Raw genomic sequence first — 115,343 nt, forward strand, 5'->3', positions numbered from 1 at the left:
TGTGCTTCAAGCGCTTGCATGGAGTCAGGATGAGCCTGCATTCGTTGCTCAAATTGCCATTCTACCTGTTGGTTGTGCTCGGTAGACACTTGGTTTTCCAGCGTACCTAGAGCCGTCAGATGCCCAGCATTACTCATCGTGCCGGCAACCGTGATGGTGCCTGGCTCATACCAGATTGTGGAGAAGCGTTGAGGGATAAGTTGGAGGTTGATAATGCCGTCATCACTAGGTTTAGCTAGGTAACTAAAATGGTCGTTGACGGCACGAACGGTATCACGGCGCTGGATGCCCTGCTGCTCATAGAAAAAAGTCACCGTTTGGTTACCTAGCCCCTTGATGTTCCCTATTATATGGCAGGCTTTGACAGTTTGCCCAATGACCTTTTCGGACATGATCAAACAGAACAGGGCACACAGTGTAACAAGTTTAGACATAGAGTAATCGGCTTGAGTGAAAGCAGCAGTAAATCAAGGAAATATAGGAATTTCTTATTGCGATTACCTAGGTACTAACTCGAACTCTTATCCTTGCCACCCCGCCTTCCCCAGCAGCGGCACGAAGCGGAACTCCTCAAACACTTCCCGCGAAAACTCTGATTCGCTCTCGCGCACCACGCGCATCATGCGCTGCACTTGCGCGTCACCAACCGGAATAACCAGCGCTCCACCAACCCGCAACTGGTGCAGGAGCGTGCGCGGAATGTTGGGTGAGCCGGCCGTGACTAAGATCTTATCAAAAGGTGCGTGGTCGGGCAGGCCCAGGGAGCCGTCGCCGCAGAACAGGTGCGCCGCCTGGTGTAAGCTCGCCAGGCGGCGGTGCGCACGTTCAAACAGCACCGGCTGGTACTCAATGCTGTATACCTGGGGCGTGAGCTGGAGCAGCACGCAGCACTGATAGCCCGAGCCCGTTCCGACTTCCAGCACCCGTTCCTGCCGACCTAGGTCGAGCAGCTGCGTCTGGTAGGCCACAGTATAGGGCTGCGAAATCGTTTGGCCCTCCCCAATGGGGAAAGCTTTGTCTTGGTAGGCGTGCTCCTGAAAAGCGGATTCAAAAAACAGGTGGCGGGGTACGGTAGCCAAGGCTGCCAGCACCCGCTCGTCGTGGATGCCTTTGCGGCGAAGCTCGGCCACCAGCGTGCGCCGCAACCCGCGGTGGCGATAACTATCAGCGTGCATGAGGGAAGAGTGGAAAGGGCATTGTCGGGTTCCGGTTTATTGCCCTACCTTTGCGACGGTGCAAAGCAGGCGAAAAGGCCCGCAGCGCAGCACCAGCCGCGAAAATACGGCTTCCATCTCACAAATCAACTTGCCTACCGGGAGTGCCCGGATGGGCTGCTACCACCCTTGATCCGTACCTTCCAAAAACTGAAGCTGATAGGCGCCGATTTCGGAGCGGCGTTGTTGGCTTGGATTTGTTTCTTTTTGCTGCGCAAGTACTTGCTCAGCGAATTTATCGAAGGGTATCATTTCACAGAAAGCGCATTCTTTTTCCTGGCGGGCTCGTCGGTAATGATTGCCGTGTTCTGGACGGTGCTGTACGTGCTGATTGGAGAGTACCAGAACATTTTTCGGAAGTCGCGCTTGGCAGAGATTATCCGCCTAGCCCGGGTTTCGGTCATCGGGGCCGTCATCATTTTCTTTGTGCTGCTGCTGGATGATGAAGGAGTAAAGAATTATCAGCTTTATTATAAGACGATTACAGCTTATTTTCTGCTGCACTTCTCCATCACGGCCATCTTGCGTACCTGGGCTGTGTCGAGCGTACAAAAGCTGGTGTACAGCGGTGCTATTTCCTTTAATACACTGCTGGTTGGTTCCAACGCCCTAGCCCGTGACACTTACCACGAACTGCAGCGCACGGGTCGGCACCTCGGGTTGAAGCTCGTGGGTTTCGCGCCTGTGGGCGACACTGTTGATCCGGAGCTGGCGGCGGAGCTGCCGGCGCGGGGTTCTTACCTGCGCCTGCCGGCCCTGATTCGGGTGTTGAAAATTGAGCAGGTGGTGATTAGCATTGAGCCTAGTGAGCACCGGATGATTCAGCAGATTCTAACCCTGCTTGAAGGTACGCCTGTGCGCGTGAGCATTCTGCCCGACCTGTATCAGATGCTGCTAGGGTCGGTGAAAGTGAACCACTTATTCGGCACACCGCTCATCGAAATCAAGCACGACTTGTTGCCCTTGTGGCAGGAGGTAACCAAACGATTATTCGACGTGGTGCTGTCGGTGCTGTTTCTGCTTTTTGCCTGGCCGGTGTATGCCTTCACAGCCTTCATGGTGAAGCTTTCCTCGTCGGGGCCGGTGTTCTACTCGCAGGAACGCATTGGTCGGCACGGCGTGCCTTTTCGCATCTATAAGTTTCGCTCCATGTACGTGGATGCCGAGAAGATGGGCCCTGCCCTGAGTTCCGACCATGACCCGCGCATCACGCCCTGGGGCCGATTTATGCGCAAAGTCCGGCTCGATGAGTTACCGCAATTCTGGAACGTGCTCAAGGGGGATATGAGTTTGGTGGGGCCGCGCCCCGAGCGGCAGTTCTTCATCGACCAGATTGTGAAAGTAGCGCCTCACTACCGCCACTTACACCGCGTACGGCCCGGCCTCACGAGTCTAGGTCAGGTAAAATACGGCTACGCCGAAACCGTCCCGCAGATGGTGGAACGCCTCAAGTTCGACATCCTCTACATCGAAAACATGAGTCTAGCTATGGACTTCCGCGTCTTTCTCTACACGCTGAAGATTATCCTGGAAGGCCGAGGTAAGTGATTGTCAGTGAACAGTTACTAGTGAGCAATTGTAAATTTCTCAACGGGAAGAAATAAGATAGCTCCAATAATTGTTCATTGCTCATTGCTCATTGATAACTGTTCATTGATTTATGTTCACCGGAATTATAGAAGCCCTAGGCACCGTAACGGATGTTCGCGCTGAAGGCACCAATCAGCACTTTACCATTGCCTCGCCTTTCGCGGCGGAGCTACAGATCGACCAAAGCGTGGCCCATAACGGCGTATGTCTGACGGTCGTAGGCGTGGATGTAGCGGCCGGTACGCACGTGGTGACGGCTATCGACGAGACGTTGCAGAAGACAAACCTAGGTCACTGGGGGCCTGGCAAGCGCGTGAATCTGGAGCGCTGCCTCTCGGCTAATGGCCGTTTCGACGGCCACATCGTGCAGGGACACGTTGACCTGACTGCCGTGTGCGAAAGCGTGGAAGATCAGAACGGTAGCTGGCTCTACCGCTTCCGCCACGAGCCGGGGCCCGGCCGCGTGACGGTGGAGAAAGGCTCGATCTGCATCAATGGTACCAGTCTCACCTGTTTTGATAGCACCGACGACAGCTTCTCGGTGGCCATCATTCCCTACACGTATGAGCATACCACCTTTCAAGATCTGCGCCCCGGCGACACGGTCAACTTGGAGTTTGATATCGTGGGGAAGTACGTGGCGAAACTGCTAGGAAAATAGCTAACCTCCTTGGCAGCAGCTGCGTAGTGATAAGAACATCAACTTGTTCCTGTCATGTCGAAATCCAAACGCGAGCTGATAGAGCCCACCCCCGGCGATAAGCGCTACGTGCGCCGCAACGCGAAAGGCCAGTTCACCAGTGAAGTAGATCTGCACCGTTCCTTGTCGGATGACGACCGCAAAAACTCACGCGTCACCAGCAAGCCGGGGCAGGGTGACCGAGGCGACGGCCATACCGGAAATCGTAAGCCGGCGAAGTAGTCCTAAACACAAAACAGCCGTTGCTAGATGATTTAGCAACGGCTGTTTCTTTATGTGCGTCAGAGGAGAACCTACGGCGACGATGTTGCCAGTGCTTCTACGCGCTAGCGCAACTGAATTTTCTTGCCTATTGAAGCGGAAAAGCCTGGCCACCATCTAGCTTCGCCGCGGCGGTAGAGCTCGGCTGTCAGCCAAGCTAGCAAGCTACCCAGCGTGGCACCGGCTAGCACGTCGGAAGGGTAGTGGGCACCTAGGTACATGCGACTGTACGAGACCAACATGGCCCAGATCAGCAGCAATACCTTAGCCACTCGGTAGCGACGCGGCAATATCAGCCCCAGGAACACAACCAACGCAAACGAGTTGGCCGCGTGAGAGGACAAAAAACCGAACTGTCCGCCGCAGCCATTGGCCAGATTAAGCGAGGCCGATAGCATAGGATCGTGGCAGGGGCGCAACCGAGCGAAGTACGGTTTGAAAAAGCGGCTCGAAATGAAATCGGCGAGGCCAACGCTCGCGCCAAGTAGGGGCAACAGGAGCAGAGCGCGCTGCTGGTAGAGGTAAGCCAGCACGATCAGGATGACGAGGTAAGCAGGAAACCAAACGAAGCGCTCCGAAAAAAAGACCATCCACTTATCCAGCAGCGGTGAGTGATGGTTGTTGGCGGCCACTAAGAGCCAACGGTCTACGTTTTTTATCGATTCAATCAAGGGGAGCAGAATTCGGGGCGGGTGATGCAACCCAGTTGACGCCTTTGCGCAGCCAAGCTTGGGTAGTAGCTTCGGGCGAACCAGGCGTGGGCTGAAGGTTGTAGTGCCATTCACAACGCGGTGGCAGGCTCATCAGGATACTCTCGGTGCGTCCGCCCGTCTCTAAGCCAAAGCGCGTGCCACGGTCGAAAGCTAGGTTGAACTCGGCATAACGGGCGCGGCGCACCATTTGCCATTTCTCCTCCGCCTCCCCGAAAGGCAGATCCTGGTTCTGGCGCATCAGCTCCGTATAAATCGGCCCGAATGCGTCGCCGACGCTCCGCACGAAGGCAAAAAGCTGCTCGGCTCCACCCTCTTTGCCAACGGTCAGGCGGTCGAAGAAGATGCCGCCCACGCCGCGGGTTTCCTGGCGGTGTGGCAGGTAAAAGTAGTCATCGGCCCAGGGCTTGAAGCGGGCGTAATAGCTAGGGTCGTGCTGGTCGCACACCGCTTGTAGCTGCTCGTGAAACCAACGGGCTTGCAACTCATCCACGTAAATAGGCGTCAGGTCGATGCCGCCGCCGAACCACGCTTCCCCATTGCCCGCTTCGAAGTAGCGCACGTTCATGTGCACAATCGGCACGCGGGGGCTGCGCGGGTGCATCACCACCGACACACCCGTGGCGAAGAACTCCGGATTGGGCATCAGCAGCGCCTTGGCGGCTTGGGCGCTCATCTCACCGTGCACGGCCGAAAAGCCCACGCCGCCTTTCTCGAGCACGGCGCCACCTTCGAGCACGCGGGAGGTGCCGCCGCCGCCGCCATGCCGCTCCCACACATCCGTCTGAAAGCTAGCTTGGCCGTCGGCTGCCTCCAACTGGGCACACAAGCGGCGCTGAAAGTTGCGCATCCAGTCTTCGACGGCAGTACGTTGCCCCGCGTTGGAGGCGAGGAGAGAAGGTGAGGGAGAGTATTCCACGGGAAAGAAATTCGATTGCTAAGAGGCCGTACGGAAAGGAGCAGCTGTAGCGTTGGGGTGAGGCGAGAAGCGTACTGCTCACCCGCCGTAAACCTGCTCAAAAAGTCCGGTTAGCCGTTCGAAGGCACGTAAGCACGCGTAAGTACCAGCAAAATTACGCAGAAAACGCCGCCAGCGGTCAACTGTAGCCGCGAAGCTGTAAATTCGTTCGTTCTAATTCTGCCGATGTCCACCCCATCTAACGCACCTTTCGAGTCTAGTTTTACGGCGCAGCCTGCCACTCGGCTCGCCGAGGCACCCGACCGCAGCACGCTCCTGCACGCGTATCGTCTGATGCGCACCGCCGCCGAGCTAGCCCATCTGTACGAAGAAAATAAAGCCGTAACGGGCCGCTACGTCCATGCTACGGCCCGTGGCCACGAAGCTATTCAGCTCGCTGCCGCCTTCCACTTGCGCCCCACCGACTATGCCGCGCCCTACTATCGCGACGATGCGCTGCTGCTCGGCCTCGGCCTAACACCCTACGAGTTGATGTTGCAGCTCATGGCTAAGCGCGACGATCCATTTTCCGGTGGCCGCACTTACTACGGGCATCCTGCTCTGCGGCGTCCGGGCTTCCCCACGATTCCGCATCAAAGCTCGGCTACGGGCATGCAAGCTATTCCGGCTACGGGCATGGCTCATGGAATCAAGTACTTGGAGAGCCAAGGTTTGTCTGGGAGCGAGCAAGTGGAGCAGGCCAAACGGGGTGATGCCACTAGCGGTATTGCTCAATTGCCGAAGCCTGTCGTGCTGTGCTCGATTGGCGATGGCGCCATGACGGAGGGAGAAGTATCGGAGGCGTTGCAGATGGCGGTGCTGCACCAACTGCCCATTATCTATCTGGTGCAGGACAACGACTGGGGCATCTCGGCAACGGGCCGCGAAATGCGCGCCATGGATGCGTATGAGTTTGCGGCCGGCTTTAAAGGATTGCACCGCTTACGTGTCGACGGGGCAGATTTCAGTAGCAGCTACGTGGTGCTAGCCAAAGCCTTCGACTACGTACGGCGCACCCGGGGGCCAGTGCTTGTGCACGCCAAGTGCCCATTATTGGGCCACCACACCAGCGGCGTACGCCGCGAGTGGTACCGCGGCGACAACCTAGCCACTCACGCCTTGCTCGATCCATTGCCCCGCTTGCACCAACAGTTGCTGCACCTAGGTATCAGTGAGGCTGAGCTACAGCAACTGACCGAAGAAGCACGGGCGCTGGTAGCCACCGATTTTGAACGAGCCCAAGCTGCACCTAGCCCTGACCCAGCCACGTTTGCCGACCACGAGTTTGCCCCACCTGCCGTAACTAAGGAAGCTGGGGAGCGTGCGCCGGAAGGTGCTGCGAAGGTGCTCATGGTAGATGCTGCCTTGCACGCCGTCGATGAGATTTTGGGGGAGTTTCCCGAGGCGTTGCTCTACGGCCAGGATGTGGGCGGCGAGCTAGGGGGGGTGTTCCGCGAAGCTGCCCTGCTGGCGAAAAAATACGGCGACACCCGCGTTTTTAATACGCCCATTCAAGAAGCCTACATCGTCGGTTCGACGGCGGGCATGTCAGCGGTAGGCGCGAAGGCCATTGTGGAAATTCAGTTTGCTGACTACATCTGGCCCGGTCTGAATCAGCTGGTGGAGGAACTGAGCAAATCGTGTTACCTGACCAACGGCCAATTCCCGGTACAATCCCTGATCCGGGTGCCCGTTGGCGCTTACGGCGGCGGTGGGCCTTACCATTCGGGGTCCGTTGAAAGCACTTTGCTCACCATTCGGGGCATCAAAGTAGTATATCCGAGCAACGCCGCCGATATGAAAGGCTTGTTGCGAGCAGCGTTTCTCGACCCGAACCCTGTGGTGCTGCTGGAGCATAAGGGCTTGTATTGGAGCAAAGTACCGGGTACGGAAGAAGCTAAAACCATCGAGCCCGCGGCTGGCTACGTTATTCCACTGGGCAAGGCGGCCATTGCGCAAGCCGCCGACCCGGAGCAGCTCCGGCGCGGCGCTACCTGCGTGGTCATTACCTACGGTATGGGTGTGCACTGGGCCAAAACAGCTAGCCGTGCTTTCCCCGGCCAGGTCGAAATTCTGGACCTGCGTACCTTGAGCCCGCTCGATTTTGACGCGGTAGAAATGGCCGTGCGCATTCACAGCAAAGTGCTGGTGCTCACCGAAGAACCGCTGTTGAACTCCTTTGCTGAGTCCTTGGCCGGCCGCATTCAGCGCACGTGCTTCTGGGACCTTGACGCGCCTGTATTTATGCTTGGCGCAGCTAATCTGCCCGCTATAGCTCTCAACGTCGACCTGGAGCGCCAAATGTTGCCCACGGCCGAAAAAGTAGCTGCCGCGCTGGAAGAGTTGTTGAAGTATTAGGGATTGGATGGTTGAGTTGCTAAATGGGTGATTAACACGTTAACCATTTAGCAACTCAACTACTTAACCTAGAAGGGGTACCCGATACCTAGGTTGAAGGCGGTGGGGGCGTCTTGGTTGATGTTGTTGGGGTTGCCAGTGCGCAAGCTGAACTTGCGCAACACCCAGTTGCTGCCTTCAGCGGTAGGATCGTATACCTTGGTGGCAATGTCTAGGCGCAAAATCAGGAAGGTGAAATCCAGGCGGATACCGATACCAGAGCCTACGGCGAACTGCTTGTAAAACTGATTGATCTGGAATTCAGCGCCTTTTCGAAATTCATTTTTCTGCAAGCTCCACACGTTGCCGAAGTCTGTGAAAACGGCGCCTTTAATGAAACTATACACCGGAAACCGGTACTCAAGATTACCTTCCAGCAAGACCTCACCAGGCTGCTCCACATTGTAGTTGCGAACTAGCACCGACTGCCCGTCTTGTTCGACATTGTACTTGGTAGCATATCCACCTGGACCTAGCCGCCGCGGCCGCCAGGCACGCACGCTAGAGGCGCCTCCAGCGAAAAAGTATTTGTCGTAAGGAATAATGTACTGCTGAAGTTTTACAGTCTCTTGCTTCTCGGGGTCGTAACGGTCGACGGTGGTAGTACTCAGCGCATGGGCAACGCCGCCGTTGAAGCGGTACACAAAGAAGGACTGCGGAGCTAGCTTTATATAGCGTCGGTAGTCAATGGCCAGCCGCGCAAAGTTGTAGACCTGAATGTTGCGGTCGTTGAGCAACCCCTGATACAAAGACCGAGTCAGACCGCCTATTTCCACAAACAGGCGGTAGTAGCGCGCATCCCGCGTTTGGTTGAAGTCGTTGGAGTTATAGAGCGAAGTAGCGTTCATACTCGGTACGAACTGCTGCGTGAAGCTGCGAATAAGCGGGCTGCCAGTCAGGGCCAACGAATCAAGCTGCCGTTGGAAATAACGAGCAATATTTCTGGCATTAACTAAGCTAAGGTCTACTGGCGTTAGCACATATTGGTGATATGCCGAGCGCTGCCAGATATAATCATAGGTGCCTTCTAGGTTAGTCCGCGTGTACTCGGGGCGCTTCACGTAAGTGTACGTTCCGTTCAAGCGCGTCTTCGGGTTGTAGCGCGTCAGATAGCGGTTGGCCCGCCAAGGAACCAGGAACTGAGGAAGAATCAGGCTCGCGTTAGCGCCGAGTTGAGTGGTAAGCACGCTCTGGCCATTCAGGCGGTTATACTGACCTTCGAAACCGGCGCGCAGCCCTAGCTCCAGGCTTTCGGCGCCCCCAAATACGTTCCTGATTTTTAGGCGGACGTTCGCAAACGGGCCTGGTTTGCCCGACACGTAGGTGCCCCCTAGCTCGGTGGTTTCCTGGTATTTCTTCGTGGGAGAAGCATTAATGAAGGCATCGAGCTGGCGACTAGTTGTGTCGCCTTCTCCCGTCCGCACCCGGCGGTAGCTTACCGTATTGAAGCGAAAAATGTCGAGGTCGGCGAGCTGACGCTGGGTTAGGATGGTGTTCTGAATGTTGTACAACTGGCCGGGGCGGACTGCTAGCTTACGGTCCAGTACTTTGGTGCTAAAGCGATGCTTATAAGCTAGGTAGCGGACTGAATCCCGCACAATCGTGTCGCGCGTGACGCCGAAGCGCGTAACGCCGGCATCCGTCAGGAAGTTAACGTTGCGAATCGTGTAAATCTGGTGGGGCTCATTCGGTCCAGGATTAGCGATGAACGTGCGCAGGCGCACGGTACCGGGCGTGTAGCTGGTATCAGCTTCTAGCGTAATGTACTGGGAGCGAAAATCGTAGTAGCCCGAGTTTTTAAGCAGCGTTTCGATGCGGGAGCGTTCCTGCCCAATAACTTCTTCGTTGTAGCGGTCGTGCAAGTGCAGCAGCGAGGTCGCCTGATTTGTCAGTACAAGATGGGCCACCGCCGAGTCGGCAATGTCGTAGTCGAGGCGCTCGTAGGTAAAGGGCTTGCCTTCCGTTACGTGCAGGGTAACGGTTACCTGCCGATCTTCCACCGTATCGGTAGCTAATACGTGGCTGCGGAAAAAGCCTTGTGACTTTAGAAACACACCGATCTGCTGGACGGTGGCGCGGGTGCGGGCGGTGTCGTAGACTACCGGCGCTTCCCCGATGCGCATGATAGCGTTGCCTTTATCAAGAGCCAACTGGTGACGCTGTACGTGCTGCTCCCGCTTGGTTAGCAGCTTGCCTACCTTCACCGAGTCGGGGCGGGCAGCCTGAATTTTAGCGTCGAATTTGCGTTGGTCTTTGTTGATTTCCCGACGAATACGGACGGAGTCGTAGAACAGCGTGCCGAACTGGTAGATACCTAGCTTCGGCAGCGGAAACTTAGAGTTAGGCTTTTGCTGATACAAGGCTTCTAGGCGCTCCTCGTTGGCCTGCTTCACACCCTCTAGCTTGATTTTACTCAGCAAATTCTGACCCGGTTGGAGCAGCTTAGTAGGCGAACAGCCAATGAGCAACCCTAACGCTAAGCTGGTGAGCAGCCCGCGCCAGTTTGCCAGGGAAGAAATAACCCGCGCCCAACGGATCGTAAAAGGCAAGTTTGGTTTCAAAAGAAGTAGCGAAATACGTACGCGTGCTGCACCGGCAATGGAGCAAGCTCCGACTCGGCATTTTCCTGATGAACGAAGAAAAAGCGCTGAGCAGGTGCTAAGTTCCGAGATTTTGTTGAACCCCGCCGCAATACTCTTGCCAGTTGAGCTATGAATTTTCTGGGAGCAAAATACCTAGGGTCGTGCCTAGCCACCACGATATGGGCTAGGCCAAGCGCTTGGTTACACAATCGTCAGCGCAATGCCTTGTTCTTCCAGCCGCTTCGCGTCCGGCTCCGCAATGCCAGTATCGGTGATGATACGGTGAATCTGGTCGAGTCCGCAGATACGACCAAAGCCCCGTTTGCCGAATTTAGAGGAGTCGGCCAGCACGATGATTTCCTGAGCCGCTCGCATCATGGCTTGGTTGAGGCGGGCCTCGTTGATGTTGGTAGTGGTCAGCCCAAAGTCGAGGTCGATACCATCAACGCCCAGGAACAGCTTGCTGCACGAAACATCGGCCAGCACCTGCTCGGCGTGCGGGCCCGTGACAGAAGAGGAACTATGGCGCAGATAGCCACCAAGTTGCATCACCTCAATTTCGGGGCGCTGCACGAGCTCCAGCCCCACGTTGAGCGCCGAGGTGATGACCGTCAAGGCTAGGTTCGGCGGGATGGCGCGGGCCAATGCCACCAGCGTAGTGCCGGAGGCAATGATAATAGCCTCCTGCGCGCTGATAAGTCGCGCCGCCGCGTTAGCAATGCCTAGCTTTTCGTCAACGTTAAGCAACTCCTTCTCATTGACCGGCCGATCCTTGATATACGGATTTTCGAGGGCCGCCCCCCCGTGGGTGCGGAACAGCAAGCCTTTCTCTTCCAGTAATCTTAGGTCCTTACGAATCGTAACGGCAGAGACATTCAGCGCCTCGCACAGGTCAGGAACTTCCACGTGCTTCTGCGCCTGCAAGCGTTGCAGTATAAGTTGGTGCCGTTTCATGCTAGGAGGATTCATCGAGGTAAAAGTATCCATTTCGCCCTTCGGAATAACACAACCAGCAACCTAGCTTCCTTGCTCGGCGAACATAAAGTAGAAGCTAGGTTTCCTAATAAAATTGTAATCGAAAGGAAACGAAAGATATTTTGTTAGCAGCCTAGGTGCCAAAAGGGCTTCCTTAGTCTGTTTTATGCTTTGTTAAGAATGAGGTTGGCGTATTGATTGAAAGAAAGCGTATGTGAAACTTGTTTCATTTAGTTTCGTTTTACATATTTATAGAATAGAACGAAATTTGACAATACAAGACAAAGCTATGCGTAACGATAAGCCAACCGTTTCCTTTCGCCGCGAAGCCCTTTTGCAGCAGTTGGAAAGCCAGCCCGTGTGGGACCTGATTGTGATAGGAGGGGGCGCCACGGGTCTAGGAGTAGCGCTGGACGCCATTAGCCGGGGCTTCAAAACGCTGCTGCTAGAGCAAGTCGATTACGCTAAAGGCACCTCCAGCCGCAGCACCAAGCTGGTACACGGTGGAGTGCGATACCTAGCGCAGGGTGACATAGCACTGGTGCGCGAGGCCTTATACGAGCGGGGCTTGCTGCTAAAGAATGCCCCGCATTTAGTTAAGAACCAGGATTTTATTATTCCAAATTATGAGTGGTGGGGTGGGCCTTTCTACACCATCGGCCTGACGATGTACGATCTGCTGGCTGGCAAACTCAGCCTAGGTTCGTCGGTGCATTTAAGCAAAAAAGAAACCCTGAAGCGCCTCAGCAATATCAAAGCGGAGGGCTTGAAAGGAGGCGTACTCTACCACGACGGGCAGTTTGACGACGCGCGTTTAGCCGTCAACCTAGCCCAAACGGCTATTGAAGAGGGCGGTACCTTGCTTAACCACTTCGACGTGCGTGGCTTGTTAAAAGATGCGCAGGGCAAGATTTCGGGCGTTATAGCCGCTGATCAGGAAACTGGGAGCACCTACGAGCTGCCCGCCAAAGCCGTCGTAAATGCCACCGGTATTTTCGTTGATGAGATTCTGCAAATGGACAAGCCCGGCGCCAAGAAGCTGGTGCGGCCAAGCCAGGGCGTGCACATCGTGCTCGACAAATCGTTCCTGCCTGGCGACGACGCCATCATGATTCCGAAGACCGACGATGGACGCGTGCTCTTTGCTGTGCCGTGGCACAACCGCGTCGTGCTCGGCACCACCGACACGCCCTTGAACGAGCACAGCCAAGAGCCGAAAGCTCTGGAAGAAGAAATCGACTTCATTCTGCGCACGGCAGCCCGCTACCTTACCCGCGCCCCCAAGCGCAGCGATGCTCTGAGCATTTTCGCGGGGCTGCGCCCGTTGGCGGCCCCGCAAGGCGACTCGGCTAAAACCAAAGAGATTTCGCGCAGCCACAAGATTCTGGTGTCCGAAGCGGGCCTGATTACCATCACGGGTGGCAAATGGACCACTTACCGTCGCATGGGGCAAGATACTGTCGATAAGGCCATTGCCTTAGGCAAGCTGCCCGCAGCTGAAAGCCAAACGGCCCACATGCCTATTCACGGTGCCCAGGAAACCACAGACCGCAGCAACCACCTCTACGTGTACGGCACCGACCAACCTGCTTTGCAGCAGCTTATGGCCGCCCAGCCCGAGCTAGCGGAGAAGCTAGATACGAGCCTGGAGTTTCTGAAGGCGGAGGTGGTATGGGCGGCTCGTTATGAAATGGCCCGCACGGTAGAAGACGTGTTGGCCCGTCGGGTGCGGGTGCTGTTCCTAGATGCCCAAGCGGCTATTCGGATGGCGCCGGAGGTCGCCTCTTTGCTAGCCCAGGAGCTAGGTTACGATGCTCAGTGGCAAGAGGAACAAGTGGCGGCCTTCCACGCCGTAGCGCAAAATTATCTGCTCCAGGCGCAACCTCAGCCTGTTCGCATTAAAGAAGAAGCGTAACTGCTTCTTCTTCCGTGTTTATTACCGCAAACGTTTTAGTTTTAGGCTCCACGGAGTAGCTGAGCAACGGAGTACTACCGTTCAACCGCTCCTCAGTCACTACGTGCGAAGCCACCTAGCCACTCAGTTACTCTCTATGCAGCAGTTCATCCTTGCCCTCGACCAGGGCACGACCAGCTCCCGCGCCATTCTGTTCGATCAGAAAGGACACATCGTTTCGCAGGCGCAGAAGGAATTCACGCAGATCTTCCCTAAGCCAGGCTGGGTGGAGCATGACCCACTGGAAATTTGGTCGACGCAGGCGGGCGTGGCTGCGGAGGCAACGGTGAAGACGGGCCACAACGGCAGCAACATTGCTGCTATCGGCATTACCAACCAGCGCGAGACGGTGGTGGTGTGGAACCGTAAGACGGGTAAGCCGGTGTACAATGCTATTGTGTGGCAAGATCGGCGCACGGCCGAATACTGCGACCAACTGCGCACGGAAGGCCACGAGGAGATGATTCGGGGCAAAACGGGGCTGCTGCTCGACGCCTATTTCTCGGCCAGCAAAGTGCGCTGGATCTTGGATAACGTAAAGGGCGCCCGCAAGAAGGCCGCCGCTGGCAAGCTAGCTTTTGGCACCGTGGACAGCTGGCTCATCTGGAACTTCACCCAGGGTGAGCTGCATGTGACCGACGTGACGAACGCTTCGCGCACCATGCTCTTCAACATTCACTCCTTGGAATGGGATGACGAACTGCTGGCCCTGTTTGATATTCCGCGCAGCATGTTGCCGCAGGTGTGCCAGTCGAGCGAGGTGTACGGAGAAACCAAAACCACGGTATTTGCCTCCAAAATTCCCATTGCAGGTATCGCTGGCGACCAACAAGCGGCGCTGTTTGGGCAGCAATGCGTGAGCCCCGGTATGGTAAAAAGCACCTACGGCACCGGCTGCTTTATGCTAATGAATATTGGCTCGGAGCCTAGAGTGTCGCGGCATAACTTGCTTACCACTCTTGCTTGGAAGGTAGATGGGCAGGTTCAATACGCGCTGGAAGGCAGCATTTTTATTGCCGGCGCCGTGGTACAATGGCTACGCGACAACCTAGGTATTATCAAGAACTCGGCGCAGGTGGAGCAACTGGCTAAGCAAGTCAGCAGCTCGGAAGGCGTGTACTTCGTACCGGCGTTTGCTGGGCTCGGAGCACCCCACTGGGACCCTTATGCGCGGGGCGTTATCTTCGGTATGTCGCGGGCTACGAAGGCGGCGCACATTGCCCGGGCCGCTCTGGAAGCCATTGCCTACCAAACCCGTGATGTGCTTAAAGCCATGGAAGCCGACTCCGGCCTGCCCATCGCCGAGCTGCGTGTTGATGGTGGCGCCACCATCAACGAAATGCTGATGCAGTTTCAGGCTGACGTGTTGAACACCAAAGTAGTACGACCCCGCATGGCCGAAACAACAGCCCTAGGTGCTGCCTACCTAGCGGGCCTAGCCGTTGGTTACTGGAAGAGCCTGGAGGAAATCCAAGCCCTAAGTCACGCCGAAACGGTGTACAATCCTAAAGCTAACCGCACTGGCATCGAGGAAGGTGTCGAAAACTGGGACCGGGCCGTGCGGGCTTTGCGGGTGTGGTCGAAGGTACCCGAGCCAGCTCCTAAGGCAGCCTCCGCTGCCACCGAACCTGTGGTAAAATCTGAAACGGCCGACGTGCAATGATGAGTCCCGCTGTCGCAGAATTCGTCGGCACGGCAGTGCTGATCTTGCTGGGGGATGGGGTAGTGGCGAACGTAGTACTAACCGACACCAAAGGCCACAACAGTGGCTGGATGGTGATTACCACGGCCTGGGCGCTGGCGGTTTTTGTGGGGGTAGTCATTGCCGGGCCAGCTAGCGGCGCCCACCTTAGTCCGGCCGTAACGGTGGGGCTAGCCGTCGCGGGCAAATTTGCCTGGGCGCTGGTGCCTAAATACATAGCCGCGCAATTTGCCGGGGGCTTCGTGGGTGCCGTGCTCGTGTGGGTGCTTTACAAAGACCACTTCGACCGTACTTCGGAAGCCGGATTGAAGCTAGCGGTGTTCTGCACGGGCCCAGCCATCCGCAATCATCCGCTTAATCTACTGAATGAAATCATTGGAACCGCGGTGCTGGTACTCACGGTGTTCTATATCGCGGGGGCAGAAATCACCTCGACGCACACGCCCGTAGGGCTCGGCTCGGTAGGCGCGTTGCCGGTGGCCCTGGTCGTATGGGTAATCGGGCTAGGGTTGGGGGGCACCACAGGCTACGCGCTCAATCCCGCCCGCGACTTAGCCCCGCGTCTAGCGCACGCGGTGTTGCCTATTCGTGGCAAAGGCACCAGCGAATGGGGCTACGCTTGGATTCCGGTGGTGGGGCCGTTGCTCGGGGCTATACTGGCCGCGGTGTTGTACGGGCAGCTAGGCTAGGGTACCTAGTTGTTGTTGTAAGAGCTCGTGACTATCAACACAAACGCCCCACCGTGGTAGACACAGCGGGGCGTTTGTATTAGCGTTAAAGCAACGGTTAGCCTTATTCTGGTAGTTCGTTCTGGAATGCAAACTCAGCCAGGGGCTTGCGCTTACGTGCTGCCGTTTCGCGGGCGCGGAAAGGCTCGTCAAGCTGATCGGGCGTGCCTACGTACCCAAGGGAAATAAACGCCACTGGCTCCAGGCTCTCGGGCAGGTTGAGTACTTCGCGGGTACGAGCCATATCGAAGCCGCCAAGCACGTGGCCGTGCAAACCTAGGGCCGTAGCTTCCAGGAACAGCGTCGCATTCGCCGCGCCCACGTCGTGCATGGCGGTGCGGTTCAGGTTGCCATTATCGTAGTGCGTTTTCACGAGTGAAAGCATCAACACGGGTGCGTGCTTAGCCCAGGCTTGGTTTGCCGGTAGCAAGCAGCTCAGTAGCCGGTCAAACGCTTCAGTGTCCGACTTATGCGCGTAGATGTAGCGCCAAGGCTGCTCATTCATCGCGCTGAAGGCCCAGGAGGCAGCTTCCAGCACTTGTTCCAACGTTTCGGGAGCAACTGGCTGCGCCGAGAAAGCGCGCGGGCTCCACCGTTGGCGAATCAGTTCGTGCACGGGATAAGTGGTGGTCGTTTCCATGATAAAAGTGCCGTAGAGGCGGTTAGCCTGCCAAGAGGCAGATAAAATGCTAGATAAAACTCAGTTCATTTGAACCGATGTGCAATAATACTGTATATACATTAAATGTACATACATAGTTTCATTTTTAAGTTTATCTTATTCATTGTACGTTGCGGCAGCAAATAGAAAATTTAGCCTTGCGTCGCGCGTTTCGCGTAGAAAGTGCGTTCAAGCGTTCTGCTTGCCTTGTTCCCTGTTCCTCTTACGTCCATGCTGAAACGAGATTTCCTGAAGAACGGTCTACTGACCGTAGCTGGGGCTTTATTGAGCCCCGCGGTGCTAGCCCGTGTTCACGACGAGCAACTCTTGCGCGAAGCCCGCGCCACACCTATGGCTGATGGTCCTTTTACGTTGCCTCCGTTGCCGTACGCTTTTGGTGCGCTAGAGCCGCACATTGATGCGCGCACGATGGAGATTCACCACGATGCTCACCACAAAACCTACGTTTCCAAGTTGAACGAGGCAGTGGCTGGCAAACCCGAAGAAAAGCTGACCCTAGCGCAGCTATTGGCCTCCGCTAGCAAGCAGCCCGACGTCATTCGTAATAATGCCGGTGGCCATTGGAATCACTCCTTTTTCTGGCAGCTGCTAGCCCCGAAAGCTGGTGGTAAACCATCTGGCGAACTAGCTACGGCCATCACGAAAGATTTTGGGTCTTTTGAGAAGTTCAGCGAGGAGTTCACGAAAGCGGCCACCGGTCGCTTTGGCTCCGGCTGGGCTTGGCTGATCTACGACCCAAAAGCCAGCAAGCTAGCGATTACTAGCACGCCCAACCAGGATAATCCGCTAATGGATTTGCCTGGTATACAGCGTGGCACCCCGGTGCTAGGCCTCGACGTGTGGGAGCACGCCTACTACCTGAAGTATCAGAACAAGCGCCCCGACTACGTGAAAGCCTACTGGAACGTGGTGAACTGGTCGGAAGCGGGTAAGCGCTACGAAGCAGCTCGCAAAGCGTAATCATTTTTTAGACGAAAAGCCGCTCTGATAACCACCCCTGGGAGGTCGTCGGAGCGGCTTTTTGCGTAGCGCAGGAGTTAGCCAAGGCATTTTATAAGCACAACAGTCAGCCGCGGCCGTGCGAACTTCACGGTCGAGGTATGCAGAAGAACTATTACCTTTAGGCTTACGTCTTGTGTTTTACTGTCCTGATAGGACAAGGTAAAACGGGAATCTGCGTTTGTCAGGTTGTGCCGCGTATTCACCTTATCCAGCCTGGTTTGATCGAGGCTAGTTGTTTATTTGTCCATGATCCGATCTGTGCTAGTAGCTAGTGGTAGCTGCATTCCCGACTTAGTTGTTTCCAACCAGGATTTTAGCACCACCCGCTTTTTCACTCCCGACGGCACCTTGATTGAACAGGCGGGTGCCGTAACCCTCGACCGTTTTCAAGCTATTACGGGTATCCGCGAGCGGCGCTACGCCCGTCCTGAGCAAACTGCCTCTGACCTAGGTTGGCTAGCCGCCGATGAAGCCCTGACTAGCTCCGGCATCGACCGCGAAAGCCTCGACTATGTCATTGTGGCTCACAACTTTGGTGATGTAGTAGATGGTAGCAACCGGGTTGATCTGGTTCCTTCGCTAGCCTCCCGCATCAAAGCGCAGCTCGGCATTCGGAATCCCGATTGCGTAGCATACGACCTCGCTTTTGGTTGCCCAGGCTGGCTCGAAGCCGTCATTCAGGCGAACTATTACATTCGCTCGGGCGATGCGCGTCGCTGCCTGGTAATTGGTACCGAAACCCTGTCGCGCGTAGTGGACCCACACGACCGCGACACCATGTTGTTTAGCGATGGGAGCGGGGCCGTGATTCTGGAAGCTAGCTCATCGGCAAACGCCGGCATCCTGGCACATCACACCCAGACCTACGCTCACGAATACGCTGGACTGCTGAGCATGGGCAAATCGTACGCGCCCGCGCAAAGCGAAAGCCCCGATCGGTTTATGAAAATGCAAGGCCGCAAGCTCTATGAGTTCGCGCTGCAACATGTGCCGCAAGTGGTAAAAACCGCCCTCGACAAAGCCCAGGTGCCGCTCACGCAAGTGAAGAAAGTGCTTCTGCATCAGGCCAATGAGAAGATGGACGTGGCCATTTTACAGCGCTTGTTCCAGCTCTACGGCGAAGCAAGCCCTAATCTGAACCTGATGCCCATGACGATTGGGTGGCTGGGCAACAGCTCCGTGGCCACGCTGCCCACCCTGCTCGACCTGCTGCAAAAAGGCCAGCTCGCAGACCATCGCCTGGAAACCGGTGACTTGGTGGTGCTAGCTTCGGTAGGCGCAGGCATGAACATCAATGCGGTGGTGTACCAGTGCTAAGCCGCATGGCGGTTTGCTTGTAAATTTGCCGAGCGTAGCGGTAGTCGTACTTTTCTTCGCTCCTTTATTTATGCTCTCCAAAGCACAGAAAACCCGCGTAGAACAACTAAAACAGAAAAAGTATCGGCTTCGGCACGAGGCCTTTCTGGTAGAAGGGGGCAAGAGTGTGCGTGAGTTGCTAGGCTCTGCTCTCACCACTGAGCACCTGTTTCTAACCCCGGAGTTTGCCGAAAAAATACGGAACGAAGTACCCCGCGGCGTGCCCGTCGAGCTGGTGTCGGAAGATGACTTAACGCGCCTCGGCACGCTGACTACCAACACCACGGCCTTAGCCATTGCGCAGCTGCCCCAGGAAACACCTCTGCATCTGGCCCCTAGCAAGCTCCTGCTCGCTCTCGACCAAGTGCGTGACCCTGGCAACCTAGGTACGCTCATCCGTCTGGCCGACTGGTATGGTCTGGCGGGCGTGGTCTGCTCCGATACTTGCGCTGATCCTTGGTCGCCAAAGACTGTGGCGGCAACCATGGGCTCTTTCACCCGCGTGCCCGTGTGGCAGCGCGACCTGCCCGCCTGGCTTGATTCCTTGCCAGCTGAATTACCGCGCTACGGAGCCCATCTCGAAGGCGACAATGTGCACCGCTTGCAGCTGCGCCCCAACGGCGTGCTCATCATGGGCAGCGAGTCGCACGGACCTAGACCGGAAGTGCTGGACCGCCTGACGCAGCGCCTCTTCATTCCCGGCGCTGGTGGGGCGGAAAGCCTGAACGTGGCCGTTTCAGCGGCCATTCTGCTTGATAACTTCCACCGGGAGTTATAGGCTACTTCATGACCTGATAGTTGATAGGTAGCTGATAATGAGTTATTAACGGGGCTTGCAAGCAGCTTTCGGAGCCTCGGTCCGGTCGCGATACTAGCGCAGACTCTAGAGTCTGCGCTGCACAGATACCGGCTTCGAAACCGCTCTAATGACAGGTTTATAACGCGTATACCGTAGCCTCTTAGAGCTATCTTGCGTAGATTGTAGGAGCGCCTATAGCAAGCTTAACCGTAGAAATGGCTTCGCCTACGGGCTGTATATCGATCAGAGGGGGGATGAATAATTTGTGCTGATGGTTTTGCTCGTGAATTCCTCTGCGGAACAATTCTCCTTGATCTAGTTTTAGTTACCTTTTACCTCAATTCTGAGGACGATACGTCCTTGTCTTTGTTTGGCGATTTATAAGTCCCACAATACCCTGCCACCGCTATGAACCCTGAACCTGAACAACCAAACCACGACGAGGCACGGCGAACGTTCCTCAAACAGTCGTCGCTGCTCACGGCCCTAGCTTTCACGCCGGGCTCGGTGTTAAAAGCAGCCGCCGCTGATTTAGATGAATCCATAGCGGCCGCATTCGAAAAGGTGCCCGTGCGCCTCGATATTAACGGCCATAAACACAAGTTATCCATCGAGCCGCGTACCACGCTGCTCGACCTGTTGCGCGAACAGCTTGGCCTAACCGGCACTAAAAAAGGCTGCGACTACGGCCAATGCGGAGCCTGCACCGTGCACATCGATGGCAAGCGTGTGAACTCCTGCCTGACTTTCGCGGTGATGCAGGAAGGCAAAGAAATAACTACAATCGAAGGCCTAGCCGACGGTGACAAACTGCACCCGATGCAGGAAGCCTTCATTAAGCACGACGGCTTTCAGTGCGGCTACTGCACACCCGGCCAAATCATGTCGGCTGTGGCCTGCGTGCGCGAAGGCCACGCCGATTCGGAAGATGAAATTCGAGAGTTTATGAGCGGCAACATTTGCCGGTGCGGCGCCTACTCCAACATTGTGGCGGCTATTCAAGAGGTAAAAGGAGGGGGGCAAAAGGTATGAACCAGTTTCAATACGTACGACCTACCAAGCAGAAGGCGGCTATCGATGCGCTAGCCAAAGACCCTAACGCTAAGATTATTGCGGGCGGCACCAACCTTATCGACCTGATGAAGCGCGGCGTCATGACACCGCTTAAGCTGGTTGATATTAATAAGCTGCCAATCAGCAAAATAGAGCACGAAGGCAATAACCTCCGCATCGGAGCCCTGGCGCTGAACGGCGCGGTGGCTGAAGACAAGCTGGTGCTAGAACGACAGCCGCTGCTCGCCCAGGCGCTCAACGCGGGTGCTTCGGCGCAGCTGCGTAACATGGCCACAGTAGGCGGCAATATGCTGCAACGCACCCGCTGCCATTACTTCTACGACACGGCTTTGCCTTGTAACAAGCGGGAGCCAGGCTCTGGCTGCGGTGCTCTGGAAGGCTTCAACCGCATGCATGCCATCTTTGGCTTCAGCGATAAGTGCATCGCCGTGCACCCCTCTGATATGAGCGTGGCCCTCGTCGCGTTGGATGCGACGGTGCTGGTAAGTGGCCCCAAAGGCGACCGGCGCATTCCTTTTGCCGAGTTTCACCGCCTGCCCGGCGATACGCCCCAGCAAGACACTAACCTAGGTCAGGGCGAGCTGGTGACGGCCGTGGAGATACCGGATGCGCCATTCACCAAGCACGTGCACTACCTTAAAGTGCGGGAGCGGGCTAGCTATGCCTTTGCCTTGGTGTCGGTAGCAGCGGCGCTCAGCATTGAAAATAACACCATCAAAGATGCCCGCCTGGCCATGGGCGGCGTGGCTCACAAGCCGTGGCGCCTGACGGAAGCCGAAAAAACGCTAATCGGCAAGCCTGCCACGGAAGAGTCGTTCCGGCAAGCGGCGGAAGTGGCGATGCGTGGTGCTAAAGCCTTCAAGTACAATGCGTACAAGCTAAAGCTAGCTCCCAACTCCATTGTGCAAGCGCTTAAGACGGCCGCTGCTGTTGCCTAACACCCACGTTCCAAGACCTCAAGATGAAAGAACAACTTCAGAAAAGTCAGAGCGGCGCCATTGGCGAACCGATGGACCGGGTAGATGGTCGGCTGAAAGTAACGGGTGCCGCCAAGTACTCGGCTGAGTACCAATTGCCTAACATGGCGCATGCCGTGTTGGTGGGCAGTACTATTACCAAGGGCAGCATCAAGAGCATCGACACGCGTCAGGCGGAGCGGGCGCCAGGGGTGCTAGCCGTTATTACCCACCTGAACTCACCCAAGGTACCGGGCTTCGCCGAGCGCGACCACCCCGCCGAGCCTGCTACGGCCGGGCAGCCGTTGCGCGTTTTCCACGACAACAAGGTGCTGTTCAACGACCAGCCCATTGCCGCCGTCGTGGCCGATACATTGGAGCGGGCCCGCTACGCTGCGTCGCTGGTGAAAGCGCAATACGACCAGGATAAGCACCAGACCAATCTGGAGGCCAACCTAGGTCAAGGGTATTTGCCCGTTCAAGCCAAAAAGAACCCTAAGTCGCCGCTAGCCGACTACCAGCGCGGCGAGGTAGATGCCTACAAAAATGGCGCTGCCAAACTGGAAGCCGAGTACGTCATTCCATCCGAGATGCACAATCCGATGGAGCTGCAATCGATTATTGCCCATTGGGAGGCGCCCGACAAGCTGACGGTGTACGATAAGACGCAGGCGGTGATTGGAACTCAGAAGGCGTTTGCCAAAGACTGGGGCATTCCGGAAGCCAATGTGAAGGTGATTGCCACGTTCGTGGGTGGTGCTTTCGGCAACGGGTTGCACACTTGGCCTCACGAAACTGCGGCCATTATTGCGGCCAAGAAAGTAGGTCGCCCGGTGAAGCTGGTGCTAACCCGCGAGCAGATGTTCACGATGGTTGGCTACCGGCCCTACACCTGGCAGAAGATTGGGATGAGCGCTACGCCCGACGGCAAGCTGACGGCTATTACCCACGAGTCAGTGGGGCAAACATCAAGCTACGAGCAATTTACCGAATCGACGTTGCAGCAGACGCGGATGATGTACACGTCGCCCAACGTGACGACCCGCTACCGCATCGCCTCGCTCGACGTGAGCACGCCGATCTGGATGCGCGGTCCGGGGGAAGCGACTGGCGCCTTCGCCCTCGAATCGGCCATTGATGAAATGGCGCACGCCGTAAACCTAGATCCACTAGAATTTCGCCTGCGCAACCACACCGATACGGACCCTGACAACGGCAAGCCCTGGTCGACGAAGTACTTAAAAGAGTGCTTCCAAATGGGGGCGGAACGCATTGGGTGGAGCAACCGGAAGCAGCAGCCTGGCTCAGTGAAAAACGGTGACTGGCTCGTGGGCTACGGTATGGGTGTGGGCACGTTTGGCGCGCACCGCGGCTCGGCGAAGATGAAGGCCATCCTGACGAAAAAAGGCACAGTCGTACTCCAAAGTGCCACCACCGACATCGGGCCAGGTACCGGTACCGCTATGGTGCAGATTGCCGCTACTACCCTGGGCCTGTCACCAGACAAAATCACGTTTCAGCTAGGTAATTCCACGTTTCCGACGGCGCCCTCGCAGGGAGGCTCCTCCACGGTGAATACGGTGGGGGCGGCCGTGCAAGACGCCTGTATCGCGCTGCAAAACAAACTGCACCAGCTAGCTTCGGCCACGCCCAATGGTGGGGTTTTTAGCGCTGCCAAACCCAGCGATATTGTTATCCAGGAAGGGCACCTGAGCCTAGCCAATGACAAGCTGGCGAAGGCGGCTTACTCGGATCTGCTCAGGCAAAACAACGAGGCCGAAGTGGAAGTGACCATCGAATCGAAGCCAGGCGGCGACCGGGATAAGTACTCGATGTACTCGTACTCGGTGCATTTCGTGCAAGTGCACGTGCATTCGCTCACGGGCGAAGTGCGGGTGAAGAAAGTCATTTCCTGCGCCGATGCGGGCACCATCGTCAACCAGAAAACGGCCGGTAACCAGATGATGGGCGGCGCTGTGGGCGGTATCGGTATGGCTTTAACCGAAGGCGCCGTAATGGACGACCGATTCGGCCGCTACGTCACGAAGGACCTAGCCGACTACCACGTACCCGTGCACGCCGACGCGCCAAACATGGAGTTTGCTTTCGTGAATAAGCCCGACCCGCACGTGAATGCCCTAGGTACCAAAGGCATCGGTGAAATTGCCATCATTGGTATGGCGCCAGCCATTGCTAATGCCGTGTTCAACGCCACAGGTAAGCGCATTCGCGAGTTGCCCATCACCCCAGATAAGCTGATCTAGTTTTAAAGCGAAGCTCCCCTCCTTTTTTAAGGAGGGGTTGGGGGTGGTTGCTAGGACTAGAGCTAAAAGCTAGGTTCTACTTAGTTTATCGTTCTAACGACATTAACCACCCCCAACCCCTCCTTAAAAAAGGAGGGGAGCTTCGTTCTAGTTTTAGCTTTCGGCTTACAAAAAGCCTTCCCTCGCTATTGAGGAAAGGCTTTTTTGTTTTCTTCAAAACCTAGCTATTTGCTACCAGATCTTCACGCGGGCGCTATCTGGGCGGTAGAGCTTCTGGCCTGGCTGCACGCCGAAGGCTTGGTAGAACGCTGGTACGTCGGCGAAGGGGCCGTTCACGCGCAGGTTGGCGGGCGAGTGCACGTCGGTGAGTACGCGCTGGGCCAGCACTTCGTCGCGTTGGTGGCTCTGCCAGCCCAGGGCATAGCCGAGGAAGTATCGCTGCTCGGGCGTTAGGCCACCGATCTTTGCCCCCTTCTTGTACTCGTCGGTTTTCTTGTAGGCATCCAACGCAATGACGATACCACCTAGGTCGGCAATGTTCTCGCCGGCGGTGGCTTTGCCATTGATATGCAGGGAGTCGAGTACTTGGTAGCCATTGAACTGGCGTACAATGCCGTTCACGCGCTGCTGGAATAGCTTACGGTCGTTCTTCGTCCACCAGTTGCGCAGGTTGCCCTTCTCGTCAAACTGGCTGCCCTCGTCGTCGAAGCCATGGGTGAGCTCGTGGCCGATGGTAGAAGCGCCCGCGTACCCGTAGATGATGGCGTCGTCGGCATCTTCATCCTTCAGGCCCGGCACGGCAAAAATGGCGGCTGGCAACACGATTTCGTTGTTGCTGGGGTTGTAGTAAGCATTGTAGGTCTGCGGCGTCATGTCCCACTCGGTGCGGTCGACGGGCTTGCCTAGCTTATTAATGTTGTATTGGTAAGCCCACTGCCGCGCCCGCATCACATTTTGCACGTAAGAGCTGCGGTCAATTTTGAGGGTAGAGTAATCTTTCCACTTATCGGGGTAGCCCACTTTTGGTGTGATCTTACCTAGCTTCACCAAAGCCTTTTGTTTGGTGGAATCGCTCATCCAGTCGAGCTTCTGGATATGGTCGTGGAAAGAAGCTACGATGTTGGTTACCAGCTTTTCGTGACGCTCCTTGGTGGCCGGCTTGAAGTATTCCTTCACGAATAGCTGCCCGAGTGCCTCGCCCATGGCGTCCTCTTCCTCATCCAGCACGCGCTTCCAGCGGGCGCGCTGCTCTTTTTGGCCGCGCAAAATGGTGCCGTAGAAGTGGAAATGCTCGTTATCCAGCGGGCGGCTTAGGTTGTCGGCAAAAGCATTAACCAGGTGCCATTGCAAATATGCTTGCCAAACAGACACCGGCGTGGTCTTCAGCAGTTGACCGGCTGTTTTGTAGAACTCCGGCTGGCCCACAATCACCGTATCGGCTTTGGCGAGGTCTACCTTCGCAAGCCACGCTTGCCAGTCGAGACCGGTGCGCTTACCTAGGTCGGCCACGGTCATCTTATTGTAGTTGGCGTACGGGTCGCGCAGGGCTTCGAGCTTGCGCGAAGAGCCAGCCAGCGTTGTTTCGAGCTTCAGCACTTGGGCACTGTTGGCCTTAGCCGTCACTGAATCCTGGCCGAGCAGCCGGAACATTTTGGTGATGTGCTTGGCGTACTCATTACGGATGTTAGCCGTGCGGGTATCTTTATTGAAATAGTAGTCGCGGTTGGGCAGACCTAGGCCAGCCTGCCAAAACTGCAACGCCATTTTCTCGCTATTCTTGGCGTCTTGCCCCACATACAGCCCAAATAGGGCATTCACCCCAAGTGGCTTCAAACGGGCAATTTCATCCTGCACATCCTGGGAAGTGCGCAGGGCGGCAATGCGGTTTAGCTCAGGTTGCAGGGGCTGAATACCTAGCTTGTCGGCCTTCAACGAGTCTATGCCGGTAGCCCAGAAGTCTCCGATTTTCTGTTGTACGCTGCCGGCAGTGGCATTGGCTTGGGCAGCCTCCTGGTTGATGGCCTTCAAGCGGGCGTACACTTCCTCCTGCACTTCGGAGCCAATACCCCACGAACTTTCGGAGGCCGGAATAGGGTGCTTCTTGAGCCAAGCCCCATTGGCGTAGGTGAAAAAGTCGTCGCCGGGGCGAACGGTGGTGTCGAGGTTCGCCTTCAGCAGATCGGGTTGTGAAGCGGTCGACTTGTTGTTGGACTGGCAACCTGCCAGGAGCGGGCCCGTCAAGGCGCTCAGCAGCAGCCAGCGGCCGACGGAGGCGACTTTATTCATGCAGAAAAAGGTGGAAAAGTGAAGTGTTATGGTAAATCGAAAGTAGCACCGCAGGCTGTACTTTCGATGAGCTTGCTGTCATGTTGTTGGACACAAAAAAAGCCTGACAGATGCATCTGCCAAGCTTTTAAAATGTAGCGCGAAGCGGGAGCTTGGCGCATCGGTGAACGATTGTTCTTGTAATGACCTAAGCCGAGTCATTTTGCGGTGCGCGAAGCGAGAGCTTCGCGCTACACGCCTACAAGAAGGTGATACCGAAGCTGAGCGTTTGGGCTTGTGGACCGCGGTTTTCCTTGAATAAGTCGTTGAGGTTGTACTTCACGAACAGGTCCAATCCGCGCACCCCGATGATGCCTTGCAAGCCGTACTGGAAATCTTCCAGGTTATAGCTGCCCCGGTCTTTGTCCTTTTTGGTGCTGCCGTCGCGGTCATATTTGAGTTTGGTGTGGCTGCTGAGGCGGTAGCCAGCGAACCCGCCGGCGCTGAGGCGGAACGACTCGTGGCCTTTCTGGTCGCGGAAGTACAGTTGTGCCATCAGAGGCAAGTTGAGCGTGGTGGTAGCTAGCTTGCTCTTTTGCAGGTTCAGCGTCGATTCGCGGTCGATATACGACTGGGTGTCGGTTGTAAACAGGCGGGCGTTGTTGTCGAACATGTAGTTGTTGAAGGCAACTTCAGGGCCTGACACCAGGTACAAGGGGCTGCCTACGGCGCCTAAGCGCCATGAGTGCCGCCATTGAAAGCTGATGTAGCGGGAGCCAAGAGGCCGCAGGGCGTAATCATAACCACCAAGAGCGGGCTTGCCACGGTTCACCAACGTGTTCAGACCTAGGTCCATGGTGAAGTTGCTGTGGTGAGGGCGGTTGAACCGAGCTTCTGATTTGGCTTTACGTACCGAGTCGCGGTTGCTGGTGTCCATGTGGCCCACGTGCACTTTCACGTTGTCGCCGTTGTCGTCATCGTCTACCACCACTCCGAAGGAAGGGCCGAGGCGTACTTCCACGTGGTCGTTGCTGGACCCAGCGCTCCGGGAGTTGCGCACCGTCACCCGGATTTGCTCCGGCATCGATTTGCCAGGCTGGTCTTTGTCGGGGTAAAACTCCATCGTGACCTGACCGTTTTTGGAATTCTTACCGGCGGTTTCGGCCTGAGTGATGTAGGTGTCAAGCAGGATCATCAGCGAATCGAGCTTGTAGTTTCGCATCTGGCGGAGTTGCGCTTTGTTCTTGACGAACAGCGTCATGATAGCCTGATTAGGCAGCTTCACCACAATGGTGTCGGTGAAGGCGGGTGGGGTCGTGCGGGCAAAAGCGGGCGCGGCTAGCGAGGTCAAGAGCAGAAAAGCTAGCAGCGAAAAGAAGCGTTTCATGACGAAGGAAAAGAAGAAGTGAAGACTAAGGATGGGGAGCAGTAGTGTAGGATTCCACTTGCGCCGTGATGATTTCAGGAATAGCCACTCTGGGCAGGTTAACTTGACGCCCGTCGAGAACCACATTACCTACTTTTTTGCCGGCTTTCAAGAGCAAGTTGCCTAGCCCTCGGCGACGGCCAGTTTCGGCATCGGCAGCGTACGCTGTGGCGCCCGGCATGGCGTTGTCGTGGCGTACTTCCACGATAATGGGACCCGATGGCGCGGCCGCGGCCACCAGGGTAGCGGTACTAGTCGGCTCGGAGCTAGGCAGGGCAGCGTGGACGACCACTGGGCGTTCCGGATGCGCAACAGCGGGCTTCGTAACGGCCACTGCCTGAATCGGAGCGGAGCTAGTAAGAACAGATTTAGGTGTTGTCGAGCGGGCGGGCGAAGTGGAACGAGCCACCGCGCGGCGGGCGCTAGAAGTTGAAGAGGCCGACCGATTGGTGTGCACTGCCAAAGTCGGTTCCTGCGTAGAAGAAGCAGCGGCGGCTAGCCTTTCCGAACTTGCTTCTGACTCCTTAGATGCAGTTTCGGAAGGAGCAGTTGCCTGGGTGGTTGGCTGATTGAAAGATTTTTTTTCGGTTTGTTGCTGGCTCCTTGTTGTGGCTAGCTCCTGGGTTTCGGTACCTAGGCCAGGGCCGCGGAGCAGCCAGCCAGCTCCTACTACGAGTAGCAGTGCCACCACGGCAGCTGCGGCGTAGAGCCACATGACCGGCCGCTTCTTGGCGGGTTGCAGCTCCTCTTCGAGTTGGGCCCAAAGGTAATCGGGCGGGGCGGGGGCGTGGTGCTGTAGCTTCTCGCGAAACAGCTTATCAATATCTTCCGGTTGCATAATATTCTTTGGGTGAGGAGGTGGAGCCCGACGCCTGGGCATTGGCGACGGCGAGGCGGCGCTGGAGCATTGCCCGCGCCTTGCTCAGCTGCGATTTAGAAGTGCCCTCCGAAATGCCCAGCAGCTCAGCAATTTCGGGGTGAGAATAGCCCTCTAGCGCGTAGAGGTTAAACACCGTGCGGTAGCCCGCAGGTAGTTCGGCCAATACGGCCATCATGTCGGCGGCGTTGAGCTGGCTCTCCGCGTCGGCAGGGGTGATGGCTAGGTCGGTGGGGTAATCGTCGATAGCTAGGTGCAGAGGCTCTTTGCGGCGAAGTTGCCCCAAGGCCTCGTTGACCATAATACGGCGAATCCACCCTTCGAAGCTGCCCTCGTGCCGGTATTGATCTAAGGCCCGAAACACTTTCACAAACCCACCGAGCATAGCCGACTCGGCGTCTTCCCGGTGCCGCAAATAGCGCATGCACACACCCAGCATCAAGCCCGCAAACTGCTCGTAGAGCAGCTTTTGAGCCCGGCCACTGCCTTGGCGGCAGGCGGCGATGAGGTCAGCTTCATTCACGGGTGTAAAGGTTTTGGCGATAAATGGGCGTTTGGTAGGGTAGATGGAGGGAAGCTAGCAACAGTTGCCTGGGTGAATAAAATAAATTTCCCGCCCAGGGCGCGGAAGAGACGCCGAGGGCGCAGAGTTCTAACGGTGCGAATCGTCAGCGCTCTGCGCCCTCGGCGTCTCTTCCGCGCCCTGGGCGGGAACTTGACGTAAGAAGCAATTAGTAGTTACCGACGGAAAGCATCACCAGCGTGCATGCTTCTTCGGTCCGAATACCTTTGGCTTGCGCCATTTGCTCCAACTCCTCGTTCTCGGTACCGGGATTGAAGATGATGCGCTTCGGCTTGAGGTCCAGGATATAATCGTACCAGGCGGGCTGGTTCTGCGGCCCTACGTAGAGGGTCACGGTATCCACGCTTTCTTCGGTGGGCCGATCGGTGTGAATGTCTAGGCCGGCTACCTGACCCTTGCGGATGCCCACGGGCACCACCTCGTGGCCATGGCTTTTGAGCATATTAACGGCGCGGTACGAATAGCGGGCAGGATTGTCGCTGGCGCCAATGACAACGGTCTTTTTCATAAGAATGGTGATTCAACTGTTCAAAAACGTCTGTCATCCCAAGCTAGCTCAGGGCGACAGACGAGCAAAAGCTGCCAAATAATAGTACGCAGTTTAAACCAACGTGGCCATAGCCTCGGCGCACCGCTCGCCATCCATGGCCGCCGACACGATGCCGCCTGCGTAGCCTGCGCCCTCACCGCACGGAAATAGACCTTTGATTTCGGGGTGCTGGAGCGTGTCACGGTCGCGGGGAATGCGCACGGGGGAAGAGGTGCGACTTTCCACGCCTACGATCTGGGCAGCGTTAGTCGCATACCCCGGAATCTTCTTACCAAAGTCGCGGAAGCCTTGGCGCAGGCGCTCGGCCAGGCCAGCACCGAGCACATCGTCCATGCGCACCGGCACGAGGCCCGGTTGGTATGATGTTTCCAGCAGTTCGGGCGAGACTTTGTTCTTCAAGAAGTCACCTAGCCGCTGGGCCGGCGCTAGCTGCGTGTTGCCCGCCAATGTGCATGCCCGCTGCTCAATTTCCTGTTGCAAGCGCAAGCCAGCCAACGGACCGTGCTGGGCTAGGTCCATGTCTTCCAGCTCAATAGCAGCCACAATACCGGAGTTAGCAAAGCGTGAGTCGCGGCGCGAGGGCGACATGCCGTTCACTACCACTTCGCCCGGCGACGTGGCCGCCGGCACAATAAAGCCGCCCGGACACATGCAAAACGAAAAGACGCCCCGCTGCTTGCCTTTCCATTGCGTTTGGTGCACCAGCGAATACGAAGCCGCGGGCAGCTGCCCTCGATCAGTGCGGCGGTACTGGGCTTGGTCGATGAGGGCTTGTGGGTGTTCCACGCGCACGCCAAGGGCAAAGGGCTTGGCCTCAATGAGCACCCCACGGCGGTGCAGCAGCTCGTAAATATCGCGGGCCGAGTGCCCGGTCGCGAGGACGACGCCATCGGCCTCGATGGTCTCGCCGGCGGCCGTAACGATGCCGCGCAGGTGCTGTTGCTCCAAAATCAAGTCCGTCACGCGGGTGTCGAAGCGCACTTCACCCCCAGCTTGGCGTACTGAGTCGCGTAAGGCAGCCACTACCAGCGGCAGCTTATTCGTGCCGATGTGGGGGTGGGCATCGACCAAAATTTCGGGCGTAGCGCCGTGCTGCACCAGAATCCGCAGGATCCGTTGAATATCACCGCGCTTCGTAGAGCGGGTGTAAAGCTTGCCGTCGGAGTAGGTACCCGCCCCACCTTCGCCGAAGCAGTAGTTGGAATCGGGGTTCACGATATGCTCCTTATTAAGCGCCGCTAGGTCGCGGCGACGGGTGCGCACGTCTTTGCCCCGCTCCACTACAATGGGCTTGATACCTAGCTCGATAGCGCGCAGCGCAGCAAACAAGCCCGCCGGACCCGCCCCTACAATCAGCACCGTGCGCTTAGCCTCACTGACATCGGGGTAGTGAAACCAGGGACCAAAAATATCGCGGGGTGGGGGCGTGAGCCATACATCGGCCCGCAGGCGCACGAGCGGTTGCCGCCCGCGTGCATCGATGGAGCGGCGCTTGAGGTGAACAAAGTCAGCTTGGCCAGGCTGTAGGCCAGCGGCATCGAGCAGCGCACGGTAGCGCGCAAATTCGTCGTAGGCTACTTCTGGCGGAAGCAGCACTTCAATTTCTTTTCTATCAGACATAAGGAGGGTGAAAGGGAGCTAGCCTTCAAACCAAGTAGTAAGCAGACAAATAAGCAGCCATGGTAGTTCAGTGGCACTCCCGCCCTGGTAGCACCTTTGAACTAGCCCCAGGCTACTCTATGGACTGTATCCGGAGCCGTAGCCTTACCGCACCACGAGCGTATCGACGATGAAGGTAGTGGCGTCACGCAGGAACTTCAGGTAGTACGTGCCGGGCTTCGTGGCGCTGAATGTGTAGTCGGCCTGGATAGGCAGCTTCGTTTGTGTGCAGGTACAACCTTCGTAGCTAACTTTCGGAGCCACTTTTACGGTGTCGCCAAGGCTAGCCTCAACGAAGCTGTCGAACTTGCCGCAGCCATTTTCAGCCTCAAAATATACAGTGAATTTTGTGCTCGTATTCACCTGGGCTGTTTTTGGGCCGGTCACTTGGGTTGCGTAAACGACAGCGGTGGCATTGCAGGTGTTCTCAGAATCTAAGCTGCAGCTGCCAAGCCAGAGGCAACCAAATAGAAACAGCAAGTTCTTCATAATGGCAATAAGGTGCGGTTTACAAAAGCGGAGGCAATTTATCACTCTTTGGTTGCATCAGATCAGAAATGCCCATCCGAAAGTAGTCGCCTCGTAAGCGTGAAAGGAAGCTAGCAGCTAATGCTCTTAGCCATAGCCGGATGATTTGTACATTTTTTATTAAATATATGATTTATATAATTTAAAAAAGCAGAATCGCCTAATGTTTCTAGGCGAAAACGGAATATTATCTTTATATAGATAAATTATTGATTATCAGTAATATGTGTTATATTTTGACGTCTTTTGATCGAGTGGGTAAAGAAAAACATATTAGAAGAAAGCAAATTCTTAATAAAAAAAGTCAAATTTGCGTAGAAATAGCCCTTCACAAGGAGGGACAGTGTAGGAGCTTAGAGTGATTTTATACTTGAACCTGAGTATTGGCTTGAGTTTGCCTGAAAGCAGCAAGATCTATAGGTCTTTTGTGCACAAGTGTATTATGTTCCTTTGTTATGCTCTACCACAAATCAGCAGAAGTTAGTGAAGCGTTACGCTATTCTATCAAGGACAAGTTTGTTGTTGATTTAACTGCTACAGGCACGCCTGCACCAGTTGATACTTCTATAAATTCGTCTACCACCAAGAAGACATGGTTTGCTGGACTAAATAGCATACGCTTTATTCTAGCTTTTATTGTGGTGTTATCGCATTGCCCTAACCCCATCCAGGTTTTCCTTCGCGATTCAAGTATAGGAGTTGTCAGGTACCTAGGTATGTTTATGGCCGTGTCATACGTTGGTGTGGCCGCAGTAATTGCTTTTTTTATTATATCCGGTTTCGTAATCCATTACCCTAACAAGGCGGGAATACGAGATATTAAAAAGTTTTATACCAAGAGAGTCGTTAGAATATTAATTCCGCTGCTCACTATTCAATTAATCGGCATGCGCTTTGGAAATCCAGAGCGTGATGTTGTGTGGAGCTTATATTGTGAGCTGATTTATTATGCTATCTATCCGCTGCTGGTTAGAATAAGACTCACTTGGCATACTAAATTACTCTTGTCTTTTGCCGTCGCTAGCGTCATTATTTTTCTTGTTAGCAAAAATGATATTCTATCCATGCTCACCCAGTCGGATAGGCACTACAGCGGCGAAATCTGGCAGTTCGGCATCGGGTACACATGGCTGATTGGCTTACCATACTGGCTGCTAGGGGTAAATCTGGCAGAACGGATCGATAGCCTGAATCAGCAGATAACTACCAAAAAAATATGGCTGCTACGGAGCAGTATGTTCTTTGCCTCCGTGCTGTGCTGCGTGCTAAGATTTCACTCCTTTGTGCCCTACGGTGTGTCAATGCTAGTCATAGCAGTACCGATGGTAAAATGGCTGGAAGCAGAGATACTGTATTATAAGACGCAGCGGCCTGTCCAAATTTTAGAAAAATTTGGTAATTTTTCTTACTCGCTGTATTTATGTCATCCTCTACTTATTGCTATTCTGTTGCCGATCTTGCCTATTAGTAATTCTTCTTACCTCGTTTATTTGTTTGTGTGTGTAGTAGGTGCGTATGTATTCTATTCGCTGCTGGAAAAACCAGCTCACATGATAGCTGAAAAAATAAGTAATAATTTTTTGAGTGCTAAAGTGAAGAATATTTAATGCTTACATGCTTAGTGATAAACTAGGTTGTTGTAAAACAATATTCTTGTTCCAACAAACGAGGTGCCTTAAGCTAGTTTTGGACTACTAGTGTTTAGCGCAAAAAGAGATTATTCTGCACCATAAACACAAACGGCCGGACTACTAGTCCGGCCGTTTGTGTTTGTAAGAATGCTACTTACTTGCCTCGTTTAGCGCGCTGGTATTGTACAGGCCACTCCAAATCGGCACCTAGCTCCTGGGCGGCGTGCAACGGGAAATAAGGGTCACGCAGAAGCTCGCGAGCCATCAGAATTAGATCAGCTTGGTTGTTGGCCAGGATGTCTTCGGCTTGCTGGGCGGTAGTAATAATACCCACGGCGCCCGTCGGAATGTTAGCTTCCTGCTTGACGCGAGCGGCAAACTCCACCTGGTAGCCTGGCCCCACGGGAATCTCGGCCTGGGGTACGTTGCCGCCAGTAGACGTGTCGATCAAGTCGATCTGCTTGTCCTTGAGCACCTTTGCGAGCCTTACGGAATCCTCGATGGTCCAACCGCCCTCGGTCCAGTCGGTGGCTGAGATGCGCACCAGAAGCGGGTATTCGGCGGGCCACGTTTCGCGTACGGCGTCGATGATTTCGAGCAGCAGACGAATCCGGTTTTCAAAAGAACCACCGTAGTCATCGGTGCGCTGGTTGCTCAGAGGCGAGTAAAACTCGTGTAGCAGGTAGCCGTGGGCAGCGTGAATTTCAATGACTTTAAAGCCAGCCTCCAAAGAACGCCGGGTGGCTTCGCGGAAGTCGTTGAGCACCTTTTGGATGCCAGTCTGGTCGAGCGCCACCGGCTGTGGATACGTGGGGGAGAAGGGAACCGCGCTCGGGGCGACGGTTTGCCAGCCCTGCTCGGCTGGTACGGCGCCTTCGCCCTTCCAAGGGCTAAAGGTGCTGGCCTTGCGGCCGGCGTGGGCAAGCTGAATTCCGGGCACTGAGCCGTGCGCTTCCAGGAAAGAGGTAATACGACGCAGGCCTTCAATGTGCTCATCTTTCCAAATACCTAGGTCGTCGGGGGTGATGCGGGCTTCGGGCGACACGGCCGTTGCCTCGAAAAGGATGAGTCCGGCGCCGCCTACTGCCCGGCTGCCGAGGTGAACCAGGTGCCAGTCGTTGGCGAAGCCATCCTGGCTGGAATATTCGCACATAGGCGAAACGACGATTCTGTTTTTGAGCTCAAGGCCGCGCAGGCGAAGCGGACTAAAAAGTTGTACTGCCATGAATAAAAAGTTCTGGTAAAGGCTGATGGATCGTCGCGCAGACGAGCAGCCCGATGCCATGTAGTACCCGCCTGCGCCGCGAAAGTTTCCAATGCTCAGCTCATAGCATGGCCGCGCGTTGCCGAGTTCAGCGAATCAAGTAGAACGGTACCCAGAACATAAGTGAAGAAAATAAGATACTTTGAGCAATAAATTCAGCCGGATGGCTTTTTACTCGCACATCATTCTTTCTCCCAACACCCTTATGAAAAACCTGCTCTCCAAACGCCTCGCTACCAGCCTAGGATTAGCGTTGTTCCTGTGTGCGGCGGCTACTACCGCGAGCCACGCCCAAAACACCAACATGCAGACCACCAAAGCGCCAGAAGATAAGTCGAAGCGCCCGAGCCCGCCGGCTAAGGCCACGGCTACCGTTGGTGGTGCTACTGTGACCATTGACTACAGCCGTCCTTCAGTGAAAGGCCGCAAAATATTCGGCGAACTAGAGCCGTACGGCAAGGTGTGGCGCACCGGCGCCAACGAAGCCACCACGTTTGAGGTCAGCAAAGACGTGAAGATCGAAGGCCAAACCCTAGCTGCCGGCAAATACGGCCTGTTCACCATTCCTGGCGAAAACGAGTGGACCATCATCTTCAACAAAACCGCCAATCAGTGGGGCGCTTTCAAGTACGACGCTAGCCAAGATGTGCTCCGCGTGAAAGTGAAACCAAAGAAGCTAGCGCAGCTCACCGAAGTGTTCACCATCAACCTCGACAAGTCGGGCAAGGTGGCTATGATGTGGGAAAATACCGAAGTTGACTTCACGGTAACTAGCAGCGGTAAGTCGTCGATGTAGCCGTCGCGCTAACCTAGTTTTTGCCTTTGGCCCTGGTCACAGCCGCTCTGTTTCGCTAACGAAACAGAGCGGCTGTGACCAGGGCCTTTTCAATTTGAGAAAGGTTGCATGAATTAAAATTAATAGTACTATAAAAGGCTAAAATAGGATATAGTACGGCGAGAAAGTAGCTTTAAGGTATCTGCTTCCTAATGAGTTACCAGCTTATGCAGGCGATGATTTTCCAGACGCGCAACCCTTGAAGCTGGGTGTCCCTCGGTGTCGCTACGGCGGCTTTTTTTAATTCCACCCAACCCATTCCTTTACCTATTCCCTTTCTACTTATGCTATTACATCGTACCTTTTCTTCCTATCCGTTACCCTTGTCTGCCCGGCTTTCAATTGCCGGGCGCATAGGCGCCTTCTTACTGCTGCTGGCAACGAGTGCCCAGGCCCAAACGCCGACACTGACGGGCTTTTCGCCCACGCGCAACGCCCGCACGGCGGCGCGCACCACCAACGTAGCAGCAATGTTCGGGCAAACGCTCGGTAATACCGCCAGCACCCAGCAAGCGCTGAAAGTTTTTAGCCAGCAGGCTGGAGGGCAAAAGTCAGGTGCTACGACGGTGAGTGGTAATACGCTCTCCTTCAATCCAACGGCCGATTTTAAAGCGGGCGAAACCGTGCTGGCTACCGTGACCACCGGTGTGCAGAGTGGCGGCGGGCAAAACCTAGCTACCGCCCAAGTGCTTCAGTTTACTACCGCCGTGACGCCCAGCGCTGGCACCTTTGGGGGCGGCTCCGCTGTGCCAGTGGGCCCTGATACACGGGGCCTAGCCGTGGGCGACATCGACGGCGACGGTGACCTGGACCTAGCCACCCCTAGCTTTGGAGTAGCAAGCGGGAGTGTAAGCGTACGTCGTAACAGCGGCAGCGGTACCTTCACGGGCAACGAGGAAGTTGCCGTGGGACCGTACGCCCGTAGCGTAGCCTTTGGCGACGTGGATGGTGACGGCGACCTCGACTTGGTAACGGCAAATGGCACTAGCGACGCGGCCGTGAGTATTCGGCTGAACAATGGCAGCGGCACCTTCTCGGGAAGCCAGAACATTGCCCTGAACCGGGAAATGAACGACGTAGCCCTGGGCGACGTGGACGGCGACGGCGACTTGGATATTGTGGTCGCAGGACCAGTGGGTATCGTGATTATGATCCGCAACCTAGGTGGGGGTACCTTCACCGGTATCAGTAGCTTTTTATTTACTACTAGTGATATCTACAGCCTCGTTTTAGGCGACGTAGACAGTGACGGGGACCTTGACTTCATTGCCAACGGCTATACCACTGGCCGCACCGTTACGCCAGGCCAAGTGCGAATCGGATTTAATGACGGCACCGGCACCTTTGTCCCGGCGGCCCCAATTCTGGTTGGGTTATTTTCGCAAGACGTAAGTGCCGGCGACCTCGACGGCGATGGCGACCTGGATCTTGCCGTTGCCAACCGGGGGAGCAATACCGTTAGTTTCCTCTTAAATAACGGCACTGGTGCCTTCACGAGTGGGGGCGAAATTGGGTTGGTCGACGCTAATAGTGTGTCATTGAACGACGTAGACGGCGATGGCGACCTAGATCTGCTGGCGGGCAGTCTTTCGACTCCTTACCAGGTAAGCGTGCGCCTCAACAACGGCGCGGGTAGCTTCTCGGGGAGCCAGCAAATCAGCGTCGGGAACAGCTCGGCCCGCCTGGAACTCGGCGACCTAGATGGCGACGGCGACTTGGACCTGCTGGCGGCTGGTGGCAACACCGTGAGTGTGCGTCTGAATCGTAGCCAACCCGTGTTGGCGAGCTTATCGGTTAACGCGGGGGCAGTGGGCAGCAGCGTGGTACTGACAGGCTCAGGCTTCACTGGGGCAACCAGCGTTACCTTCAACGGAGTGGCGGCTACTAGCTTCGTCGTCAATTCGGCCACGCAAATTACTGTCACGGTGCCAGCGGGTGCCACTACGGGCCCTGTAGTAGTCACGACGCCGGAAGGCACCAGCAATGGCCTGCCATTCACGGTGAGTGCGGCTCCCATCGTGACGGCGGTGTCGCCCGCGCGCAATGCACCCTCCGCGCCGGGCACTTCGGCGGTTTCGGTAACCTACAACCAAGCCTTGAGCGACAATGCCACTACTCGGCAGGCGCTGAAGGTGTTTAGTCAGCAGGCCAGTGGCAAAAAGAGTGGTACGACTACCGTATCTGGCAACTCCATCGCTTTTGCACCTAGCACGGCGTTCAGACCCGGCGAGACGGTGTTTGCGACGGCTACCGCCGCGGCCCAAAGCAGCACAGGTGTGGCTGCTACGCCACATGTGTTTCAGTTTACGACCGCCACCGCGCCGGCCACGGGCGTATTTAGTGGATCTGAGGTAAGCGTGGGAACAGGACCCGCAAACGTCGCAGTGGGCGACGTTGACAGCGACGGCGACCTGGATCTGGTGACCCGCGGCAGCGGCAATACAGCTACGTTACAGCTTAATACGGGTGCGGGCACCTTTACTACGAGCTCCGTGGTGAACCTAGGTGGTGCGCCGGCTGACCTAGCTTTTGGAGATGTGGATGCTGATGGTGACTTGGATCTGCTCACGTTGAACGCCAACAGAACCATAAGCGTGCGCCTCAACAATGGTAGCGGAACCTTCTCGGGTACGCAGGAAATCGTCCTCATTGGCAATCCAAGCCCAGAAGCTCTATCGTTGGCAATCGGCGACATAGACGGTGACGGTGACCTCGACCTACTTGCTTCTTGCAGCTCGCCGAGCAGCATAGCTGATACGCGCGGCACCATTTACGTGCGGTTTAACAATGGCGCTGGGACGTTTACGGGGGATGTTGTGCTAGATGTAAACGTGCCCGTGAGCATTGCGCTCGGTGACATCGACGGTGACGGCGACCTAGATCTGCTGGCGCCCTTCTTCGGGACTGGACGCGTCTTCGGCAACTTTGTGGCGCCTCGCCTCAATGACGGGGCTGGCAACTTTAGTGAAGTAGGAACCTTGACGACTTTGGACTATTTTCCGGCAGGAGTAGCCTTGGGCGACCTCGACCGCGACGGTGACCTCGACCTAGTAACGGCCAACCGATCCAGCACCGTCAGTGTCCGCCTCAACAACGGTGGCGGAACTTTCACGGGTAGCGAAAATCTGCCGAGCAACGAGGCCGCCCGCGTAACGCTGGGCGACGTCGATGGCGACGGCGACCTCGACCTACTCGTAACCAGTCTGGCCAATACCGTGAACGTGCACCTGAACAACGGTACGGGTGGTTTTGGGGCAGCTCAACTGGTGGCAGTTGGCACAAATCCCCTAGGCATTGCTACTGGTGACCTAGATGGCAACGGAACCCTGGATTTTCTGACGGCAAACAGCATGAGCAACACCGTGAGTGTACGTCTGAACCAAGCCGCTGCTACGTCGGCATTGGCCGTCACGGAGCTGAGCCCGGCCCGCAACGCCCGCTCGGCCCCACGCGTCGCCGATGTGGCCGTGACCTTCAACCAAGCCCTGAGTACGGGCGCCGCCACACAGCAAGCGCTGAAGATATTCAGCCAGCAGGCCGGCGGGCGCAAAGCCGGCACGGCTACCGTGAGCGGCAACACGCTTGCGCTCAACCCGACGGCGGACTTCAAGGCAGGCGAGACGGTGTTTGCTACCCTCACCACAGCCGCGCAGAGCAGCAGCGGCGCGAGCTTAGCGAAGCCCCAGGTGTTCCAGTTTACCACCGCTACCGCACCCAGCAATGGTACGTTTGATGGCGGACCCAACGTCCCCGTGTTGTTGCCACAGGCTACAAAGGGCATCGTTGGTGACGTGGATGGCGACGGTGATCTGGATTTGGTGGCATTAAGTAAAATTAACACAGGAGCTAGCTTCGTAAGTGTACGCTTAAACAACGGCAGTGCATCCTTCTCCAACGCCCAGGACATAGCCGGGAACGGGGCGAATCTTTCGAATATTGCCTTTGGCGATGTAGACGGCGATGGCGACCTGGACTTGCTGATAACAGTTGCTCCTTTCCCTGGGCCGGGCACGGTAGGCGTATGGCTTAACAACGGAAGTGGCACATTCACCGCAAGCGCGCAAGTAACCATCGCTGGCCGCCCGTTTGAAGTGGCAGTAGGCGACGGCGACGGCGACGGGGATCTGGATCTGTTTGTCGCCAATGATGAAAACGTGGTTAGCATTTGCTTCAACAACGGCGCAGGTACGTTCAGTGGAATCAAGCAGGTCAGCGCCAGCTCTTTCAGGGGCTTAGCATTGGGCGACGTGGACGGCGACGGCGACCTGGACTTTCTCACAGCGGGCAATCAAGTTAACGGTTCAGTAAGTGTGCGCCTGAATGATGGTGCCGGCAATTTCAGCGTTGGTCAGGAAGTAGCCGTGGGTACTTTCCCCCTCGATGTGGCCCTGGGCGACTTCGATGGCGATGGTGACCTAGATATGGCCGCGGCCAATAGCGGCAACAGTACGGTCAGTGTCCGCTTCAACAATGGTCTAGGTAGCTTCAGCGGCACTACGGAAGTTGCCATCGGCGACAACTCGCACGGGCTGGATATCGGCGATGTGGACGGCGACGGGGATCTGGACTTTGTGGCGGCCAACCTCTTCAGTAATACGGTAAGCGTGCGCCTCAACAATGGGCAGGGTGCCTTCGTGCTTGGCCAGGAGGTAAGCGTAACCGGGCCGTATGATGTAACGCTTGGAGATGTGAACGGGGATAATAGAGTGGATCTGATAGCTCCTAGCTACAATGCTACCAGCGTAACAGTGCGCCTGAACCAGGCGAGCACCACGCCAGCGTTGGCAGTTATGTCGCTGTCACCCGCCCGCAACGCTCGCTCGGCTCCGCGCGCCACCGATGTAGCCGTGACCTTCAACCAAGCCCTGAGCACGGGCGCCGCCACGCAGCAAGCGCTGAAGGTGTTTAGTGCGCAAGCTGGGGGCCAGAAAGCTGGCACGGCTACCGTGAGCGGCAACACGCTCACGCTGAACCCCGCCACCGACTTTAAAGCGGGCGAAACGGTATTTGCGACGCTTACCACGGCCGCGCAGAGTAGCAGTGGGGCTAGCCTAGCCGTGCCGCAGGTGTTCCAGTTTACCACGGCCACCAGCTCGAGCAATGGCAGCTTTGGCGGCGGCTCCGACCCCGCTGTCGGAACTACCCCGCTGAGCGTAACCACGGGTGACGTGGATGGCGACGGCGACCTCGACCTGCTCACCGCGAACGTGAACACCAATACCGTATCCATTCGCCTCAATAATGGGGCGGCAGGCTTCGCGGGTAGTCAGGAAGTAAGCGTTGGGCGAGGGCCCTCCCAAGTTGTGCTGAGCGACGTGGATGGTGACGGCGACTTGGACCTAGCCACGGCCAACAGCCGCACCATCTTCCCCGGCACCGTCAGCGTCCGCCTGAACAATGGGCAAGGAAGCTTCAGCGGTACCACGGAAGTAGCAGTAGGCGACACGCCGCACGCCGTGGCGCTGGCCGACGTGGATGGTGACGGCGACTTGGACCTACTTGCCGCGAACTACACGGCTGGCTCTGGCAACACAAGCACTGTGAGCGTACGCCTGAACAATGGGCTAGGTACATTCAGCGGCACCCAGGACGTAAGCATCGGCACACGCCCCCTAAGTATTGCCGTGGGCGACGTCGATGCCGATGGTGACCTGGACTTCGTAACCGCCAACTCCAACCAAGTCACGGCCAGCGTGCGTCTCAACGATGGCAAAGGCACCTTCAGCGGCAGCATCGATGTGACGGTGGGGCCAAACCCCAATGGTGTGGCCTTAGGAGATCTTGACGGTGACGGCGACCTAGATCTGGTAGTTGCTAATGGTGACGCTGGGCGTCTACGCGTGCTGCCGAACACTGGCAATGGTACGTTTGCCGCCGGGCAGGAAGTAGTCGTTGGAAGCTTGCCGCAAGGCGTGGTGCTGGGCGACGTGGATGGCGACGGTGACCTCGATCTTGCCACGGCCAACAACGGCTACGACGCGGGGCGCACCGTGAGCGTGCGTCTCAACAACGGCAGTGGCAGCTTTGGCGGCGCGCAGGAAGTGAACCTAGGTGCTGCTCCCTCTGGCTTGGCCCTAGCCGACCTCGATGGCGACGGCGACCTAGATCTGCTCACCGCCAACAGCAGCAGCAACACCGTAAGCGTGCGCCTCAACCAAAACGCGGCCCGTGGTGTGCTGGCGGCATCGGCAGCGCTTATCGAGCAAGTGAGCGTGTACCCCAACCCGGCCCATACCACAACGCAGTTGCTACTGCCCGCAAGTTTGACGGCCCAACCCATGCAAGTACGCGTGCTTAACTCGATGGGGCAAGTGGTTTGGGAGCAGCAGCTAACGGCCCGGCAGACGACCGCTACCTCCCAATTGGTGTTGGGCAAACTCCCAACAGGTGTGTATAGCCTGCGTCTAGGTACCGCCGCGGGCGTAATCACCAAGCGCTTGCTGGTCGAGTAAGCTACAGCGACTACACCAGTAGCCGGTCCCGTCAGCAGCCCGCCGACGGGACCGGTTTGTTTTAAGCCTTTGGGAATAAATGCAGTTACACTGCTGGTTCGTTTGCCAGAAGAGTGTCACTGGCCGACTGACCAGTCGCAGAAAGGCGAGGAGCTGGGCTAAGTTCAGGGATGCAAATTGTATAGTAGATTGCATCAAAGCGCCACCTAGCTTCGACCCCAGAGCCTATTAAAAAACGCGGTTCTACCACTCAAACCTAGCTTTTGCTCACGCTAAACTGCTTTGCGCATGCTTCACCTTACCCGCACCACGTCCGACAACCCCGATTTTCGCCAGCTGGTGCAACTACTCGACCAGGATCTGCAAGTGCGCGACGGCGCCGAGCACACGTTTTACGCGCAGTTTAATAAGGTCGACACCATTCGGCACGCCATCGTCGCCTACCAAGGAGAGGAACCCATTGGCTGTGGGGCTTTCAAAGAATTCGCCGAAGAGCTTGTTGAAATCAAGCGCATGTTTGTGCTGCCAACGTGGCGCGGCCAAGGCATCGCCGCCGCTGTACTAACGGAACTGGAAAGTTGGGCGCGAGAGCTAGGATACCGCGGCTGCGTGCTGGAAACGGGTAAGAAACAACCCGAAGCCATTCGATTGTACGAGAAGTCTGGCTACCATTATATTCCAAACTACGGCCAGTACATCGGCGTGGAAAACAGCGTGTGTTTGCAAAAAGACCTCGGGTTGGCAGTGGCGGCAAGAAGCTAGCCTAGCTCGGAATGACAATATCAGTGTCTGATTAAGTCCATTAAACCTTTCGCCGAGGAGGCGTTCTAAGCAAGCAGAAATAGTCTTAAATGCTTGTCCTATGTCTTTGCGCACAGCTTTTTCGATTACAGCATTGCTGGTGGCCACTTGGTCGGCGTTGCCGGCGCAGGCACAATACGGATACTATCGACGCCCGGCCCGGCGCGTTGTGGTGGTGCGCCCCATGCCGCGGCCCGTCTACGTAGCGCCGGCTCCGGGCGTGGTGGTGCCCCTGCGGCCCGTGGTAGTCGCACCAGCGCCCGTTATCGTACGGCCCCGCCTCGTGTACGTGCGACGGCCGCGGCCCGTGGTGGTGTACCGGCGCTACTAGTAGGCTGTTTCTGGTTCGGTGGTGTGTCGCTGCCGAACCAGAGCACGCCAATTACTTTGGGGCTTGAGGCTGCGAGCCGCGCCTGTAAGCAGCCGCTAAATCCTGGGCTAGGTTGTCGAACACGTATTGGTGTTCTTGTTCAATAGCTATTTGCTCCAGAGGCTCCCAGTACGCTCGCGGCTTTAGCTCCGAAGTGTAAGTTGTAGTGCGAATAAGTTTAGTTTTGCCGGTGGCTGTTAGTTCGAAAAGGTAAATTGCTTCTCTGAAACCTAGCCACTTACGCCCAGTGAGCTGATAGCTGATAACGTCCATCTTCAGCAGCTTGCCTTGCTGAAGCGCTGTAATTCTTTCGACTATCTTGCCGCCTTCGAAATAGCAGGTGCGCAAGCCACCTATTTGCTCTCGTTCAAGCACACATTTCTGCGGAACGGGCAAGCCAATACGCAGCAGAAAAGGCTTGTGGGTGTTCAGCGTATCCACGGATTTTATTTGCTCATATACCTGCGCTGGCGAATACGGCAGCACCACCACGGAGCTTACGGCTATAGTTTCGGGGGCTGAGTTGAGCTTCTTGTCAACGGGCGCAAATAGCAGAAATAGGAAAAAGGGCAGAGCTAGGGTATTGAGGTTAGTGGAGTCTCTGAGCTGTTCAAACCGCTTCAGTAGCAATGAAATAACACTACCTAAAAACAGCAGCGATACTATAATTGGCAGGGCCATCAAAACGCAAATGAGCCCTTCCAGTTGTCCAACTAGTAAAAGCATCAAAAAAATAGCTAAACCGACTGCCAGCCCCCGGTACGCCCACTTAATACTGGGCAGCGCCCCAATAGCAATTCCAGTAACAATAGGTAAGAGAATAAAAAATGCCCAACCGTAGGCAATCAAATGGAAGTGCAGCAGTAAGAATCCAGTAAAGAGAAAAGTAAGCGAGATGATAATAGCTAGGCGGAAGCTTTTGTCTGAGAGGATAGTTTTCATATAAGGTATGAGACTATGAAGCTGTTTAGAAAGTCGTTTCCGGGTCAGGCTTCGACAGGCTCAGCGTGACGGTTACTATTGCTTAAACTTCCTAAACAGCTTCTAATAGCATAGTAAAGTGTTTCTTACCGCTTCTCCATAATACTCTCTACCCAGCCTTTGCCCCAATCGTCCATCTCCTGAGCGCTCCAGAGCTGGGGGTAGAAAATGCGCTTTTGAAACTTGGGAGGTAGGTATTTCTTCCAGTTGGTGCCACCAGTAGCGGGCACGTCGGCGGGGTCGCGCTGGAGGTAGCGCACGGCCGATTTGAAGTGCATCAGCGGCCAGTTTACGTTCACGTTCACGTCGAGCTGCTTGAGCTGGCGCAGAAGGCGGGGGTGCTGGCGTTCTTCCCCGGGGAGGCGCTGCACCACGCTCCATAGGTTGCAGTCTTTGTACTCAGCGGCGTGGGAGGTGAGCAGCTGGGTGTACTTCTCTTCGAACTGAATAAGAGTGAGGGCCTTCGCGCCCGTTTCCTCCACCGTAGCGCCGGCTTTCCAGTAGATGCAGCCCATGAGCTCGTCGTGGGCGGCGGCTTCGCCCAGCAGGCGGCGCTTTTCCTTGTCGACCAAGTTGTCGAGCGAGGTACTGGCAATTTCAATCATGCGGTACTGCACGCTCTGGAAGCCCGAGGCGGGCATGAGGGCCATGCGAAACTGCAAAAACTGCTGTTTGTCCATGCCGTCCACCATCACGTCGAACGAGTCGATCAGGTTTTCGAAGTAGCGGTTGACGCGGCCCACCCGCAGTACGATTTCGGTCATAGTGGGCTGTTGCAGAGCGCCAATCTGCTCGTACTCACACAAACAAAGCTTGAAGTACAGCTCCGTAATTTGGTGGTACATAATGAAAATTCGCTCGTCGGGAATCTGGGTGAGCGGGCGCTGCAAGCTCAGCAGCGTGTCCAGCTCGATATAGTCCCAGTAGTTGACGTAGTCGGCGTAGTAGAGCCCCTCAAGGTAAGCACCTAGGTCCTGCCCATCAGCAGCATACTTTTGCTGAAGGCGACGGAGCTGAGCAAGTACTTCGGGCGAAAATTCGGAAGCAGATTCAGACATGGAAAAGCAAAGCGGAAGGAAATAGGCAGCGTGTAGCGCGAACCGGAGGAAGGCGGCAGCCAAGCTCCCGCTTCGCGTGTTGTTGAACGACTTGCACCTAGGTAGTCACAACGAATATCGTTCAACGACACGCGAAGCGGGAGCTTCGCGCGACAACTAGGAGCTAGGTGCTACCGCCCACGCCGCAAAGAACGAAAAACCCGCCAAATCAAGCCGAGCAAGCAACCTAAATCCCAATCTGAACATCTACTAAACAGACGCGACAGCAGGCGTTGCCTTTCCCTGTGAATCCAATACCTTTACTGCGTCTATGGCGGAGAAAAGCAGCATTTTCGATATGATTGGGCCGGTGATGATCGGGCCTAGCTCCTCGCATACGGCCGGCGTGGTGCGCATCGCGCGCGCGGCCATCCGGATCCTCGGGTCCTTGCCCACGCATGCCGTCATCACGTTCTATAATTCCTTTGCCCGCACCTACGAAGGTCACGGCTCCGACCGCGCTATTATAGCCGGCTTACTCGGCTACGCTACCGATGATAAGCGCATTCGTGAGGCCTTTGACTACGCCAAGGAAGCGGGGTTGCACTATACCTTTCAAAGTGTAGGCAATGCCTCCACCATGCACCCCAACACCATCAAGCTGCAGCTGCGTGACGAGCGCACCGGCCAGACAGCGGAAGTGATTGGACAGAGCCGGGGTGGGGGCGTCATTCGCATTGTGGAGGTTGATGGCTTCCCGGCAGATTTTTCGGCCTCCCTGCACACGCTCATTGTGGATGCCGACGACCGGCGCGGCTCCATTGCTTTCATCGCCTCCGTCATTGCCCACGACGACTGCAACATTGCCACCATGTTTGTCTCGCGCAAAGGCAAACACGACGTGGCCCGGCAGTTCATCGAGATGGACTCAGGTATTAAAGACATTACGTTGGCTTATCTGCGCCAATTAAGTTGGGTACACCGCGTTACCTATATTCCTAACATCGACTTATAGTTGTTTTAGCCCATGAAACTACCTTCTACTCTGCTTGTTCGTCCTTTTGTGAAGGCGAGCATTAGCTTGGGGCTAGGGTTGGCCGTGAGCACGGCCGTCGCTCAAACGGCGCCACCCACGCAGCCCCCAGCCGGCACGATGCAAACGGCTCCTGCCGGTGCCTGGACCTTGCAGCGCGCCGTAGACTATGCCCTGGAGCACAACCTGACGGTGCGCCAGAACCAGCTGACGGCGGAAACCAGTAGCGCTATCCTGCGTCAGAGCAAGGCGGCCCAACTGCCTACGGCCAACCTCAACGGCTCGCAGACGTGGAACTACGGACGCAGCGTAAACCCATTGACGTACGAGTTTCAGAACCAGACCACGCGCTCCAACAACGTTTCTGGCGTTGCGCAAGTCGTGCTGTTTCAAGGTTTTCAGCTGCGCAATACCGTCAAGCGCAATACGCTCGACTATCAGGCTAGCCTCGGCGACATTGAAAAGGCTCGCAATGACTTGTCGCTCAACGTCGCGTCGCAGTTTTTACAATTGGTACTAAGCGAAGAACTAGTGCGTACTAATCAGCTGAAAGTCGATAGCGATGTGCAGCAGGTAGAGCGCACGCGCAAATTGCTGAAGGCTGGCAGTGTGGCAGAAAGCAACTTGCTCGACCTTCAGGCGCAGCAGGCTACTGACGAGCTGAACGTGATTACGGCTCAAAACCAGCGCGACATTGCTCGTTTGCAGCTTACTCAGCTCATGAACCTAGATACTGTCAGCCAAGCGGCGTTTCAGGTAGAAGTGCCGAACCTACCGGACCCCGATGAGCAGGCGCCGCTCAGCGAAGACCCCAACGCAACCTACCAAACGGCCCTCACGCTGCTGCCCGAAATTAAAGCGGCCGACCTGCGCGTGAGCAGTGCCAAGTCGACCGTCGACATTGCCCGCGGCGGGTATATGCCGCGGTTGAGCTTCGGTGCCAGCATTTTCTCGGGTTATTCCTCGGCACGCACCATCACGTCGGTCGGAAATGACTCGACGGCGCGTAAGACCACGTTTTACGTGGAAAACCCAGCGACGCCCGGTACCACGGTTCCGCTCAACGTGCTGGTGTACCAGCGCAACACGGCCATTCTGTCGCAGAGCTATTGGGACCAGCTCGACCAGAACCTAGGTCGGCAGTTGCAGTTCAACCTGAGCATTCCGATTCTGAACGGCTTGCAGGTGCGCACCAACGTGCAACGCTCGCTCATCAATGTGCAGCAAGCCCAGCTCAACGCCGAGCAAACCCGTCTAAACCTACGCCAGAGCATTCAGCAAGCCTACGCCGATGCCGTTGCTGCCCAGCGCAAGTTTGGGGCTGCCCGCCGCCAAGTAGAAGCGCAGACTACCTCGTACCGCAATGCTGAAATTCGCTTCAACAACGGCCTGCTCAATGGTACCGAGTTCAACATCACCAAGAACAACCTCACGGCCGCCGAATCGACCATGATTCAGGCCAAGTACGAGTTTATCTTCCGGCGCAAAGTGCTGGACTTCTACCAAGGCAAACCGCTCACTTTGTGAAGAGTGACTGAGTAGCTGAGTGTTGTTCAACGACTGCACTCAGCCACTCAGCTACGCAACTGCTCTTTGCTTAACTATTTACTATAAAATACTTAGTGACATGGTGCTCTGCCTACTCAGTCACTCAGTTACTCAGTCACTCAACGAAGTATGAAAAACAACCGCTTACTCTACATTCTGCTGGGGATTATCATTGTGGGGCTAGGGGGCTTTGTCGTGGCCAAGAAACAAGGCTTGGTAGGGCGTCCAGCCGGTACAGAGGTAATTGTTGCCAAGGCTGCGCCGGCTAACATCGTAGAGAAGGTGAGTGCATCGGGGAAGGTGCAGCCCGAAACGGAAGTGAAGATTTCGCCCGACGTATCCGGCGAAATCATTGAGCTGTATGTGGCCGAGGGCGACTCCGTGAAGAAGGGGCAGCTGTTGCTGCGCATCCGGCCCGATAACTATCAGGCTATGGTGAGCCAGCAATCGGCAGTGGTGGGCACCCAGCGCGCCAACGTCGGGCAGACCCAGGCCCGCTTGCAGCAGCTCATTGCTAGTGCCAAGCAAACGGAATTGACCTACCGGCGCAATGCCTCGCTCTACAAGCAGAAGGTGATTTCGCAGTCGGACTACGAAGCTAGCCAGGCCGCCTATAACGCGTCGCAGGAAGAGCTGAACAGTGCCCGCGCCAGCATTAAGGCCGCGCAGAGCAGCGTTACTAGCGCCCAGGCCGCTCTGGAGGAAGCGCGTAAGAACCTGAACAAGACCACGATCTACGCGCCCGTTAGCGGCACCGTCAGCAAACTCAACGTGGAGAAAGGCGAGCGGGTAGTAGGTACTTCGCAAATGGCGGGTACTGAAATCATGCGCATTGCCAACCTCAACTCTATGGAAGTGCGCGTGAACGTGAACGAGAACGACATCATCAACGTGCACCTAGGTGACTCGGTCGACGTGGAAGTGGACAGCTATGCTAATCAGGACGAGAAGTTTCGTGGCCTCGTGACCAGCATTGCTAACACCGCGAAAGACGCCCTCACGGCGGAGGCCGTAACGGAATTTGAAGTACGGATTCGGCTCCTGCCGGAGTCGTACCGCCACTTGCTGCGCACCGTGAACGGCCGCACCGTGGTACCTTTCCGCCCCGGCATGACGGCTTCCGTCGACATCATCACCGACCGCAAAAGCCAAGTGCTGAGCGTACCGCTATCTGCCGTCACTACTCGCTCCGACAGCGCCGCCACGAAAGCTGACCAAGGCCAAGCTAATGGCTCCGGAGCAGCGTCCGGCCCGGCAACTGCCAGCGACAAACCTGCTCCCAAGGTGCAGGTACAGGAAGTCGTGTTCGTCGTGCGCAACGGCAAGGCCGTGATGGTACCCGTGAAAACCGGTATCAGCGACTTCGCCAACATTGAAATTCACAGCGGACTACAAGCTGGCGAGCAAATCGTAAGCGGGCCTTTCCGGGCCGTGGCCAAAACGCTGAAGAACGGAGCGGCCGTGGTTGTGAAAGATGCCAAAACCATCAACAAAGCGGCGCTGAAAGAGCAGGATGATGAGGAAGCGAAGTAACACCTAGCTTCTGGGCTTGGTAAGCTGCAAAACAAAAGGGCCTTTTGCGTAAAAGCTAGCTGGAACTAGTGTTTGGTGTACGTGTACGTTTCGGTGTACTTGACGCCGTTGATGGTCGTTTGCGTCTTCATCTTGAGGGTATTGTTGTTTAGCTCTAAGACGTTGTACGTATTTTCCTGGTAGCCCGGAAATTGAGTAGCTAGAACGGATTCTTCCTCTCGGAAGGCCCAGGTACCCGTCAGGGACTGCTGGTCTTGGGCGCTGCACCGGGTGGTGCCTTCATCGAAACGGTACACGTTTGGCTTGGCAAAGTTGAGCACATCGTCGAGGGTGCACTCGTCTACGTAGGGAAATAAGTCGGTGACTTGTTTGCCCCCTAGGGTGCGGGCCGGGGTGGTCGTAAGCGCCGACAACATCCAGTTTTTGTCGGTTAGCATTTCGGTTTTGGTGGCGGGTTTTACATCTTCCTTGTCTTTGTTGGTGTCGCAGGAAGACAGCGCAAATGGGATGGCGAGAAGCGTGCAGAGGGTAATGGAAAATTTGTTCATGGGTAAGAGGAAGGAAAGGATTGAAGATTGTGGCGTGGTGGAAAAGTGATGCAAGTTTACGCCGCAAGTTGTTCATCATCATAAAGTTATCTAGACATGAATATGTGATTGACTTTGCCGAATTGCGGCTGCTTAACCGCTTTGCCTATTGCGCGCATCACATGTACATGTAGCCCAAAAGCAGCTGCTGTTAGCCCTTCAAGGGGCTGCTGATTCAAGTAGCACCTGCTGGTAAGAAGCAGCGCGCAAGCGCGCCCGGCACATTGGCCGGCAGCCTTTAGGATGACGGCCGAAATCGTACTTTAGCCCCGTATTTCGCCGCCCCGCCCATATTTCCCGGAATTCATGCACAAAATCGCCATGATTGGCGGTGGCTCCTGGGCCACCGCTCTCACCAAAATATTATCTGAAAACGGCAGTCATGTGGGCTGGTGGCTGCGCCATAAAGATGACGTGCAGCACTTGCTGCGCACGCGCCACAATCCGCGGTACTTGTCGTCGGTGGCCTTCGACCTAGCTCGCGTGCAGCCCGCCACCGACCTCGCCGATGTAGTAGCCGACGCCGATTGGCTGGTGCTGGCGGTGCCCGCCGCCTTCGTCCAACCTGTGCTGGATAAGCTTGACCGTGACGCGCTGAAAAACAAGCGTATTATCTCGGCCATTAAAGGCATGATTCCGGAGAAGAATGTGCTGGTGACCGACTACGTCGCCCAGCGCTTTCGCCTTGCACCCGAGCAGCTTGGGGTGGTGGCCGGGCCTTGCCACGCGGAGGAAGTAGCCCTGGAAAAGCAAAGCTACCTCACCATCGGCGGCCCCGACTTAGAACTCGCTGAGGAGTTCTGCCAATTGCTGCGCAACCGCTACGTGAAAGCCCACCCCAGCGCCGACCTCGACGGCATTGAGTATTGCGCCGTAATGAAAAATATCATCGCCCTGACCTGCGGCGTGGCCCACGGCCTCGGCTACGGCGACAATTTTCAGGCGGTGCTGGTAAGCAACGCCGTGCAGGAAATCCGCCGCTTTCTGCACGCGCTCAGTCCCATCCAGCGCGACCTGTCGGCCTCGGCTTACCTAGGTGACTTGCTCGTGACGGCTTACTCGCAGTTCTCGCGCAACCGTACCTTCGGCAACATGATCGGCCGGGGCTACTCGGTGAAATCGGCGCAGATGGAGATGAACATGGTAGCCGAGGGCTACTACGCCGTCAAGAGCATTCACGAGCTGAATAAGAAGCTCAAGGCATTTATGCCCATTACGGATGCGGCGTATCGGGTGCTGTATGAGAAGGTAGCGCCGGCCGTGGAGATTGAGCTGTTGAAGGAAAAGTTTCGGTAATGCCGATGGATAAAATTACTATTAGTTCGCGCTAGATAGAATTGTGAAATTGCGGGGATTAGCTTCTTCGTACAGCAGAATTATCTCTTCACCCTTAGAGAACCTAGGAATAGCTATTGCTATTCCGTTCATGTCTTCCGCCTCAATAATTTGCCCTTGTTCAGTTTTGAATTGGACTATTGGTCTGAAGACTGAAGCACGACTTAAATGGAACTTGTTTTTAAGTACAATTCCCTTTGTCTTGATACCGTGCTCTTTTAGCTGTGATGTTCTGGTTTCTTCTCTGTATAGAGCAAAAACTAGTGTCGCAACTGCCATAAAGCCTATAATGATGAAATCCCAACTCATAACTAGGGTCTATTATTAGATAGCTTTTCTTAGGCTTACGCAACTTCTTTACCAATCCAGCGCTATTTCCCCAAGCAAACTCATAGTAGTCTGATGTGGCAAGAATTAAAGACTGAAGCTGATGTTCAGCGGCTAATGATTTCCTTTGGTAGCTTTCATGATAGTTGTCTAAGGGAGCTTTCACTTCAAACCCGAGAGTTTGTAGACGAAAGGCTTGCTATGTGTTTCGACAACAAGACATTTGTCAGAATGCTATTTCAAAGACAAATGAGGAAAGTCTCTGCTATTGAAATTGTGTTTGAAGATGTGATAGACTTTAATTGGGTACAGGACGAGAAAAACTCGGATTCAGCCGCGGCTGTGATATACCAAGCTGTTTGTATTTGGGATGAGGGAATCCTTTACTGGGCCGAGGATATTGATTGGAGTAAGGACTCAGAAGACAAGAATGATTATCGTTGGATTGCTGCTAGTCAAGGTAGATGGCGCATTTTGGATAACGGACTAGGTTCAAGCCCTCAATCTATCAGTACTGACTAAAATGCCCTGGTTCCTCCTCGCTCTGCTCACGGCCTTCTGCCTAGCGCTCTATAACTTCTTCATCAAGCTAGCTTCCAGCCAATTGCCGGCGGCCGTAGGCGCCGTGGTGCTGCAACTCGTAGCCGCTGCCTTAGGTGCGGCGTGGCTGCTGAAACTGAAGCTGCAAGGGCAGCCGCTGCCCATCACCAACAAAGGCTTGCTGCTAGCCGCGCTGGCCGGGCTAGGAGTGGGGCTAGCCGAGATTCTGACGTTCGTGGTATTTGGCCGCGGTGTGCCGTCGTCGGTGGGCACGCCGGTGATTGTGGGCGGCTCGGTGCTACTCACTGCTGTGCTAGGAGTAGTCGTGGCGCGCGAAACGCTCACGCTGCTGCAAGGCCTAGGGTTGCTGCTGATTGTGGGCGGTATTGCGCTGCTAGCACGTGGGCACTAATCGTAATACCACTTCGCTTTTAGCCGTCGCCCAATACTGCATTAACAACTTTCGGCACTCTATTGACCACATGAGCGGTGGGACGCAACGGCCAAACAGGCCTAATCGTCTATACATTTGCCAAAACCTAGCCTAGCTCGAATGGGTTGCAAGATGCTCGCGGCCAAAAGTGGCGCGGCTTGTGTGGGTAGGCGCCAGCCAAATTCTCTGTTATATGCTTTCTGTTTCAGCACCAGCGTACGTTCCAAAACGCACTCATCGGCTTGCCGTGGGCGCCATGTTTTTCCTATTGGGTCTGTGTTTTGCCAGTTGGGCCTCGCGCATCCCCAGCATTCAGCAGAAGCTAGGTTTCTCCGATGCGGTACTAGGGCTGGTGCTCTTTGCCATGCCAGTCGGGCTGATGGTATCGCTGCCCATTGCTGGGTGGCTGATTGCCAAGGAAGGCAGCCGCAAGGTGATTGTCGCGGCGCTGCTGCTCTATTCGGTTACACTCGTTGGGCTAGGGTGGGCGCAAAATTTGGTGCAGCTAAGCGTGTGCCTGTTCGTGTTTGGCTTTGCCAGCAACACCGCTAACATCTCCGTCAACACCCAGGCAGTGGGGGTGGAGGCGCTGTACGGCAAGTCCATTATGGCCTCCTTCCACGGGCTCTGGAGCTTGGCAGGCTTTGCGGGCGCGGCCATCGGCACGTTTATGAATGGGCTGGGCATTGTGCCAGGTCAGCACTTCATCCTGATTATGGCAACTGGCGTGGCGGGCGCGGCGATTTGCTCGCGGTATTTATTGTCTGAAGATCATAACGTTAATCCCGATCAGCCCATCTTCGTCAAGCCCGATAGCGAACTGCTGACCCTAGGGCTAATTGCTTTTTTCTCCCTGATCTGCGAAGGGGCCATGTTCGATTGGAGCGGGGTGTACTTCAAGAAGATCGTGCAGCCAGGACCGGCGCTGGTGGGAGCCGGCTTCACCGCGTTTATGAGCACGATGGCGCTCGGTCGATTCGGGGCTGACTGGTTCAAAGACCGGTTCGGGCTGCGCCACACCTTGCAGCTGAGTGGCGCCCTCACGGCCGGCGGCTTGCTGCTGGCCGTGGCGTTTCCGCTGTTCGCTACGGCGGTGCTAGGTTTCTTTTTGGTGGGCTTCGGAGTGTCGTCGGTGGTGCCGTTGGTGTACAGCGCGGCGGGCAAGAGCAAAACTATGTCGCCGGGTTCGGCGCTGGCGGCTGTTTCAACTATCGGTTTTTTGGGCTTCCTGCTAGGTCCGCCGATGATTGGCTTGGTGGCCGGCGCGACCAGCCTGCGGGTGTCTTTTATCCTCGTGGCTATCATGGGAATGGCTACGGCAACCGTGGCAACCAAAGCAAAGCTGTAACAATTCGCTCTTATCGTTGTCTGTTCTTCTGGACGATGTAGCGCGAAGCTCCTGCTTCGTGCCTCGTTGAACGATAAAGCCAGCACGACAATAGGTGACAGCCGTTCAACGAGACGCGAAGCAGGAGCTTCGCGCTACATATAAACCGAGCGAAACACTTACTATGAAGCGCATTACCGAGCAGGATATTCAGGGCATGGAGAAAGTATTTCGCCTAAACCTGATCAACTCTATTACCGGCTACAAGCCGGCCAACCTGATCGGAACGGCGGGCACTGATGGGGAGACCAATCTGGCCATTTTCAGTTCCGTGGTGCACCTAGGTTCTAATCCGCCGTTCATTGGCATGTTCACGCGGCCCACTACGGTGCCGCGTCATACGTACGAGAACATCAAGGCCACAGGGCGCTACACCATCAACCATGTGCAGACTAGTATTGTGGCACAGGCCCACTACACCTCCGCCGACTTCCCCCGCGAAGAATCGGAGTTTACAGCCTGCGGGCTGACCCCGGAATACCTGAATGACTTTCCAGCCCCTTACGTGCAGGAAAGCCAGATCAAGATGGGGTTGGAATTAGTAGAAGAAGTAGCCGTGAAGGCCACCGGCACCATTATGCTGGTGGGAAAAGTTATCGACCTCTACCTCCCTGAGAACCTACTGCGCCCCGACGGCACGGTGGACTTAAACGGCGCCGGCGACGTGGCCATTTCGGGGTTGGATGCTTACCATACGGCGCAGGAGCTAGCCGCCTACGAGTACGCTCGTGTCGGGCAGGGGCCGCGTGAGAAAGCAAAGTAGCCGGCTGTAAGCTAGGTAGGAAAGTCTACTTGGCGGCAGTTCGAATGGCGCGTTTCGCGGAAGCCTGCTGCCAAGTATTAATGCGGCGCAGGGCGAATTCGCCTTCTTTGCTTGGTACGGCGTGCAGCTGCGGGGGAGCTCCCGCTATGACTGCGCACTCAACAAAGTTGTTCTGCCGAAAACTCGGTTGCAGGTCCAAGCTAGCTTCACCAGCGGGGGTACGCAGGCTGAGTCGCCACGGACCCGATTGGTGGTGCAAGCGCAACGTACGCTGCGTGTTGGCTTGCAAGCTATCCTGCGGTATTCCGTTGAGTAGCACCACGGCTGGTAGACCTGCTTTAGCCCCTTCGAAGCGGTACAGGATCACGCTCGCAGAGTCGGCCACAGGACCGCTGACTTGCGTTAGGTTGGTGGCATTGAACACGTTGCCGTCCGTAATGTCGATGGTGAACTCGTGCTCGTATGCGTGCGTTGTGGCGGCCGAAAGCGCTATACCCACGGCGGCACCTAGCAAGCCGCCCGCCCCGATAATGAGCGGCCCTGGCTGCACAGAATACACCCGGAACGAGAGCTGATTGCCGTGCCGCTCTAATGGGAAGTAGGCGTTCTGGTAGCGAATAAAAACGTTACGCCCATCCGAGAAGCCCCACGTATCAGCGGGGAGCGGGCGGTGCTTGCCGGTGGCATCCGTAATGTACGGATGCACCTTATACGTCCCAGCTAGGTTGCCTTCGGTATTGGCGGTAGTTTCTACTTCGAAGGGCAGCGAATGATCGGGGGTGTTGTCGCGAAAATCGTGGAAGGTGCGGTAGCGCCCTTTGTTGATGACCTCGGCTTCCAGCACCGGGTACACTTGGCTGCTTGGGGCTAGGTCGACGGGGCTGCGGAGTTGGGCGAACGTTACCAGAGGCGTTTCCGCCTTGGCCGGAGTCGAGAGGTTTACCTTCTCCAGGCTCCGCTGCATGGCGGTCACTAGGTTGCTCGCGTGAAATCCCGTCACATCCATCCCGCTCCGGCTGGCCGTACCCATGGCGCTACCCAGCCGCCGGTATAATCCGGTGGGTAAGGGCTCATACCATTCAAAGGTGCATTGCGCCTTTCCGACTTCGGAGTTGTAATTGATGGTTTCGGCAACGCGCATGGCGGTGATGCGCAACACCAACGGCCGGTCCGTTGGGCGAGCCGGCAACTGTTGAGTTAGATATTCGTGCAAATAAGGCGCCGCCTGACCCGCTAAGACGACCTCAACGGGGCGGTTCAGTACCCCTAGGTGCACTTGGCCGAGGGTGGTGGTATCGGGGCGGGCATCTACTACTTGCTGCACATAGAAGCTGCGCTCGGGGAGCGTGAGTACTTGCTTATGCAGTTCGACCACGTGCGCCTTCTGTGCCTGAAGTGGAAGTGCTAGGCCTAGGCTGATAAGGAGCAGGAGAGACGAACGATATAAGGCCATCAGAGTATAGCAATAAGCTAAGGATAGCCCACAGCGAAATTAGCGCCAATAGGGAGCAAACAGGTTCGCTTCTCGCATAAAGTGGTGCTGCGTGCAAGTACGCTTACCTCGATCAGGTCGTTCATTCTGGCGCCAAACACGTAGTAGGCTTCATACCGTAACCTGAACAACACAAAATGGCTGCCTGGGGACCTTACAACTTCGACAACGACGACGCCACCGATTTTGCGGGCGATTTTATGGCGAATGGTAGTGAAGTACTACTGTTAGAAGCGCTTGTAGCTGCCGCTGAAGAGGAGGAGCACATTGAAGCAGAAATTGCATTACCTGCGCTAGCCGCGGCCGAAATCGTAGCCGCTTGGCGCGGCCATCCCGGCACCGACTTTCTGCCGGGCCTATTGCCAGTGGTGCAGCGCCTAGCTAGCAGCGACGACGAGGAGCTAGTAGAGCTAGCTCAGCAGGCCGTAGAAGCTATTCTGAAAGACTCGGAGCCACGGGATATGTGGACGGAAAACAAGCAGCTTGACACCTGGGAAGCCGCCCAAAAAGACTTGCTAGCTAGGTTAGATGCCGAGCCAAACCCTTAACAGACCGTGCTGATAAGCAGGTTAGCAGATCGGGTGCTTTGCCGGTCATGCTGAGCTTGCCGAAGCATCTCTACCGCCAGAGTAAGCATTTATCATAGCGGTAGAGATGCTTCGGCAAGCTCAGCATAACGTTCTGAGTTGGTTTTGGCTGATTGCTAAATCAGCTCACTATCATATTGAGTACCCGAAAACCTATCTACTACAATTTCAGCAAGTTAAACGGGGCAAAATCACCTTTTACCGTTTCTTGGTGCGGCAGTACCGGCTGGCTCTGGCTGAGTACCCGTTTGCCGTCGACATAGTAGCAGTATTTCAGCTCTGGTCTGTCGGTCTTCATGCGTAGGAGCCAACCCTTCGGCGTTTTCTGGAGGAAGCGCAAGAAGTTGTATTCCCCCTTAAATTCCACGGCAACAGCCTTGGCTTGCAGAAATCCGGCCAACGCGAGACTTACGTTGTCCGGCTCTTGCTTCAATAAATTACGAAGAAGGGCAGCTGTTTTCCAGCTAGGTTTCTTCACCGTTTGTAGTGTTTGAACGGCCGCTTGGTAGCGTCCCTGCGTCGCCAAAACCTCCGCCTTAGTGAACTGAACTTCCGTGCTATCGAGCCGAGGATTGACCCCCATGTACCGCTCCCAAATGGGAAACAGCACGCTTGCTTGTGCAAAGTCCTTCTCGATATAGAAGCAATTCAGAAACGTCAGCCGCAGCACCGATTCCTTCTCTTGGTCGCTCAGCCGACTGGTGCGCAGAAACTGTTCGACTAGATCCGTACGGGGCTGGTTGTGCAGCAGCTTCGTTAGCGTGAGGCTAGCATTCTGCGGAAACTGACTGGCTAGCAAGATGTTCTTTTTTCCTTGCTGCAGCAAGGTGTGAATGTTGGTGTGCCAGGCCGTACGGTAGTCTTCGGCTAGGTAAAACCAGATGTCGCCGGTGGTTAGGTTATGGATGTTCGTGTAGACGGTGGTGGTAAACTCCCGCTCAGAAGTTTCCTGCGCAATCTGCACGAGGCTCTGCTGACTGACGCCCTGGGTAGCTAGCAAGCGCTGCGCAATGGGGTAGCGCCAACATGTTTGCTTGGCGGGCCCCGTCTCACACACGTTGAAGTTGGTAGAGGTGAGCTGCTGCGTGGCCCGCACAATGGTGTCAGGGGCAATGACAGCTAGGTTGCCCTGGCGGTCGGCGATATGCAGCTGAACATCACCCATATCGGGCATATAGTACGTGTCCCACAAGGCTAGAAACTGCGGTACTGATTGGCAGTGTTGCAGTAAATACACCAGCATGGACCCGTGCGGAAAAGGCTGGCGGCCGTGGCGTAGCTTGTCCTTCTGAGGCGGTAAAGCATTGATGTCAAAGAAGACCCCAGCCTCATTCGCGCCGCCTTGGATACCGCTCTCGGGCGACCCGTAGGTAAACGTGATGTAGCCCAGGGAATTCTTGTCCGTGGCTGGAAAGACGTTTACGTAGTTGGAGGCGGTGTGAAAGAAGTCCTCGTTGTTCATAGCCCATGTTTGCCCGCGCCGATCCGTCCCGGAAACAATGGTGCAGGCGGGCGCTACTAGGCGCCACAACAACAGCAAGAGCAACAGCAGGGAGGTTCTCATCGTGCGGGGGTATAGAGCCAATAGCTCAGCGAAAACTCGTGCAACTAGCAATGGTATTGCAACTTAGCTTGTTTTGTGTTGCCGAACTCTGCTAAGCGAGAAAGCTACACGCCTCGCGCCACCGCTAGCTAGCGGTGAACCCTAGCTTGGTCAGTTCTTCCCACACTTTGTGCACCGGCAACCCCATCACATTGAAGTACGAGCCTTCCAGCCGCGTGACGGCCACCATGCCAATCCAGTCTTGGGCACCGTAAGCGCCGGCTTTGTCGAAAGGCTTGTACTGCCGCACGTAAAACTCGATTTCGGCAGGAGAGAGGGCGCGGAAGTAAACCCGGGTTTGGTCGGAAAATACCACGCGCTGACCTGCGCCGGTGAGCAAGCACACGCCCGTGTACACGTCGTGGGCGCGGCCTTGCAGGCGCGTGAGCATCTGAATGGCTTCGGCCTCGTCGGCGGGTTTATTCAGCACATCATCATCCAGGCACACGATGGTGTCGGCGGTGAGTACCACCTCGTCGGGCGCCAGCGTGGCGCGGTAAGCGGCAGCTTTGTGGGCTGCTAGGTACTCGGCCACTTCGGCACGTACCAAGTGGGCCGGAAAGCTTTCGTCGACTTCCTGCAAACGAATTTCGTAGTGCAGACCTAGGTCGGAGAGGAGCTGCCGGCGGCGTGGGGAGTTGGAGGCCAGAACTAAACGCATTGCAGGAAAGGATTGTCGGCTTCCTCGTCGCGAATACTCGTGAACAGGAAGCCAACGATAGTTTTCGGATAAAAGAACGTGGACTTGGGGGGCATTACGGCACCGGAGTGGCATACTAGCTCCACCTCGTCCATGGTCACTTCGTTGGTAATGAATGCCGCGCGCGCCTCTCCGCGGTCTACTTGCGCCAGGCACTCTGAAAAGCTACGCACGTAAGCTACACCAGGCCAGTTGCGTTGTGCTTCTGGACCAACGATGCCTAGCACCCGTTCCAGCACAAAGTAGTGGAGCACGGTAAGATCTAGCTCTTTGACCTGAACCGTGGTTTCCCAGCTGAGTTGGGCGTGTACCTCGGGCCGCAGGCGTATTTTGTAGGCTTGCCCACCTAGGTACAAGCCAAAGGACCAGCGTTTTCCCGCAATAACCTCGGGCAAGGCATACGCATCGTCTTGCCCCTGCACCAGGAAGAACTCACCAAGACGCTTCAAGAAAGCTTCATCGGTGAGGTGGCCGGGCAGCTCCAACAACAAGCGGTGCGTCGGCAGAATGCGCAGATCGTCGGCGGCAGCATTAGTCAGGTACATCAAGTGATAATTCCATGGCTCGTGGCCAGTAGCTTTTGAATCAGCTGCTTGCCTAGCTTGTCGGTATGCCAACGATGCTTCGTAACGGTGGTGCCCGTCGGCCAGAATTACCTGCTTTTCGGCGAGTAATTCTTGAAATCTGCGGATCACCTTACTGTCTTGGATAACGGCTAATACGTCGCGGGCGCCTTGGTAATCTTCCTCCGTCTGATAGAGGGGATCTTGCGCAGCCTCGTCCATATAGCGCTCTAGCTCAAAGGTATCATCGCGGTACAGGCCGTGGGTGGCGCTGCTTTGCATCTGCGTGCGGGCCAGCAGCTCCGCGCGGTCGTTGACCGAGACGGGCAGCGTATTTTCGTGGCGTAGCACTACCTGCTCGTCCCAGGCATAGGCGCGGATATGACACATAAAGCCTTTGCGACAGTATGCCCGCGTGCTACCAGGCAACCGAAAATACTGGTAATACACGTACAAGCCCGGCAGCGGATCTTGCAGCAGCACGCCGGCTTTCTGCCACTCCGTGAGGCGCCGCAACGCGGCACCGGCCGGGTCTTCCCCCTGTGGCACCGAGACGTGAATGCTGTTCAGGGGGTTGCCATAAAGCGCCGCCCGCTGCTTTGGTGATACCACGTCAAACAGCGGGGAAACGTACGCGTCAATAGAAGCGCTCAGCTCAGGGTTATAGCGCCAGCCGCGCACAGGTCGAATTTCAGCCACTTAGAAGTGTTGAGTGTTGAATTTTAAATGTTGAGTGCTGAATGTTGATGGTTAAATGTTAGATGCTGTTGATTGATCGTCCACCAATTCAATACATAACACTTAAATTCCAACGCTTTCCTCACGGTGCTAGGCGGCTACGACGCCAGCCTTCCCCATCTTTCTCGTATAAAATTCGGTCGTGCAGGCGGCTCGGGCGGCCTTGCCAAAACTCGATGCGTGTAGGGCGCAGAATGTAGCCGCCCCAGTGCGGCGGACGCGGCAGTAGGTCTTGTCCGGAAAATTGAGCTTCTACTTCTTTTTCACGCGTTTCTAGCTCCTCGCGGCTGCCAATTACCTGGCTCTGCGGCGAAGCCCAAGCCCCCAACTGACTGCCGCGCGGGCGGCTTTGAAAATATGCGTCGGACGTAGTAGCAGGCGCTTTTTCCACTTTTCCTTCCACTCGCACCTGCCGCTCCAGGCCTGGCCAGAAGAAGTTGAGTGCAGCCAGCGCATCATGGGCTAGCTCCTGGCCTTTGCGGCTATTATAGTTGGTGTAAAATAGGAAACCAGCGTCCTCGGGTAAGCCTTTGAGGAGTACTACGCGGGTAGAAGGTTGGCCATCAGCCCCAACCGTGGCTAGGGTCATGGCCGTAGGTTCGTCGAGGTGGGCTGCTAGGGCCTCGTCGAGCCAGGTACGAAACTGTTGAACGGCATTCGGCGCCACTTCGCTTTCGGTGAGCGTCCGCTGCGCGTATGTTTTGCGCAAATCAGCTAATTGTTGGTCGTTGGTCATGAAGCAAATCGTGTTGAGCAGGTAACCAATAGCCCGCCGCGTAGTTTGGAGGAGCAACTTGTTGTGCCATTCCCACTCGCTGGCAGAGCAATAATTACGCAACGGCGACGGTTGTAGAGCGGGCGCAAGGTAGCATAATGTACGCGTGTCGGGAACCTGCAACTACGCAACCGACGTAAGACACTTAGAAAGAAGCTGCGTAAACACCAGGCGTGCCGAGCAGCTAGGTACTTCCCTAGGTCGACGCTGTCAGCCTGCTTTATAGCTCGAGCAAGTGCTCGTGATTCGCGTGGATCATCGGTGTTTGTTAATTGATAAACTAAGAATTGCCCAATGAAATCAGGCAGCCTCCTTATATCACAGCCCTTTCTGGGCGACCCCAATTTTGAGCGCACTGTCATCTTGTTGTGCCAGCATTCCGAAGAAGAAGGTTCCTTCGGCCTAGTGCTCAATCGTCAGACGAACCTCCAGCTTGGCGACGTACTGGAGTTGCCCTACGGGGATGCTTCGCCCGCCGCTCATCTGCCCCTAGGCCTCGGCGGACCCGTGCAGCCCGACACCCTACACTATTTGCACCGACGTGCCGATATCACTGATGCCGTGGCCATTGGACAAGATGTATATTGGGGCGGCGACTTCCAAGTGCTGCTGGGCTTGCTGCTCAGCGGCGAGCTAGCCGCCGATGATGTGCGCTTGTACGTAGGTTATTCGGGCTGGACAGCCGGGCAGCTCACTGACGAGGTAGGGGAAAATGTTTGGATTGTGCACCCCAATGCTGCGGGGAAAGTATTTACTTTGGATAATGATGCCTTCTGGCAATCCATCCTACGCGAAAAAGGCGGCCGCTACCGTGTTTTGTCCAACTACCCCGTGGACCCACGCCTGAACTAATCAAATTTGTCGCCCCGCTTTCCACTGTCCGCTGCTTACCTTGCGGGCCATTCTGCTGAATCATGGTACCTGAAAACGAAAACACTGCACCCAATCACTCCGATCCCGCCTCGGAGTCGCCGATGAGCATTCTGGAGCGTCGCCTTGCTGAGATCAACTCCAAGCAAGACCCGGCGGCCGCTGCACCAGCACCGCCCGATCAGGAGCCTACGCCAGCCAATGTACCGGCCGAAACAACGGCTGCGGCTCCTGCTACCGCTCCCGAAGATATCACGGAACGCCCTGCCCAAGGTGCCCCGGCTCCCGTTGGTCAGCCAGCCGATGCTGGTACTGCTGAAGTACATGCGGAGCCTTCCAATGCTGTTGTAGGCGAGGAGCCGGCCGCTATCAGCGCGCCTGCGCCTTCCGAGCCCCTGGCCCGCGCCGAAGACCACTATGGAGCGCAAAACCCTGGGGTAGTAAGTGCCCACGTTGAAGAAGGTACTCCCATTACACCGGAGCCCGAAGCCCTGACAGCCGACGCAAACGCGGTGACAGAGGCGCAACCAGCTGCAACGCCTGAGCCAGAAGCCCTCACGGGCGTCGCGGGTGAGGATACGCCAGCTACCGCTCCTGACGCACCAGCCACTACCACATTGCCGGCCTACGCATTAGCGTCAGCCGAAGACATCGAAAACGCGCCGGTCGACCTAGCTGCCTTGCCAACCTCCGACAATGAGGGCGCTGCCGAGGCGGCTGCGGAGTTGCAACACGCAACAGGAACCCCCGAAGAGGAGGATGATTATGTCCCCGAGACGGCTGCTCCTGACTTTGCCAAGCTAGACCTAGATGCCCAAGGCGATTACCTCCTTGGCCTGCTCCGTCGCCCTGATGCTCGCCAGAACCGTAAGCAGATTTTTGACCTAAATCGGCAATATGAGCAAGCTGTCGGCAATGAGCGCAATGCCGCTCGGCAGCGCTCCACGACCGAAGGCGACGACGCTGAAGGATCTACTTTCCAGAACCCGAAAGGCTACCAGGAAGTAACGAAAGCCCTGCAAGACTTCCGGGAAAGCCGTGCCCGCGACGCAAAGGCAGAGGACGAGCAGCGTGCTCGTAACCTAGCCCACAAGCAGCACTTGCTTTCGCAGCTTCGGCTGCTGGTAGAGTCGTCGGAGACCAAGGATAGTTCGGCGCGCATAAAGGCGTTGCAGAACGATTGGAAAGTAACGGGACCCGTACCGCAGAAAGAAGCACAGGAGCTGTGGAATAGCTACCACGCCTTGCTCGATATCTATTACAACAACCGTGGTCTGTTCTTCGAAATGAAGGAGCTAGACCGCCGCCGCAACCTCGAAGCCAAAGAGGCGCTAATCCAGCGTGCAGAGGCGTTGAGTCAGCAAAATAGCATCAACAAAGCGTTGCAGGAGCTACGGCAGCTGCACGAGGAGTGGAAACACGTTGGCCCCGTGCCCAATGAGCAGCGAGAGCCTATCTGGAACCGCTTCTTACAGGCGTCGGAGAAGGTACACAACCGCAAGAAAGAGTTTGTAGATGTGCGCTCGGCGCAGGAAAACGCTAACCTAGCTCGTAAGTCAGCTTTGCTGGAGCAGATTAAGCCTTTCGCCGACTTCCACACGGAGCGCGTAAATGAATGGCGTTCCAAAACCGATGAGTTGCAAAAACTCAAAGAGGAGTGGGATGCAGCTGGCTTAGTACCTCGCGACAAAGCTGAGCAGATGAACAAACAGTTCTGGTCGGCTTACAAAGGCTTCTTCCAGCACAAAAATCAGTTCTTCAAAGCGCTAGATGAGGAGAAGAACGCCAACTTAAAGCGCAAGCTAGAGTTGTGTGAGCAAGCCGAAGCGGCGCTGCAAAATCCAAACTGGGAAGAAGGCCGTGAAATTGTTATTCGCCTGCAAAAGGAGTGGAAGCTGATTGGTCGAGTACCCGAAAAGCAATCTGATAAAGTATGGAACCGCTTCCGTACAGCCTGCGATTCCTTCTTCGATCGGAAGAACCAAGAGGCCAAGCAGCGGGAGCAGCAAGCGCAGCAAGTTTCGACGGAGCAAGCTGCTCACCTCGACCGTCTGTCGGATGCGATTTCTGTGCTTAATACCGATAACCCCGGTACGTTGGAAGGCTTCCGTCAGCACGTAGCTGACTGGCGTGCCTTCGAGAGTGCCGCTGCCGCGCCCCGTGGTGCTGCTGAACGAGCAGAGGACAAATTCCAGACTCTGATGGGTAAGTACTTGGATGCTGTTCCTGGTCTGCCCTACGCCGAGCGCAACGACTTGCTATTCCAGCTACAAGTAGAGCGCCTGAAAGCTAGCCCCGATTCGCAGCAGCAGCTGTATAAAAAGGAGCAAGGATTGCGTCGTGAGATCAACGAGCTAGAGAATGACATTTCTACCCTGCAAACTAACCTTGACTTCTTTGCTCGGTCGAAAAATGCTGATCAGCTCCGCGCTGAGTACCAAGGCCGGATTGACGAAGCGAAGACACGTATCGAAGGATTGAAAAAGCAACTAAAGGTGGTTCGCAGCTAAGGTTGGTCGATCATCCACAGAAAACAGGCACCTAGCTCAACTAGGTGCCTGTTTTTTTATTGCCCTAACATTTTAAAAATCAGCATTAAGGCTCAAGGATGCCGTTCAATTGCAGAAAAAATGTCTTTTAAGGATTGCGAAATAAAATTCCTTGGCTAGTTTTGCACCACCAATTCGCCTCCGTAGCTCAGCTGGTAGAGCAACTGACTTGTAATCAGTAGGTCGCTGGTTCGATCCCGGCCGGGGGCTCTTAGGTATTTAAACCCACTGTAAATTAAATATTTACAGTGGGTTTTTTGTTCCCATCGCGTATACTGCGGTTGCGGCGGCATAACCCACCTCTGACGCATCATACTTTCGGCTAGTCTAGCAACTGCTGAATCTTGCGCTCAAGCGCTTCTGTATCTACCATAATATCGTGGGCTTTGTTGGTCCAGTGTTCTGGCTGCGTGCAAAGCTGTAATCGACCAAAAACTATACTCCAACTGCAAGACCGTACTAGTATACAGCACGACGTACTCTTGCAGAGAAGTAACTGTCTCCTCGTGGGTCAGCGGAGTCCACCAAACAGTTTTGGAGGTGGACAGCAGGCCGTCTTTACAATACGCCGAGTGTTCCCGGCTAGCCTGTTCAACTTCATCTTTTAGGAGTGTAATACGATATCCCGTTAGCCCTAGCGTGAGCCCAGTAGGACTTAATGTATGACAGGCTGCCATAAATAAACTGCAAGATCTTCTCCAAACGCATCAAGTAGTGTTCGTCGTTACGACTGGAGCATGAGTTAAGCAATAGCAGAAGCCTCCTGCTCGAAACGCTGGTACACCACGGGGAAATGCTGCATAGCATCTTGCTGGGTAGCGTGCGCATCCGGTCCAGGGCATGCAAGCTACTGAGTACGGCCCGCGGCAGCCAGTTGACTAGAAACCAGCTCGTATCCGACGACTCAGGCATTACGAAGCAGCGTTGGTCAATCAAGGCCTTGTATGCACTTACCGGGTGCAAGTGGCTCAGCAGCGCTTTAAACGCGGCACGCAGCGCTGTACTGGCGCGAGCCCAGAAGTCACAACAACTGCACAAATCCTTCCGGCCTGGGGTATATCGTCTTCGCTTAGTTAACCATGTGCTCCAGAGGTCCTAGGTATTGATCGAGGTCGGTGACGAGCTTGCCACTACGGCTCACAGCTAGCGGCAGCCCAGCGCAGACAAACTGGTCAAACGCGAAGTTGGCTGCACAAGGATAATAATCAGTATGAGTTATAGTAAAGCTATATTGTAAGTACTTACCCCTCAACTCTTTTTTCTACGCTTTGTCAGGACTATTACTATATTTTGCTAGATTGGAGCAGGATGAAGAAGGTTTGGAATTTGGGAATTACTACTGACACAGATAGCTATGATTTAGTGTCTGATTCAACTGTATTGCCTACCCAACCTAACGAAGCGCCAACTACTCCTGTCGACAGTGAGATGCTAATTCGACTCGCGTTCGAGTCGGACCCTAGGGCGGGTTGCGAGTTGCTTTATCGGCACTATTACCAGGCTTTGTGCAGCCATGCCATTCGCTTTGTGTACTCCAAGTCTATTGCGGAGGATCTGGTTTCCGACATACTCTGCCAGTTTTATGGGAAGGGCACCTATAAGGATATCGTCACTTCGTACCGGGCTTTTCTTTACCAGAGTGTTCGTAACAGAGCGTATAATTACCTGCGGCTGGAAGCGAATCGGGCCGTGGAACTTGACCCGGTATACGAGAGAAACTTAGAAGCCACCAGTCAGCAGCCAGACTCCATTCTGGAATATGAGGAATTGTGCCGGGAGGTCGAGGCAGTTATTCAGTCTTTGCCGGCCAAATGCCGCAATATCTACCTGATGCACCGCTTCGACGAGAAGAAGTACACACAAATTGCCGAGGAACTTCAGCTTTCCGCCAGAACCGTAGAGGCGCAAATCAGGAAAGCTAGCCAATTAGTAAAAAAGGCACTAATCAAATACTGGGTATTAATGGCCGTGTTGCTTCTCCAGGGTTGAATGACCCAACGAGAAGGGAAAAATCACCGCGGGCAGTATTGTGATGCTAGGATGGTCAACTGTACGAGGTTGTGCCTACGTCCGCTCGAGGATATGGTCCAACTGCGGCCTTCAAGTAGCTAACCCTATAGGAGTGCGGAGAGTATTCTGCCCTCCTAGGTAGAATTTAGCCACAACACCATTCATCTGTTACAGGATGCTACTGCGCGCTCGGGTGAACCGCATCGTCAACTGGCAATAATTTTTCTGATTCCCACACGCTTCAGCGGGGCTTATTCCCGGAAAAATACTGGCTCTGGGCTCGTCGGAAAGGCTTTTTGAAAAATAACCTAGCTTTTTTCTGCTGACGTAAGGGTTTTTCGGGACTTAGTTGTCTACCTACTATAGCCCACCTAGGGCCTCTTATACGCTAGCTGCATGTCATCTTCGTCCCTGGTAACCAGAGAGCTGTTATTTGCCTACTTCGCTGGCCAAGCGACGGTATTGCAAAAGCAGATGATCGAGAACTGGGTGAAGGAGGGGCCGGAGCAAGCAGAATTCTTCTACGCCTGTCTGCATGAGTGGGAAACAGCGCATCCCCAGTTCAAGGCAGACACCGAAACAGCTATTGCTAAGTTCAATGAGATGGTACTGGCTCCGGCCGATTATCAGGAGACGCTAGGGGTAGGACAAAATCCGTCGCAGTCTGGCGCCTGGCAGCGCTGGCTGATTGCCGCGTCGGTCTTGTTTGCCAGCATACTCGGCTCGTGGTTGTTGCGTGAGCCGATTTTGCAGAAAAGCTACCGCACTGGCAGCGCGGAAACTAGCACTATCCTGCTGGCGGATGGTAGCAAGGTTGTACTTAATGCCAACTCGCTGTTGCAGGTGCCGCGTTTTGGCTTTGGGAAAACCAGCCGCCAGGTGCACCTGAAGGGAGAAGCCCGGTTTTCGGTGGTGCATACGCCCGATGATAAAACGTTCGTGGTTTCAACCGACCCCACCTTTCAAGTGGAGGTTCTAGGAACGGAGTTCAACCTTTCTGCCCGCCGAGGCTCGGCCAAAGTAGTGCTGCAAAAAGGCAAGGTAAAAGTGCGATACCGCGAAAAACCAGACCAAGCAATGACGTCACTGACCATGGCGCCGGGCGATTTTGTTTCGGTGAATGAGAAGCAGAAGGTCCTGAGGGTGAAGCGGGTGCCACATCCTGAAAATTACTCGGCCTGGCAGGATAGCCGCTTTGTTTTCGACCAGACCTCTTTGGCGGAGATAAAGGAGATACTTGAGGATAATTATGATTTAGTGGTCAGCCTGAAGGGGATAGATGTATCGAAAGTGACAGTATCGGGCTCCTTCAAGGCCAAGAATGCAAATGAGTTATTACAAGCTCTTTCCGAAGTGCTCAATATCAGTGTACTACGGCAAGACAATCAGGTGATGTTGATCAACAGAAATTAACTCCCACCTAAAAACGCAAGCCCGAGAAGGCACTCACCGGAGAAGACAACTGCGCCGCCAATTGGTCGCCTAGCCTATACCACAGCCAAACCACAAGTTGCCTCCGGCGCTGCAAACCCAGCGTCGTGGAAAAATATTGCCCAATGGTTTTTGCCCTTTTTTCAAGAGCTACTACCTCCTCTGCTCTCACTAAGTGCCTCGGCACCCCTGCTTTATTCCAGCTATTTCTCTTGGAAGAAGCTTGCCTACTACTCTCGCTACACCACCAAATTCCCCCGTTTTATGAATAAAACGTTCTACCGATTAGGCTCCGGCGGCCTGCTACTGCTGCTGCTGGGCAGCCGACAACCACAAAGCTTGGCGCAGGGCCTAGCGTACCAGCCGCACGGGCAAAACGAGCCCAAAGGTGCCGCCAAATCCACCAGAATAAGTGTCAGGGAGGCGCTGAATAGTTTGCGGCAGCACTACAAAGTGGATATTCTCTTTTCGGATCCGGCCGTGGAAAACCTGGCGGTGCCGCAAAGCACCATCAAACTCACTCGCTCACTTGAGCAAAACCTGGAGGCCGTTTTGAATCCATCGGGTCTTCGCTACCGGAAATCAGCTGATGGCGCTTATCTGATAACCCCTGCTACCAGAAAGGACAAGCAAAGTCCCGCACAATCTGCTACCAGCCTAGGGACGGTTGAACCGGCAGGGCAAAATAGTCAGGCAGATCAGCCCGTAACGGGCAAAGTAACCCAGGCCAATGGCCAGCCCTTATCGGGCGTAACAGTGGTGGTGAAGGGTACCACCCAGGGAACCTCAACGGATGCAAACGGCAGTTTCTCACTAACTGTCCCAACGGGTAGTACCCTGATTTTTAGCTCCATTGGCTTCTTGGCGCAGGAGATTGCCGTAACGGGACCTTTTTTGAACGTGGTGCTGGCTGAAAACACCAAGGCCCTAGATGAAGTTGTGGTGGTGGGCTACGGTACCCAGAAAAAGGTGAACTTAACGGGTGCGGTGGCTACTGTTTCGTCGGAAGACCTCGACAACCGGCCCATTACGCAGGCTTCGCAGGCGCTGGCTGGCCTAGCCCCCGGTGTGCAGGTGCAGCAGCCGAGCGGCCGGCCTGGTAGCAACGGAGCCAACATCACCGTGCGGGGCATCGGAACCTTTAATTCAGGCAGTGCACCGCTTGTGCTGATCGACGGTATTGCGGGCTCCATCGACGATGTAGCACCTGATAATATTGGTACCATAACCGTACTCAAGGACGCGGCCTCGGCCGCCATTTACGGCAATCGGGCCGCCAACGGCGTTATCCTGATTACGACTAAGCGTGGCAAGCCCGGTAAAATAGAGGTTGGCTACAACAACTACGTGGGTTGGGAAAAGGTGACGCAGCTGCCTCAGTTCGTAAACTCGGCCACCTATGCCCGACTTACCGGTGCTTCGGCGCAAACCATCGCCAACTACGAAGCTGGCAACGACCCCGATAATTACCCCAACGTGTACCACTTGCGCGACTTGCTCAACTCGGGCTCGGGGTTTCAGCAGTACCACAACCTCAGCTTTTCGGGCGGCGAAAACAAAACTACCTACCTGTTTTCGGCCAGCTACCGCGGCCAGAAGGGCATCACGGCCGAAACCGATAACAAGCGCTACGATTTCCAAGCCAACATCGACAGCCGACTACGGGAGAACCTAAGCCTCAAAACCAGCTTGCTGGGCTTTTCGCAAGTTCGCAACCAGCCTGTGTCTAACTCAGCCGGTATCGATGGCATCATCGGGTTTGCCGTGCGCGAACCCAATACCTATGCGGGCCGCAAATCGGATGGCACTTACGGTCACCAAGACTTCTTCGCCCCTGAGGCGTGGCTCGACGCCGAGGGCTTCGATAATTTCCGGGCTAAGAACTTCTACGGCAACACGGCGCTTACCTGGGAGCCTCTCAAGGGGCTGAGCTTTAGCGGCACGGCGGGCTACCACTACTACACTAGCACGACCACTACCTACCGGCCCGATATTTACCTGGACCGCAACACCTACGTGGGCCCTAACAACCTGTACAACGGTACAACCGACGGGCAGGAAGTAACGCTGATTGGCCTAGCTACCTATGAAAAATCCATTCAGAACCACAACTTCAAGCTGCTGCTAGGTTATCAGCAAGAAGACCACCGCGACAACTCGTTTTCGGCCTCGCGCGACCGGTTTCCTAATAACCTGCTGTACCAGCTGAGTGCGGGTGCCTCCACCAACCAGCAAAACAGCGGCTCGGCCAATGAATACGCATTCCGGTCGTACTTCGGCCGCCTCAACTACAACTTCAACGAGCGTTACCTGCTCGAATTTAATGCGCGCTATGACGGCTCGTCGCGGTTTGCACCTAGCAATAGGTATGGCTTGTTTCCGGCCGTTTCGGCGGGCTGGCGCGTGTCGGAAGAGCCTTTTTTGAAAGACCAGACTAGCTGGTTGGATGAGCTAAAAATCCGGGGTTCGTACGGTACCCTAGGTAATGCCAACATTGCCAACTACCCGTATCAATACACCTACAACACCAATCCCCGATACAATTTCGGCGGCGTGATTGCGCCGGGTGCGGCAGTTACTTCGGCGGCCAACGCCGATATCCAGTGGGAAACTACTACGTCGAGCGACATCGGGCTGGATTACAGCCTGTGGAAAGGTAGGCTGAGCGGCTCCTTCGACGTGTATGAGCGCACGGCCAAGGATATTCTCTACCAGGTGCCCGTATCGGGAACGCTAGGGCTTGATGCGCCTATCGTGAATGCCGGCTCGATTCGGAACCGGGGCTTCGAAGCTAGCCTGACCTACAACGTTACGGCCGGGGGCTTCCGGATGGCCGTGTCGCCCAATTTTTCTTACAACCAGCAGCAAGTCACCAAGATTGCTGGCGACCTGAAATCGGTAATTCCGACCTTCTTCGTGGGCCAACCGCTCAACGCCATCTATGGCTACGTGGCCGACGGCCTATTCACCGACGCGGCCGATGTAGCGAGCTACCCCACCCAGCCCATTGCTGGTCGACCGGGCGTTATCCGGTTCAAGGATTTGAGCGGCCCCGACGGTGTGCCCGACGGTAAAGTGGATGCTACCTACGACCGCACCATCATCGGTACTCGCAACCCGAAAACGTCCTTCGGTCTGAACATCAATGCTAGCTTCAAGGGCTTTGATCTGGCCATGTTGTTCCAAGGCCTAGGTGATTATACCGTGCAAATGTCGTCGTATCAGGCTTATGCCTATTACAACGGCGGCAACATTCAGAAGTGGCAGGCTGATAATGCCTGGACCCCCGAGAACCCCAACCGCAACGCCAAATACCCGCAAATCACGAGCCTGAGCCAGGGCAGCGCCAACGTGCAAACCAACTCGTTCTGGAACCGCTCGGGCACGTACCTGCGCTTCAAGAACCTGCAAATCGGCTACACGCTGCCGGCGGGTCCGCTGGAAAAACTGCACATCAGCAAAGTGCGGGTGTTTGCGGGCGGGCAGAATCTGTTTAGCCTGAACAGTTTTTACGAGGGCTGGGACCCCGAAAACAGCCAGGGCACGGGTGACAACCCGAGCTTTTACCCGCTCACGGCCATCTACACCTTGGGCCTGAACATCAAGCTGTAACCACTACCGTTCACGGCACTTCTTAACTGATTACTACCATGCATGCATATAATCTTTCTACTACAAAAGTCCGGCTGGTTCTGGCACTTGGCCTGTTGCTAGGTGTGGCGACTAGCTGCGAAAAGGAGTTGCTCGACAAGCAACCGCTCACGGCTATTTCCGACGCCACCTTTTGGCGCACGGCCAATGATGCTACCCTCGCTCTGAACGGGGTATACGACACGGGTGCCGGTTTTACTGGCTATAACTTCTGGGCCGCCACTTCCATGGTAAACCTAGATTTGATGGCCGGCAACGGCTCGGAGAAGGAGTTAATTCCCGACCAGTTTACCGACGGCAGCCTAAACTCGGCCTATAGTTTTGTGGGCGCTTACTACACCCAGGCGTACCGGCAAATCACGCGCTGCAACAACTTCCTCGGCAACATCGACAAAGTGTCGATGGATGCCACGCAGAAAAACATTATGATCAATGAAGTACGAACCCTTCGGGCGTACAACTACTTCAACCTAGCCCTGTACTTCGGCGACGTGCCGCTCATTCAGCGCCTGCTCACCGTCGACGAAGCGAACAGCGTAACGCGTACGCCGAAAGTCGAAGTGTGGGCGTTTTGTGAATCGGAGCTGAAAGAGGCCGCCGCGGTATTACCCCCATCAGTGCCGGATGCTCAGCAAGGCCACATGACGGCGGCCAGCGCCCTCGCTATTCTGGGACGTTTGCAGCTGGCGGAGAAGAAATGGGCCGATGCGGCAACCAGCTACAAGAAGATCATCGATTTTGGAGCTTACAGCATCGACCCACGCTACCGGGAATTGTTCCTGAACGCGGGAGAGCTAAGCCGCGAGGTAATTATGTCGCAGCAGTACCTCAAGGACACCTACAACCACGCCCTGCTCCAGTACCTGACGCCCGAAACGTGGGGCGGCTGGCACCAGTATTCTCCCTTCAATGAGTTGGTAAAGGAATATGAGTGTACCGACGGCTTGCCCATTACCCAATCTCCGCTCTACGACCGGAACAACCCCTATAATAATCGTGACCCGCGGCTCGACTTTACCGTGATGATTTCCGGCCGCACCACGTTCCGGGGCCGCACGTATTCCGCCGTACCCGGTACCACCTTGCCCGACCGACTCAACCAATACCCCGGCGTGTGGAGTGGCTACGCCATCTACAAGTTTTTGGAAGATGACCCCGCCGTGGCTACCACCACAAACGACGGCAACAACTTTCCTTTGATTCGGTACGCTGAAGTGTTGCTAGGTTACCTAGAAGCTAAGCTAGAGTCGGGGAGTAGCATCGATCAGGCCCTGCTCAATGCGACCATCAACCAAGTACGGGGCCGGCAGGCCGTGCGCATGCCCGCCGTCACGACAACTGACCCCGCAGCGCTCAGAACCATCATTCGTCGGGAGCGGCGCGTGGAATTTGCCTTCGAAGGGCTACGCTATTTCGATTGCTTGCGCTGGGGCATCCTAGGTGCCGAAAACAACCGGCAGTTCACGGGCATGAAGCTTACCAATACGCCCGCCACTTACAAAGACTATCCGGTAGACGCGGAGGGGTACTACCTCTACAAGAGAAGAAACTTTGTGGTCGGCAAAAATGAGTTGTGGCCCATTCCGCAGTCGGAGCGCGACCTAAACAAAAACCTGACGCAAAACCCTGGCTACTAGAAGGAGGCCCGGCAGCTGCTCACCCACCCCAAGCTAGGCGAGCAGTTGCCGGGCACCGCTCCTTGCTCTCATTCCTTTTACCTTGATGATGAATAGAAGAACCTTGCTTAAGAATCTGGCGCTGGCAGCACCGGCAGCTTGGCTGCCTAGCGTAGTAGCGGGCCTCAACTGGAGCCCGCTAGCCCCGGCAGCAAGCCCCTTTCAGCCCACCTGGGATTCGCTGGCCCAGTATCAAACACCTGAGTGGTACCGCGACGCTAAGTTTGGCCTGTGGGCGCACTGGGGGCCGCAGTGCCAGCCTGAGCGCGGCGACTGGTACGCCCGCGGTATGTACCAAGAGGGCTCGGACCAGTACAAGTACCATGTCGAGAAGTACGGCCACCCCTCCAAATTCGGCTTCAAAGACGTGATAAATGAGTGGAAGGCCGAGCAGTGGAACCCCGATGAGCTGCTAGCTCTCTACAAAAAAGCCGGCGCCAAGTACTTCGTGTGCCTAGCCAACCATCACGACAACTTCGACCTTTACAACAGCAGCCATCAGCCCTGGAACTCCACCCGCCTGGGGCCTAAGAAAGACTTGGTGGGCGGCTGGGCCAAAGCGGCCAAAAAGCAAGGATTGCGCTTCGGGGTGAGCGTGCACGCTGCCCACACCTGGAGCTGGTTGGAAACGGCCCAGCGCGCCGACAAAGCCGGACCCTTAGCCGGCGTACCCTACGACGGCAAAATCACCGCCGCTGCCGGCCAGGGCACCTGGTGGCAGGGCTACGACCCACAGGCCCTCTACGCCCAAAACCACCCCTTGAGCGAAAACAGCCAAGACAACAGCATGATCCACCGGCAATGGGACTGGGGCAACGGTGTGACGCCACCTAGCAAGGAGTATTGCGACAAGTTCTATAACCGCACCGTCGAGCTGCTGGATAAGTACGAGCCCGACGTCGTGTATTTCGACGATACAGCCCTGCCGCTGTGGCCCGTGAACGACGCCGGTTTGCGCATCGCGGCGCACATGTACAACACCAGCGCCCAGCGCCACGGCGGGCGCAACGAGGCCGTTATCCTGGGTAAAATCCTGACTCTGGAGCAGCGCAAGTGCCTAGTCTGGGACATCGAACGCGGCCAAAGCAACCAGATTGAGCCCCTGCCCTGGCAAACCTGCACCTGCATCGGGCAGTGGCACTACGACCGGCGCATCTACAATAACCACGGCTACAAAAGCGCCAAAACCGTCATCCATACCCTCGTCGATGTGGTGAGCAAAAACGGCAACTTGCTGCTGAGCGTGCCCGTGCGCGGCAACGGCAGCATCGACGACCAGGAGCGCGCCATCGTGGAGGGCATCGCCGCCTGGATGCAGGTGAACGGCGAGAGTATCTACGGCACCCGCCCCTGGAAAATCTTCGGCGAAGGTCCGGCCCAGGAAGGCGCCGCTGCCCTCAGCGCCCAGGGTTTCAACGAAGGCAAAGGCAAGCCTTTTGGAGCTGAGGACATCCGCTACGTCACCAAGGGTAAAATCATCTATGCCACTGCGCTAGGCTGGCCCACCAATGGTCGTCTGCTGCTCAAGTCGCTGGCGGCGGGCGGACCGCACTACGCTAGCAAGGTCAAGCAAATAGAGCTTTTGGGTGTGCCAGGCAAACTCAAGTTTGAGCACACTAAAGATGGGCTGACTGTGGTGCTACCTGCCCAAAAGCCCAACGATATTGCCTACGCGCTGAAAATTATGCCGGCCTAGCTTTGCCATACCTTGGTCCAAGGCCACCGTTGGTATGCCTCAAAAATAAGTGGTTCAGACTAGCAAACGGTTGATGGTAAAACGGTAAGTGCCACTGCTTTTTAACGATTCAGGAGCCGCAACTAGGTGCCACTGCCAGTGCATTCAAACCGGTACGGAGAGAGGGTAATGTTATTAAACAGGCCGGCAGCAACAAGAAATTACCTTGTTGCTGCCGGCCTGTTTAATAACCGTTGTCGAAAGGAGCGACTAGCTAGCCCGCTTACAGCCCAACCGTTTCACCGTCCTGCGGAATGAGCAGCTTTTTAGGGCTGATGTGCTGGGCATCCGCCTTTTTGCGTAGCGAAGCCCGCGACGTGCGGCAATGGTCCAGCGCATCCATATGCACCGCAATGACTTTGGCTTTCCCACTGGCCGCCAGTAAGGCCATCGTTTGCTCCTCGTCCATGATAATGGGCGTGTTTTCGAACCCGGCAATCCGCGCCCCACCCGAGTTGACGATGATGTAATCCGGCTTGTACTGAGCAATATTCTGCTTAATCTTATCCGTCCAGATGGCGTCACCGACGATGTAGACTGTGGGCTGGTTTTTTGCCTGCAACACGAAGCCCGAGGTCTTGCCCATCATCTTCAGCACTTCGCCGCTACCGTGCTCAGCTTCGAGGCGGTGAATTTGAATGCCGTGCCACTCCCGCCCGTCGACTAAGGTCTGGGCGTGAGTGAAGCCTTGTTTTTGAAAGAACTCCTGGTCGGCCGGCTGGTTAATCAGCTCAATTGACTTGTCCAGCGCCTTGCTGGCAGCCTCATCGAAGTGGTCGGCGTGGGTGTGCGTGACCACAACTAAGTCTAGGTTCTGGATAATCTCCGCTACCGGCATCCTCAGCTCCACCGTGGGGTTGCGCTCGACGCCGCCCCACGACTCAATCGTGCCCTTCGTAGAGAGCATGGGGTCCACCAGGATTTTTTGGCCAGCATATTCCACCACCAGGGTGGCGTTGCGAATCAGACGGATGCTAGGTTTGGTGGTGGGCTTGTGCTGGGCAAAGGAGAGGGTAGTGGACAGGGAAAGCGCGACGGCTAACAGAATTTTTTTCATGACTATGGAGGTAGGTATTGCATGCGGTTTGCCCTAGCTTTCTCCCACTGCGGGAGCGTAACAAAACGCGGTGCAAAGGTCCAGCTAGTCTTGTTTTAGCCACCTACCAAAGGCTTAGTGGGAACTACCATTTTGATAAGCCGCTAAGAATTCCGTGGTCGTCAGCCCCGTTTGCGTCTTGAAGAAGCGCATGAGGTGGTTGGGCTCCGAGAAGTGTAACTCGTGCGCAATGTCGGTGACCGGCTTGCCGGCATGCAGCAGGGCGTTCTTGATTTCAAACAAGAGCCGTTGTTTTAGCAAGTGGGTCGCCGTCACGTTGAACTGAGCCTGTACCGCTTTGTTGAGCGTTACCCGGCTAATACCTAGCAGATCAGCGTATTCGGACACCCGCTGCTTTTCTTTGATGTGTAGCTCCAGCAGGCGTTTGAAATGGTAAGCATAGTGGTTCTCGGCCTTGTCGAGCGGCAGCTGATTCCTTTCGGCATAGGTGCGGTTGAAGGAAAGCAACAGGTAGTAGAGCAAGGAGCGGATGATATGCTCGCTGTCCGGCCGCATGGGCCGCAGCTCAGCATTGATTTCGGTCAGCAAACCGCAGTATTTAAGAATCTGCTCCGAGGACGCTGCGAGGGACAAAGGGTAATCTAGCTGGTAGAAATAGAGCAGACGGTAGGCAAAGAGCTTGTCGGCAAAGAAGTCGTTGAGAAAGTCTTCCTGAAAAATAAGAAAGGTAAACTCCAGATGATCAGCGGACAACTGCCACTGTCTCTTCTGAAAGGGCGAGATAAAAACGATGGTGTTATCGGTGATGCGGATAGTTTGCTGATTTAGTATCACAGTGCCGCGGCCCTTTTTGAAGAGCAGGATTTCAAAGAAGTCGGTATTGTACGCCTCAGTGTTCAGATAGCTTTCTGGGAAGAGGTGACCTAGCCCTACCTGGAGCAATACCTCCACGCCACACTCGGCTTTATGAAATTTAACGGTTTTCACGAAGGTGATATAGCAAAAGAAAGAGTACTCTGACGCATGGTCAAGGGGGCAGGGCCTAGGTTGTTTGCGGTGCCCAGCGGCTTTGTCGCAAAGATCGGCAAGCGCAGATAGAATCAGACGCGTGGAGCTACTGCCCGTACCGATGGGTGGGCAACAGAAGCGCGCCCACCCATCGGTACGGGCCTTTATGCGGTTTGGTGCTTCCACCATTGCGTTGTTCCCACAAACACTGTAGCAACTGGACTCGCCGCTCTAGCGCTCAGTTTGAGGGAAATTACCTGAACACGTGCTCGTGCGTTCTTTACAGAAGGCCAAAGTGGGTTAAAGCTTGTGCAATCCCATCGTGGTCAGTCTCCGCCGTGACATAATCGGCGCTGTCCTGCACGTGCGGCGCGGCATTGCCCATGGCGACGCTTAGGCCCGTGTACTGCAACATGGTCACATCATTGCCGCCGTCGCCAAACGACATGGTTTCGGATACATCTAGGCCGAAGTGCTCGCAGAACACGTCGACTCCGACTTTCTTGCTAATGCCCTGTGGGTTGACGTCGGCAAACAGCGGCGTCCACCGGGTAGCCACCGAGTTCGGCATCACCTGTTCCATGAACGCGTGCTCCGCTTCCGGACCTAGGAAGACGTTGGCCTGCAATACCTGCGTGAGCTCCGTTTTGGCTCGCTCCACCACAGGTGGCACGGGCAAGTTCAGACGGGTGTACATAGCCTCCATCTCTGGGGTCGTGCGGTTGACGGCTACGCTGTTCTCATACATCAGCACGTAGTTAAGGGGCTGGTGCACTGCATAGTCCAGTAAACGCTGTACGTCCCCAGAATCTAAGGTGTGGCGCCGCAGCACATGGCCGTCTGCCGTCACGCAGCACCCCCCGTTGTAGGTGATGAAGCCATCGAAGTTCAGGTAGCGCACGGGGGCTAGGGCGTCGATGGAACGCCCTGTAGCTGCCAAAACCTTGATGCCTTGTTCCTGCAGGCGCGCAAGCGCCCGCTCGGCGGAAAGTGGGACGGCGTGCGTTTGGAAACTGACTAAAGTGCCATCTAGGTCAAAGAAAACAGCCTTAATCGGTGAGTGGGTCTCCGCCTCAGCGGATAATATATTTGTTAGCATAAGGTCGTGATGTAGAGTTGAGGCTTTTCAATCCGTGTTTATTCTGTTTTCATATTTTAGCCAGTGTCGGTCGGCACTAGGCTATTACGTTAGATGAGTTGTCGAGACCTGAACCTTGTTTGGTTCAAGGGGTTGCTCCCCTGTTGCCGTCAGGGCGCACACCTACTGCGTGACGCACCCGCTGTTGGAGCAACTACTAGGGTTTGCCTATCACCCTGACTTGCCTACCTGCTACGATTAGCTCGTTTAGGTGAGCAGCAAGCATAACAGCAGCAGGACCCAGAATCAGAATAGAAATACCTTTTTACCTTAGGTATCACTGGGCACCTAAGGTAAAGCGCTTCTTTCCAACCAAGCCGGACCAGCCATCGACTCCAAACGACTGCGCCCACAAGGCCTGTCCTTTCTCCCCGGCCTTTTCACCGCCAATAGGCCCCGGTTCGGACAACGGGTGCTGATCGGCACGCAGGGGTTCTGTAGCCGGGGTAGGCGAGAGATATGGAACCGGTTCCACCACTGTTATCTATGACCAAGAGAACTTTCCACATTCAATTTGGCACTTCTGCCGACCACTCGCTAGACTATCTGCTTGGAATGCTAGCGGATGTCCGAGTGACAACTGTGCAAACGCTGCAGCACCTGTCGGTTCAGGAACTAGATTGGCAGTATAAAGAGGGCTGGAACACGATTGGCGCCCTGCTGGCGCATATCACGGCGCTGGAGCATTACTTCCGCATCGAATTTGTAGAAGGCAGAAAGCTAACGGAGGCGGAAACCCAACACTGGGAGCCCGCTTTGGACATGGGCACCTATCTTCCTCAGCTCATTACCGGCCAACCATGGGACGCTTACCAAGCCGGCTTGACAGCCTCCAGGCAGTTGCTCCTACAGGCGTTGCAGAACCTGACGTTCAAAGACTTTACAAAACGACTCGAGGGCTATGATGCGGACACCGGGTGCAACTTGGCTTGGGTTCTATTTCACATGCTTGAAGACGAAATCTACCACCGGGGCCAGATCAGTATTATCCGCAAGCTCTACAAAGAACACCAGGGCTAGCGCGTAATTGGAAAGAGCCAACGGCCGGTAGCGGGTGTTTTCCGGTGGAGGAGGCCACGAGCAGGAGTCTGGCATGTCGCCTTTTCTTTGAAGCAATGCCGCGCCGACTGCTAGATCCCCTACAGTTCCAAAACGAGCTGGTTCTCGGCGCGTAAGTCGAAGACGCGCTGGCCGGGCTAGGTCTAGTAAAGCTCAGCAAAGTGCAGCACGACTTGGTAGGTGCCATTGGGCACGCGCAAGCTATAGCCAAAAGTGCCTTAAGCGTTCGGTCTGGTACAAGGCATCATCCATGGTACCGGCAATCGGCCCGCGTTAGCCCCCATGCAACTGCCGCCGTTACCCAGACGCCTGATGCTGTTTGACCTGCGTTTATTGCTGCGCAAGGTAGGTGTCAACATCATGGGCGTTATCACTCCGTTGAGCAACAGTTAACTTTAACTTATGCAACAACTGCCAGCATAACGGCTTGCTCGCAACATCTAGGGCAGCTTGTAGTTTGCGCTACAAGCTGCCCTAGGTAGCTAAGTGCTAACCTAAACACCGGCTACCAGTGCCGGTTATGAAGTGATACTAACGGGGCCACTCGGCCAAGACCATGAGCTACCTACCAACGGACACCTCGCCTTTTTTCCAGACCGCGACGTACCCGCCCCTGGGCGCAGCGGCCCGCCAGTTGGAAGTAGTAACCATGCAAAAGGCCCGATGCGGTATGGACCAGTTCAGCCGCCACGACATGTTCAAGGTAATGTTGGTGCTGGCGGGGCAAAATGAGCTGCACTACGCTACCCGCAGCTTCGTCATCGACCGGCCCGCGCTGGTGTTTACCAACCGCCTAATTCCTTACGCCTGGGAATCGGCCGAAGTAGCTGCCGACCAGCAGGGGCACATTTGCTGCTTTTCCGAGTCGTTTTTGCACGCGGCCATGCGCGGCGTGAGCCTGCGCGACTCAGTGCTGTACAAGGTCGATGGCAACCCCGTGTACTACCTCGATGCCGGGCAGCTGCGCTACTTCTCCGACGCCTTCGAGCGCATGCGCCGCGACATGGCCTCGGACTACGCGCACAAAGACGAGCTGCTGCGCAACCAGCTCTCCATCATCATTCACGAAGCTGCCCACCTGCCGCCGGCCGCTGCCCAGCACCCGCCTACCAACGCGGCCGAGCGCATCACGGGGCTGTTTTTGAGCTTGCTGGAAATAGAGTTTCCAATGACGGGGGAGCTGCGCGAGCCGGTGCTGCGCTCGGCCCGCGACTACGCCGACCGCCTAGCCGTGCACGTCAACCACCTCAACGCCAAGGTAAAGGAAGTAACGGGTCGCTCCACCACGGCCCACATCAACGAGCGGCTGCTGGCCGAAGCCAAGCTGCTGCTCACCCACACCGACTGGGCCATGGCCGACATTGCCGACCGCCTCGGCTTCGAGTACACGTCCTACTTTACCAGCTTTTTTAAGAAACACACTGCTACCACGCCGCTGGCGTTTCGCCGCGCGCCTTTGGCCGTGACCTAGGTATTTTGGGGCCTGCTTAAAACGCGTTGAAAAGTATAAAAAGCCCTTTGAAAGCTGTACCGTAGCCGAAAAAGGGGCCGGTAGTTTTGGGGTCTGCAACGGCGTTGTTGCAGCTAGCTTTTCAGCCCCATGAACCAGACCAAAGCCTACGCGGCCCAAACTCCCGATACCGACCTCGCCCCCTGGACGTTCGAGCCCCGCGAAGTCGGTCCGCACGACGTGCAGATTGAGATTCTCTTCTGCGGCGTGTGCCACACCGACCTGCACCAGATTAAAAATGAGTGGTTTCCGGGCATGTTCCCGATGGTGCCGGGCCACGAAATTGTGGGCCGTGTGGCCCAGGTCGGCGCCCACGTCAAAAACTTCGCCGTCGGCGACTTGGCCGGCGTCGGCTGCCTGATTGACTCGTGCCAGCACTGCGTGCCTTGCCAGGAAGGTGAGGAGCATTTCTGCGTCGAAGGTGCCACCCAGACCTACAACAACCCCAACCGCAGCGGTAACCCCACCTACGGCGGCTACGCCAGCGCCATCGTGGTGCGCGAGGAGTTTGTGCTGCACGTGAGTGACAAGCTCGACCTAGCGGGGGTGGCCCCGCTGCTGTGCGCCGGCATTACCACCTACTCGCCCCTGCGCCACTGGAAAGTGGGCCATGGCCACAAGCTGGCTGTGGTGGGCCTGGGCGGCCTGGGCCACATGGCCGTCAAGTTTGGCGTGGCCTTCGGGGCTGACGTCACCGTGCTCAGCACCTCGTCCGCCAAAGAGCAGGACGCCAAGGACCTAGGCGCCCATCATTTCGTGGTTACCAAAGACGAGGCCCAACTGGCCGCCGTGCGCGGTAGCTTCGACTTTATTCTCGACACCGTGGCCGCCGACCACGACATTCCGCTGTACCTGTCGCTACTCAAAATTAACGGCACGCACATCCTGCTGGGCGTGCCGCCCAAGCCGCTGGAAATCCCAGCTTTCTCGCTCATCGTCGGTCGCAAAAGCATCGCCGGCTCCATGATTGGCGGCATCGCCGAAACCCAGGAAATGCTGAACTTCTGCGCCGAGCACAACATCGTCTCTGATGTCGAAGTCATCGACATCAAGGATATTACCCACGCCTTCGAGCGTATGGTGAAGGGCGACGTGCGCTACCGCTTCGCCATCGATATGGCCACACTGTAGACCAGTTAGTTAAACCACGAAGCCGACAAATGGCTTCGTGGCATTACCCTTAATTGGAAGGGAGTAGATGGGCAAGGTTGCTGCACGTCTGTCGAAATGTAAGCCAACGGAACAAGGCGCTCAACTTGCTCAGCTTCACACGTCCAGAAAGACGGTCTGTGTCACTGAACAAGCGAACTCAAAAAGCAGCTTCGCGCAACTTTAAAATAGGGGCGAGCGGTTCAGGCGCTAATCTGCTTTCTTTTCTCCTTCACCCGGCACAAACCTAGCAAGCCTCTCGCCTCCCGCTCAGCTGCTATCGCCTGACAAGAAATTGCGCTTGTTCCCATTTTTTGCCGGTGAAGAGTCGTAAGAAATAGAGGCCCGTAGGAAAGTTGCCTAGCTGCACGGCTGCTTGCTGGTGAGCAGGAACCGTTCGCAGCACTACTTTACCGGTCACATCTGTGACCCATAGTTCGTTGATCTCACCTTCCCACTCCATGTGCAGAATACCGAGGTCGGATTGGGATAGCACTTCCAAGCAGATGCCCTCTCTGGCCGCGCGTTGTTCGTGGTCATGGCTGCCGGGTCCACCATCGGCTGGGGTTGGCCCGCCAGGCTGGGAATGGGCACCTGACAATCGGCCGTGTAGGCATATTTCGTCACGAGTATGGCGGTAAACAACGGCTAGCATACGCTGCAATTCACTACTTTCGTAAGAAGCACTTTGGTCATTTACTTACTTCCCGGTTAGCAAGTGAGTTTAGGCGCTTTTACCCTTTGTTTGACTTTTCTGTAGCTATTCATGTTGCGAGTGCCGCCTAACCGCTCTATTTGGGGTGCACTGTTTCATCAGCTATTCCTGGTAGTACTACTCCTTGTAGGCACGCGGCAAGGGGCAAGGGGACAGAATACGGCGCCCGAAGATTTTCGCTTCGAACATCTGACCGTCGACCTAGGCCTTGCGCACAGCGACGCTATGGCCGTAGTGCAGGATAAAGCTGGATTTATTTGGGTAGGTACGAACCGTGGCGTCGACCGCTACGATGGCTATCACCTCAAGCAATATATACTGCCAATCAACAACCGCGACGGCATTTCTGCCAACCGTATCATGGTGCTGCACTTGGCGCCTAATGGTCGTTTATGGGTGGGCAGCGAGCGTGCGGGGCTAAGTACGTATGATCCTACCGCTGACCGCCTGCTGCGCTTCGACGAACAGCAAGTACCAGCGGCCTACCGAACTTTATTCCGGCGGCTGTCGCAGGCTAGCATTACGGCGCTTACGTCGGATAAGCAGGGCCGCCTTTGGGTGGGTACAGAGCACGAAGGCTTATTTGTGCTAGCGTTCAACTCGCAACATCAACTAGAGAGTTTGCGCCAGCCACCCGGACCAGCGGGTAGTACCAACGATTACGATGTAAGCAGCTTGGTAGCCGATACCGAGGATAAAATCTGGGTTGGCTCACCTAGTTATGGCTTGCGCGTCATTTGGCCCGAAAGCCAGACCTTAGCAGCCGAAACTACTGCCATAACCGGCAACATTCGAGCATTGCACCTCGACCGACGCGGCGATTTATGGGTGGGTACCGAAAAGCAGGTGTTCTGGATTAGTAGCGCCAATCGCCGGCTGGTTCGCCAGTTGGCGGCGCACCCCCAGTCACAACTGTATTCGCAACTGCAATCGTTGCTGCTTGATTCGTTCGGGCGGCTTTGGGTGGGCACCACCTACGGCTTGTACGTGTGGGAGGCCGGTACCGCGACGGGGGATAGCCTACCCCTGCGTGCTACGCACCCGACGTTGCTGCTGCCCGATAACGGGGAGCCCTTTAGCATCAGTGCCGAGCGGATACACCAGATGTATGAAGACCACAACCAAATTGTGTGGTTGTGTACCTCAGCCGGCGGGTTGAACAAAGTCGACTTGCGCCAGAAGCCTTTCAGCCAGCTGCGGCGGCAACAGAGCAGCCAGGCTACCTTACCGACCAACTACGTCAATACGATTTACAAGGAGGAAAGCCGCGATATTCTGTGGTTTGGAACTCGTAACGGGGTGTCAGCTTATGACCTGAAGCACAAAACCTACCGCAACTACCTGAACCAAACGGGTACCCGTAACCCAATCAGTGTTGATGTGGCGACCATCCTGCAGGCGAGCAATGGCTCATTGTGGTTTGGCACCCGGGGGCACGGCTTGAGCCAGCTGACCCGCCGTGGTGGACAGGAGCACATTAGCACGTACAGCAAAGTGGCTGACGACGTGGACTTAACTGGCGCCAGCGTAGAAAACCTTGCCGAGGACCGCTTCGGGACGGTGTGGGTCGCGACGTTCTTTTCCGGGCTGGTGCGGATGAGCCAGGACGGCAAGTTCCTGGGGTCTTACCGCGTCAACAATTCAAAGCTGCCAACCAACCACTTTACCTACCTGCTCTATGACCGGCAACATGATGTGTTGTGGGCCAGCACCAACGACCAAGGTCTGCTCAAGCTGCGGGCTACCCCTGATTCTTTGCTGTTGCTTCAGCAGTTTAAGCACACGCCCGGCAGCAAAGATGGCCTGCGGGTAGATTACGTCTGGCCGCTGTTGCTCGACCGCCTCGGCACCCTTTGGATCGGCACCATTGGCGGCGGGCTTCACCAACTTACGACGGATGCCCAAGGCCGTGAAGTAGTGCACTCCTACGCCAAGTGGTTGCCCGAGAGCGACGTAGAAAGTATCCTGGCCGATGAGGAAGGCAACCTCTGGATTGGGGGCACCGGCCTGTACCGCTTCACGCCCAGCACCCGCCAGCACATCCGCTACGATGTTGCGGATGGCTTGCAAAGTAACGCCTTCAAGATTGGGGCGGCCGCGCGCGCGCAGGATGGCACCCTATACTTCGGTGGTATCAACGGCATCAGCTACTTCCAGCCCCATGCCATTCAGCCAAACCCTTACCCGCCGGTGGTGCAGATTACCGGCCTGCGCATTGCCAATAAGTTGGTGGCGGTAGGCCAAGAACACAACGGCCGGGTGGTGCTGACGCAACCCCTCTCCACGCCGCAGATAGTGACTATTAAAGCGTCAGAGAATGACTTCTCGGTGGAGTTTGTGGGTCTGAATTTTGCCAACCCGCAGAAAAACCGCTACGCCTACCGGCTGGTAGGCTTCAACCAAGAGTGGGTATATCCGGCGCCAGGGCAGCGAACGGCAAGCTTTACGACCCTACCGCCTGGGCAGTATACGTTCGAAGTAAAAGCCAGCAACGGGGAGGGGATGTGGTCGAAGAAAGCCGCCACGCTGAAGTTTGATGTTCAGGCTCCTTGGTATAAAACAGGATTGGCTTATCTGGTATATGCCGTCGTGGCGCTGAGCGGCATTGCGCTGTACCGCCGCATCGAAATGGCCCAGCAGGCGCTGAAGAATCGTTTGGTGCTGGAACAGTTTAAAACCGAAAAGGAGAAAGAGCTAACCAACCTCAAGCTAGGTTTCTTCACCAACGTATCGCACGAGCTACGCACGCCCTTAACGTTGATATTGGGGCCAGTAGAGGAAATCATCCGCAGCCAAGGCCCCGTGGTCGATCTGCGCGGCAAGGTGCTTTTGGTGCAAAAGCAAACCCGTAAGCTGCTCGATTTGGTGAATCAGCTCCTCGATTTTCGTAAGGTGGAAACCGGCAACGTGCCCTTGCGTGCCAGCCACGGCGACGCAGTGCACTTCTTGACGGAGATGCACGCCATCTTCCGGCTGAAAGCCCAGGAGCGCAAGGTCGAATACTTGCTCGATGTGCCTGCGGAGCCGGTGCTGCTGTATTTCGACCACAGCAAGCTGGAAATCGTTCTTACCAACTTGCTGGCCAATGCCTTCAAATACACGCGTGAGAAAGGGCAGATAGGATTGTCGGCGACGGTGGTGGGCAACCCCGGCGGGGAGGCAGTTTTTAGTGAAGGCGAGTTGGCTGGCAACTACTTAAGTATTAGCGTTTGTGATACGGGTGTAGGCATCAAGGCCGAGGAGTTGGAGCACATCTTTGACCCCTACTACCAGGCTTCGCACACGAATACCCTGCGCATGGCGGGCACCGGCATTGGCCTATCGCTGGCCCGGCAGTTTGCCGAGCGGCACGGCGGCCAACTCACGGTAGCGAGCACGCCCGGGGCGGGCACCACCTTTGAGCTGCGCCTGCCCTTCGGCCAGCAGCACCTACGCCCCGAAGACATTCAGTTGGAAGATCCCACGCTGCACCCCACCAGTGAGGAGGCATTCAGTCTGGAAGCGGAGGAGCTGCTAGGGGAGGCGGCGGTGCCGGTCGGCCCGCCGCGCCTGCTGGTCGTAGAAGACAACGACGAAGTACGCCAGTATTTGCAGCAATTGTTTGAGCCGGATTACGAAGTGCTGACCGCCGAAGACGGCATCGATGGCTGGGAAAAGGCCTTGAGCGAACTGCCCGACCTAATTATCAGCGACGTGATGATGCCGCGCAGCGACGGATTGGAGCTATGTAAGCGCTTGAAGCAGCACCCCAAAACGGCCCATATTCCGGTGCTGCTGCTTACGGCGCGCACCGCCGAAACCCACGAGCTGGAAGGCCTAGGCATGGGCGCCGACGACTACGTGAGCAAGCCCTTCAACCCAACTCTGCTCCAGGCCAAAATCACGACGCTGGTGCGCAATCGTCGCAAGCTACACGAGTTCTACCAGCGCCAAATTTTGCTCGAGCCTACCGAAGTAGTCATTGCCGATGCCGACAAGCAATTCCTGGAAAATGCCATGAACGCAGTGGAAAAGCACCTGAGCAATCCGGAGTTCAGCGTGCAGGTGCTGGCGCGCGAAGTAGGTATGAGCTTGTCGGTGTTTTACCGCCGCATCAAGAGCATCACCGGCCAAACGGTGGTGGAGTTCATCCGCGACGTACGCATGAAGCGGGCGGCCCAACTGCTAGCTAGTACCCCGATGCGCGTGTCGGAAGTGGCTTTTCAAGTGGGCATTGAAGACCCGAGATACTTCCGCAAGACCTTCCAGAAGATCTACAACGTCACGCCCTCCGATTACGCCAAACAGCACCGCCAAAGCCGCGAAACTACTTCGCCACTAGAGTCCTCTGTTTAAGGGATGATCTAACACTAGAGCCGTCCCGTCGTTTTGGGGCCGCTCGGCGAAGGCAGCGTTTCCTATTTTTTGATTAAGTAATGCGCCTGGGCAGTAACCGCTGGCCAATTATCAGTTCTAAACGGGGCGGCAGGCAGTCCTTCTTTGTTGTACAGGTTGCCTGCCCCAGCGTAGTCAGCCCAATTATACCTTACCGCAACAGGCTTTGCGGTATCTTCCCGATAAACGACCACGTCGTTGCCCTCAATAGCCGCTTTAGCGGGCCTGAACTTCTGGTCTTCGCCAGCAAGATCAAACCCCGCTAGTACACTCTGGCCTGCTTTAATAGCTAACCCGCTGCCAAGGTCAGAAAAGGAGAGACGGATCTTGTTTCCTTCGACTTTCATGGATTTGAAAGTAGGTCCCACCGACACTATCTTTTTGCCATAGGCGTCGTGCAACGCTATTCTCGCTAGCCGATGGCCTACGTCCTGCTTGTTGCGCGGATGGATGTCTTTCGCTTCCCCGATATCGGTGGTAACGGCCATGCCGGTGTTGGGTACCGACAAGGTCAGGCTTTGGGCTTCCCGAAGCTCGGCCCACGTGCTGCCTTGCTCGCTGTTGCCGTTTGCGGCATTGTAGCTAGCCAGCTGCACAAAGTAAAACGGGAAATCCTTCTGCCCCCATTGTTGCCGCCAGTCCTGGATCAGTAGGGGGAAGGCCTTTCTGTATTCCTGAGCCCGCCCAGCATTGTTTTCGCCCTGATACCATAGCACCCCCTTCATCGCTATGGGAAGCAGAGGGTGAATCATGGCATTGTACAGGATAGTAGGGTAGCTATTGGGATTGATAAAACTGGTATTGGTTTGCACAGTTTCAATACCAAAGGACCAGAGCCCTGCTAGGGGCATTGTTTTCTCCCCGACTTTCAGAGACAGCTCGTTTGCTTCCCCGTACAGCCCCCCGCCGCCGCCAGTATCTTCTACGCGAATGGCAATGACGTTCTTCCCGGGCTTGAGGACCCCTTGCGGAATAGAGTAGGCGCGTTTAACGGTATAACCAGTGGTCGCGCCTACTTTGGTGCCGTTCACGTACGTCTGGTCGTTGTCATCAATCACACCCAGCGCAAGTGTGGCCTCCTTGCCGGCATCTCCCGGAGCTAGGTCTACGGCTTTGCGAAACCATACGGTACCGTCCAAATCTTTCAGCACATCCTGCTCCCAAAGCTGGGGCACGTTCATGGTGGGCCAGGAGCTATCGTTGAAAGCGGCTGATCGCCAGCTGGCAGCCGCCTCTGCCGTTGGCAACTGGCCCTGAAGACGTTTTATTAATCCCTGAATAGCCTCGGTTTTGGCTTTGGCCTCAGTACCTAGGTCAATGGCTGGCAGACCGGCAATCATCTGGCTGAAATCGGGGCTGCGTTCGTAAGCGCCCTTGCTTATCCAGGTCTCAATATCGGTGCCGCCCCAGCTGGTATTGATTAATCCAATCGGGACGTTCAGCTCCTTGTATAAGTCGCAGGCAAAAAAATAGCCTATTGCCGTGAAGTCGCCGGCGTATGCCGGCAGAGCTGGTTTCCAGCTTCCTTCAAAAGCTAGATCATCTTTCGGGCGCTCACCGGCATCGTTATGTACCTTGAACTGCCGAATTTGGGGGTAGTTAGCGGCCGCAATTTCTTCCTTGCCTCGCAGGGCAGAAGCTAAGGGCCATCCCATGTTCGACTGGCCCGAGCAAATCCAGACGTCACCCACTAGGACATCCTTTAGCTGTACCTTATTTTGGCCGCTAATGCGCAAGGTATACGGTCCCCCGGCGCTTTCAGCCCCGAGGGCGACCTGCCATTTTCCGTCGGCACCCGCCTTCACCTGACGGGTCTGATTGTGAAACTCAATCACCAGGCTTTCCCCCTTATCGGCCCAGCCCCACACGGGGATAGGCTGATTTCGTTGAAGTACCATCCCATCCCCGAATATTCTCGCAACTCGAACCTTGGCACTGGCAATAGTGGAAACAAGACACGCACTAAGAGCGAGAAGGATTGTTCTTTTCATTTTAAGCTGGAGCTATGAGGGAGTGGACCGTCGGTTTCGGCCAAGCGTATGTTAGATAATAGGAAGCGAACTACCAACAAGTATACGTGGACTTCCGTTGGTTACGGTAGCGACGGACGCGCAGGCGCAGCTTTGGCCGGCAGCGTCAGCGTCGCGGGCTTCAAGCCGGGCGCTTTGGCTGTCAGCACGAGGTTGCCGGGAGCCTGCGTGGTTTGCACGATAATCTGAGCGAGGCCGTTGAAGGCGCGGCGGTGCCAGGGCGCGGCCGGCGTCACGATTTGCAGCAGGCCGGGGTCGGTGTTGTAGCTTTCCCAGCTGTGTTTCTTCACGAAGGGCGTGGCCACAATCACCAACTCGTTGCGCCCCGCTTTCAGAAGGGTTTTATCGAGCCTGAAGACTGCGCCCGCCTTGCTGTCCTTTAGGTTTTCTGCCAGCGGTTTGCCGTTGAGGTAAACTGACTGCTCCGGGCCCATGCTGCGGTAGAAAAACGTGACGGTGGCGGCCGGGTCTAGGGTCGGTACTTCGAGGCTAGTTCGGTACACGTAGGCTTTGGGTAGGGGAGCGGCCGGCATGGCATCAGCCGGGCGCGAACTGAAAGCGGCCGCCCATCCGCCTTCGTCATTGGTTGACGCCATGAGGTCGGCGGGAGGGGTGAGGCTCTCGGCTGGCTTTTCTTGCAGCTTGCCGATGGGTACAATCTGGATGGTTTCCAGGAACTTGTCGGCTTCAAGGGACGTGGGGTCACCGTTGCCTACTCCCAGGATTTTGCCGGGCCCGCTCAACTGAAACGTAATATCGGGGTTGGCGGTGGGCATGAGTTGCTGGTTTTTGTCTTGCACGCGCACCGTAATCACGCTGATGTCTTCCCGGTTAGCGCGCAGGCTGGTTTGGTCGGCGGCTAGCTGCAAGGCTGCGGCGGGTCCGGTGGTTTTCACGACGTCCATCAGCGTTTTTTTGCCGGCCCGGTAACCCACGGCTTCCAGCGTACCCGGGGCATAGGGCACCTTCCAAACCAGGTGGCTGTTGCGTGGCATGGGCTGGCGGCCTTGGCTTTTCTTGTTGAGAAACAACTCCACCTCGTCGCAATTACTATAGGCCCACACCTCGATGGGCTGCCCCTCGCGGCCCGGCCAGTTCCAGTGCGGCAGCAGGTGCAAGGTGGGCTGCTGGCTCCACCAAGAGCGCAGGTAGTACACGTTGTCCTTGGGGAAACCGCACACGTCCATCATGCCGAAGTAGGACGTGACCGACGGCCACCCGTAGGGCGTTGGTTCGCCCCGGTAGTCGAAGCCCGTCCAGATGAACATGCCGGCTAGGTAGGGGCGGGTGGCGTAGAAGTTCCAACCTTCCTCGATGCTATAGAAGGTAGGCCGCGGCTTTTGGTCATAGGCGGCGGCATAGTGCTTTTCGGCATCGGTCACGTACACGCCGCGGGTGGCAAACGTGGAGCCTTCTTCCGTGCCCATGCCCGGCTGCTCGAGAAACCGCTGGTGGTGCGCCTCGATATTGCCGTTGCCTAGGTAGTTGTAGCCCATCACTTCCAGCACATCAGAAATACCGCTGCCAAAGCCGCCGCTGATGCCGGCCGTGGTAGTGCGGGTTGGGTCGAGGCTTTTGGCGTAGGCCTGCATAGTCGTGGCGATGCGGGCGCCGGTGATGTTGTTTTCAATACCCCACTCCTCGTTGCCAATTGACCAGCTGATGACGCTCGGATGGTTGCGGTCGCGCAAAATCATGCCTTTCAGGTCTTCCGTCATCTGGTAGTTGGTGCCCATAAGCCTGTTCTCATCTAGCACTAGCATGCCTAGCTGGTCGCAGGCTTCCAGCAGCTCGGGCGTGGGCGGGTGGTGCGAACACCGGTAGGCGTTGGAGCCCATGGCTTTCAGCGCCTTGATGCGGAAGTATTGCAACCCGTCGGGCAGCGCCGTGCCCACGCCCGCATGATCTTGGTGGTTATTCGTGCCTTTGAGCTTTACCGGTTTGCCGTTCAGGAAGAAGCCCTCTTTGGCATCGAAGCGAATAGTCCGGATACCGAACGTGGTTTTATAGGCATCTACTTCCTGGTTGTCAGCGAGTACAGTGGTGTGCAGCTGATACAGATACGGCGAGTCCAAGTCCCACAAGTGCGCCTGAGTTACCGGCAACGTCAGGGCGACTTCCTGGGTCTGAAATGGCTTCAACTGAATGCCCTCCTGCCGCTGGCTCGCCACGGCGCGGCCTTGCGCATCAACGATGGTTTGAAGCACGGAGAAGGTTTTTGCCGTTTTCTCCTCGTTCACGATGTTCGCTTTCGCCTGCACGGTGGCTGTCGTATTCGCTACCTCAGTCGTCACGCAGGTACCGGTGGGGGCCACGTGGAGCGGGTTGGTTTTGGTGAGCCATACGTGGCGGTAGATGCCGGCGCCCTCATAAAACCAGCCTTCCTCCATGGTAGCATCCACGCGCACGGCCACCACGTTGTCGCCGCCGTAGTTGAGGTAGTCGGTGAGGTCGTAGCGGAAGCCGTTGTAGCCGCTCGGTTCGGTGCCGAGGTAGTGGCCGTTAATCCAGACAATGGAGTTGCGAAACACGCCATCAAACTCTAGCACCAGCCGCCGACCTAGGTCAGTAGCGGGCACTTTGAAGGTTTTGCGGTACCAGCCCACGCTGCTTTGCGGGAAAGCCCGGCCCACGGTTTTGAAGCCGTGGCTGAAACTCGCTTTGGCGTCGAAGGGCTGCTCCGCGGCCCAATCGTGGGGCAGATCGAGCTGGCGCCAAGCGCGGTCGTCGAAGCCGGCCGCCGCCGCGCCGTCGCCGTAGCCGGCTTTGGTGAAGTAAGAAAAGTAGCCCGCGCCGTTGTTGAAATCCTGTTTAGGGTCGAAGGGATGACCGTAGGCGAAGCGCCAGCCAAAATCTATCAGCAGGTGCTCGCGGCCGGCCGGCGTCGTCTGCGCATTTGCTAGGTATCTGAACACCAGACTAGCAACGAGGAGAAATACCAGTTTCTTCATAAAAGTGAGGTAAGCCAGCAGTTACCACAAACCCGCAACGCACTGGTTTTGCAGCGACAACACACCGATGGCTGACTTCCTGCCGCTAAGCCGCTACCTAGGTGGCAGTCGCGCCGCAAAGAAGTCAGCCATCGTTGTGTTTGGCTGGTAACTACTTGATTTTTACCACCCGAATGTTGTCAATAGCTAGGTCGAGCTTCGCGAGGGGAGTGGCGGTGTCGTTCACGAACATCATGCGTACAAACTCGTCGGTACTACCGATGATGTCCCGGACCGTGACGGCGGCCTTGCCGTTGCCGTCGCCCAGGGTGGGGTCTTTCAGCTTAAAGGTGCTGAGCGGCAGCGTGACGGTCATCCAACCCGTCGTTTTAAAGTTGGGCGTAGTTTTCCAAGGCTCGTAGCGGGCAATGTACACCCACGCATCGGACGGGGTAACCAGCAGCGCGCCCGTCGACCACGGCTCTTTCACGAAGATCTCAAACTTGAGAGCATAGTTGCCGGCGGGCTGACCTAGCTCGCTGGCGGGCACCCATTCGCCGGGTGGCGAGTTGATGGCCCGCTTGCCGTTGAACCAATCCCAGTTGTTGGCGGGCACCAGGTCCTGTACCATACTGGCGTAGTTGCCGTGCCCCCCTGGGTACAGCGTCGTGCTGTTGGTGACGGTGCTGCCCCACAGGTTCGATCCTACGTCATCGAAGTTCAGCAGCATTCCCGTTGGGCTGTTGAAGCCAAAAGGCGAAATGGCGGTGCCGAACTGGGTCTTAACCATGATAGAACCACCTTGCCTAACGTTTGCTGGCACTTTCACCCGCACGGTGGTGCCGTCGTCGGTGGCCGTGAACTCTGTCGCATTCACGTTGCCAGGGAAGGTGATCTTATCAATCAGGTAGAGGTAAGTGCCGCTCAGCGTGATGGTTTCGCCGGGGTAAGCAAATTCGTTGGAGGCGGCCGTGATAACCGGCGGCGGGGCTTGAATTGGGAACTGGAAGGTCGTTTCGCCGCCCTCCGTTACCACACGAATAGAGTTCATTTGATCGGTGGGTACCGTGGCAAACGGGATGCCCTCCGGAATCTGCACCACTAGGTTGCGGTCGGCGAGCAGGGCGGGGTTGAAGGTGGCCTGGATGCCATCAAAGAAAACCTGCTTAGTGCTCTTGAAGCCGCTGCCCTGAATCACAATCCAGGCGCCGGGACCTACCCGGCTAAGGACACTGTCGGCGGGCGAAGCTAGGTAGGCGCGGATGGTGGTGATGGTGGGCGGCTCGTTTTCGTCGTCCTTGTCGCAGGCGGTCTGCGTGAAGGCGAGCAGCAACAGCAGCCAGATCAGCAGCCGGTGGGAAGATTTTTCGGTATAGTGCAGCATGTGATGGTTCGGGGTAAGATTCGGCCAGAGAAAAGCGCAGGCTAGGCGCCTACTGGTAGTAGGCAACGGCTGGCTCGTTCAGCTTCGGGTTGGCAATCTGTTCGGCATTCGGGTAGGGCAGCGTATAGCTGCGGTCCGTCGCCGTCACCTGAATCGGCGTTTCCACAATGCTCGGGCTAGCCGTGGGCGTGTAGGTGAAGGTGTTGCGGTGCTGCTTTGCAATCATAGCGTTAGCTGCGGCTGGGCTGTAGTCGTGCAGGCGCGACAAGTCAAACCAGTACTGGCCTTCCAAGCCAAACTCGGCCCGCCGCTCCCGCATGATCTTGTCGAGGTCGAGCGAGGTGAGGGCCGTGAGGCCGGCGCGGGTGCGTACCTTGTTGAAGGCGGCCAGAGCATCGGTGTTAGACGTGAAGGTGCTGTTGCCTAGGATGGCTTCGGCATAAATCAGGTACACGTCGGCTAGGCGCAGAATGTAGGTGTTGATGTCAGTTTGCAGCACGCTCACCTGCCCATCGTTGCCGGGCGCCGTTGGGCCGCCGATAACGTACTTCTTGAATGAGGGCGTGGTGGCCGTCATCGTGTAGCCGTTGGGGTTGTCGGCGGTGGTCAGCTCGGGGTACTTGTCCGTGTTGAGCATCATGGTGGCTTTGCGCCGCACGTTGTCGCCGGGCTCGAAGGTGTTGTACAGATCCAGGGTGGGCGAGATATTGTTCCAGCCGTCACCCACGCCCGTTACCTTGGAGTCAGCACCTAGGTAAGATTGGTACACGTTCTGGTTGCCCCAGCCTTGGTTGGCCACCCATTGCAGGGAAAACAAGCTCTCCGAGTTGTTCTTGCTTTTGCGCAGAAACAAATCGTAGTAGTTGGGCAGTAGCGTCAGGCCGCTGCTGGTCATCACCTCGCCAGCGTACTGTTTGGCTTTGTTCAGGTCCTCTGGGTTGCGCGTGCCGCTTTGCCCCAGGCCCGCTTTCGTCAGATACACCTTGGCTAGCATGCCTTTGGCGCTCCAGGAAGTCACCCGGCCCGCTACGTCAGTGGCAGGTAGGTTTTCGGCGGCAAACTGCAAGTCCTCCAGAATGAAGCGGTACACGTCGGCTACCTGGTGGCGGGGCACTAGAGGCTTCTCCACCAGGGCCGAGTTGTTCTCGACGATGGGCACGGGCCCCCACAAGCGCACTAGGTAGAAGTACGCCACGGCGCGCATAAAGCGGGCTTCCCCAATAGCCGAGTTCTTGGCGGCCTCGGCCAGCCCCGCCGGCGCAATCGTGCGGATGTTGTTGATGGTGGTGTTGGCCTGCCCAATCACGTTGTAGAGCGACGACCAGCCGTACAGCACTCCGTTGTCGCCGGCCGACACGGAGAAGTTGACGTACGACGAACGTGGGTTCCAGCTGGCGTAGGCGTTGCCGGCCATCACGTCGCCCACGTCGAGCAGGAAGGGATAGTTGAAGTCGAACCAAGGGCGCCCGTAGAGGCCTGCCGTGGCTAGGCGCAGGTCGGAAGCAGTCTGGTAGAAGTTATCGGTCACGAGCTGCCCTTGGGGCGGCCGGTCTAGGAAGTCTTTGCTACAAGCACCTAGCAAAAGGCTAGTAGCCAGTAACGCAGCAGTAAAGTTCTGACGAAGTTTCATAGAAGTAGGTGGGTAGAAGGTGAGGCTTCCGCGAAGCAGCAAGCAGGAATGCTGCGGGTGCGACTGAGCAGCAAGCTAAGTCATAGCTTAGAGCCAGTCAGTCAAGCACCTAGCTTTGCTTTAGAAGCCGAAGTTGATACCGAGGGTATACACGCGCTGGGTTGGGTAACGGCCCCAGTCGAAGCCGAAAAGCAAGGGCGAGCCAGGGTACACCGAAGCGCCCACCTCGGGGTCAAAGCCGGTGTATTTGGTGAAGGTGGCTAGGTTCTGCACGTTGGCATACACGCGCACATTGGTCAGGTGGGCCCGACTCACTAAGTCCTTTGGTATCTGGTAGCCCAGGATTACGTTCTTAATGCGCAGGTAGGAGCCATCTTCCACATAGCGCGACGAGATGCGGCTGTTCTGGTTGGGGTCGCCGGCCAAGCGGATGCCCGGCATGGTGGTGCCGGCGTTGGCCACGTACACATTGTTGACGTCGGTTTCCGAACCGTTAGGGTCAATCCGCTCCACGCGGGCAAAGTCGCTGACGGTAGCCCAGTGGTTGCCGTAGTCGTCGGTGAGGTCTTCGGCCTTGCGGCGGGTGTAGTTGAAGATCTTGTTGCCGTAGTTGCCGTTGATGAATACCGTCAGATCGAAGCCCTTGTAGTTGAAGGTGTTCGTCAGTCCATACTGAAACTTCGGAATCGGGGAGCCTAGGTTCACCTGATCTTTCACGTCGATGATGCCGTCGCCGTTTACGTCCTTGAACTTCAGGTCGCCAATCCAGACGCCGTTGGTGCGGTTGACGGGCAGCGGCTGGCCGTCGGAGCCTACTGGTAGCGCAGCATTCTCGAAGTCGGAAGCCTTGTTGAACATGCCCTCGACCACGTAGCCGTAGAAGGAGCCGATGGGCTGTCCCACGGCCGTGCGCGAGATGATCTGGCTGGCGTTGTCTACCGACTGCGTGATGGCGCTGGTTGCGGTGTTCAGCGACTCAACCCGGTTGCGGTTCAACGACAGCGTGAAGCCCGAAGTCCAGGTAAAGCTTTTGTTATCAATGTTCTGGGTGTTCAAGGTAAACTCCAGACCCTTGTTGCGGATGGAGCCTACGTTGTAGACCGGCGGGCTGAGGGAGCCCGTGCCGTTGGTGCCCGCGTAGAGCGGTAGGGGCAGCGAGAGCAGCAAGCCGTTGGTTTTGCGCGTGTAGGCGTCGGCCGTGAAGCGCACGCGATTGTTGAGCACCGCCAGGTCCAGACCTAGGTTGTAGCCGCTGGTCGTTTCCCACTGGGCCAGCGGGTTAGCGATGTTCGACACGAGCACCGACTGCCCCAGGCCGCTCGGGTTCACGCTCAGGCGCGCCCCGTACACGTAGGCACCCACGTTCTGGTTGTTGGTCAGGCCGTAGCCAAAGCGCAGCTTTAGCTCACTCAAGGCGCTGACACTTTTCAGGAACTCCTCGCTGGAAAGCTTCCACGCCAGGGCGTAGGAGTAAGTCGTCACCCACTTATTGCCGGCCGCGAAGTTGGAAGAGCCGTCGCGGCGCACGGTGCCCGTAAGTAGGTACCGGTCGTTGATACCTAGGTTCAGTCGCCCGAAGTACGACTCCACGGCCCAGTCGCCGCGGCTACCGTCGTTGGTGGCCGTGGTGGCGTCGCCAACCCCAATGGCCGTCACGTTGTTGGAGGGGAAGTTGCGCCGCCCCGCCGATAGTGACTCGTACTTGCCCGAGCTAGCCTCGTGCCCCAGCAGGGCCGTTACGGTGTAGATTTTGTTGAATACCTGATTGTAAGTCAGAAAGTTGCGCGTCGTCCAGCTGGTGCTTTTCGAGCTGCTCTGGAAGGCCGAGTTCTGGTTGCTGGTAATGTCGCCCACGGTGAACGTGGGAAAAAACTGCTCGAACGAACCTAGGTCGAAGTTGCCCGATACTTCATTGCGCAGGGTGAAATGCTTGAGAAAGTAGATTTCGCCGTAAAAATTGCCTAGCGCTTGGTCGCGGTACGAGCGGTTGGTGTTTAGGGTGGCGGCCGCTACCGGGTTCGGGTTGTACGACTGCACCGCCGAGCCCGTGGGGCCACCGAAAGAGCCGTCGGGGTTACGCACCGGAATGTCGGGCGTCACCCGAATGGCGGCATTGATCAGGTCGTAGTTCGTAGCGTTGATGTTCTCGCGCACGTCGGAGAACTGCAAGCTGGTACCAATCTTCAGCCACTTGGTAGTCTTGTTGTCCAGGTTGATGCGGGCCGAGGCCCGCTTGAAGCCCGACGACAGAGCAATGCCATCCTGCGAGAGGTAGGAGCCCGACAGCGCGTACTGCGTGCGCTCATCGCCGCCGCTCAGCCGCAGGCTGGCGTTGTACATGGGCACGGTCCGGAAAATCTCTTTCTGCCAGTTGGTGCCCTGCCCTAGGTAGGCAGGATTGATCAGCGCTGGCTTGGGGTTGTAGCCTGTGATGGCCGCCTTGGCATTGTTGTAAACGGCGTACTGCTGCAAGTTCATCACCGGCAGCTCTTTGGGTAGCTGCTGCAAGGCATAGTAGCTTTCAATATCAATCTTCGGCGCCCCCGACTTGCCACGCTTGGTGGTCACAATCACGACGCCGTTGGCCGCCTGCGCCCCGTAGATGGCAATGGCCGACGCGTCCTTGAGCACATCGATGCTCTCAATTTCGGAGGGGCTGATGGTGGAGAGCGGGTTGATGCCGTTGCCGCTGTTGCCGGTGTAGGTGCCTGAGCGTGGGTCGCGCTGCGCCGGCGGAATGTAGACGCCGTCAATGACGTACAGCGGCTCCTGGTCGCCGTTTAGCGTGCCGATGCCACGCACCCGTACCGAAACGCCCCCGCCCGGCTGCCCCGAGTTCTGGGTAACCACCACGCCCGCCACCCGGCCTTGCAGGGCTTGGTCGGCGGTGGTCGCTACGGTTTGGCTGATTTCCTTGGCCGACACAGAAGAGATGGCACCGGTCAGGTCTTCGCGGCGTTGGGTGCCATAACCGACTACCACCACGTCGTTCAGGGTCTTCACGTCGGTGCCTAGCTTCACCGTGATGGTTGTCCGGCCCGCCAAGGGTACCTCTTGGGTCAGGAAGCCAATCGAGGAGAACACCAGCGTGCCGGTATCATTGGGGACCAGCAACGAAAAAGCGCCTTGCCCGTCCGTACTCACGCCGATGGTTGTGCCTTTCAGCAGCACCGTTACGCCGGGTATGCCGTCGCCTTTCTCGTCGGTCACGCGCCCGGAGATGGTGATGTCGGCGGTCGTGTTGGTGGCGGTGGCGGGGGGCGAATAGGAGAGGGCAGGGGCCGCGTGGCACAGCACTGCCGCGGGGAGCATGGTCGCTACCAACGTCAGGCGCATACGATTGCGGCCCTCTAAAAAGAGTAGTTTGTTTTTCTTCATACGAGCGTCAGAAAGGTGGTGGGAAAGGTGGGAAAGCCGGGCCACGGACCAGCAGCGCTGTAGCCCGTGTAACTTCTCGGATGCTGGCAGCTAGTTCTGTAAACTATTGGGCTGCAAGGGGAATGATCAAAGTTAATCGGGCTCCTATAGAACAAAAGGCCCACTTGCACCCTAGCCGGCACCTGCTGGATTTTTCGCACTTTTTTGACGAGGAATAGCCCCTTGCGGCAGGGTATGCACCCGGTACATTTGTAAGGGACCTAGCCCGAAGCGCAGCTGGGCTGCTTGCAGGACAGCCCGTTGCCTTACCTTAGCCAGCAGCTAGGCACAAAGCGCTTCGTTACCCCACGCGTGAGCCACCTGCGTCGAGGCGCCGGACTGACTTTGCGCAAAGAAGTTCGCCGGCATTTTCCACCCGTGTAAGTTGCTCGCGCGACGTTCACCCTTCCTTAACAACTCCTACTCTTTCGCCCCAGGAAAACGTTTGCATAACATGCTTAGAAGACTCCCTATTAGTACCAGTATCTTACTTAGTCTACTGACTTTCGCTTCTACGTTCAACGCCCAAGCCCAACAAGCTCGGGTGGAAAAACTGGCCGATGGCATTGTGGTGCACCTGCCGCCGGGCGGTCCGCAGCAGCCCCGCACCATTCGCCTGCAAGTCATCGGCGACAAGATCGTGCACGTGCAAGCTAGCCCCCTCGATACGGTGTCGACGGTGAAAAGCCTGATGGCCGTGGAGCAGAAGCCTACTGCCGCGAAGTGGCTGTATAAGAGCAAAAAAGACCAGGCCAGCATCAGCACGCCCACGCTCACGGCCACCGTGGCGCTGCCCACCGGCGCCGTCACCTTCGCCGATGCCAAGGGGCAGGTGCTGCTGCGCGAACCTAGCTTCGGCGGCAAAACCTTCCGGCCCGCCGTGGCCGACGGTCAGTCCTTTTATGAAGTGACGCAGCTGTTCGAGTCGCCCACCGACGAGGCGCTGTATGGCCTAGGTCAACACCAGAACGGTACGATGAACTACAAAGGCCAGCAGGTAGAGCTAGCCCAGAACAACACCGATGTGGCCGTGCCCTTCCTGCTCTCCAGCAAAAACTACGGCGTGCTTTGGGATAATTACTCCATCACGAAAGTGGGCGACACCCGCGACTACGAGCCGCTTTCCACGCTCAAGCTCTACGCCAAAACCGGCGAAGAAGGCTGGCTAACAGCTACGTACGTCAACAAGAAGCAGCCCAGCCAAGTCGTGGTGCAGCGGCCTGAGTCGGTCATCAACTACGAGTACTTGGAAGACCAGAAGAACTTCCCGGCCACGGTGAAGCTCGGCGACGTGCTGGCCACCTGGGAAGGCAGCGTGGAGTCAGGCACCACGGGTTTGCACCACTTTTGGCTGAAGAATGCCGGCTACGCCAAGCTGTACATCGATGGCAAAGAGGTCGTGAACAAGTGGCGCCAAGCCTGGAATCCAGGTACTTCCGTGGTGCCGGTTCAGATGGAGAAAGGGCGCAAGTACAGCCTCAAGCTGGAATGGGACCCCGACGGCGGCGAGTCGTACCTAGGTCTACGGTGGCTGAGTCCGCTGGTAGGTGCGAGCCAGCAGCAGTACGGTTTCCGCTCCGAGGCGGGCCGCGACCTGAACTACTACTTCGTGCAGGGCAATTCGGCCGACGAGGTAATTAGCGGCTACCGTACCATCACGGGGCCTGCGCCCATTATGCCCCAGTGGGCTATGGGCTTCTGGCAGAGCCGGGAGCGGTACAAAACCCAGGATGAGATGCTGACCACGGCCGCCGAGTTTCGCAAGCGCCAGATTCCGATCGACAATATCGTGCTCGACTGGTCGTATTGGAAGCAGGCCGAGTGGGGCAGCCAGGAGTTTGACCCGGCGCGCTTCCCGAACCCCGAGGGTCTGATCAAGACCCTACACGATCAGAACCTGCACTTCATGATTTCGGTGTGGCCTAAGTTTTACGAAGGCATCCCGAACTACAACGACTTCAACGCCAAAGGTTACCTCTACAAGCGCAACATCGCTAACCGCACCCGCGACTGGATTGCGCAGGGCTACACCTCTACCTTCTACGACTCCTTCAACCCGCAGGCGCGGCAGGCCTTCTGGAACCTGCTCAATACCAAGCTTTTCAACAAAGGAATTGATGCCTGGTGGATGGACGCCTCCGAGCCCGACATCTACTCCAATACCAACGTGCAGACGCGCAAGGAGCTGATGACGCCGACGCACCTAGGTTCTTCTACGCTGTACTTCAATGGGTTCCCGCTGCAAAACGCCAAAGGCATCTACGAAGGCCAGCGCGGCAGCAAGCCCGACCAGCGGGTATTTCTGCTTACGCGCTCAGGCTACGCTGGCTCGCAACGCTACGCGGCCGCCATCTGGAGCGGCGACATTGCCTCGCGTTGGGAAGACCTTAAAAACCAGATTCCGGCGGGCTTGAACTTCTCGATGTCGGGTATTCCGTACTGGACCTCCGACATCGGCGGCTTTGCCGTGGAGCATCGCTACGAAAAAGCCCCGATGGCTCCTACCGACCAGGAGGAATGGCGCGAACTGAATGCACGCTGGTACCAGTATGGCGCCTTCTGCCCGCTGTTCCGGGTACACGGACAGTTTCCCTTCCGGGAAATCTATAACATCGCGCCCGAAGGCACCCCGGCTTACCAGAGTATGCTGTACTACAATCAGTTGCGTTATCGCCTGATGCCCTACATCTATTCGCTGGCCGGGCAGGCCCACCACCAGAACGGCACCATGATGCGCGGCTTGGTGATGGACTTTGCCCAGGATGCTGGCGTACACAACATCAGCAACCAGTTCCTGTTCGGACCTAGCTTACTGGTGAACCCCGTGACGGACTACCACGCCCGCAACCGCTCGCTCTACCTGCCCGCGGGCACCGGCTGGTTCGACTTCTACTCGGGCCAGTACCAGACCGGCGGCAAAACCATTACGGCTGACGCGCCGCTGGAGCGCATGCCGCTCTACGTGCGTGAAGGTTCGATTCTGCCCTTCGGCCCCGCTATCCAATACACCGCCGAGAAGCCCGCCGACCCCATCACGCTCTACGTGTACACCGGCAAGGATGGGCAGTTCACACTCTACGAGGACGAAAACGTGAACTACAACTACGAGAAAGGCGCTTTCGCTACTATCCCGCTGACGTACAATGAGAAAGCCAAGACGCTGACCATTGGCGAGCGGAAAGGCACTTTCCCCGGCATGCTCGCCCAGCGCACTTTCCGGGTGGTGTGGGTGAGTCAGGCCAAGCCCGTGGCCTGGAACCTAGACGCCGCGCCCGCCAAAACGCTGACGTACACCGGTGCCGCTCAGACTGTGAAGATGGATTAGCTCTTCGCCTTTTCCGGCGCGCCTGTACCTAGGTACGGGCGCGCCGGAAAAGGGTAAGGACAAGCAAAATACTCTGCCGCCTCTCTCCTAAAAATACTGCCTTTGAAACCGTTTCACGTTCTGGCACTAAGCAGCTTATGCTGGCTTAGCAGCCCTTCCTTTGCCCAAAAGCTAGCTTATCGCTGGAACAACGTGCAGATTCTGGGCGGCGGTTTCGTGTCGGGTATTGTGTATAGTCCGGCCCAAAAGAACCTGCTCTACGCCCGCACCGATGTGGGCGGCGCCTACCGCTGGCAGGAAGCCAGCCAGTCGTGGGTGCCTATCACCGACCACCTAGGTCGGAAGGAAGTGAACTACACGGGTATTCTGAGCGTGGCCCCTGACCCTTCTGATGCTCAGCGCGTGTACCTGGCGGCGGGCACTTACACCGGCGAAGGTGTCGGCAACGCGGCCGTGCTCAGCTCCAACGACCAGGGTGCCACCTGGACCACCTCGCCGCTTTCTATCAAGCTAGGTGGTAATGAGGATGGGCGCAACACCGGTGAGCGTCTGCAAGTTGACCCTAACCTAGGTACTACGCTCTACCTAGGTACTACCCTCGATGGCTTGTGGCGCAGCCAGGACCGGGGTACTACCTGGAGCAAAGTCGAGCGCTTTCCCGTGCAATCTTCGCCGCGTCGCAGCGGGGGCATCAGCTTTGTGCTGTTTGACAAGCGCAGCGGCCAGCGCGGCCGGGCTACGCGCACGATCTATGTGGGCATATTGCAGAAAGACAACAGCCTCTACCGCAGCACCGACGCTGGTGCCACCTGGCAGGCTGTACCGGGGCAGCCCACTGACCTCATGCCCCACCACGCGGCTCTCGCTGCCGATGGCGCGCTGTATTTAACCTACAACAATGGGCCCGGCCCCAATGATGTAACGGCCGGTGATGTGCGCAAGTACGAGCCTAGCACCAACCGCTGGACCAGCATCCGACCAGCCCAGGTGAAGGTAGATGAAGTGGGCGGCTTTGGCGGAATATCCCTCGATCTGCAACACCCCGGCACGCTGCTAGTCAGTACCTTAGGCCAGTGGCGCGCCGGCGACGAAATCTTTCGTTCCACGGATGACGGTAAAACCTGGCGCCCGGTGCTGAACTGGCGTGCCACGCAGAAAGCTAATCTGATTTACCCAAAATCGCCCTACGCGGCCACTTCCAACCCGCACTGGATCGGCGACGTGGCCCTCGATCCTTTCAACCCCGACCGGGCTTGGTTTGTGACTGGCTACGGCGTGTTTACGACCCGCGAGCTACGCGCCTCCCAAGCTACACCGCGTTGGAGCTTTGACGATCAGGGGTTGGAAGAGACCGTGCCACTCGGGATGATCAGTCCGCCCGTAGGCGCGCCGTTGGTAAGTGCCATCGGCGACATCGACGGCTTCCGCCACGACGACCTGACTGTTTCTCCGAAAGCCGGCCGGCTCAAGCCCGAGTATTCGACCAACCTCAGCATCGACTTTGCCGAGCTACAGCCCGCCTTTATGGTGCGGGCCGTACGCTCGGAAGCGGCGCACTGGGGTGCCTATTCCGAAGATGGCGGCACCACCTGGGCTCCCTTTGCTAGCTCCCCACCCAACATCCGTGACGCGGGCTTCCTCTCCGCTTCGGCCGACGGTCGCCACCTAGCTTGGCGCCCCGACGCCCAGCAGCCCGCCGTGTACCACTCAACCGATCGAGGCACCACCTGGACGGCTGCCACCGGCGGTGAGGGCCGCGCCAACGCCGTTGTCGACCGCGTGAACCCCCTGAAGTTCTACCGCTACGACGTGGCGCAAGGGCGTGTGCTGGTGAGCACCGATGGGGCGGCTTCCTTCGCGCCAGCCGCTACCGGCCTGCCTACCTCCAACGACTACCGCCACGCCACTATTCAGCCCGTGTTCGGCCGAGAAGGGGATTTGTGGCTGGTGGCGCCCGGCCCGAGCGGCGGCCTTTTCCACTCCACCAACTCCGGCCAGAGTTTCCAACAGGTACCGGCCGTGGCGCAAGCTTGGTGCGTGGGCACCGGCAAAGCAGCTGCGGCTGGCGGCTATCCGGCCCTGTACCTGGTCGGCACGATAGGCGGTACCTACGGCTTCTTTCGCTCCGACGACCAGGGCGCGACCTGGCAGCGCATCAACGACGACCAGCACCAGTACGGCGGCATCGAAGCCATTGTGGGCGACCGGCGCACCTACGGCCGCGTGTACCTGCAAACAGGTGGGCGCGGCATTGTGTACGGCGAGCCAGCATCTGCCACCACATCGAAACGCTGAGACTTCCACGCACCCTTACGACAGAGGCAACTATGGGGCACGCTCTACCAAAAATTACGCTGCTGATCCTAGGTCTTTGGTGGGCTGCTTGCCCGGCCGCTTTCGCCCAGACAACCCATGTGCAGTACCTCTCCGGTACCGATAAAGACCACACCGTGTCGTGGGATTTTTACTGCACCAAAGGCCGCAAAAGTGGTAAGTGGGATAAAATCGCCGTGCCCTCCAACTGGGAGCAGCAGGGTTTCGGTACCTATAATTACTTCCGCGACGAGGTAAACCCCGACGAGCAGGGCCTCTACAAGCACACCTTTCAGGTGCCGGCTGCGGGCAAGGGCAAGCACGTGTTTATCGTGTTTGAGGCGTCCATGACCGACACCGAAGTCAAGATCAACGGGCAGCTGGCAGGGCCGGTCCACCAGGGCGGCTTCTACCGATTCAAGTACGACATAACCAAGCTGTTGAAACCTGCCGGAGCTGATAATATGCTGGAAGTGAAAGTCAGCAAGCACTCCACCAACGAGTCCGTTAACCAAGCCGAGCGCAAGGCCGACTTCTGGCTGTTCGGGGGCATCTTCCGGCCGGTGTACCTAGAAATCGTGCCGCCCACCTACATCGACCGGATTGCCCTGAATGCCCAAGCTAACGGGGCGCTGAGCGTAGATGTGTACGCCGTGAATGCCACGGCGGCGCAGAGCCTAACGGCGGAAGTACAGGAGCTTACCGGCAAGCGGCTAGGTAAGGTGTTTTCCGTGAAAGCCGGTGCGGGGCAGGAGAAAACCACGCTGCGCGAGCAGTTCCAGGGCATTCAGCCCTGGAACCCGGAGGCACCTAGGCTCTATAACTTAGTGGTTTCGCTGACGGACGGCAAGGGCGTGGTGCACCAAGTAAAGCAGCGGTTTGGCTTCTGCACCATGGAGCTGCGGCCGCAGGATGGCCTCTACGTTAACGGGCAGAAAATCTACTTCAAGGGCGTTTGCCGCCACAGCGAATGGCCCGAATCAGGGCGCACGCTCAGCAAGGAAATCAGCTTGCTCGACGTGAAGCTGATGAAAGAGATGAACATGAACGCCGTGCGCATGTCGCACTACCCGCCCGATCAGCATTTTCTGGACGTGTGCGATTCGCTAGGCCTGTTTGTGCTGGATGAGTTGACCGGCTGGCAGGCTAAGTACGATACCCTGGTGGGACGTAAGCTGGTGAAGGAGTTGGTAGTGCGCGACGTGAATCACCCTTCTATTGTGCTGTGGGACAATGGCAACGAAGGTGGCTTCAACTTCGCCCTCGACGGAGACTACGCCCTCTACGACCCGCAAAAGCGGCCCGTCATTCACCCCTGGGAGCGATTTAACAGCACCGACACCAAGCATTACCCCGACTACAACTACGTGCAGAACTCTGTGCTCTACGGCAAGGAAATCTTCTTTCCTACCGAGTTCATGCACGGCCTTTTCGACGGGGGGCACGGCGCCGCGCTGGAAGATTTCTGGAACCTGATGCGCCGCCATCCTTACTTCGCCGGGGGCTTTCTCTGGGCCTTTCACGACGAAGCCGTGGCCCGCACCGACCAGAACGGCAAACTCGACGCGGCCGGCGACAGCGCCCCCGATGGCATCCTAGGTCCGCACCGGGAGAAAGAAGCTAGCTTCTACACCATCCGCGAGCTATGGTCGCCGGTGGTAATTGAAAAGCAGTTCCTCGCGCCCGGCTTCGATGGGCGGCTAGCGGTCGAGAACCGGTACCAGTTTACCAACTTGCAGCAGTGCACTTTTGCCTGGCGGCTTGTGTCGTTTCCGCTTCCCCACGCCTCTGACACAACGCCCAAGACCAATGCCAGTGGAACGGCGCAAGCTCCCGCGCTGGCACCGGGCGCAAAAGGTCAGCTAGCCCTCAAGCTGCCCGCCAACTGGCATCAGAGCGACGCCCTTTACCTGACCGCATACGGCCCCAATAAGCGAGAAGTCTTCACCTGGACGTGGCCCATCAAGTACCCGCGGGAAGTTCAGAAAGCCTACACGGCCACCCGGGCGGCCGCGGTTGAAGCCACGGAGCAAGGAGGCAGCTTGCTTGTGCAGGTAGACGGGCTGCGCTATTACTTCGATAAAAGCACCGGCTATATTCAGAAAGTGGTCAACGCGAAAGGCGAAATCTCTTTGTCGGGCGGGCCGGTGCAGGCAGGAGTACCGCACACCCTCAAGCAGTTGCGGCACTACGCCGCCGGAGCTAGCCACCTGGTGGAGGCCGATTACGAGGGGCCGTCGAGTTTTCATGTCAAATGGACGTTTGCCTCCGGCAAGCCGGCTAGGCTCGATTATCAGTACGCCCAAAAAGGTGAGGCGGACTTTATAGGCATCACCTTCGCCTACCCCGAGGAGAAAATTACCGGCATGAAGTGGCTCGGGCGCGGTCCGTACCGGGTGTGGAAGAATCGGCTGAAAGGGCAGCAGTTTGGGGTGTGGCACAAAGACTACAACAACGCTATTACGGGCGAAACCTGGCAATACCCGGAGTTTAAAGGGTACCACGCCGATCTGTATTGGGTGGTGGTGGAGAATAAGGAGTCGCCGTTCACAGTCTATAGCGACGACCAGGCCGTGTTCCTGCAAATGCTCAGGCCAGTGAAGGCCGCCGCGGCCCGCACCGACAACACCGCGCCGGCTTTTCCGGAGGGCAACCTAGGTTTCCTGACGGCTATTGCGCCCATCGGCACCAAGTTTCAGCCGGCCGCCTTGATGGGGCCGCAAAGCCAGAAGAACATCATGCTCAACTACACGCCCATCAGCGGCAGCCTGTGGTTTGACTTCCAATAGCTTAACTGCGCTTTAGCCTAGGCGCAGCAACCTAGAACACAGACCTGATTAACCTAGCCCCCAATGCGTAAAGGTGGAGCATTTTGCTTTCTGGCCGGTTTTTTCTTCCTCGCGCTGGCCGTGCGGGCGCAGCCGGCTACGGCACCCTTTGCTACGCCGGTCCGGGGCTTTAGCAGCTGGCAACCCGCGGCCTCTTGGGAACACGCACTTATCAGCGGCAACGGTACCCTAGGGGCGCTGGTGATGGGGCAGCCCCACGACGAAACCATTATCCTAAGCCACGGGCAGCTATTTTTGCCCCTGAATCCGCCCAAGCCGCCGATCAATCAGGCGAGCCGGCTGCCGGAAATTCGGCAGCTGCTGCTGGCCGGCAAGTACACCGAAGCGGCCAAGGTGCCGGTCGATGAGCGTGAGAAAGAAGGCTTTACCATTGGGCGCGACCCGTTTATGCCGGCGTTTGATCTGCGCCTGACGCAGTCGCCCGGCAACGTGCGGCGCTACCAACGCTCCACCAACTTCCAGACCGGCGAGGCGACTGTCGAATGGGAAGACAGCCACGGCACGTTTCAGCGGCGCTTGTTTGTATCGCGGCCCGATAGCATGGTGGTGCTGTCCATTAAAGGCACGGGCAAAATCAACGGCCGCCTGCGCTTCGAGCACCGCCCCATCGAGTGGAACCAGTGGCAGCTGGTGGGCGGCGCAGTAGGGGAGATGCGCGGCCAAGCCGAAGGCCAGTGGCTGACGTATCGCAGCGAGTTCAAAAACAAGTACCCCGGCGGCCTGCAAGGCTATGAGGGGGCTGGCCGGCTGGTGCTCACCGGCGGCAGCGCCCGCGTCGAGCAGAACGATCTGGTAGTTAGCGATGCTGATGAAGTGCTGCTGCTCATTAAGATCAAGCCTTCTTATAACTACAGCCACTCGCAACTGCCGCAGCTAAAGCAGGAGCTAGGTACCCTCAATGCCTCCTACGCCGACCTGCTCGCCCGTCATGCTAAGGTGCATGGAGCCCTGTTCAACCGTGCCCGCCTCGACTTGCACGCCCCCGCCACCGACCGGCAGCTCTACTCCGAGGAGCTGTTGCTCAAAGCCCGCACCGAAGTGCCGTTGGCGCTGGTAGAGAAGACCTTTGATGCCGGACGCTACAACATCATCAGCGCTATGGGCGCCAACCCGCCCAACCTGCAAGGCATCTGGAGCGGCACTTGGACCGCGCCATGGTCGGGCGACTTCACCCACGATGGCAACATTCAATCCGCCATCGGCAGCGTGCTCAACAGCAACATGGCCGAGCTGATGCCTGCCTACTTCCGCTACCACGAGCGTCTGTTGCCCACCTACCGCGAAAACGCCCGCCGCCTTTACGGCACCCGTGGCATTCACGTGCCGGTGCACACCAGCAACACCGGCCTCGACACCGACTTCGGCGACGTCTGGTGCCTGACGCTTTGGACCGGCGGCGCCGGCTGGACCGCCAACGCCTTTTTCGACTACTACCAGTACACTGGCGACCAGCAATTTCTGGCGCAGCACGCCTATCCTTTCCTAAAAGAAACTGCCCAGTTCTACGAGGATTTCCTGACCCTAGGTAAGGACGGCCACTACGTGTTCAACCCCTCATACTCGCCCGAAAATAACCCCGCCAACGGCACCTCCCAAGCGGCGCTGAATGCCACGATGGACGTGATGATAGCCAAGCAGGTGCTGCGCAACAGCATCCTGGCAGCCAATACCTTGCGCACCGACAAAGCCCAGGTAAAAAAGTGGCAGGCTATGCTGGCGAAGCTCCCCACCTACGAAGTCAGTCCCGACGGCACCCTACGGGAATGGCTGTGGCCGGGCTTTGAGGAAAACTACAAGCACCGGCACGCTTCCCACCTCTACGGCCTCTACGACCAGGTCGACCCGGAAATAGGGGACAGCCCGGCGCTGCGGGCGGCGGCCAACCGTGCTATTGTCGAGCGCCTGAAGTTTCGGCAGGCGGAGGGTGGGGGCGAAATGGCCTTCGGGCTGGTGCAGCTAGGGTTGGCCTCCGCCCACCTGGGCGACGCCGAGAAAGCCCATCAGTTGACCGAGTGGTTAGCTAGCAAATACTGGTCAACGGGCATGGGTTCGTTTCACAACGTGGGCAACCTGTTCAACACCGATATCAGTGGCGGCTTGCCGGCCGTGCTGATTGAGATGCTCACCTATTCGGAGCCCGGCCTAGTGTCGTTGCTGCCCGCCCTGCCTGCGCAGTGGCCCGCAGGGGAGGTGCAAGGCGTGCGCCTGCGCGGGCAGATCGAGGTGAAAAGCCTGCGCTGGGATGGCCAGCAAGTAGCTGTAACGCTGCACTCCGATGCTCGTCAATCGGTGCGGCTCCAACTCCCGCGCGCCAGCAAACCCACTGGACCTAGCTCTGGGCTGCGGCGGTCTGATGCTATGCATTATCAAGTGAACCTGCCCGCCGGACAAGACGTGCAGCTAGCTTTCTTATTACAGTAAGTACTTGCTAACAGCTAATTAGACGATCATGCTGAGCTTGTCGAAGCATCTCTACCGCCAAAGTAATCTCTGACGTCCGCAACGAAGCGGTAGAGATGCTTCGACAAGCTCAGCATGACACGAGAGGCAATTCTTACTGATCCTTTCTCAACTCCTCAACTACCCAACCTAGCCCCAACCCTATGAAACAAAACCACTACCGGATTACGCTGGCGCTGCTGGGGGCCGGGTTGCTGCTGAGTGGCCGCGCCCAGGCGCAGTTGCAGGACATGAAGCTGCTGAACGCGCCCATCGACATCAGTCCCGATTTTCGCAGCTTCACCAATACGTACTACCTCGCCGACAGCCTCGCCAAATTTGACCCTGCTACCGGGCGCGGCGAGCTGAAATACCGGCGCTATAACTACTATACCCGGCAGGCTTTCAACAACATGCTGGGCGTGCTGCGCCCCGCAGCAGCCAATGAGTTTCCGACTACCGAGTACGCGGTGGCACCTAGCTTGCCCTTTTCGGTAGAGTTTGTGTCGGGGCGCACCGTGCGGATCCGGGCCACGTCGGGGCCGCAGGTGAAGCCGAACGAGGCCTCGCTGATGCTAGTGGGCGGGCAGGCGCCGGTAGATACGAAGTCGTGGAAGTACCAGAAAGTAGCGGGCGGCCACCAATATACCAGCGCCGCCGGCTCGGTCACGATTCGGGAGTATCCGTGGCACGTCGAGATTCGCGATGCACAGGGTAAGCTGCTCACCCAAACGATTCACCACCAGGACAATGCTGAGGCCTCGTACACGCCGGTCGTGCCGTTTTCGTTTGTGCGGCGGGCCGAAGACTACTCGCGCAGCATGTCGGTGGCGTGGTCCTTGGCGCCAGATGAGAAGATCTTCGGCTGCGGTGAGTCGTTCACGCAGTTCAACAAGCGCGGGCAGAAGGTGGTGCTGTGGGCCGACGACGCCAACGGTGTACAGAACGAGACCATGTACAAGCCCATTCCGTTCTTCATGAGCAGCCGCGGCTACGGCATGTTCATGCACACGTCCTCGCCCATTACCTGCGATTTTGGCAAGTACTTCAACGCCGTCAATTCCTTGCTGATCGGCGACGATGCGTTGGACTTGTTCGTGTTCGTGGGCGAGCCCAAAGACATTCTGAACGAATACACTACCCTGACAGGCAAGGCTGTGATGCCGCCGTTGTGGTCATTTGGGTTCTGGCAGAGCCGCATCACCTACTTCTCCGAAAAAGATGGCCGCGACGTGGCTGCCAAGCTGCGCGAAAACAAGATTCCGGCCGACGTTATTCACTTCGACACCGGCTGGTTTACTACCGACTGGCGCACCGACTACCAGTTTGCGCCCGCCCGCTTCACCGACCCCAAGAAGATGCTAACCGACCTGAAAAAGGACGGTTTCCATGTGTCGCTGTGGCAACTGCCCTACTTCACGCCCCAAAACAAGCTCTTCCCCGAGCTAGTGGAGAAAGGCTTAGTGGTGAAGGACGCCAAAGGCAACCTTCCCTACGAAGATGCCACGCTGGACTTCTCTAACCCGCAGACCGTGAGTTGGTATCAGGATAAGATTGCCAGTTTGCTGAAGCTAGGGGTGGGCGCTATCAAGGTCGATTTTGGGGAAGCCGCGCCGGCCGTGGGCCTTTACCACTCCGGTAAAACCGGCTTCTACGAGCACAATCTGTACCCGCTGCGCTACAATAAAGCCGTGGCCGACGTGACCAAGAAAGTGAACGGCGAAACCATCATTTGGGCGCGCAGCACCTGGGCCGGCAGCCAGCGCTACCCCCTGCACTGGGGCGGCGACGCCGAAAACACCGACGATGCTATGGCCGCCGAGTTGCGCGGGGGCTTGTCACTAGGGTTGTCGGGCTTTTCATTCTGGAGCCATGACATCGGCGGCTTCGTGGTGAAAACGCCTGAAAACTTGTACAAGCGCTGGGCCGCCTTCGGTATGCTGACCTCGCACACCCGCAGCCACGGCGCGCCGCCCAAAGAGCCGTGGGAGTTCAGCGCACAGTTCCTGAAAGACTTCCGCCTAGCCGATGAAATGCGTTATAAGCTCATGCCCTACATCTATGCCCAAGCCAAGCACAGCACCGAAAACGGTTTGCCCATGGTGCGGGCGCTGTTCGTGGAGTTTCCGCAGGATGCTGGTTCTTGGCTCGTTGACAATGAGTACATGTTTGGCGCCGACATGCTGGTAGCACCTATGTTTGAGTCGGCGCCCGAGCGGAACGTGTATCTGCCCGCTGGCAAGTGGATAGACTACCAAACCGGGGAGGTGTACGGCGCGGGCTGGCACCGCCTCAAGCCGGGACCCGTGGAAGCAGTGGTGCTGGTGCGCGATGGAGCCGTCATTCCCCACATCAAGCTAGCCCAATCCACGATGCAGATGGACTGGAAGAACCTGCAACTAGTTGGCTACTACGCTGATAACCAAGCGCTGAAAGGCTACGTGTGCTTGCCGGCTGATAACGTGCTGCGCGAAGTAAGCCTAGCCAAGCAAGGCAACGGCCTACAGCTCACCAGCGACCCGCTAAAAGGGAAGGTAACGTGGAAAGTGGAGTCGAATACGGAGTACGCCAAAGCCGCTCAGTAGCGCTACCTAGATGCCTACTTGCTGTATCAACCTAGGGTCGGCATGCTGAGTTAATTCGGCCGTTTTTCTATCACCTAGTTAAAGAATGTGCAAATGTTTATCAAAACAGTAGTCACGCTTATTCTTAGCGGCGTTCTGATGCTGCCGTTACCCAGCTGGGCCCAGCAGCGCGTTATTGAGGTGAATGCGAAGGCCATCAAAGGCAAACTCAACTCGACCTTTAACGTGTGCGTCGGGGCAGGTCGCGCGAACGAAGGGTTGCGCGCCGATTGGCAGCAACAACTAGCTGAAATTAAGCACGATGCTGGTTTTCGCTACATTCGGATGCATGGATTGCTGACCGACGACATGGGCGTCTATCGCATAGATGCGCAAGGGAAGGAGCACTACAACTTCCAGTACATCGATGCGCTGTACGACTATTTGCTCAGCATTCATGTCAAGCCTTTCGTCGAGCTAGGATTTATGCCTTCGGCAATGGCGAGTGGTAGTCAAACCCTCTTCTGGTGGCGCGGCAATGTGACCCCGCCGCGCAGCTACGAGCAGTGGGGAAATTTAATTAAAGCGTTGACCGAGCATTTCACGGTCCGCTACGGGGCCGCAGAGGTGGCAAGTTGGTACTTTGAAGTCTGGAACGAGCCAAATCTGCATGACTTCTGGAACGGCTCGCAGGCCGATTACTTCAAGCTATACCGCTACGCTGCCACTGCCATCAAAAGCGTCGACGGGCGGTACAAAGTGGGCGGCCCGGCCACGGCGGGGGCCGACTGGGTTCCGGAGATGATTGCCTTCTGCACCCAAAACCAGCTGCCCCTGGACTTTATCAGCACGCATACCTACGGGGTCAATCAGGGCTTCCTTGATGAGTTTGGGTCCAAGGGCACCGTGCTTAGCAAGGATGCGCAGGCAATTAACGCGGATGTGCAGAAGAGTCGCGTCCAAATTCAGCAGTCGGTCCTGCCAAAGCTAGAGTTGCACTATACCGAATGGAGCTCTTCCTACACGCCCGCCGACCCGGTCCACGATAGCTACCACCAAGCAGCTTACATTCTGCAAAAGCTCAAGCAGGTGGGCAGCACCGCGCAATCGATGTCCTACTGGACGTTTTCCGACATTTTTGAAGAAGCTGGTCCGCGCTTCGAAGCGTTTCACGGCGGCTTTGGGCTGATGAACACTCAGGGCATTAAAAAGCCAGCCTATTTTGCCTACCAGTTTTTAAACGAATTGTCCTCCAAGGAACTCCAGGATAATGATGCTCAGTCGCTGGCTACAACCGATGACAAGGGCAACGTGCAACTGCTCCTCTGGGATTACACCCGTACGCTCCCAGACAGCATCAACAATCAGCAATACTTTATCAAGGACCTTCCCGCCAAAAGCAAGGGGGAAGTATTGGTGCAGGTAAGTGGCCTACGAAAGGGCTCCTATACAGTGAGCATCTCGCAGGTCGGCTACAAGCGCAACGATGCCTACACTTCCTACATCAAAATGGGTCGCCCAGACCAACTGAGCAAGGCGCAAGTGACCTTACTCAAGTCGCAGGCTACGGGCAAGCCCCAAGAAAAACGGCAAATCCTGGTCAACGCCGACGGACGGCTACGCATGCATTTGCCACTGCGCGAGAATGACGTGTATCTACTCAAGCTTCAGGCCGCCTTGTAGGGTCAGGAAAAAGCAAGTGCTTTAGCTAGGGTGGGGGTGTTGCAAAACAGTCGAAGGTATTGCTGAGCACTGGCAGCCAAACCGACGAAGTCGTGCAGCTAGTCACATACAAGACGAATATTTTCTGATTCACAACTAGTTATTGCTGTGCCTAGCTGCCCCATTAGCTGCTAGGTGTTGGTGAGCATTTCTCCTGTGATATTCCCCAAGCAGCATACTGCTGCAAGAATTTACTATTCCGTTTATCCATCCATTCTTTTCAATCCCATCCATGAAAACCGTTGAATTATTCGTAGTGCGCGCCGCGCTGGTACTGAGTGCCGGATTTGCGCCGAGTCTGAGCCAAGCGCAGACCACGGTGCCCTACACGTGGAAAAATGTAAATATTCAAGGCGGCGGCTTTGTCTCCGGCATCATCTACAGCCCGGCCCAGCAGGACCTGCTCTATGCCCGCACTGACGTGGGCGGGGCCTACCGCTGGGAGGCTTCCAACCGCACCTGGGTGCCGATTACCGACTTTATCTCGCGCGATGATTCCAACTACCAAGGCATCCGCAGCATCGCGCCTGACCCTTCCGACCCAAACCGCGTGTACCTAGCCGCCGGCACCTACACGCAGTCGTGGGCGGGTACGGCGGCAATTCTGGCTTCCAACGACAAGGGCGCGACCTGGACGCAATCCAACCTAACGATCAAGCTAGGGGGCAACGAAAACGGCCGCGGCGCGGGCGAGCCCCTGCAAGTAGATCCCAACCTAGGCACCACCCTCTACCTAGGTTCCAGCACCGATGGCCTGTGGCGGAGTACCGACCGGGCCGTTACGTGGAGCAAGGTGACGAGCTTTCCGGTGGCCTCTACGCCGGTAGGGACCAACGGCATTAGCTTCGTGCTGTTTGACAAGAGCAGCAGCTCGGCGGGCACGGCCACCCAAACGATATATGTAGGCGTAATGCGCATTGGCGCCGAGAACCTCTACAAGAGCACCGATGGCGGCACAACTTGGGCCGCTGTTGCCGGCGCTCCGACCGCGCTCATGGCCCACCATGCTGCCCTCGACGCCGCAGGCACGCTTTACCTAGCTTACGCCAATGGCCCCGGCCCAAACGACGTAACCGCCGGCGATGTGATGAAGTACGTGCCCACTACCGGCGTCTGGACCAGCATCAAGCCCACGCTTGCCGCGAATCAAACCCAAGGCGGCTACGGCGGTATATCGCTCGATTTGCAGAAGCCGGGGACTATCCTGGTGAGTACGATCGACCGGTGGGGACCTGGGGATGACATCTTCCGCACCACCGACGGGGGCACTACCTGGAAGCCCATTATCAACTGGCGCACTACGGCTAAGGCGAACCTAGATCATTCCCTCTCTCCTTCAAATGCCACGTCGGACCCGCACTGGATTGCCGACGTAGATGTGGATCCTTTTCGTTCCGATAATGCGTGGTTTGTAACTGGTTACGGCGCGTTTTCGAGCCGCAATGTAACGGCCGCTGACCAGCCCACGCCGACGAACGTAAATTGGAAGTTCGACAATCAGGGTTTGGAAGAGCTAGTACCGCTAGGCCTAATTTGCCCGCCCACTGGCGCTCCGCTCATCAGTGTAGTGGGGGACATTGACGGCTATCGGCACCCCAACCCAGACGTGGTACCTACCAGCCGCCTAACGCCGCAATACGGTTCTAACTTAGCCATCGACTTTGCTGAGCTGCAACCTAGCTTTATCGTGCGCACGCACAC

80 protein-coding genes and 1 tRNA gene (2 of these 81 only partly in view) are annotated in these 115,343 nt (G+C 56.6%); 46 read left to right on the plus strand and 35 right to left on the minus strand.

Annotation, left to right across the window (positions count from 1 at the left end; translation table 11 throughout):
- Both SD425_RS12205 and SD425_RS12210 read right to left on the minus strand, forming a co-directional pair.
- Nucleotides 1-434 carry the beginning of a TlpA disulfide reductase family protein gene (locus tag SD425_RS12205; RefSeq protein ID WP_324678922.1) on the minus strand. The gene continues 625 nt to the left of window position 1, outside the view, so only the first 434 of its 1,059 coding nucleotides appear in the window; the start codon lies at nt 432-434; its stop codon lies beyond the left edge, outside the window.
- 87 nt (nt 435-521) lie between these two features.
- Complete coding sequence (locus SD425_RS12210; protein ID WP_324678923.1) at nt 522-1,175, minus strand: protein-L-isoaspartate(D-aspartate) O-methyltransferase; 654 nt, start codon at nt 1,173-1,175, stop codon at nt 522-524.
- 168 nt (nt 1,176-1,343) lie between these two features.
- On the opposite strand from SD425_RS12210, the gene SD425_RS12215 reads away from it, so the two are divergent.
- The 3 genes from SD425_RS12215 to SD425_RS12225 all read left to right on the plus strand — a co-directional run bounded on the left by SD425_RS12215 (nt 1,344) and on the right by SD425_RS12225 (nt 3,726).
- Nucleotides 1,344-2,762 carry a sugar transferase gene (locus SD425_RS12215; RefSeq protein ID WP_324678925.1) on the plus strand — a complete coding sequence of 473 codons (1,419 nt, stop codon included), beginning with the start codon at nt 1,344-1,346 and terminating at the stop codon, nt 2,760-2,762.
- Nucleotides 2,763-2,874: 112 nt separating this feature from the next.
- Nucleotides 2,875-3,465, plus strand: coding sequence for a riboflavin synthase (locus SD425_RS12220; protein WP_324678927.1), 591 nt, complete (start codon nt 2,875-2,877; stop codon nt 3,463-3,465).
- 54 nt (nt 3,466-3,519) lie between these two features.
- Nucleotides 3,520-3,726 carry a hypothetical protein gene (locus SD425_RS12225; protein WP_324678930.1) on the plus strand — a complete coding sequence of 69 codons (207 nt, stop codon included), beginning with the start codon at nt 3,520-3,522 and terminating at the stop codon, nt 3,724-3,726.
- A 104-nt stretch (nt 3,727-3,830) separates the two neighbouring features.
- Here the strand turns inward: SD425_RS12225 and SD425_RS12230 are convergent, their stop codons facing one another.
- Together SD425_RS12230 and hemF are read right to left on the minus strand one after the other, a co-directional pair.
- On the minus strand, nt 3,831-4,436 hold the full coding sequence (locus SD425_RS12230; RefSeq protein ID WP_324678933.1) for a phosphatase PAP2 family protein: 606 nt from the start codon (nt 4,434-4,436) through the stop codon (nt 3,831-3,833).
- Nucleotides 4,429-5,325, minus strand: coding sequence for an oxygen-dependent coproporphyrinogen oxidase (gene hemF / locus SD425_RS12235; protein WP_324679535.1), 897 nt, complete (start codon nt 5,323-5,325; stop codon nt 4,429-4,431). Before hemF ends, SD425_RS12230 begins: the two co-directional genes overlap by 8 nt.
- A 294-nt stretch (nt 5,326-5,619) precedes the next feature.
- On the opposite strand from hemF, the gene SD425_RS12240 reads away from it, so the two are divergent.
- Nucleotides 5,620-7,791, plus strand: coding sequence for an alpha-ketoacid dehydrogenase subunit alpha/beta (locus SD425_RS12240; RefSeq protein WP_324678935.1), 2,172 nt, complete (start codon nt 5,620-5,622; stop codon nt 7,789-7,791).
- A 68-nt stretch (nt 7,792-7,859) separates the two neighbouring features.
- Here the strand turns inward: SD425_RS12240 and SD425_RS12245 are convergent, their stop codons facing one another.
- Nucleotides 7,860-10,379, minus strand: a complete 2,520-nt coding sequence (locus SD425_RS12245) for a BamA/TamA family outer membrane protein (protein WP_324678937.1) — start codon at nt 10,377-10,379, stop codon at nt 7,860-7,862.
- A 234-nt stretch (nt 10,380-10,613) separates the two neighbouring features.
- Nucleotides 10,614-11,366 carry a DeoR/GlpR family DNA-binding transcription regulator gene (locus SD425_RS12250; RefSeq protein WP_324678939.1) on the minus strand — a complete coding sequence of 251 codons (753 nt, stop codon included), beginning with the start codon at nt 11,364-11,366 and terminating at the stop codon, nt 10,614-10,616.
- Between the two features lie 310 nt (nt 11,367-11,676).
- Here SD425_RS12250 and SD425_RS12255 point away from each other — a divergent pair, with 310 nt between their 5' ends.
- From SD425_RS12255 to SD425_RS12265, 3 genes are all read left to right on the plus strand, one after another.
- On the plus strand, nt 11,677-13,302 hold the full coding sequence (locus SD425_RS12255) for a glycerol-3-phosphate dehydrogenase/oxidase (protein WP_324678940.1): 1,626 nt from the start codon (nt 11,677-11,679) through the stop codon (nt 13,300-13,302).
- 136 nt (nt 13,303-13,438) lie between these two features.
- Nucleotides 13,439-15,004 (plus strand): glycerol kinase GlpK, encoded by a 1,566-nt coding sequence (gene glpK / locus SD425_RS12260; RefSeq protein ID WP_324678943.1) that lies wholly within the window; start codon nt 13,439-13,441, stop codon nt 15,002-15,004.
- Nucleotides 15,004-15,732: an MIP/aquaporin family protein gene (locus tag SD425_RS12265; RefSeq protein WP_324679537.1), complete on the plus strand. Its 729-nt coding sequence runs from the start codon at nt 15,004-15,006 to the stop codon at nt 15,730-15,732. Before glpK ends, SD425_RS12265 begins: the two co-directional genes overlap by 1 nt.
- Nucleotides 15,733-15,835: 103 nt before the next feature.
- On the opposite strand, the gene SD425_RS12270 is transcribed toward SD425_RS12265, so the two are convergent.
- Nucleotides 15,836-16,411, minus strand: coding sequence for a nitroreductase family protein (locus tag SD425_RS12270; RefSeq protein ID WP_324678945.1), 576 nt, complete (start codon nt 16,409-16,411; stop codon nt 15,836-15,838).
- A 252-nt stretch (nt 16,412-16,663) separates the two neighbouring features.
- Between SD425_RS12270 and SD425_RS12275 the strand changes: the two genes are divergently transcribed.
- The 6 genes from SD425_RS12275 to SD425_RS12300 all read left to right on the plus strand — a co-directional run bounded on the left by SD425_RS12275 (nt 16,664) and on the right by SD425_RS12300 (nt 23,904).
- Nucleotides 16,664-17,413 (plus strand): superoxide dismutase, encoded by a 750-nt coding sequence (locus SD425_RS12275; RefSeq protein WP_324678947.1) that lies wholly within the window; start codon nt 16,664-16,666, stop codon nt 17,411-17,413.
- 288 nt (nt 17,414-17,701) lie between these two features.
- A complete protein-coding gene (locus SD425_RS12280; protein WP_324678949.1) occupies nt 17,702-18,772 on the plus strand; it encodes a ketoacyl-ACP synthase III in 1,071 nt (356 codons plus the stop codon).
- A 70-nt stretch (nt 18,773-18,842) separates the two neighbouring features.
- Nucleotides 18,843-19,589: an RNA methyltransferase gene (locus tag SD425_RS12285; RefSeq protein WP_324678951.1), complete on the plus strand. Its 747-nt coding sequence runs from the start codon at nt 18,843-18,845 to the stop codon at nt 19,587-19,589.
- A 429-nt stretch (nt 19,590-20,018) separates the two neighbouring features.
- The gene (locus SD425_RS12290) at nt 20,019-20,642 is read left to right on the plus strand and encodes a (2Fe-2S)-binding protein (RefSeq protein WP_324678953.1); all 624 of its coding nucleotides are present in this window, start codon (nt 20,019-20,021) and stop codon (nt 20,640-20,642) included.
- Nucleotides 20,639-21,622 (plus strand): xanthine dehydrogenase family protein subunit M, encoded by a 984-nt coding sequence (locus tag SD425_RS12295; RefSeq protein ID WP_324678955.1) that lies wholly within the window; start codon nt 20,639-20,641, stop codon nt 21,620-21,622. Before SD425_RS12290 ends, SD425_RS12295 begins: the two co-directional genes overlap by 4 nt.
- 23 nt (nt 21,623-21,645) lie before the next feature.
- Nucleotides 21,646-23,904 carry a xanthine dehydrogenase family protein molybdopterin-binding subunit gene (locus tag SD425_RS12300; protein WP_324678957.1) on the plus strand — a complete coding sequence of 753 codons (2,259 nt, stop codon included), beginning with the start codon at nt 21,646-21,648 and terminating at the stop codon, nt 23,902-23,904.
- Between the two features lie 231 nt (nt 23,905-24,135).
- Here the strand turns inward: SD425_RS12300 and SD425_RS12305 are convergent, their stop codons facing one another.
- From SD425_RS12305 to SD425_RS12335, 7 genes are all read right to left on the minus strand, one after another.
- Complete coding sequence (locus tag SD425_RS12305) at nt 24,136-26,190, minus strand: M13 family metallopeptidase (RefSeq protein ID WP_324678959.1); 2,055 nt, start codon at nt 26,188-26,190, stop codon at nt 24,136-24,138.
- A 238-nt stretch (nt 26,191-26,428) separates the two neighbouring features.
- A complete protein-coding gene (locus tag SD425_RS12310) occupies nt 26,429-27,556 on the minus strand; it encodes an outer membrane beta-barrel protein (protein ID WP_324678961.1) in 1,128 nt (375 codons plus the stop codon).
- 25 nt (nt 27,557-27,581) lie between these two features.
- Nucleotides 27,582-28,433, minus strand: a complete 852-nt coding sequence (locus SD425_RS12315; RefSeq protein ID WP_324678963.1) for a hypothetical protein — start codon at nt 28,431-28,433, stop codon at nt 27,582-27,584.
- Nucleotides 28,414-28,995 carry a sigma-70 family RNA polymerase sigma factor gene (locus tag SD425_RS12320; RefSeq protein ID WP_324678965.1) on the minus strand — a complete coding sequence of 194 codons (582 nt, stop codon included), beginning with the start codon at nt 28,993-28,995 and terminating at the stop codon, nt 28,414-28,416. The genes SD425_RS12315 and SD425_RS12320 overlap by 20 nt, the downstream gene beginning before the upstream one ends.
- Nucleotides 28,996-29,203: 208 nt before the next feature.
- A complete protein-coding gene (locus tag SD425_RS12325; protein WP_324678968.1) occupies nt 29,204-29,563 on the minus strand; it encodes a CoA-binding protein in 360 nt (119 codons plus the stop codon).
- A gap of 93 nt (nt 29,564-29,656) precedes the next feature.
- Nucleotides 29,657-31,225 carry an NAD(P)/FAD-dependent oxidoreductase gene (locus SD425_RS12330; protein ID WP_324678970.1) on the minus strand — a complete coding sequence of 523 codons (1,569 nt, stop codon included), beginning with the start codon at nt 31,223-31,225 and terminating at the stop codon, nt 29,657-29,659.
- Nucleotides 31,226-31,369: 144 nt separating this feature from the next.
- Complete coding sequence (locus tag SD425_RS12335; RefSeq protein WP_324678972.1) at nt 31,370-31,753, minus strand: hypothetical protein; 384 nt, start codon at nt 31,751-31,753, stop codon at nt 31,370-31,372.
- Nucleotides 31,754-32,247: 494 nt separating this feature from the next.
- Between SD425_RS12335 and SD425_RS12340 the strand changes: the two genes are divergently transcribed.
- A complete protein-coding gene (locus SD425_RS12340) occupies nt 32,248-33,399 on the plus strand; it encodes an acyltransferase (protein ID WP_324678975.1) in 1,152 nt (383 codons plus the stop codon).
- 178 nt (nt 33,400-33,577) lie between these two features.
- Here the strand turns inward: SD425_RS12340 and namA are convergent, their stop codons facing one another.
- Nucleotides 33,578-34,648, minus strand: coding sequence for an NADPH dehydrogenase NamA (gene namA, locus SD425_RS12345; protein ID WP_324678977.1), 1,071 nt, complete (start codon nt 34,646-34,648; stop codon nt 33,578-33,580).
- 244 nt (nt 34,649-34,892) lie between these two features.
- Here namA and SD425_RS12350 point away from each other — a divergent pair, with 244 nt between their 5' ends.
- From SD425_RS12350 to SD425_RS12365, 4 genes are all read left to right on the plus strand, one after another.
- Nucleotides 34,893-35,483: a DUF2911 domain-containing protein gene (locus SD425_RS12350; protein WP_324678979.1), complete on the plus strand. Its 591-nt coding sequence runs from the start codon at nt 34,893-34,895 to the stop codon at nt 35,481-35,483.
- 323 nt (nt 35,484-35,806) lie between these two features.
- Nucleotides 35,807-41,974, plus strand: coding sequence for an FG-GAP-like repeat-containing protein (locus tag SD425_RS12355; RefSeq protein WP_324678981.1), 6,168 nt, complete (start codon nt 35,807-35,809; stop codon nt 41,972-41,974).
- Nucleotides 41,975-42,262: 288 nt separating this feature from the next.
- Nucleotides 42,263-42,736 (plus strand): GNAT family N-acetyltransferase, encoded by a 474-nt coding sequence (locus tag SD425_RS12360; RefSeq protein ID WP_324678983.1) that lies wholly within the window; start codon nt 42,263-42,265, stop codon nt 42,734-42,736.
- Between the two features lie 100 nt (nt 42,737-42,836).
- Complete coding sequence (locus SD425_RS12365; RefSeq protein WP_324678986.1) at nt 42,837-43,106, plus strand: hypothetical protein; 270 nt, start codon at nt 42,837-42,839, stop codon at nt 43,104-43,106.
- A 51-nt stretch (nt 43,107-43,157) separates the two neighbouring features.
- Here the strand turns inward: SD425_RS12365 and SD425_RS12370 are convergent, their stop codons facing one another.
- Nucleotides 43,158-44,087, minus strand: coding sequence for a polyketide cyclase (locus SD425_RS12370; protein ID WP_324678988.1), 930 nt, complete (start codon nt 44,085-44,087; stop codon nt 43,158-43,160).
- Between the two features lie 125 nt (nt 44,088-44,212).
- Entirely contained in the window at nt 44,213-45,184 is a 972-nt protein-coding gene (locus SD425_RS12375; protein ID WP_324678990.1) for a tryptophan 2,3-dioxygenase family protein, read from the minus strand.
- Nucleotides 45,185-45,494: 310 nt separating this feature from the next.
- Between SD425_RS12375 and sdaAB the strand changes: the two genes are divergently transcribed.
- The 3 genes from sdaAB to SD425_RS12390 all read left to right on the plus strand — a co-directional run bounded on the left by sdaAB (nt 45,495) and on the right by SD425_RS12390 (nt 49,277).
- A complete protein-coding gene (gene sdaAB / locus SD425_RS12380) occupies nt 45,495-46,178 on the plus strand; it encodes an L-serine ammonia-lyase, iron-sulfur-dependent subunit beta (RefSeq protein ID WP_324678992.1) in 684 nt (227 codons plus the stop codon).
- A gap of 12 nt (nt 46,179-46,190) precedes the next feature.
- A complete protein-coding gene (locus SD425_RS12385; protein WP_324678994.1) occupies nt 46,191-47,723 on the plus strand; it encodes a TolC family protein in 1,533 nt (510 codons plus the stop codon).
- A 150-nt stretch (nt 47,724-47,873) separates the two neighbouring features.
- Nucleotides 47,874-49,277 carry an efflux RND transporter periplasmic adaptor subunit gene (locus SD425_RS12390; RefSeq protein WP_324678996.1) on the plus strand — a complete coding sequence of 468 codons (1,404 nt, stop codon included), beginning with the start codon at nt 47,874-47,876 and terminating at the stop codon, nt 49,275-49,277.
- 65 nt (nt 49,278-49,342) lie between these two features.
- Here SD425_RS12390 and SD425_RS12395 read toward each other — a convergent pair whose 3' ends face one another.
- Nucleotides 49,343-49,825 (minus strand): lipocalin family protein, encoded by a 483-nt coding sequence (locus SD425_RS12395; RefSeq protein ID WP_324678998.1) that lies wholly within the window; start codon nt 49,823-49,825, stop codon nt 49,343-49,345.
- A gap of 345 nt (nt 49,826-50,170) precedes the next feature.
- On the opposite strand from SD425_RS12395, the gene SD425_RS12400 reads away from it, so the two are divergent.
- Nucleotides 50,171-51,160 (plus strand): NAD(P)H-dependent glycerol-3-phosphate dehydrogenase, encoded by a 990-nt coding sequence (locus tag SD425_RS12400; protein ID WP_324679000.1) that lies wholly within the window; start codon nt 50,171-50,173, stop codon nt 51,158-51,160.
- Nucleotides 51,161-51,181: 21 nt separating this feature from the next.
- Here SD425_RS12400 and SD425_RS12405 read toward each other — a convergent pair whose 3' ends face one another.
- Nucleotides 51,182-51,508, minus strand: a complete 327-nt coding sequence (locus tag SD425_RS12405) for a DUF3592 domain-containing protein (protein WP_324679002.1) — start codon at nt 51,506-51,508, stop codon at nt 51,182-51,184.
- 93 nt (nt 51,509-51,601) lie between these two features.
- Between SD425_RS12405 and SD425_RS12410 the strand changes: the two genes are divergently transcribed.
- From SD425_RS12410 to SD425_RS12425, 4 genes are all read left to right on the plus strand, one after another.
- On the plus strand, nt 51,602-52,048 hold the full coding sequence (locus tag SD425_RS12410) for a hypothetical protein (protein WP_324679004.1): 447 nt from the start codon (nt 51,602-51,604) through the stop codon (nt 52,046-52,048).
- 1 nt (nt 52,049) lies between these two features.
- Nucleotides 52,050-52,478 carry an EamA family transporter gene (locus tag SD425_RS12415; RefSeq protein ID WP_324679006.1) on the plus strand — a complete coding sequence of 143 codons (429 nt, stop codon included), beginning with the start codon at nt 52,050-52,052 and terminating at the stop codon, nt 52,476-52,478.
- A gap of 277 nt (nt 52,479-52,755) precedes the next feature.
- Nucleotides 52,756-53,847 (plus strand): MFS transporter, encoded by a 1,092-nt coding sequence (locus SD425_RS12420; protein ID WP_324679008.1) that lies wholly within the window; start codon nt 52,756-52,758, stop codon nt 53,845-53,847.
- Nucleotides 53,848-54,010: 163 nt separating this feature from the next.
- Complete coding sequence (locus SD425_RS12425; protein ID WP_324679011.1) at nt 54,011-54,649, plus strand: flavin reductase family protein; 639 nt, start codon at nt 54,011-54,013, stop codon at nt 54,647-54,649.
- 25 nt (nt 54,650-54,674) lie between these two features.
- Here the strand turns inward: SD425_RS12425 and SD425_RS12430 are convergent, their stop codons facing one another.
- Complete coding sequence (locus tag SD425_RS12430; protein ID WP_324679013.1) at nt 54,675-56,102, minus strand: hypothetical protein; 1,428 nt, start codon at nt 56,100-56,102, stop codon at nt 54,675-54,677.
- Nucleotides 56,103-56,278: 176 nt separating this feature from the next.
- Between SD425_RS12430 and SD425_RS12435 the strand changes: the two genes are divergently transcribed.
- Entirely contained in the window at nt 56,279-56,689 is a 411-nt protein-coding gene (locus SD425_RS12435; protein WP_324679015.1) for a DUF4259 domain-containing protein, read from the plus strand.
- Nucleotides 56,690-56,888: 199 nt separating this feature from the next.
- Here the strand turns inward: SD425_RS12435 and SD425_RS12440 are convergent, their stop codons facing one another.
- The 4 genes from SD425_RS12440 to pdxH all read right to left on the minus strand — a co-directional run bounded on the left by SD425_RS12440 (nt 56,889) and on the right by pdxH (nt 61,068).
- Complete coding sequence (locus SD425_RS12440; RefSeq protein ID WP_324679017.1) at nt 56,889-58,292, minus strand: carcinine hydrolase/isopenicillin-N N-acyltransferase family protein; 1,404 nt, start codon at nt 58,290-58,292, stop codon at nt 56,889-56,891.
- A 124-nt stretch (nt 58,293-58,416) separates the two neighbouring features.
- Nucleotides 58,417-58,992 carry a Maf family nucleotide pyrophosphatase gene (locus SD425_RS12445; RefSeq protein WP_324679019.1) on the minus strand — a complete coding sequence of 192 codons (576 nt, stop codon included), beginning with the start codon at nt 58,990-58,992 and terminating at the stop codon, nt 58,417-58,419.
- A complete protein-coding gene (locus tag SD425_RS12450; protein WP_324679021.1) occupies nt 58,983-60,293 on the minus strand; it encodes a DUF1015 domain-containing protein in 1,311 nt (436 codons plus the stop codon). Before SD425_RS12450 ends, SD425_RS12445 begins: the two co-directional genes overlap by 10 nt.
- 121 nt (nt 60,294-60,414) lie before the next feature.
- Complete coding sequence (pdxH, locus tag SD425_RS12455) at nt 60,415-61,068, minus strand: pyridoxamine 5'-phosphate oxidase (protein ID WP_324679539.1); 654 nt, start codon at nt 61,066-61,068, stop codon at nt 60,415-60,417.
- Nucleotides 61,069-61,401: 333 nt separating this feature from the next.
- On the opposite strand from pdxH, the gene SD425_RS12460 reads away from it, so the two are divergent.
- The 8 genes from SD425_RS12460 to SD425_RS12495 all read left to right on the plus strand — a co-directional run bounded on the left by SD425_RS12460 (nt 61,402) and on the right by SD425_RS12495 (nt 74,990).
- The gene (locus tag SD425_RS12460) at nt 61,402-61,959 is read left to right on the plus strand and encodes a YqgE/AlgH family protein (protein WP_324679023.1); all 558 of its coding nucleotides are present in this window, start codon (nt 61,402-61,404) and stop codon (nt 61,957-61,959) included.
- Nucleotides 61,960-62,021: 62 nt separating this feature from the next.
- Nucleotides 62,022-64,487 carry a DUF349 domain-containing protein gene (locus tag SD425_RS12465; protein WP_324679025.1) on the plus strand — a complete coding sequence of 822 codons (2,466 nt, stop codon included), beginning with the start codon at nt 62,022-62,024 and terminating at the stop codon, nt 64,485-64,487.
- Nucleotides 64,488-64,663: 176 nt separating this feature from the next.
- Nucleotides 64,664-64,736, plus strand: a tRNA-Thr gene (locus tag SD425_RS12470).
- Between the two features lie 1,152 nt (nt 64,737-65,888).
- Nucleotides 65,889-66,515 carry a sigma-70 family RNA polymerase sigma factor gene (locus SD425_RS12475; protein ID WP_324679027.1) on the plus strand — a complete coding sequence of 209 codons (627 nt, stop codon included), beginning with the start codon at nt 65,889-65,891 and terminating at the stop codon, nt 66,513-66,515.
- Nucleotides 66,516-67,010: 495 nt separating this feature from the next.
- Nucleotides 67,011-67,949, plus strand: coding sequence for a FecR family protein (locus SD425_RS12480; RefSeq protein WP_324679029.1), 939 nt, complete (start codon nt 67,011-67,013; stop codon nt 67,947-67,949).
- A gap of 282 nt (nt 67,950-68,231) precedes the next feature.
- Nucleotides 68,232-71,579 carry a SusC/RagA family TonB-linked outer membrane protein gene (locus tag SD425_RS12485; protein ID WP_324679031.1) on the plus strand — a complete coding sequence of 1,116 codons (3,348 nt, stop codon included), beginning with the start codon at nt 68,232-68,234 and terminating at the stop codon, nt 71,577-71,579.
- Nucleotides 71,580-71,617: 38 nt separating this feature from the next.
- Nucleotides 71,618-73,255, plus strand: a complete 1,638-nt coding sequence (locus SD425_RS12490; RefSeq protein WP_324679033.1) for a RagB/SusD family nutrient uptake outer membrane protein — start codon at nt 71,618-71,620, stop codon at nt 73,253-73,255.
- Between the two features lie 85 nt (nt 73,256-73,340).
- Nucleotides 73,341-74,990 carry an alpha-L-fucosidase gene (locus SD425_RS12495; RefSeq protein WP_324679035.1) on the plus strand — a complete coding sequence of 550 codons (1,650 nt, stop codon included), beginning with the start codon at nt 73,341-73,343 and terminating at the stop codon, nt 74,988-74,990.
- Nucleotides 74,991-75,252: 262 nt separating this feature from the next.
- Here SD425_RS12495 and SD425_RS12500 read toward each other — a convergent pair whose 3' ends face one another.
- The 4 genes from SD425_RS12500 to SD425_RS12515 all read right to left on the minus strand — a co-directional run bounded on the left by SD425_RS12500 (nt 75,253) and on the right by SD425_RS12515 (nt 78,707).
- Complete coding sequence (locus SD425_RS12500; RefSeq protein WP_324679037.1) at nt 75,253-76,086, minus strand: MBL fold metallo-hydrolase; 834 nt, start codon at nt 76,084-76,086, stop codon at nt 75,253-75,255.
- A 114-nt stretch (nt 76,087-76,200) separates the two neighbouring features.
- A complete protein-coding gene (locus tag SD425_RS12505) occupies nt 76,201-77,073 on the minus strand; it encodes an AraC family transcriptional regulator (RefSeq protein ID WP_324679039.1) in 873 nt (290 codons plus the stop codon).
- A 301-nt stretch (nt 77,074-77,374) separates the two neighbouring features.
- On the minus strand, nt 77,375-78,193 hold the full coding sequence (locus SD425_RS12510) for a Cof-type HAD-IIB family hydrolase (protein ID WP_324679041.1): 819 nt from the start codon (nt 78,191-78,193) through the stop codon (nt 77,375-77,377).
- Between the two features lie 316 nt (nt 78,194-78,509).
- The gene (locus SD425_RS12515; protein ID WP_324679043.1) at nt 78,510-78,707 is read right to left on the minus strand and encodes a hypothetical protein; all 198 of its coding nucleotides are present in this window, start codon (nt 78,705-78,707) and stop codon (nt 78,510-78,512) included.
- 11 nt (nt 78,708-78,718) lie between these two features.
- Here SD425_RS12515 and SD425_RS12520 point away from each other — a divergent pair, with 11 nt between their 5' ends.
- Nucleotides 78,719-79,252, plus strand: a complete 534-nt coding sequence (locus SD425_RS12520; RefSeq protein WP_324679045.1) for a DinB family protein — start codon at nt 78,719-78,721, stop codon at nt 79,250-79,252.
- Between the two features lie 182 nt (nt 79,253-79,434).
- Here SD425_RS12520 and SD425_RS30010 read toward each other — a convergent pair whose 3' ends face one another.
- A complete protein-coding gene (locus SD425_RS30010; RefSeq protein ID WP_416381039.1) occupies nt 79,435-79,485 on the minus strand; it encodes a hypothetical protein in 51 nt (16 codons plus the stop codon).
- A gap of 362 nt (nt 79,486-79,847) precedes the next feature.
- Here SD425_RS30010 and SD425_RS12525 point away from each other — a divergent pair, with 362 nt between their 5' ends.
- The gene (locus SD425_RS12525; RefSeq protein WP_324679047.1) at nt 79,848-80,762 is read left to right on the plus strand and encodes a helix-turn-helix transcriptional regulator; all 915 of its coding nucleotides are present in this window, start codon (nt 79,848-79,850) and stop codon (nt 80,760-80,762) included.
- A 129-nt stretch (nt 80,763-80,891) separates the two neighbouring features.
- Nucleotides 80,892-81,932, plus strand: coding sequence for an NAD(P)-dependent alcohol dehydrogenase (locus tag SD425_RS12530; RefSeq protein ID WP_324679049.1), 1,041 nt, complete (start codon nt 80,892-80,894; stop codon nt 81,930-81,932).
- Between the two features lie 295 nt (nt 81,933-82,227).
- On the opposite strand, the gene SD425_RS12535 is transcribed toward SD425_RS12530, so the two are convergent.
- Complete coding sequence (locus SD425_RS12535; protein WP_324679051.1) at nt 82,228-82,605, minus strand: T9SS type A sorting domain-containing protein; 378 nt, start codon at nt 82,603-82,605, stop codon at nt 82,228-82,230.
- Nucleotides 82,606-82,716: 111 nt separating this feature from the next.
- Here SD425_RS12535 and SD425_RS12540 point away from each other — a divergent pair, with 111 nt between their 5' ends.
- Nucleotides 82,717-87,000 (plus strand): two-component regulator propeller domain-containing protein, encoded by a 4,284-nt coding sequence (locus SD425_RS12540; RefSeq protein WP_324679053.1) that lies wholly within the window; start codon nt 82,717-82,719, stop codon nt 86,998-87,000.
- Between the two features lie 62 nt (nt 87,001-87,062).
- Here the strand turns inward: SD425_RS12540 and SD425_RS12545 are convergent, their stop codons facing one another.
- The 5 genes from SD425_RS12545 to SD425_RS12565 form a co-directional block, all read right to left on the minus strand.
- Nucleotides 87,063-88,937, minus strand: coding sequence for a sialate O-acetylesterase (locus tag SD425_RS12545; RefSeq protein WP_324679056.1), 1,875 nt, complete (start codon nt 88,935-88,937; stop codon nt 87,063-87,065).
- 194 nt (nt 88,938-89,131) lie between these two features.
- Nucleotides 89,132-92,020: a beta-galactosidase GalA gene (gene galA, locus SD425_RS12550; protein WP_324679058.1), complete on the minus strand. Its 2,889-nt coding sequence runs from the start codon at nt 92,018-92,020 to the stop codon at nt 89,132-89,134.
- Between the two features lie 151 nt (nt 92,021-92,171).
- On the minus strand, nt 92,172-93,383 hold the full coding sequence (locus tag SD425_RS12555) for a glycan-binding surface protein (protein WP_324679060.1): 1,212 nt from the start codon (nt 93,381-93,383) through the stop codon (nt 92,172-92,174).
- 49 nt (nt 93,384-93,432) lie between these two features.
- Nucleotides 93,433-95,013 (minus strand): RagB/SusD family nutrient uptake outer membrane protein, encoded by a 1,581-nt coding sequence (locus SD425_RS12560; protein WP_324679062.1) that lies wholly within the window; start codon nt 95,011-95,013, stop codon nt 93,433-93,435.
- A gap of 120 nt (nt 95,014-95,133) precedes the next feature.
- Nucleotides 95,134-98,391 (minus strand): TonB-dependent receptor, encoded by a 3,258-nt coding sequence (locus SD425_RS12565; RefSeq protein WP_324679064.1) that lies wholly within the window; start codon nt 98,389-98,391, stop codon nt 95,134-95,136.
- A gap of 493 nt (nt 98,392-98,884) precedes the next feature.
- Between SD425_RS12565 and SD425_RS12570 the strand changes: the two genes are divergently transcribed.
- The 7 genes from SD425_RS12570 to SD425_RS12600 form a co-directional block, all read left to right on the plus strand.
- Nucleotides 98,885-101,755 (plus strand): TIM-barrel domain-containing protein, encoded by a 2,871-nt coding sequence (locus SD425_RS12570; RefSeq protein WP_324679066.1) that lies wholly within the window; start codon nt 98,885-98,887, stop codon nt 101,753-101,755.
- A gap of 102 nt (nt 101,756-101,857) precedes the next feature.
- A complete protein-coding gene (locus SD425_RS12575) occupies nt 101,858-104,050 on the plus strand; it encodes a xyloglucanase (RefSeq protein WP_324679068.1) in 2,193 nt (730 codons plus the stop codon).
- Between the two features lie 32 nt (nt 104,051-104,082).
- Nucleotides 104,083-106,857 (plus strand): glycoside hydrolase family 2 protein, encoded by a 2,775-nt coding sequence (locus SD425_RS12580; RefSeq protein WP_324679070.1) that lies wholly within the window; start codon nt 104,083-104,085, stop codon nt 106,855-106,857.
- Nucleotides 106,858-106,920: 63 nt separating this feature from the next.
- Nucleotides 106,921-109,338: a glycosyl hydrolase family 95 catalytic domain-containing protein gene (locus SD425_RS12585; RefSeq protein ID WP_324679072.1), complete on the plus strand. Its 2,418-nt coding sequence runs from the start codon at nt 106,921-106,923 to the stop codon at nt 109,336-109,338.
- 182 nt (nt 109,339-109,520) lie between these two features.
- Nucleotides 109,521-111,941 carry an alpha-xylosidase gene (locus SD425_RS12590; protein WP_324679074.1) on the plus strand — a complete coding sequence of 807 codons (2,421 nt, stop codon included), beginning with the start codon at nt 109,521-109,523 and terminating at the stop codon, nt 111,939-111,941.
- A 138-nt stretch (nt 111,942-112,079) separates the two neighbouring features.
- Nucleotides 112,080-113,603 (plus strand): GH39 family glycosyl hydrolase, encoded by a 1,524-nt coding sequence (locus SD425_RS12595; protein ID WP_324679076.1) that lies wholly within the window; start codon nt 112,080-112,082, stop codon nt 113,601-113,603.
- 271 nt (nt 113,604-113,874) lie between these two features.
- Nucleotides 113,875-115,343 carry the 5' portion of a T9SS type A sorting domain-containing protein gene (locus SD425_RS12600; protein ID WP_324679078.1) on the plus strand. It continues 1,069 nt past the right edge of the window, so only the first 1,469 of its 2,538 coding nucleotides appear in the window; the start codon lies at nt 113,875-113,877; its stop codon lies off the right edge, out of view.

This window comes from Hymenobacter sp. GOD-10R, assembly GCF_035609205.1.
Classification (GTDB): Bacteria; Bacteroidota; Bacteroidia; order Cytophagales; family Hymenobacteraceae; genus Hymenobacter.

Excerpts from the sequence above, each read along its gene's own strand:
- SD425_RS12580 (WP_324679070.1), top strand. The coding sequence starts at position 104,083 with ATGGGGCACGCTCTACCAAAAATTACGCTGCTGATCCTAGGTCTTTGG.
- SD425_RS12375 (WP_324678990.1), bottom strand. The coding sequence starts at position 45,184 with ATGTCTGAATCTGCTTCCGAATTTTCGCCCGAAGTACTTGCTCAGCTC.
- SD425_RS12525 (WP_324679047.1), top strand. The coding sequence starts at position 79,848 with ATGAGCTACCTACCAACGGACACCTCGCCTTTTTTCCAGACCGCGACG.
- SD425_RS12220 (WP_324678927.1), top strand. The coding sequence starts at position 2,875 with ATGTTCACCGGAATTATAGAAGCCCTAGGCACCGTAACGGATGTTCGC.
- hemF (WP_324679535.1), bottom strand. The coding sequence starts at position 5,325 with ATGCGCAACTTTCAGCGCCGCTTGTGTGCCCAGTTGGAGGCAGCCGAC.
- SD425_RS12285 (WP_324678951.1), top strand. The coding sequence starts at position 18,843 with ATGCTCTCCAAAGCACAGAAAACCCGCGTAGAACAACTAAAACAGAAA.
- SD425_RS12340 (WP_324678975.1), top strand. The coding sequence starts at position 32,248 with ATGCTCTACCACAAATCAGCAGAAGTTAGTGAAGCGTTACGCTATTCT.
- SD425_RS12540 (WP_324679053.1), top strand. The coding sequence starts at position 82,717 with ATGTTGCGAGTGCCGCCTAACCGCTCTATTTGGGGTGCACTGTTTCAT.
- SD425_RS12350 (WP_324678979.1), top strand. The coding sequence starts at position 34,893 with ATGAAAAACCTGCTCTCCAAACGCCTCGCTACCAGCCTAGGATTAGCG.
- SD425_RS12595 (WP_324679076.1), top strand. The coding sequence starts at position 112,080 with ATGCTGCCGTTACCCAGCTGGGCCCAGCAGCGCGTTATTGAGGTGAAT.
- SD425_RS12430 (WP_324679013.1), bottom strand. The coding sequence starts at position 56,102 with ATGGCCTTATATCGTTCGTCTCTCCTGCTCCTTATCAGCCTAGGCCTA.
- SD425_RS12530 (WP_324679049.1), top strand. The coding sequence starts at position 80,892 with ATGAACCAGACCAAAGCCTACGCGGCCCAAACTCCCGATACCGACCTC.
- SD425_RS12495 (WP_324679035.1), top strand. The coding sequence starts at position 73,341 with ATGATGAATAGAAGAACCTTGCTTAAGAATCTGGCGCTGGCAGCACCG.
- SD425_RS12310 (WP_324678961.1), bottom strand. The coding sequence starts at position 27,556 with ATGAAACGCTTCTTTTCGCTGCTAGCTTTTCTGCTCTTGACCTCGCTA.
- SD425_RS12445 (WP_324679019.1), bottom strand. The coding sequence starts at position 58,992 with ATGCGTTTAGTTCTGGCCTCCAACTCCCCACGCCGCCGGCAGCTCCTC.
- SD425_RS12370 (WP_324678988.1), bottom strand. The coding sequence starts at position 44,087 with ATGAAAACTATCCTCTCAGACAAAAGCTTCCGCCTAGCTATTATCATC.
- SD425_RS12510 (WP_324679041.1), bottom strand. The coding sequence starts at position 78,193 with ATGCTAACAAATATATTATCCGCTGAGGCGGAGACCCACTCACCGATT.
- SD425_RS12555 (WP_324679060.1), bottom strand. The coding sequence starts at position 93,383 with ATGCTGCACTATACCGAAAAATCTTCCCACCGGCTGCTGATCTGGCTG.
- SD425_RS12355 (WP_324678981.1), top strand. The coding sequence starts at position 35,807 with ATGCTATTACATCGTACCTTTTCTTCCTATCCGTTACCCTTGTCTGCC.
- SD425_RS12440 (WP_324679017.1), bottom strand. The coding sequence starts at position 58,292 with ATGAGAACCTCCCTGCTGTTGCTCTTGCTGTTGTTGTGGCGCCTAGTA.
- SD425_RS12390 (WP_324678996.1), top strand. The coding sequence starts at position 47,874 with ATGAAAAACAACCGCTTACTCTACATTCTGCTGGGGATTATCATTGTG.
- SD425_RS12500 (WP_324679037.1), bottom strand. The coding sequence starts at position 76,086 with ATGAAAAAAATTCTGTTAGCCGTCGCGCTTTCCCTGTCCACTACCCTC.
- SD425_RS12400 (WP_324679000.1), top strand. The coding sequence starts at position 50,171 with ATGCACAAAATCGCCATGATTGGCGGTGGCTCCTGGGCCACCGCTCTC.
- SD425_RS12335 (WP_324678972.1), bottom strand. The coding sequence starts at position 31,753 with ATGAAGAACTTGCTGTTTCTATTTGGTTGCCTCTGGCTTGGCAGCTGC.
- SD425_RS12535 (WP_324679051.1), bottom strand. The coding sequence starts at position 82,605 with ATGCTAGCCGTTGTTTACCGCCATACTCGTGACGAAATATGCCTACAC.
- SD425_RS12480 (WP_324679029.1), top strand. The coding sequence starts at position 67,011 with ATGATCGAGAACTGGGTGAAGGAGGGGCCGGAGCAAGCAGAATTCTTC.
- sdaAB (WP_324678992.1), top strand. The coding sequence starts at position 45,495 with ATGGCGGAGAAAAGCAGCATTTTCGATATGATTGGGCCGGTGATGATC.
- SD425_RS12460 (WP_324679023.1), top strand. The coding sequence starts at position 61,402 with ATGAAATCAGGCAGCCTCCTTATATCACAGCCCTTTCTGGGCGACCCC.
- SD425_RS12360 (WP_324678983.1), top strand. The coding sequence starts at position 42,263 with ATGCTTCACCTTACCCGCACCACGTCCGACAACCCCGATTTTCGCCAG.
- SD425_RS12520 (WP_324679045.1), top strand. The coding sequence starts at position 78,719 with ATGACCAAGAGAACTTTCCACATTCAATTTGGCACTTCTGCCGACCAC.
- SD425_RS12490 (WP_324679033.1), top strand. The coding sequence starts at position 71,618 with ATGCATGCATATAATCTTTCTACTACAAAAGTCCGGCTGGTTCTGGCA.
- SD425_RS12425 (WP_324679011.1), top strand. The coding sequence starts at position 54,011 with ATGAAGCGCATTACCGAGCAGGATATTCAGGGCATGGAGAAAGTATTT.
- glpK (WP_324678943.1), top strand. The coding sequence starts at position 13,439 with ATGCAGCAGTTCATCCTTGCCCTCGACCAGGGCACGACCAGCTCCCGC.
- SD425_RS12435 (WP_324679015.1), top strand. The coding sequence starts at position 56,279 with ATGGCTGCCTGGGGACCTTACAACTTCGACAACGACGACGCCACCGAT.
- SD425_RS12315 (WP_324678963.1), bottom strand. The coding sequence starts at position 28,433 with ATGCAACCGGAAGATATTGATAAGCTGTTTCGCGAGAAGCTACAGCAC.
- SD425_RS12395 (WP_324678998.1), bottom strand. The coding sequence starts at position 49,825 with ATGAACAAATTTTCCATTACCCTCTGCACGCTTCTCGCCATCCCATTT.
- SD425_RS12415 (WP_324679006.1), top strand. The coding sequence starts at position 52,050 with ATGCCCTGGTTCCTCCTCGCTCTGCTCACGGCCTTCTGCCTAGCGCTC.
- galA (WP_324679058.1), bottom strand. The coding sequence starts at position 92,020 with ATGAAGAAACTGGTATTTCTCCTCGTTGCTAGTCTGGTGTTCAGATAC.
- SD425_RS12275 (WP_324678947.1), top strand. The coding sequence starts at position 16,664 with ATGCTGAAACGAGATTTCCTGAAGAACGGTCTACTGACCGTAGCTGGG.
- SD425_RS12385 (WP_324678994.1), top strand. The coding sequence starts at position 46,191 with ATGAAACTACCTTCTACTCTGCTTGTTCGTCCTTTTGTGAAGGCGAGC.
- SD425_RS12290 (WP_324678953.1), top strand. The coding sequence starts at position 20,019 with ATGAACCCTGAACCTGAACAACCAAACCACGACGAGGCACGGCGAACG.
- SD425_RS12325 (WP_324678968.1), bottom strand. The coding sequence starts at position 29,563 with ATGAAAAAGACCGTTGTCATTGGCGCCAGCGACAATCCTGCCCGCTAT.
- SD425_RS12240 (WP_324678935.1), top strand. The coding sequence starts at position 5,620 with ATGTCCACCCCATCTAACGCACCTTTCGAGTCTAGTTTTACGGCGCAG.
- SD425_RS12295 (WP_324678955.1), top strand. The coding sequence starts at position 20,639 with ATGAACCAGTTTCAATACGTACGACCTACCAAGCAGAAGGCGGCTATC.
- SD425_RS12570 (WP_324679066.1), top strand. The coding sequence starts at position 98,885 with ATGCTTAGAAGACTCCCTATTAGTACCAGTATCTTACTTAGTCTACTG.
- SD425_RS12300 (WP_324678957.1), top strand. The coding sequence starts at position 21,646 with ATGAAAGAACAACTTCAGAAAAGTCAGAGCGGCGCCATTGGCGAACCG.
- SD425_RS12410 (WP_324679004.1), top strand. The coding sequence starts at position 51,602 with ATGTGGCAAGAATTAAAGACTGAAGCTGATGTTCAGCGGCTAATGATT.
- pdxH (WP_324679539.1), bottom strand. The coding sequence starts at position 61,068 with ATGACCAACGACCAACAATTAGCTGATTTGCGCAAAACATACGCGCAG.
- SD425_RS12225 (WP_324678930.1), top strand. The coding sequence starts at position 3,520 with ATGTCGAAATCCAAACGCGAGCTGATAGAGCCCACCCCCGGCGATAAG.
- SD425_RS12255 (WP_324678940.1), top strand. The coding sequence starts at position 11,677 with ATGCGTAACGATAAGCCAACCGTTTCCTTTCGCCGCGAAGCCCTTTTG.
- SD425_RS12265 (WP_324679537.1), top strand. The coding sequence starts at position 15,004 with ATGAGTCCCGCTGTCGCAGAATTCGTCGGCACGGCAGTGCTGATCTTG.
- SD425_RS12560 (WP_324679062.1), bottom strand. The coding sequence starts at position 95,013 with ATGAAACTTCGTCAGAACTTTACTGCTGCGTTACTGGCTACTAGCCTT.
- SD425_RS12545 (WP_324679056.1), bottom strand. The coding sequence starts at position 88,937 with ATGGTACTTCAACGAAATCAGCCTATCCCCGTGTGGGGCTGGGCCGAT.
- SD425_RS12585 (WP_324679072.1), top strand. The coding sequence starts at position 106,921 with ATGCGTAAAGGTGGAGCATTTTGCTTTCTGGCCGGTTTTTTCTTCCTC.
- SD425_RS12590 (WP_324679074.1), top strand. The coding sequence starts at position 109,521 with ATGAAACAAAACCACTACCGGATTACGCTGGCGCTGCTGGGGGCCGGG.
- SD425_RS12330 (WP_324678970.1), bottom strand. The coding sequence starts at position 31,225 with ATGTCTGATAGAAAAGAAATTGAAGTGCTGCTTCCGCCAGAAGTAGCC.
- SD425_RS12565 (WP_324679064.1), bottom strand. The coding sequence starts at position 98,391 with ATGAAGAAAAACAAACTACTCTTTTTAGAGGGCCGCAATCGTATGCGC.
- SD425_RS12280 (WP_324678949.1), top strand. The coding sequence starts at position 17,702 with ATGATCCGATCTGTGCTAGTAGCTAGTGGTAGCTGCATTCCCGACTTA.
- SD425_RS12420 (WP_324679008.1), top strand. The coding sequence starts at position 52,756 with ATGTTTTTCCTATTGGGTCTGTGTTTTGCCAGTTGGGCCTCGCGCATC.
- SD425_RS12365 (WP_324678986.1), top strand. The coding sequence starts at position 42,837 with ATGTCTTTGCGCACAGCTTTTTCGATTACAGCATTGCTGGTGGCCACT.
- SD425_RS12305 (WP_324678959.1), bottom strand. The coding sequence starts at position 26,190 with ATGAATAAAGTCGCCTCCGTCGGCCGCTGGCTGCTGCTGAGCGCCTTG.
- SD425_RS12465 (WP_324679025.1), top strand. The coding sequence starts at position 62,022 with ATGGTACCTGAAAACGAAAACACTGCACCCAATCACTCCGATCCCGCC.
- SD425_RS12270 (WP_324678945.1), bottom strand. The coding sequence starts at position 16,411 with ATGGAAACGACCACCACTTATCCCGTGCACGAACTGATTCGCCAACGG.
- SD425_RS12405 (WP_324679002.1), bottom strand. The coding sequence starts at position 51,508 with ATGAGTTGGGATTTCATCATTATAGGCTTTATGGCAGTTGCGACACTA.
- SD425_RS12250 (WP_324678939.1), bottom strand. The coding sequence starts at position 11,366 with ATGAAACGGCACCAACTTATACTGCAACGCTTGCAGGCGCAGAAGCAC.
- namA (WP_324678977.1), bottom strand. The coding sequence starts at position 34,648 with ATGGCAGTACAACTTTTTAGTCCGCTTCGCCTGCGCGGCCTTGAGCTC.
- SD425_RS12210 (WP_324678923.1), bottom strand. The coding sequence starts at position 1,175 with ATGCACGCTGATAGTTATCGCCACCGCGGGTTGCGGCGCACGCTGGTG.
- SD425_RS12485 (WP_324679031.1), top strand. The coding sequence starts at position 68,232 with ATGAATAAAACGTTCTACCGATTAGGCTCCGGCGGCCTGCTACTGCTG.